The following is a 111,692-nucleotide window of genomic DNA, read 5'->3' as shown; positions in this document are numbered from 1 at the left end:
GGAGAACGGATGCTAGGGGGCCTCAGGTGCATGGCACGAATGTCCATGGTGATACGCCGGTGCGGCGGCTCGTTTCATAAATAAACGTTTTGTCGGTGTCTTGGATGCTCAATGATACCATACCCCCTCATCGGAACAAAGGAGAGGACGAGCAGACCGTGTAACCGAAATGGGGTTGCGGCGTTTTTTTCATCCGCCGGAGTTCTTCCGGTTCAAGTCAAGGGACTCCAAAACAGCCTTATATCTGTTTCCGGAAGAGTGACATGGGCCTCTCCTGCAAAAACGGTTGCCATATGTCACACCCCACGCGAATGACCCGATAACGCAGGTAAAATGGCTGCCTTCATGCATTCGTCACAGGGGTTTCAGGTGCCCCATCTGGTCGCCGGAGGCCTACTTTTTCTGCGGCAACAGGTTGTAATAATGGCCCGTTGAATCGGGTTGGTCGGTTTTTTGAACTATCCGGGATAGAAGGCACAACGAAATCAGGTACCGTTTTTTTGTGTTGATTCACTTGGTGCTTGCCGCCTGTACGGCGTGTGTGTAGGGTTACGAATTGAAATAGCTCTTTTTGTTACTTGTCGTACGTAGCGGTTATGTTTCCGGCAATCGATTCCTGCTTTTGTGACAATACCACCACGACCAGTTTGAGGAGTGCGAATGCGTGTGAAGACAGTTCTTGTAATTCAATGCGGTGCTCTTGGCGATTTGATCTGTTCCACCAGCGTCATCGATGCGGTGGCGCGCCAATTCGGACCGGGGACCCGCATTGACTTTGTGTGCAAGCCAGGGCCCGGTGCCCTGTTTTTTTTGGACAACCGTGTGAACAAGGTTTTTAAAGTGAACCATTGTAAGTGGCCGGTGTGGCTTCATCCGGCCAAGCGCGCCGTCGTCAACTCTTCCCGGGCGGTTCCCTACGATCTCCTGATAAATTTCGGCAGCGGAAAGCAGTTCAGGGGGTTGGTGAAGAAGACCCGCGCCGGGAGAAAAGTGGGGTTTCACAGCATGGAGTCCCATTTCCCAAAGGGAATCCACATGGTGGATGCCTTGAAGAGCCTCTTCAGTGATGTCATCGACGACGAGCATCTCTGGCGCGCTTTGCCCTCCCTGGTGGGCACCTCGGCTGAAGAGGTGAAAACAACCTATGGCCTGGACCACCGGTATCTCGTGGTAAGCCCCAGCAACTCCCATCATCGCAAAAAAAACGTCAACCATCGCGCCTGGGAGGAGGGCTCCTGGGCGGAACTGATCGATGCACTGAGCCGGGACATCCAGGTGGTGGTCGTGGGAAGCCACAGCGAAGACGACTTTTTTAACCGATTGAGGCCCTTTCCCGCTGGTGTTGTGGACCTTGTGGGTAAAACATCCGTGGTGGACCTGGTGGGGGTGATCGACGGGGCCGTGGGGCTCGTTGCAACGGATACGGGAACGGCCCACGTGGCCTCCGCCACAGGTACCGAGGTGTTTGCCCTTATTGGCCCCACGCCCGCCTGTGAAACTGCGCCCTACCAGGGCCCGGCCAACACCGTACACATCATCTCGGCCAACCTTCCCTGCAGTCCCTGCTACAAAACCGAGGCCATGAAAACCTGCCGCGACAACCGTTGCATGAAAGAAATATCCGTATCAGATGTTTACGATCTGGTGGCCGCATCCTGCCTTGGGGGACAAGGGTTCCATAACAAAAAATCCGCAGCATCCTGAGATGCTGCGGATCGAGTTGTCAATGCCTGTCATGCCGGAGCATCGGTGTTGAATTGCCAACCCACCCATGGTCCGGCGTTATGTCTTAGTGCCTGCGGCTTTTATTTCTGCGAATCCCCGCGATACCACAGAGGCCGAAGCCCAGGAGGAGCACTGTGGAAGGCTCAGGCACAGGGCTTGCCCCCAGTGAGGTATCGCCGCTCATGTCGTCAACCAGCCACATATTTCCGCTGTCATGCAGGACAACATAATCGATGAACGTTCCGTCTGCTGCGTCGATGCGTAAAAAATCCATGGGACCGTCCGTGTTTGAGTTGCCCTTGGCGGTGACCATGGTCCCGTCTGTCAGGTAGGCATCAATGTAAAAACTGGATGCTGAGCTGTAGCCGGTTTGGAACCAGGTGCCGTTGTCGTTGGCAAAATCGACCTTGACGCCCCGGGCATCCGCGCTAGTGCCAGCCCACAACCACATATTGCCGTTGTGGTGAAAAGAGCCATGCCCATACCCGAGATCATCTGATGTTGTGTTATAGCCTTTGCGACTGTCGCCATACATCGGCGCATTGCCCGAGAAATCTAAAAATTCGATCCCCTCAATGCCTTCGACCCTGGCGCCGTCGACACCGTTCTCAAAGTCGATGGAAAAGGCCCATGCCCCGCTTGTTCCGAGAAAAACCATAAGACCTGCCATGCACAACACCTTTAACAATTTTCTCATCGTTGTTGCTCCTTGGTTGGTTCAAGGCAACCCGGCTGTCTCCCCACGAGACCCGTGGCTTTCCGTGCCTGTATCGCTACAGGGTCGGCTTTGGCTTGATGTATGATTCCAATAATGACTGCTTGCTAGGTGTGTTACGGTGAGACTGTTTGGTAGTACTTGTTTAGTAGGAAAATAGCGAAATGTCAATTGGGAATGAGTATATTATTGTGGGTGTTTATCTCTCTTTTGGCTCGCGTGTATTGGCGGTGTTGTACTTGTTTCAGGCTGTCTGGCATCGGCGATTTCTACGGAAAGCTGGAAGGGAGGCAACGACGCCAAAATTTCAAGCGCGTGCTTTGAGAAAGTGGTTGATCGTTTCTCACAATTGGATTTTGCAATGTTAAGATGACTCAGGATGAGCGGGTGTGGCGGTTGACCCCGAGCCCGTTGGGTTGCCTGTCTCCCCTCGCATGGTTGCATACGACACAGACCGTGATGGCTGCCAGTCCCATGAGTGGCAAGATCGCTGAGAAGCAGAGCAAGGCGATGAACCCTGTGAAAAGAAAGAGGCAGGGAACGCGCAGGGCCATGGAGGGAAAAAGGCGAATGGCAGCTGCGACGGCCATGAGGGAATTGGCCAGGAAAAAGACGTTTGCCACCGTAACGAGTTGTTCCAGGGAGACCCATTTAAAATGGAGCAAAAGGAGATCCGCCCCATGAAAACAGGCAAGGGCGGTGAGAGCTGCCACCGGCACTCTGTTTTTAGTGTTTCGGGAAAGCCAGCCCGGCATGTGGCTGTCACGGGCCAGGGTAGCCATAAGCCTTGATACCCCGCCAACAATGAGGAGCACCGTGCAGACGCAGAGGGCGGATGTCACGACCATGACCACGGCCTCGGCATATGTCCCGAAAAGAGGCCTCACCACCTGGGCCACCGATACCATGGTGCCGTTCTCTCCCACAGGGTGATTCGCGGATGACGTGAACACGGCCCACGCCACCAAAAGATAGATTCCGCTGATTCCTGTCACCCCCAAAGCCGTTGCCTGGGGAATCGTTCGGCTGGGGTTTCTGACATCCATGGTGTAGTTGCCGATCACCTCCCACCCGACGATGGCCCAGAAGAGCACCAGCAGTGTGCGCCCCATGGCGGAGAGATCCCACGGCGTATCCGGCCACGGTGCCATTGGAGTGGCGGCAATGGTGGCAAGGCTTCCCGCTGTGAGGATGATGCCGATGCACAGGCTGGCCGAAAGGACCACGGCCCCCAGAATCGTTATCTTTCTCGTTAACAGCACCATGCAGAATAAGAGCAGCCCTGCGGAAAGGGCCGGCAGGGAATCGGGGGACAAGCCGAAAGTGCGAGCCATGGCGTCGGCTGCGGTCATGAGAACCGCAACGGGCCCCACACAGACCGCACATATCATATAGACGGACGCCAAGTAGCCGGCCAGCTGTCCAAAGGCCTTGCGAACGGCGATGGGCACGCCTTCAGGCCCGGGGTGGTGCAGGGCCATTTTGGCGAAGAGTCCGGCAAACACAGCCCCCAGAGCCATCATGATGAGCCAGGCCATCACAGCCCACTGCCCCAGGTTAGCCTGGGCCATGGGGGGCAGCAGTATAATTCCCGACCCCAGCACCGCTCCGGTGATCAATCCGCTCAGCTGCAGCGGTCCCATTTTTTCCTTTGGCATGTCGCCTCCTTTCGCAAAAAAAGTGACGCCACCTTACCAAAGGGCACTGTATCTTCAAAAACGAATGTTTTGCTTGAAACGTTCGGAAAAACCGATAAGGATAGGAGGTCTTTTTTATCCCGTCATTCTACAGGGGGGACCCATGGACATCCGACATTTCCGGACCCTGAAGGCCATCGTGGAGCAGGGCAGTTTTATCAACGCCGCCCGGGCCCTGAACTATGCCCAGTCTTCCATCACCTCCCATGTGAAAGCCATTGAAGACTATTACGATCAACCCGTCTTCGATCGAATCGGCAAACGGGTGGTGCTCAACGCCTTTGGGGCCGAGGTATACCGCCACGCCCTGGTGCTGCTGGTCGGCTACGAGGACATCTGCAACTTGAAAAATGACACAGACGAGCCCTCGGGCTCCATTCGTATCGGCGTTCCCGAATCCACCATGCTTTACCGGCTTTCGCCCGTTTTGCAGCGTTATAAATCGCAATACCCCAAGGTTGAGATCATCATGCAAAACGCCTTGTGCCCTGTGATGCGCCGCTTCCTCAAGGAGGGTGACCTGGACCTGGGGCTGCTCCTGGAACAGGACGTGCCGGAACCCGAGCTTGCAAAAAAGCTGCTGCTCAAAGAACCCATGAGCATCGTCCTTCCCAGGCAGTACCCGGCAGACGACCTCGTGTCTTCAGAGAGACACGTCATTCTCTACACGGAAAAGGGGTGCAACTACCGGAAGGTGTTTCAGCGCTTATTGGAAGAGAAAGGGATTCAAACCGACAACGTCATCGAAACCGCCAGCGTGGAGGTGATCAAAAAGTACGTGCTCTGCGATATCGGTGTTTCCTTCCTGCCCACCATTGTGATCAAGGACGAGCTGGCACGCGGGGAGCTGAAGCATGTGCCCTGGGAATCCGACGACCCCGTTGAGCTGAAAATTGCGTATCACAAAGACAAATGGCTGACGCCCGCCATGAAGGAGTTCATCCGCTTTGTCTCGGCTGAGGCCGCTCAATGGCAAAATGCGTGAGGGCGTGATTGGCCAGTACCATAATGCCTCCGGCGGCCAGGTGGGGGCATCTGGAAACCCTTAGGCGAATGCATGAAGACCGTTATCATGCACTAGTTTTCAGAGCATTCGCGTGGCCTGTGGTCTGTGGCAGCCGTTTTTGCCGGAGAGACCCTTTTCATTCTTCTGGAAACACGATGATGGGCATTTGGGATTCACGTGGCTTTAACCGGGATAACTCAGGTGGCGCTGCCGGGGATCAAATTGTGATCCGTCTTCGTCCGAGGGCTAGGGCGCAACAAGAAAGTTTGATAAACAGGTCTTGTAAACGCCCCTGATCGTCCGAAAATTATCGACAAGCGACTCGCCTGAGGCACAAGGTGAGATCAAACAAAAAAAGCCTTACGCTTTCGCATAAGGCTTTCGAAGTATTTTCTTATTGGATGGTACCGGAGGTCGGAATCGAACCGACAAGGGGTCGCCCCCGGCGGATTTTGAGTCCGCTGCGTTTACCAGTTTCACCACTCCGGCACACGAAATGCTTTTTATGTAAATTTGATTCGATTGTCAATCAAAATGAGGGCAGTTTTTCAAGAATAGCGTGGATGGCGGCGGCCGGGGTCGATCCCTGTCGCAGGATTTTCGGGGGCGTGTAGGTGACGTCCACCACGGTGGAGCCGGAGCCGCCCTTTAAGGGGCCTGCATCCAGGACGAGATCGGCGCCGGTGGCGATACGCGGGTCCAGGTCCCGGACATCGGCGATGCCTCCTTGTTTGGAGATGTTGGCGCTGGTGCCGGTGACAGGGAAGGGGACGGCCTGGGCCACGGCGCGGGCCACGGGGTGCGAGGGGACCCTTAGGCCCACCTTGCCGGTTCCTGCGGTGATGAGGTCGGGGATGGTGGGGGCGGCCTTGAAGACCAGGGTGAGCTTGCCGGGCCAGAGGTGTTTCATGAGGGCTTCTGCGGCCGGGGGGACCTCGGTGACCAGTTCGTCCACGGCCCGCCTGTCTTTGATGAGCAGGAGGATGGGGTTGGTCAGGGGGCGCTCTTTGATGGCGAAGACGTTTCGTATGGCGTCTTCGTCAAAGGCGTTGGCTGCCATGCCGTAGAGGCAGAGGGTGGGGATCACCACGCAGCCGCCTGCGGTGAGGATGTCGGCGGCCCTGGCCAGGATCTCCGGGTCGGGTCGGTCTGTCTGGACTGAAATGAAGGGTCCCATGGGAAGGTGTTCCAACGAATTAGGTGATGCTGTGGAGCAGACGGTCGGATCAAAGGCCTCCGGCAGGTGCCGGAGGCCTTTTTTATCGACTTATCCGAACTTGAGCTTCTGCTTGAGTCTCTCGGACTTGGCTTCCACTTCGGCGGCCAGGTCTTTTTTGTATTCGGCCATGAGGTCGGCCATGACCGGATCGCCGATGGAGAGGATCTGCACGGCGAGGATACCGGCGTTTTTGGCGCCGGGCTTGCCGATGGCCACGGTTGCCACGGGCACGCCGGGAGGCATCTGCACGGTGGAGAGCAGGGCGTCCATGCCGTTGAGGGCCGAGGAGTCCACGGGCACCCCGATGACGGGCAGGGTGGTGTGGGCGGCCATAACGCCTGCCAGGTGGGCGGCGTGACCGGCAGCGGCGATGATCACCTCCAGGCCGTTTTCACGGGCCTTGATGGCGAATTCTGCGGCCACAAAGGGGGTGCGATGGGCCGAGGCCACCATGAACTCGTAGGGCACGCCGAATTTCCGGAGAATTTCGGTGGCGCCCTTCATGGTCTCGTAGTCGGAGTCGCTGCCCATGATGATGCCCACACGGGGCTTGGTGGCCAGGTGGCCGATGGCGCGGCCGCCGATGTCGGTGCGGTGGAAGGCCTTGGTCCAGGAGATCTTGTCCACGGCCTTGTAAGCTTTGTTGATGGCTCGCTTGACGTCGCTGCCCAGGGCGGTGACGCCCAGGACCCTGCCGCCGGAGGTGACCACCTTGTTGCCGCGCAGGGTGGTGCCTGCGTGGAACACTTCCAGGTCCCTGGCGGAGGAGGCCTCTTCCAGGCCCTTGATGACGTTGCCCTTGCGGTAGGCACCGGGGTAACCGCCGGAGGCCATGACCACGCAGACAGCGGCGCGTTCGTCGATGTCGATGGTGTGCTGGTCCAGGGTGCCGTCGGTGGTGGCCATCATGAGGTCGATGATGTCGTTTTGTACGCGCATCATCAGGGGCTGGCACTCGGGGTCGCCGAACCGGGCGTTGAACTCCAGCACCTTGATGCGGTCGCGGTCGATCATGAGGCCTGCGTAGAGCACGCCTTTAAAGGGGATACCCTCCTTGGCCATGCCTTCCACGGTGGGGATCATCACCTCTTTCATGATCTTGTCGTGCATGAATTTGTCGATGATGGGGGCCGGGGAGTATGCGCCCATGCCGCCGGTGTTGAGGCCCTTGTCGCCGTCAAAGGCACGCTTGTGATCCTGGGAGGTGGGCAGGGGCAGAACGGTCTTGCCGTCGGTGAAGGCGAGGAAAGAGACCTCTTCGCCCTCCAGGCGCTCTTCGATGACCACGCGGGCACCGGCCTCGCCAAAGGCCTTGTCCTGCATGATCTCTTTAAGGGCGGCCTCGGCCTCCTTGGGGGTGGAGCAGACGATGACGCCCTTGCCTGCGGCCAGGCCGTCGGCCTTGACCACCACATTGCCGTTGAATTCGGCCATGTACTTGGCGGCGGGGTCGTAGGAGGTGAAGCTGCGCCCGGTGGCTGTGGGCACGCCGTAGCGGTTCATGATCTTCTTGGAGAAGGCCTTGCTCGCTTCAAGTTGAGCGGCTTTTTTGGAGGCGCCGAACACCTTCAGGCCTTTTTTCTCAAAGATGTCCACGATGCCCTCGGCAAGGGGGGCTTCAGGACCCACAACGGTGAAGTCTATTCCGTTATCCTGGGCAAAGGACAGGAGCCCGGAGATATCGTCCGCTGCGATGTCGACGCAGGTCGCCAGGTCGGCGATGCCCGCATTGCCCGGTGCACAGAACACCTCGTCCACCTTTGCGCTCTGGGTGATCTTCCAGACCAGGGAGTGCTCTCGGCCTCCACTGCCTACAACCAGTACCTTCATGTCCATATCCTCTCATGTCTCAGGTTAAATAAACGACAATGCGTTCCCTAAAATGAATTGGGCGTTGTTACGGCTGTCCGTTCTTAGACTCCAGGGCCAGCTCAATGAGTCGGTCCAGGAGGGCGGAAAAGGAGAGACCGGCGACCTTTGCTGCCCGGGGCAGCAGGCTGGTGCGGGTCATCCCCGGGATGGTGTTGGTCTCCAGGAGAAAGATGTCCTCTCCTTTGATCATCATGTCGGTGCGACTGTATCCCTTCAGGTGAAGGGCTCGGTGCGCACGCTCGGCAAAGTCCATGACACGGGCGGTGAGGGCGTCGCTGATGCGGGCCGGGCAGATCTCCGTGGTGGCTCCGGGGGTGTACTTGGCCTCGTAGTCAAAGTAGGGGCTGTCCCCTTCGGGAATGATTTCGATGACAGGCAGGGCCTTGGGGTCGTCGTTGCCGAGGACGCCGCAGGTGACCTCGGGCCCGTCGATGAAGGCCTCCACAACCACGGTGTCGTCGTAGGTAAGGCTCGTGGCGACGGCTCCGGCCAGCTCCTGCTCTTCGGTCACCCGGAACATGCCGAGGCTGGAGCCTCCGCAGGCGGGTTTGACAAAGAGGGGCAGGCCGAGTTCTGCCACGGTGGTTGCCGCGTCAAAGGGCTCGCCCTTGCGGACCTGGATGGCCTCGGGTGTGGGAAGTCCTGCGTCGAGGTAAAGCTTCTTAGAGAGCTCCTTGTTCATGGCAATGGCGCTGCCCAGAACGCCTGAACCCTGGTAGGGGATATTCAGGAGGTCGAGGAGGCCCTGGATGGTGCCGTCTTCCCCGGGGGAGCCGTGGAGGAGGATGAGGGCGACGTCAAGGGTGCCTGCGTCGCGTACAAGGGCGTCAAGGCCGTCCTTGGGGTCGTACTCATGGATGGTGTATCGGTCCTGGTCCAAAGCGGCCAGTGCCTCTTTTCCGCTGACAAGGGAGACGTCCCGCTCGGGGGAGGTGCCTCCGTAGATCACTGCAAGGTTCAACTTCTTCATGGTGTATCTGTCCTGAAAGGGGCCCATGGCCCCGTTAACCGTTCTGTTTTCTGTTGAGTCTGTTGAGCACGCCCTCTTGATAGGCTTCCGGAATGTCGAAGATGGCCTGGGAGCGGCCGTCGCGGAGGAGTTTTGCCTTGAGCAGCCGGAGACGCTTCATGGCGCGGTAGGTTTCCGAGAGGTCGTCGCTCTCCCGGAGCAGGTCCTCCGTACGCCTGATCTCCACATGGTCTTCAAGTTCCCGCGGAACACAGCCCGCGTTTTTGAGGATCTTGTGCGTAAGGCGCAGGTCTTCGGGGACCCGGCTGTCATCTTCCATTTCCAGGGGCTTTCCGAGGCCGGGAAGATTATCGAGTTTGCCGTCTTCCTGGGCCTTTAGAATTTTCTCTTCAATGATGCGGTTAAAACCGATACGCATGAGTGACTGAAATCCTGAAAATAGTGATCATCACGCCCTAATGGTGGTAAAAGCGGATTGTTCAACAATGTCAGTGGGTAAGGTTAAAATCGCCTGGGTCGTGTGCCCCCACACTAATAAAGGTTGGGGCTGATTTCAAGAAAGAAGTGGGAAATAGCTGTAAACCGGGGGGATTCGCTGGGCGCATCAGGCCGCGGGATGGGCCGTTTCGCGCCGGAGCCACCGAGGGTGGGCAGGGTGAAGGGGAGGGTACAAAAAAAAGAAGCCGGAGAGTTTGAGGGAAACTCACCGGCTTCTTTATAAAAATGGTAGCGATGCACGGAATTGAACCGCGGACACTGCGGATATGAGCCGCATGCTCTAACCAACTGAGCTACATCGCCATATTTTTCTAAAAAAAGAAGCCGGAGAGTTTGAGGGAAACTAACCGGCTTCTCTATAAATGGTAGCGATGCACGGAATTGAACCGCGGACACTGCGGATATGAGCCGCATGCTCTAACCAACTGAGCTACATCGCCATATTTTTAATTTAGCACTCGGTGCGGAAGGTGTCCATCCCGCGTCGAGACAAAAAGCTTTTAATCTATTTTGAAGCAAATGGTCAAGGGGTTTTTGATAAAAAGTGGAAAAAAAGCCGCGGGGCTTGGCTCTTCGGCGTTTTTGGCTGACCAGAAGCTGGAAATCATACGGAAATCGTCGAGGGTCTTATGATGGCCCGTGGAGGCACGTCGTGTGGCCTGAAACGGCCCGTGGGAGCAAGCGGTGCCGGAAGGGGGTGGTGGTGTCCTTGTCTGTGTTCACGGGATGGGGAGCTTTTTTTGTGGGGCAAGGTGATGGGGCTATCGGCACGGATCTGTGGTGGGAGGGGGCGCTTCCCCTTGCAGGATGACTCGGTTTTGGGCGTGTCTCGTGGGTTTTTTGCTGCTTCTTATGGAGGGGCCGAGGTATGGGGGTGTATGGGAGGCGTTAAGGGTGTATGGATGAAATTTGGCCGTGTAGGGATGTGTGGGGGCGGGTGGGGCGCGTTTGTGCGGTTTCCAAATAAAAAAAGGCCGCCCGAAACGGGCGGCCTTTTTATTATCGGCTCTGCAACGGATTCCCCTTAAAAGGGGGCTCCATTAAAACTCGGGCTCGATGTATTCGGGAACGTTGACGTCCTGAAGTTCGGGGCCGAGGTAGGTTCTCTCGTTGGGGGCGAGGATGCCCAGAGAGAGGCAGATCAGGGTCCAGATGTGAACCACGTGGTAGTGGGCGCCGTAGTGCTCGCTCAGCTCATGGATCTGGGCGTGGCAGTTGTGGCAACCGGCGATGCAGTAAGTGGCACCGGTTTTCTGGATCTGGCTGTCCTTGATCTTGCCGTAGGCAAGGCGCTCATCTTTGTAGCCGGACTGGAGGAAACCGCCGCCGCCACCGCAGCAGAAGTTGTTGCTCTTGTTCGGGTACATGTCGATGAAGTTCTCTTCGCCGACCACGGACTTGATGACAAAGCGCAGGTTGTCGGCCGTTTCATCCCCGTAAGTCTTACGGATGATCTGGCAGGGATCCTGGACGGTGAACTTGATGCCAAGTTCTTTGTTCCAGTCAGAGTTGACGGGAAGCTTGCCCTCACGGATCCACTGGGCGTAGAGGTTGTAGATGCTTTCGACTTTGAAGTCGTGCTCGATGTTGAATTTTTTCAGTCCTGCCAGGACTGAGAAGGTAACGTGCCCTCATTCGGTGTTGAGGAACGTCTTACACCCCAGCTCCGTACACTTGTCCGCGCTTGTGCGCGTGATCTTGTCCCAGCTCTCGTCATCGGAGAGGAACATGCAGTAGTTCTCACCGGCCCAGCCCTTGCTGCCGTAGGTCCAGTCGGCGCCGACGATGTTGAGGATTTTCCAGAGGGGAACCATCTCTTCGGGTTCGGTCATGGGCTCACGGGAGTTCTGGTTGAGGAAGAACTCGGCGCCCTGCTTGTCGATGGGGGCCTGAAGGTCTTTCTCTTCCCACATGGGCTGGGACTCTTTGACTTCGTCGATGACGTCCTCGCAGACGAACTCGAAGTCTTCCTGGGAACAGCCCATGGCGCTGCAGGTGTCGTTGGCTACGGCCATGTCGCAGGAGCCGAGGATACCCTTGGGTCGCTCTTCTCTCGGGGTGAGCTTGCGTGCGTTGAACACCAGTTGGGGGATGTTGATCTGCATGGGGCAGATACGCTCGCAGCGCTGGCACATGCTGCACATCCAAACCCAGTCGTGTTTCGCGATCTCTTCGTCCATGCCCAGGGCGGCCATGCGCAGGAACTTTCGGGGGTCCATGTCGGCCAGTCCGGTTGCCGGACAGCCCGAGGCACAGAGCCCGCAGGTCAGACAGGCATTGAGGTTCCCGCCTTCGGGCAGGATCTCCATCACCTGGTCTTTGAAGGCACTTCTGGTGCCTCCGCCGATTTTGATTGCCTCAGCCATACTTACATTATCCTCCGTGTCATTTTTCCCGCCCCAAGCCACTGGTCGTTTCTACCGTCGATTATGGCAGGAAAGGATGATGTGCTCCCACAACACAAAAGAGCAAATCAGTCATTATATGAATGGTATAATCCGTGAAAACCTTATGCTCACAACTATTCCAAGAAAAAATTTATACCATAGTGTCCTTTTCAGGACAATAGTGTTTCTACTCTTAAAGATGAAAGCGTGTCAATAAGAATAAACAAAACATATCGAGTAAATACCCTCACCCGACAGGGGGCGTCGATGCGTTTTTGGTACGCCTCTTTCGCAGGGGAACAGCGTCCGTATGTTGCATGATTTCAAAGGGGAAGAGGGGTTCTGTAAGAAGGGAAACCGCAGACGAAGCAGAACGCAGGGTGGGTTTCCTCCGTATGGAACCGCAGCGGCGATGGAGGGAGCAAAATACTGAAAATCCTTTCAGGCCGGGAAGATGCGCTGTGTGCAAAAGGTGGACGGAGATGGCTCTGGTTGATGTCGGTCATCACTATTATTGATCAGGTGTCGCGCCTGCTGGGGTCTTGCTTCTTTGCCTGGGAAAACCCCGGTGCTCCCGCAGCACAGAGGCCTGCGGCAAAGGCCCAGCCCAGGGCGATGCCCGAGGCGTTGGCCACCATGTCCAAGAGGGAAAAGCTCCGCCAGGGGAGGAAGGCCTGGGCGACTTCGATGCCGAGCCCGTAGACCATGAGCAGGGCGACGTGGCGCCAGGTGAGTCGCCGAAGGGGTGAGGCGGTACATGTCAGCAGGGTCAGGTAGACATAGGCCCCTGCGTGCTGGGCCTTGTCCCAGATGTCCACGGCCAGGCTGCCCCGGACCGGCACCAGCGATAAAACGGTGATGGCGGCTAAGGATAGGCCAAGGAGGATGCGGGTTGTGCGGGTATACGTGGATGCGGGCATGGCGTTGCCGGCCCGTAAGGGCCGGCTCCTGTGGTCGGTTAGTCGGTAACGAAGAGGGCCAGGGATTCAATGACCTCTTTGTCTTCGGCTTCCATGATGTCGAGGATCTGCTTGTGGTTCCTCGCTTTGTGGATCTTGAAAATGCCGCGTTTCTTGGCGAAGGTGGCGGCAAAGGCCAGGGCGTCTTCCATGAGGGTCTCAGGATTCTCGCTGGCTTTGACGAGCATTTTGCGCTCGGCAAGCTCGGGTGCTCCGGCCCGGCGGCCCGTGAGGTACAGGTCGTTGAAGTGGTCGAAGGCAAAGGCCTTTTTCACGAAGGCGAGCATGCCCGGGAGGAAGGGGATGCCGAGGTCCACTTCGGGGAAGCAGAAATAGCCGCGGTCGGCCCGCATGAAGCGGAAGTCACAGGCGCAGGAGAGGATGGCTCCGTTGCCGAAGGCGTGGCCGTTGATGGCGGCGATGGTGGGTACCGGCAGGGTCAGAAGCTTGGTGAATACATCGTTCATGCCGTACATGAAGCCCTTGATGTCGTCGAGCTTGCCGTCGGCAAAGGCGCCTCCCATCCACTGGACGTCTACCCCTTGAGAAAAGGATTTCGGGTCCGTGGAGGTAAGGATGATGGCCGTGACCTCCTCATCGGCGATGGCCTCGTCGAGGCAGCGGTTCAGCTCCTGGGCAAAAACCAGGTTCTGGGTGTTGGCGCCGTTGTCCATCCAGACAACGGCGGTGCGGTCCTTTTTCTCCCATTTTACAACAGACATGATAACCCCCGTTAAGCATTGTAGGTCCATCGAAAACAACCGGTTCATTGGGCGCCGGAGCCGTCGGCTCAGACCCGAGGGCCCTGGCCGGAAGAGGTCGGAGGCTCTGTGATATCGGGTTTTTTGTGTGCGCATCAATGATTGCGGGATAAAACACATTTTATTATCTGATAATGGAAATGATGGAAAAAAGAAAGGGGGAAAGTTGATTTGTATGCGAAATAAGGAAGGGGCGGCGGACACAGGTGCCTGTGCGTGTGTTTCTAACTTATTGATCGATAAATCAAATCATTGAAGGGTAGAATCTTTTGGATGGCTTTTTTGCTTTTATAGTTTGTGCGCTTTGTAAAATCAGGGAGGAAAGGGAGAATATGTTCTTTCACAAGGATGCATGAGGTAGATATGCACTGTCGCTCAAGGGTAAGGGAACTTTTGTCGGCGCAGGGTTAAATGGTTCGTAATCAGGGGTTTATCAATGGTTGAGTCTGTGTTGACACCGTACGCATATTCCTATAGATACGTTAGTATTCAGTTCGACTTACCGGGAGCTCCGTCACCGACGCTACACCATGGATGCCCATGCCTGCGGGTGATGCTGCGTCTCATCATGATCTGATGAACCCGTAGACCTGTACGGCGATTTCAGACCCTGGGACCATGGCCGCCCCATCCGTGTTCGCACACATGCCGCTGCTCGGCAGGCGGCCTGGGTGGGCACGAACGGCGTTGGCCTCCCCGAAGTCCCCAATTTCTAAAGAAACGAGGTAGTCATGATTATCGGCCTGGATGTGGGGGGAACCCACACGGATGTTGTGCTCATCGGCAAGGAGGGGCTGATTCGGCAGACCAAGGTGCCCACCGACCCCGAGAACCTTTTTGAATCCATCCTTTCCGGCCTGGAGAGCGTGATCCGGGATACCGACACCGCGTCGGTGGAACGCATCGTGCTCAGCACCACCCTGACCACCAACGCCGTGGTGACTGGAAAACTCGAAACGGTGGGCATGGTGGTGGCGGGGGGGCCGGGCCTTGATCCCAAGCTGTTCCGCTGCTGTGAGGAGTACCATACTGTTTTCGGGGCCGTGGATCATCGCGGGCGGGTGGTGGAGGGGCTGGACCGCGACGCGGTGGAAGCCCTTGCCGATTCATTCCTTGCCAAGGGCATTCGTACCGTGGGGGTGGTGGGAAAATTCTCCACCCGAAACCCCGGCCACGAGCAGCGCATGGAAGAGATCCTCATGAAAAAAGGGATCGAGCGTGTCTTCACCGGCCACACCGTTTCCGGGCAGCTCAACTTTCCCCGCAGGATTCACACCACCTTTTTAAACGCGTCGGTCTACGCCATTCACCGGCGTTTCTACGAGTCCGTTCGGGACAGTCTCAAGGAAAAGGGCATCGACATTCCCATCTATATACTTAAAGCCGACGGCGGCACCATGGAGATGGAAACCTCCATGATTCATCCCGGCGAGTCGGTGATGTCCGGGCCTTCGGCAAGCGTCATGGGATCCATTCCCTGGGCCTCGGATTCGGTGGATACCCTGGTTCTGGATGTGGGGGGGACCACCACGGACATCGCCATCCTGGTCAAGCGCGCCCCGGTACTGGAGCCCCTGGGCATCACCGTGGGGCCCTGGCGTACCCTGATCCGCTCCCTGAAGAGCACCTCCGTGGGCCTGGGCGGCGACAGCCTGATCCGTGTGGACAACGGGGCCGTGATCATCGGCCCCCAGCGCCTGGGCCCTGCCATGGCCTTCGGCGGCCCGGAGCCAACCCCCACGGACGCCATGGTGGTCCTCGACCCCGACGGCACCCAAGGGGACCTTGCCATGGCCAAGGAGGGGATGCGCCGCGTGGGAGAGGCTTTGGGCCTTTCCCCTGAAGAGGCGGCCCGCAAGGTCATGGAGACCATGGGCCGCACCATCCTGGACCATGCCCGCAAGGCCGTGGCCGAGATCAACGCCAAGCCGGTCTACACCATCCACGAGATGATGGAAGGGTACCGGGTGGCCCCGGAGGAGATCCTTCTTCTCGGCGGCCCGGCCAAGGCCCTCTCCGGATACCTTGCAGACTGCACGGACAAGGCCGTGCGGCCTGTTCCGCGCTGGGGCGTCGCCAACGCCATCGGGGCAGCCCTTGCCCGCACCACCTGCGAGGTGACCCTGTTTGCCGATACCGAAAAAGGGGTGATCCTCATCCCCGAAGAGAACTACTCCAAAACCATGGACCATCACTACACCCTGGATGATGCCGAAGAGACGGCCAGGAATTTCCTGGTGGAAAAGGCGCGTCAGGCAGGCAGCCGCACGGCAAGCCCGGAAACCGAGATCGTGGAGAGCATTGCCTTCAACATGGTTCGGGGCTTCCGCACCACGGGCAAGAACATCCGGGTGCGGGCCCAGGTGAAGCCGGGGCTCATTGATGGGTACGATATAGCCGGTGGTGAGTAGCAAGGATTGAGGAGACAGATGGCGACGTTGCGAGCCATCCATATACTATAAGGACACGCATGATGATCAAAGCGGACAGAAAAACAGGGTTGGTCTTTTTTCCTGCCTTTGACTGGGCCATCGATCCCACCCACCCGGAGCGGGAGGAGCGGCTGCTCTACACCCAGGACCAGGTGTTTGAAGAGGGGCTGTTTGATATCGAGGGCATCACCGAGTTCAAGCCCGATCTGGTGACCCATGAGGACATTCGGCGGGTGCACTTTTGCGCCCCGGATATCGAGAGCGTCACCACCGAATCTCACCTCATCAGCGCAGGGGGAGCCGTGACCGTGGCCAAGGCCGTCATGGAAGGGGCCGTGGAAAAAGGCTTTGCCCTGGTGCGTCCCCCCGGGCACCATGCCATGCGGGTGGTCCACGGCAACCGGGGCTTTTGCAACATCAACATCGAAGCCATCATGATCGAGTACCTGAGGGCCAAGCACGGGGTGCGGCGCGTGGCCGTTGTGGATACGGACTGCCACCACGGCGACGGCAGCCAGGACATCTTCTGGCACGACCCGGACACCCTGTTTATATCCATTCATCAGGATGGGCGGACCCTCTACCCGGGCTCCGGTTTCATCGAAGAGCTGGGCGGTCCCAACGCCCTGGGTACCACGGTGAACATTCCCCTGCCGCCCCTTACCTCGGACGAAGGGTACCTCTGGACCGTTGAAAACGTGGTCATGCCCATCCTCGAGGATTTCAAGCCTGAGATCATCATCAACTCCGCAGGCCAGGACAACCACTTCTCCGATCCCCTTACCAACATGAACTTTTCGGCCCGGGGCTACGCCGACCTCACCGACATGCTGAGCCCGGACATCGCTGTTCTGGAAGGGGGCTACTCCATCGAAGGGGCCCTGCCCTACGTCAACACCGGGATCATCCTGGCCCTTGCGGGCCTTGACTACACCGGCATCAAAGAGCCGGGCTTCGATGCCGCGCGCATTGCCCAGCCCCCCGACGTCACCCGGCAGGTGCGCCAGATCGGCCAGGCCGTCCTCTCCACCTGGCGCCAGAGAGAGGCCCTGCAGGCCAAGCTCGTGGGCAACCACAAGACCGTGAGCCGTCGTCGTAACATCATGTACGACACAGACATGATCTATGAAATGCAGATTGATGAGATCACCGTGTGCAGGGAGTGCAAAGGCGCCCTCAAGGTGGACTCCTCCTCGGACACCGGCCACCACCTCTTCGGCGTTCACATCCCCAACGGAGTGTGCCCGGCCTGCCGTGCCAAGGCAGAGCAGTGGTTCGAAGAGTCCAAAAACGGCCCCTACACCCTCCGCACCATGCAGGACCTCGATAGCCAGACATTCTACGACGAGCCTCGGGAGGCATAGGTTTTGGAGCGCCGCACGGGCGTGTGGCGCTCCATGGCGTTTTAGCGAATGAATTTGTCGGTAACCCTGCGGAATTTCGCCTCACGTGAATGACCCGATTTGCCTTTCCCCTTCCCTAAAACCCCGGCCGTGGCCCTCCCATACCATATCGGTAAACGTGGAGTCCCCTCACCGGCTTCTGGGTATGCTCGGTTTGTGCCGTGCCCGATGGGCACGGCACCACCTTTGCCCATCCTACCTGTTCACAAAACCTCTCCACCGGTCGCAGGGCGTCATCCCGTAGGATGGGCAAAGCGGAGCGTGCCCATCATTTGGTCGAAATCCCAACGGTGTCGCTAATGCATATCCCACCGGGACGTGAGAACCCCATATCGGTATACGTGGAGTTCCCTCACCGGCTTCTGGGTATGCTCGGTTTATGCCATGCCCGATGGGCACGGCACCACCTTTGCCCATCCTACCTGTTCACAAAATCTCTCCACCGGTCGCAGGGCGTCACCGCGTAGGATGGGCAAAGCGGAGCGTGCCCATCGTGTGGTCGAAATCCCAACGGTGTCGTTAATGCATATCCCACCGGGACGTGAGAACCCCATGTCGGTAAACGTGGAGTTCCCTCACCGGCTTCTGGGTATGCTCGGTTTATACCGTGCCCGATGGGCACGGCACCACCTTTGCCCATCCTACCTGTTCACAAAACCTCTCCTCCGGTCGCAGGGCGTGCCCATCGTGTGTTCGAAATCCCAACGGTGTCGTTAATGCATATCCCACCGGGACGTGAGAACCCCATGTCGGTAAATGTGGAATCACCTCTCCGGTTCCCGGGTGCGCCTGTTTCATACCGTGCCCGATGGGCACGGCACCACCTTTGCCCATCCTGCATGTTTACAAAACCTCTCCACCGGTCACAGGGAGTTACCTCGTAGGATGGGCAAAGCGGAGCGTGCCCATCAGGCAATGGGAGTCATCATGCAGCCTTGGGCCGCGCCCTGGCCCTTATGTTGTACCCGGAGCTGTTCAGGGTGTGGGTGACCTGGTCCAGCACCCACATGCCGTTGATGCCCGGGCCGATCTCTCGTAGATCCAGGGGCGTTCCGGCCATGAGGTCGAACCGGCCGGAACATTCCAGGGAGAGCGTGGTCTCCTCTTGCGGGGCTGTGCGGTGGGCGGCAAGGGCCCTGGTGTAGGCGACCTCGGAGGTGGGGGCAGGCACGGTGAGCACCCGCTGGGGATGCCCGGCACCCACCAGGGCGTGGCCCTTGGCCCCTCTCTCCGTGTCCTGCCAGAAGGCCAGGGTGGAGCGATAGACCTTTCTGGCCACCTGCCTCATGGACCACCGGGTGAGGTCCTCTGCCGTGAGTTGCACCGGGGGGATGGCCGTCCCCGAGGCTGTGGCTCCTTTTCCTTTGGGCAGGAAAAGAAGGCGCCCAGCGGCTGCTTTGGTCATGGCTCCGTACCGTTCTGCCAGGCGACTGAGAAGGTGGAGGTCGCTTTCGTTTTGGTCCAGGTGCTCAAGATGGATTTTATCGAGGCTGCTGTGGATCTGGGGGCTGAGCCCGTGCTCCATGGCCAGGGTACGGACCAGGTCCCCCAGGCTGATTCCGTGCCAGGATCGCTCCTTGATCTCCTTGATGCTCTCGGTCATGTCAGCTGCGTTGGCTACAATGGTGAGGGTCTCGGCGGGGCCTTCCACCCTGAGCTCATCGGCGATGAAGCTGCCCATGGACGCCATGCCGCTCTCCGCATAGCCCAGCCACACCTCGATGCGGGCCCCTGCGTATGGAAGAATCACCCGGTTGCCCCGGTTGTCCAGTTCCAGGACGAGGGTGTCGGACCGCAGCCCGGCCTCGTCCAGAACGGCCAGGGAGATGAGCCGGTCCTTGACGGTGTCGGTGATGTCCTTGCCGTTGGCTTCAATTCTGTAGTCCGGTGTCATATCACTCCCACAATCTGATGGGGGCCTCGGTGACGGGCCCTGTGATGGTCGGAAGGGTTACGGTGAGCCCGGCAGGGAGCCTCGGGCCCCAGGCGGCAAGGCCGGGGTTGGCTTCAAGGGTCTCTTCCACCGTGCCGCAGGTGGTGCCGTAAAAGCGGTACACCACCTCGTCGAGTATGTCGTTGTCTTTGGTCTGGTAATGGGTCATTTGTCGTCTCCATAGGCGGACAGGGTCATGCGAAAGGTCTGTTTCCGCGGGATACCGTTGGGCAGAAAAAAGGTCTGGGTCTCTTCGATGCTCTCAATGCACCAGCGTCCCCGGGTGTTGCCGAACCCGTCGGCCAGGTGCAGGGGTTTCCCTTTTTTTGCCTCCTTGCGCATGGCGTCAAGCTGACCCAGGCCCCCTTTGTACGTGGGGTAAATGGTTCCGGACAGCTCGATGGTCTCCTTGCCCATGCCCGTGAACTTCAGGGCCGGTCGACGTCCGCTTCGGCTCTTTTCGGTCCAGGTGTAGGGGGTGGTGCGCCGGAGTTCCTGATAGGCCGCTGTGTCCACGGCAAACTTGTAGCCACCCAGGGCCATCATCAGGTGCTCTTTGACGCGCTGCTCTTCTTTTTCCTCTTTGGTCAGGTTCTTAGTCATAAAGCCTCCGTGCCTGTTCGTGTTTCAGGTGGCGCAGGACCTCCTGGGCCAGTTCCCGAGTGGATTGCCCTTCGGCGCCGTAGACATAGATGTTGATGGGGCCGCCGCCGGCAGAGGTCCGTTTTTTTGATTTATTCCTGGTGGCCTGTGCCCTTTTGTCGGGGCCTCCGGATGCCTTTTGGCGTTTGTTCACCTTGGACTTCCGGACTGGTTTGGGCTTTGATGCCGTGCTCCCCGGTTTCGGGGTGTTGCCGATGCGTGCTCCGCCGGTGCTCTTGGCAAGGGCCGTACCCGGTTTGGTCTTTCCTGCAGCTTTTGCGCTCTTTTTGTCTTTGGGAGGTGCCTCTTTCTCCTTGGGCTCTTCACCTTCGGATTTCTTTTTCCTGGAAAAAATTCCTGAAAGTGTTTTCCAGACAGCGCCGATGACCTTGAAGGTGGGCATGAGCCAGCCCAGGACGCCTTTGACTAACCCCATAATGCCCCCAAAGAGCCCTTTGAAAAATGCACCCAGGGGTTTCCAGAATTTGATGATGAGCACCGCGGCCATGGCGATCCCGGCGATGGCAATGCCGATGGGGTTGGCCATGAAGGCAGCGGACAGGGCGCGGATGCCTCCGGCCATCATGGGGATCACTCTGCCTGCAAAGCCCATGAAGGTGCCCCCCAGGGCCTTGACTCCCGAGCCCATGGAGAGGAGCTTGGTGGCAACGCCCCCGATGGGGCCGCCCATGCCGGACATGGTGGTGAGACCCGTTTTCACCATGTCCAGGCCTTGTCTGGTGTTTCCCCAGATGGCCTTTGCGGTTTCGGCTTTTTCCTGAACGGCGTCGATGCCGCTGCCCACGTTGGAGAGCATGGATTGCAGGGGGGCAAATTGCGCAGGAAGGCCCAGGTCCATGTGTGCCACCTGGCCGATGCGCCCCAGGGTTGTCTCAAAGGCGGCCGTGGCTTTTTTTGCGTTTTGGAAGATGTCGCCGGGTGCTTTTTTGCTTTTTCCCCCGGCCTTGCCCGATGCATTTTCTTCACCCTTTTTTGACCCGCCGAGTCCCTGTTTTAGGCCTGCCCACACGTTTTTCGCTGCGTCCACACCCTCTTTGGCGCTGTCCCAGGCTTCTTGGGCGCTTGCCGCTTTCTCCTGAAGGGATCCCAACCCGTCGCTAAAATCGGTGACAACCGTGGTGAGGGGGGCAAGGCTTGCAGGTAGGGTGATGTCGCCGGTGTCCAGCCCTTTGAGGGAGCCCAGGGCGGTCTGGAAGGAAGAGGCCGCCGTCCCGATGCCCTGGAACACGGATCCGGGCGTGCCGGAGGGGTTTTCCGTATTCTCAGCATCCTCCCCGTTTTTGGCTGATTTTTTACCAAAGCCTTGTTTCAGGGATGCCCATGCATTTTTGGCCGCGTCGACGCCTTCTTTGGCGCTACTCCAGACCTCCTGTGCGGTGGCCGCTTTGTCCTGGATGGATTCCAGGCCCTCACCGAAATCAGTGACCACGGTGGTCAGGGGGGCAAGGCTTGCAGGTAGGGTGATCTCCCCGGAACCCAACTCCTGGATGGAGCCCAGGGCTGATTGAAAGGAACCTGCCGTGGCTTGAATGCTTTGAAGGATGCTTCCGTCGGGTGCTGTATCGGCGTCTCCCAAGCCCTGTTGCAGGGATGCCAGGGCGCTTTGCGCCGCGTCCATGCCTTCGTTTGCACTGTCCCAGGCTTCAACCGCCGTGTCTGCGCTCTCGGTGATGACCGTAAAGGCCGAGCCCAGTTTGGAGGCCGCCGCTGTCACACGCTCAAGGGCTGTGCCGGGCTTGGCAGGACCGTCTGCGTCACCGGCCTCTTTTTTCGTTTTACCCGGTTTTTTCTGTCGCTTTGTCTTGGCGGTTTTAGCTGGTGCCTGTGAATCTGCTTTGGGCTGGCTGTCCTTTGTTTTTCCTCTGAGGGCCTTAACAGCCGCGAAAGCCGAGCCTACACCGCCCTTGGCTTTTTCCCAGGCTTCCTGTGCCAGTTCTCCGGTCTCTTGAAGGGGGGCCACCGCCTTGCCCAGGTCCGTGATGATGGGTGCAAGGGAGCTTAAGGCATCACTCACGGGCGTTTTGGGTTGTTTCGGAGTGGCCGTAAGGGCGGCGCCCGGCATGTTTTTTTTTGCCTTCCCGGTGGCGCCTTGCGTACTGGAAAGGCCAAGGGAGAACCCCTTAAGGCTTTGCCCAACGCGGCTGATCTGATCAATCACGGCTTCACCCGCGGCCACCATGGCCTGTGCGGCCGAGGTGCCCGTGGGGAGCGTGAGCGTGTCTGTGGATGCCATCTGTTTTTCCTCAGTAAGCAGGGCAGGCCCAGGATCACGAATGCTCCGGGGTTCGTTCCTCACCCTTGCACATTCGCTGACGGGCTAAGCCCATGCCCAACAGTAAAGTTTATGTCGGTTTCTTTAGTTAGCCCGGAGATCGCTTCGAGTTATATGAACCCGGCGGTTAGACGCATAACTGTCGTGTAACGATTTTACGTTGGCCTGTGTTGGGTATTCAGTTGCCGGGTTAATATGCTTCGTGCGAAGCCCGATCCGAAGGCCGTTGCGTCTTGACCCGAGGAACGAGGGACAAAGCGCAACGGCAATCCGCTTTCGAGGTGGCTCACCTCGCCGCCGGAGGCTGTTTTTAAGCCCGTCGTTATTCCAGGGCTTCCCTCAGGGCCTGGTGCCATGCCAGGAGTTCTTCGCCGTCGAGTTCCAGAAGCTCGCCCAACCCCCAGCCTGTGTGGGTGGCGATGTCGAGGGTGAGGGCTCTGGCTGCGGACGGGCTTAGGATAAAAAATCCTGGTAGGTTTTCTGGAGCTCGGCGTAGTCCGCCATGTCCAGCTCCTGGATGAGGTCCGGGGTGACTTCACAGAGGTTGGCAAAGACGTGGATTTCGCGCTCGGCGTCGCTTTTGCCTTTTTTTTCTCCAATGAGCATGTCCCGCACCTTGGGACGTCGCATGGAAAGGGCCGTGGTTTCGATGCCGTTGAGGGTCACGGGGAATGTGAGGGTGAGGGTGGTGGTGTTCATGGGTGTCTCCTTATATAAAAATAGAGTCGATTCAATCGTGTGTTTATTGAGGCAGACGCAGGCTTGAGAGATGTCCTACGGTGGCTGTCGGCTTTTCAGGATTCGTAAAAGGCCCGTGGTGAGCCAAGATAGTTGGAGCGCCGCACTCCTGTGCGGCTTTTTTTGGGTGCGGCGCTCCTTAAACGAACACATGGGGCGCTGCCGTTCAGGGTATGCCGGTTTCACCAGCACAGCCGACACCATATATAAAACCTGTTTGGCAAACCCGATTTTTATAAATCAGGCAAAAGGTTGGCCCCCGGCAGGGCCGCCGGAGGCGTTTAACCTTATTTACTTAAATCCCAACGCCTGGCGCTGTTCGAGGAGCTGGTCTACGCCGTTGATTTTGCGGACCATGTTCTCCACGTCGAGTTCGATGAGGACAGTGCCCGCGATGGTGAGCTTGTAGTAGCGAAGGGCCACAGAGGCTTTGAGGGAGGTGTCGTCCCCGGCTTTCCAGGAGCCTGCGTCCAGTTCTTTGAAGCCGCCCTGGAGGTTGATGATGATCTCATCGGTGCCTTCATCGTTCTGGCGGGCACCGCGGAGGGTGAGGCTCACGGCTTTTCCGTTCACCAGGCCGAATTTTTTGTAGATCGCTTCGCTGTATTCACCAAAGGTGAGGGTGGCTTCGAGCTTTTCCATGCCCATGTCCACCTCAACAGGGGCGTCCATGCCGCCAGCGCGGAGCTCTTCGGTTTTGAGGGTGAGCTTGGGGAGTTCGAGCTCGGTAATCTTACCTGCGTAGCCGAATCCGTCCACAAAGGCGGTAAAGTTCTTTAATTTTTTAGGCAACATAAGGTGTCTCCTTGTTTGGGTAAGGCTCTCCCGGCCCCATTTCGTGGGGATGTTGGGAAGGGCCTGTGTGTGTTGGGGTTATGACCCGGTCTGATTCAGGCAGAGTCGGGTGATGGATAGTTGCGCGGTTATGTCACCACCGGTGATGTTCCGCGGGCGAAGCCCGTCAGCGAATGTGACGCCCCTGAGGAATCCGCCTTCGTCCATGGCAAGGTATTGTTACCTGCTCAACGTCAATGGGCTACGGCGCGACAAGCGAAGGGACGGAGCATTCGCGAACTTGGGGTCCAGGGGATATATCCCCTGGTTATGAGGCAGAAAGAACCTGGTTCACCAGCTCGGTGTAGTGCCCGTTGTCCCTGTGGGCTCGGAAGGTGAGGTGCTCCAGGGGCGCAGGGGGTTCGATGTCGAAGTCCAGGTAGAGCTTGCCCGCCATGAGCTGTTCCTGGCTGTTGAGCTCAGGGTCGAGCCAGCAGGAGCCGCCGAGGATGGCGCCCACGGCTTTGAGGTGCCGGAGGTAGGAGCCCACGCTCTCCTGGATGTCCAGAACGAGGTTGGCGCTCATGGGCCGGTCCATGGCCCAGAGGAAGGCTTCCTCGATGCTCTCGTAGATCATGTCCGCGGTGCGGCGCACGGAGAGGAAGGCCCACATGGGGTCGGTGGCCGTGGTGCGGTTGCCCCAGAGGCGGTAGCCGTTCTTCTGAACGATGGTGGCCACGCACTTCTCATTGAGGCGGTTGGCCTCGGAGGCGGGGTCGCTCATGTGAAAGGCCACGGGCCGCGCCGTGCCCACAATGCCGTTGACGGGCTGGTTGGAGGGGCTCCACCAGAAGCCCTTTTCCGCGTCCCGTTTGGCGATCATGCCCGCAACCCTTGCCGAAGCGGGCTGCACCGCATTGGCCTTGGTGGCGGGGTCCCACACCTTGACGCCAGGGTCCACCACAAACACGCGGTCGCTGCCCAGGGTCTCCCGATAGGCGATGGCATCGGTGGCGTTTGTGTTGGGGCCGTCGGCAATGACAACGGCCCGCATTTTTTCGGCCAGGCCCTGGAGTTCGGCCACCACGGGGTTGGCGTCATCTCCTGTGCGGGTGCCGGTAAAGCCGGGGGCGCAGAGGAGACGGGGGCTTGCCTTGACAACGCTTTCCGCGGCCAGAAAGGCATGAACGCCGGTGCCGGTGGACGAATCGCCCAGGACATTGGTGAGGGTGGCTGCGTCATCGGCGCCTTCGTCCACGCGCACCACTACCACCATGGCTCCGGCCTGGTCAAAGATGGCGTCCAGGGCCGCCTTGAGGGTGCCCTTGTCCCCCAGGGGAGCTGCCGCCCTGGGCGTACCGGGGATCAGGACAGGGGTGTTGACGGGAAAAAGGGCATTGTCGGCGTCGGGTGCCGTGCCGATGAGGCCGATGACCGCGCTCTTGACGGTGCGAATGGGCCGGGTGCCGTCGTCGATCTCAATGGTTTCAATGCCGTGCAGGAATGTTTCGCTCATAATGCTTGTCTCCTTGTGTGTTGATATCTCTCGTGGGTGCCGGTAATCCGGCGGTTAACCGTTATTGGTTGCGTCGTATGGTGTCGGCCTGGGGGGCTGCTCCGGCCAGGGTACCTCACCCTCGGGCCAGGGAAATCCGGGCTGGTCCGGCAGGGTGCACAGGGCATCGGCCCAGGCGTGCCAGGCATTCCGCTGCCGGGTATAGTAGGCCCGGGCATCTGGGGCATCCCTGTTGTTGTCTATCCAGCGTGTGAGTTGTTGGATGGCGGGGCTGTATGCCTCTGAAATCTTGGTGTCGCGTTCAAATCGGAGAGTCTCTTTTAGTTCGGCAATTGTTGCTGATATGCTTTGCAATACAGGGGTTTCATTCTCCCATATAAGCCATTTATCTTCGGGAATAGGTCGAAACAAAAAATGTCCATCAGGGAATTTCAGAGCGTCAGTTACTTCATGGATTCCGGGAATCAACTCGCAGTGTGTTTCTCGATCAATGTATCGTGTCATTTATTTCCCCTTTGCAAACCACCAGACTATTCGGCCATTACCCGAATAGTTATCAATGAATAATTGACCATGGCATCCTCCATTGGTGGGTGCCCCATACGAAGTATAAGCCCTGCTTTTTCGATATGTTGAATGAGCATTGTAATTGCTTGATGATACGCCTGAAACTGCGGTTAATGTTTCGCATTTGTTCGGAAATCTTATTGGGAACGTCACATCAACTTTTGCCGTTGGGACGCATGTAGGTGGGTCCACTTTCCCCCCTTGGAAAATTGTTCCGTCAGGAAGTATTTCCCACCATCCATAGGCATTTTCGCCAGACCGATAGTTGTTAGCTTCTAACGCCATATCATGAGCAATTTTTACAGCCGCAGAGGTAGCAAGATGTTCGCTTGAATCATTTATTACTGAATCGCTTATCGCGTTGGGGATATTTCCAAGGCCGACTTGGGCCGGAGTGTGTGTATGGGGTGACGGTGGAAATACTATCGGCTTCTCTTTGATATTCTCCCACGTCCTCACCGACTCCCACCACGCCTTGAGCCTCGCAGGCACCACCACCTTCACCGCGCTTTCACCTGCATCCACTTCATCCTGGGTGGCAATGGCTGCCGTGCCGCGCTTTGTTTCCGTAGCCTGATCCGTCTTATCATCAAGTGCCTCCCGGATATCCCGATGTGATTCTCCATGCTTATTGTGGGCAGAAATCTTTCGATCCACGTCCCCGTTGCTGGCCACCACCAGCGGGTCCACTGTGAGGCTGATGCTGTCGGCATTTTCAAAGTGGACGGGGATGCGGATGACCATGTCCCGCCCTGATCCATCTGCTGCCACAGGTTTTGGGGTGTCGGGGAAGTTGCCGACAATGCACAGGGTTCCGCTTTCGTCTTTGAGGCCCACCTCACGGACAGTGAAGGGGCCCGCGTCCAAAGGCACGGCAAATTCGTAGACAAAGGCATTCTCGTCTGTGCGGCTTTGGGTGATGCTGGAGATGGGGCCTTCCCATACAGGGCTTTTAAGGTCGGTCATTCCCTTGGTGGGAATCACGGGGTTGCCGCCACCGTCTCCCACCACCGCCGTCGGCATGGTAAATTTTTTATCCTGGGCAATCGAGGCGCCGATTTGTTGCAGCCCGGCGTCGGTCCACAGGGTGTAGAAATCTGACATGATGCTCCTTTTATCTGACGTCGTCCCCTAAGCCGATGCGGCCCAGGGGGTAGATTGTGGTGACGATGCCCGAGGCCGTGGCCGCCGAAAACAGAGGCTTTTGTGTCAGGCCCTCGGGGATCAGTGAAATGGTTCTTAACTGACTCCGCGCGTTTTTTGCACGGTTTACCAGGGCAGACACCTCATCGTAGGTGGCGTTGTCCACGGCGTATCCGGCGGGTACCTTCACCACGAGGTCAAAGGTGCCAGGGGTACTCTCCTCGGAGTACTTTTCCCACCATTCCTCGACCTCCACCCGGAAGCCCAAAGCAGAAAGAGCGTCTTCCACGGCGCGTCGTGTTCCCTTGGTGCGGTGGAGGGCCGGGCTGTTTTTGATGACCCGTCGCTTCTGGTCCTTGGTCCAGGCAGGATCCCAGGTGTCCACGGACAGGGCCCAGGCCAGCCAGGGCAGGGTTTCCTTTAAGCACGTGGTCGGGTCCCAGAGGTGGCCCGTGGGCACGGGCAGGCTCTCCAGCCGGGCAGCAAGCACTGCGTCCAGGGCCCGTTCCAGCCGGGTGCTGTTGGGAGGCAGGATGCTCATGCGATTACCTCCAGGTTCGTGCAGTAGGCGGCCTGGTGGGCGAGGGCAGGAATGTCCGCCGTGGGGCTCGTCAAGGTGACCTTGCGTACCCCGGGCTGGTGGAGGGCTGCATAGATCCCTGAGAGGGTGATGCCGTCTCCCAGCCGGTGGTGGGATCGTACGTAGTCCTTCACGGCATCCCGGGCTGCGTTGGTTGCCACCTGGGTGTCCGGCCCGTCGTAAAAGGCCAGGGTGGCATGGATGGCGTAGGGTAAAATGGTTGCCTTTTTTACGGTGACCTCGTCGGTTAAGGGCCGCACATCGCCGTCGGCAAGGGCCGTTTCCACCGCCTGGACTACTGCGTCAGATGGGGTTCCGTTTCCTTCTCGGCCCAGCACGGTCACCTCCACCTTGCAGGGGCCGGGGTTGGTGACGGACGCGTCCCGGCATCCGGGCACCTTAAGGGCAGCATAGAGGTAGGCACCTTCGGGCCCGGCCACGGAAAAACTCTCCGGGGCCATCTGGAGGCGTCGCCGGAATTCGTCGTCGCTCTCCAGAACAGGGGGCACCGGGGGGACGGCATTGGGATCCCCGGGGTGGATCACCTTTCGAACAGCCGGGGTAAGGGCGGCCAGGTTGTCAAGATCGCTGCCCACGGCATAGGCGAGCATCACGGCCCGGGCGCTGTCGTTGATGCGCTGGCGGAGCAGAAGTTCCCTGTAGGCACCGGCTTCCAGAAGCTTCACCACGGGGTCGGACTCCAGGTCCAGCAGGGGGGCGTCTTCCGCATGGCCCCAGTGGTCTCGAAACGTGGCTTTCCACTGGTCCAAAATGGTTTCGTAGCTCAGTTCCTCGACAACGTCGGGGGCCGGGAGCCGGGTCAGGTCAATGGTCGGCAGGGCATGGCTCATTGGACTATCACTCCTTCCATGAGGATCTCCTTGCCCAGGGGAAGGTAGTCTCCCCGCAGGCTGAGGGTGAGTTGGCCGGGCCCTGCGGAGACGGACTCCACACGGGTCAGGCGAAAACGGGTTTCCCAGGTGGCCAGGGCTTCGGCCACGGCGGCGAAGATCTCCACATTGAGCCCCGGGGTCATGGGGGCGTGCATGAGCTCCGGGAGCCGGGAGCCGTAGTCCCGCCGCATGACCCGGGAACCCAGGGGCGTTGAGAGGATGTCGCCGATGCTCTGTTTCAAGTGGTCGTAACCGGAGAGTCGGGCGCCGGTTTCAGCGTCCATCCCCACGGCGGGGATCGTGTCGGGCATTGTTTCTCCTTTTAAAATTGCTTTCTCTGGTTAAGGTGCGCAGGAAAAGCGTGCCTCCGGCGGCCAGGGGTTTTTTGGCCTAAGTGGCTTCGCCACCCCTGGATCCCAGGTTGCGAATGCCCTCTCCCTTCGTTCCTCAGGGCGAGGACATTCGCGAAGGCTTGTGGGAAATTGAGCTAAACCTGTTTGTCAAACCCAAGGCATCTAAATTGGCAAAAGTTTGGCCCCCGGCAGGGCCGCCGGAGGCTTGCCCTTATGAGATGTTGCCGGAGTGCTCGCCATCCGGGGCACCGGAGGTGGTTGTGACCACGGCGTGGGCGGTGATTTCGTCGATGATGCCCTGGCACAGGGCTTCCAGGCTTTTTTGGGCAAAGGCCTGGGCCTGTGCCGGATCGGACGCCTGTACCGGCTCCAGGGCTCCTTGTCGGGTTCGGATGGCGTCTGCCATGCCTTTGGCTGTCATGGCCATGTGGCCTCCTTTACTTGGTTGAGGTGACGCTTGCGGACACGTGGACATGGGGGGTGCCTGTAAAAGGACAGAGGCAGTGTCCGTTTACCGTGCCCAGGCAGGCCCCTGTGCCGTCTCCGTCGTGGATAATGCCCCCGGATCCTTTGACGGTTACCTTGCCCCCGGAGGTGAGGGAGGCATCTCCGTTGCATGTGCCCTCCATGGTGCCGGGGATGGTGGCGGAGAGGGCATGAGCCTCCCGGTCGTACTGGGTGACGGCACCGTCCTGGTAAGCGGTGCGGTGAACGGTCTTAACGTCTGCGGGTGCAGGAAACGCGTCCCTGGGAATGCCGGGAAGTGCCACCCCCAGGGCCGGGTCCCCGCAGGGGCAAAGGAGCATCACCTGTTCTCCGGGTTCCGGGGCCCACCACTGGCTGTCGGGGCCTGCCCGGCGGGTGAGCCAGGGAAGCCAGTCCGTGACAATTCCCCCTGACGCCACCCGGACGCGGGCTGTTTTTTCATCCAGTTCCTGGACCGTGCCCACGAGGAGCAGGCTTCGGAGGCGTCGTTCCAGTTCAGCGATGCGGTACTCCAGTTCGGTCATCATGGGGTCACCTCCAGGGTTGTGTAGTCGTCTTCATGGCCCGGGCCGATGTTGGGGGCCTGGCCCGTGAAGAGGCGGGTGGGATGCTGCGCCGGGGAGGTCCAGAGGGATTCGCCCAGGCGCAGCATCTGGTTCCAGGTGAGGGTCCAGACAGCCCGTTCTCCGGAGGCCAGGGGGTGGGAGGGGCACCCCCTGGCCTCGACTCCCCCGGCGGGGTGGGCGCTGGCCAACCCCCAGGTGGTGCCGGGAATATGAGCAAGGAGTCCTTCCACCAGGTTGAGGAGGGTGGCGTCCGGGGTGACGGGGCCCGCGATCACCGCCTCCAGGGAGAGGGGAAGGTCCCACTCACCGGTGGCCGTCTCCTGGGCGGTATCGGCTCCGGCAAGGGCGATCCAGGCACGGGGCCCGTCGTCTCCGCCTTCAGGGATCGTCTCGGGAGCGAGGTCGCCCAGGCAGGGGGTGCACGCGGCCAGTCCGGGAAAAGTGCGGGTGAGGTCCGCGCAGATGGCGCGAAGCAAAGATGCGATGTGCATGGGGCTCTCCTTATGGATGACGGAATGTTGTCTCACTCCGTCAGGTTTTTGGGGTTGATCGCTCACTGATGGGTGCCATTCTACGCAACCCCCGGTATCGTTGGGTTTCAAACGTTTCACTGCAAACAGGGCGGGACATTTTTTGTTAATGGTCGTTCAGCAGGTGGGCCTGAATCATGTCCACGGCACCTTTGACTCCGTCCATCTTGCCGGAGAGACCGGCCACCTGCTCGGCCATGTCGTTGAGCCGGTCGTAGACCGCGGCGAGGTCTTCGTGGGAGAGGGCGTGGGCCATGTCGGTTTCCAGGCGGGTGATTCGCCCGTCCATCTGAGTTTTTGCCTTATCAAGCCGTCGGGCGAGCTCTTTGAGTTCCTGGGCCTTGGCATTGAGCCGGGAGTTGAACCAGACGTAGAGGCTCACGGCCAGGGTGATGAGGTACTGGACGATGTTGAACCAGAACCGGAGGGATGCGTAATCAGTGGGGTGCTGCTCCATAAGGTCTCCTTGGGATGTGTGGTGATGTTGGTTGAAAAGCAGGGTGCTTTACGATTTTTGCCCGTGGAGGGGCGGTGCAGAGTAAACCACGGCATGGGATGGAGGTGGGGTTGAAGGGTTTAAAAAAAGGGAAGCATGGCAAGGTTGGTTGTTCTCACACGTTGTGCGTTGTTTTCGTAGGATGGGCAAAGCGGAGCGTGCCCATCATCGGGCAGTGAGCCGTCGGATGACCATGTGGGAGCGGCATTTCATAAGGGGTGATGCTGGGTAGGAACCAAAAATATATGGGGCGATGGGCCAACTGCCGTGCCCGATGGGCACGGCACCACCTTTGCCCATCCTACATGTAGCGCGTGGTTTTCGTATGATGGGCAAAGCGGAGCGTGCCCATCATCGGGCAGTGAGCCGTCGGATGACCATGTGGGAGCGGCACTTCATAAGGGGTGATGCTGGGTAGGAACCAAAAATATATGGGCGATGCGCCAACCGCCGTGCCCGATGGGCACGGCACCACCTTTGCCCATCCTACATGTAGCGCGTGGTTTTCGTAGGATGGGCAAAGCAGAGCGTGCCCATCATCGGGCAGTGAGCCGTCGGATGACCATGTGGGAGCGGTACTTCATAAGGGGTGATGCTGGGCAGGAACCAAAAATATATGGGGCGATGCGCCAACCGCCGTGCCCCATGGGCACGGCACCACCTTTGCCCATCCAACATGTTGCGCGTGGCTTTTGTCGGATGGGCAAAGCGAAGCGTGCCCATCATGGGGCATTAAATGGGATCAGGACCAGGCGAGGGGTTCCCGGCTTTTTGTCTGGCGCAGGGCGCGCTGCTTTTTGATGATGTTGTAGATCTGGGCGGTGGTGAGTTTACTCCTTGCGGCCAGCTCCCGGTGGTTGTCGCCGGTGAAGGCGTTGTAGATGGCCGCGTCCCGGATGGCCCGCTTGAGGCGGTCGTCCCGGGGCAGGTAGATGCTGCGGCCGCCCAGGTGGTGGGAGAGGACCACCACGATGTCCTGGGCGTGGGTCATGGCCTGGTCCGGGTCCATGTGTTCGCGGGTTTCCAGGTGGTCCGTGAGTACGTCCACAAGTTCAGTGAGAAGGGCGGGCCAGATACGGGGGGCGCTTCGGATGACGGGGTCCATGGCGTCCATGATGTGGTCGGTGTCCATCATGTCGGGGGAAAAGGTCTCGGGAGTGAGGGGCTGCTTGTTCAAGGTGTGTCTCCAGTGCTTCGGGTGATGGATGGGTTCCGTGTGTACGTCACCAAACAGTTCGGGCGCCTGGCCGGGCCGTCGGGGTTTCATGGTTGGTATAACCAAAGGAATTGTGGTACGGTTGGGCCGTTACGTCCAAAGTTTGGAAAAGAATAACCAATAAACATTGGTTTATCAACAATAAAATTGGGTGTCACACAAAAAGATGTGCGTGTGGTGGCCCCCTGAGGCATAACCATGAAAAATAATGAAAAAAACAGCCAGGAGCCCTATCCGGCAGGGAGTAAGGGAAGCGGTCACGGGGCGGGTACCTCGACGGGTAACCAGGAATTTGGTGATCGTCTTAAGATGTCACGTGAAAAACTTGGCCTGAGCCAGGCCGGGTTAGGGAAAAAAATTGGTGTGACCACCACCACCGTACAGAATTACGAGTACGGCGGCTCACCCAAAGGGGATGTGCTGGTACGCATGGCCGAGGTCCTCGGATGCTCTCTGGACTGGCTGCTCCTGGGCCAGGGAACCCACGGCGGGGCTTTGGCTGTGGAAGGCGACGGCACCTTTTCGGCCGAAGGCGTTGTGGGTCGAAATGGCGGCGAGTTCACGGTCCCCGTCCTTGAAGAACCCAACACCGACAATTACAACTGGGTCCCCATGGTGGAGGCGGAACTTTCGGCCGGGGGCGGTTCTCTTATGGCCAGCGAGCGCATCCGGGACTACTACGCTTTTCGAAAGCGCTTTATCGCCAACATCGCCACCTCCCCGAAAAATTTGGTGCTCATGCGCGTCTCCGGGGACTCCATGGACCCTGAGATCCGCAACGGGGCCACGGTGATGATCGACCTGGGCCGTCGCAAGATCAAAAACAACTGCATCTTTGCCCTGGGCTTTGAAGACACCATCATCATCAAAGAGCTGGAACGGCTCCCCGAAGGCCGGGTCCGCATCATCTCCAAGAATCGGGATGAGTACCCCGCCTACGAGGCAGAAGCCAACTCCCTGCGCATCATCGGCCAGGTGATCTGGGGCGATCGACTCTACCCCATTTAAAGGATCCCGCCATGAAGATTCATATGGAAAACCTTCGCCGACGTGGGCAGATTACAGCTTCGGTGCGCCGTTTTTTTGAGGAGAAAGGGTACCTGGAGGTGGAGACGCCGTTGTGGGTTCCGGCTCCCATCCCCGAGGCCCACATCGACCCCCTGGAGGCTGGAAACGGTTATCTCCAGGCTTCGCCGGAGCTGTGCATGAAACGGCTCCTGGCCGCCGGGTCCGGGCCTATTTTCCAGATCACCAAGGCGTTCAGAAAAGGGGAACGGGGAGCAAAGCACATCCCGGAGATGACCATGCTGGAGTGGTACACCCCCGGCGCGGACTACGAGTCCCTCATGGCCGACTGCCAAGGGCTCTTCCTTGCTGTGGCCCAGGACCTGGGCCTGGGAACCACCCTTCGGGTCAAGGGACATTCCATCCACCTGGATCGGCCCTGGAAACGACTGACCGTCAAGGACGCATATTCTCTTTATGGCTCCGAGCCCATGGACCAGGCCCTTTCTGGAGACCGGTTCGACGAGGTCATGGGCCTTGAGGTGGAGCCTCGCCTCTGCGGCGACACCCCGGTGATCCTTTGCGACTACCCCGCCCCCATGGCCGCCCTGGCCAAAAGGAAAGAGTCGGATCCTTCGGTTGCCGAGCGCTTCGAACTCTACGTGGAAGGCCTGGAGCTGGCCAACGGCTTTACCGAACTCACCGACGCCGACGAGCAGCGCAAGCGTTTTGAAGAGGAAGTGGCCCTTCGCAAGCGCCTGAACAAATCCACCTGGCCCGTCCCCGAAGCCTTTCTCAACGACTTGCCCCACATGCCCCCCTCGGCCGGCATTGCCCTGGGTATGGATCGCCTTGCCATGCTCTTCTGCGGCGCCGAGACCATCGACGAGGTGCTCACCTTTCCGCCTGAAAGCCTGTAAGAAAACGGAAAAAAACTGTAACTATTCAGCTATGCCTCCGGCGGGTCGCTTTTTTAAAAAAAAACTCCGCAAAAAACTTTTCTAAGGCACCCGCGCTACGTTTTGATCGCCCTTCAGGGCGATCAAAACGTAGCGCGGGTGCGAAAATGTCGAAATTGTTTCGGCGTAGCCTGGAAGGCTTACTTAAGACCTGTTTGTCAAACTTTTTAAAAGTTTGGCCCTCGGCAGGGCCGCCGGAGGCAATTTTGAGCTGAATAGTTACAAAAAACTTTCGGTGGCCAAGGGCTGATCCCTTGGCCACCCAGGTTCGCGAATGCTCCCGGCCTTCGTTCCTCAGGCCGATCACATTCGCTGATGGGCTTTGCCCGTGTCATTCTCTAAGGGTCTGGAGCGCCGCACTCCGTGCGGCATACGTATCGCACCAGTAAAAAAGCCGCACAGGCGTGCGGCGCTCCAGAAGGGGCTGATGCGGCATTTTTGAACGGCTTGCATTGCGAAGTGTCTGCGGCATGAGAACACGCACAAACCCCACAAAAATGCCGCCATGCTTCACCCCGGGTAACGAGGGGGAAAGCATGGCGGCAACCAGCTTTCGAGGTGGCTCACCTCACTGCCGGAGTTATTCCGGTTAAAGTCAAGCAAACCCCAAACGTTCTTCATCGTGTTTTTGACGAATGAAACGGGTCTCTCCTGCAAAGACCGTTGCCAGATGGTACACATCACGCGAATGCCTCGATAACGAAGGCCGAATGGTTGCCGCCATGCATTCGCCATGGGGTGTCAAGGTGCCCCCACCTTGCCGCCGGAGGCACGCTTTTTTATTCGTCTTCGGTCATGGCATGGATCTCGTCTTCGGTGAGTTCGCGGCAGTGGCCTTCGGGCAGGTCTTCCGGGAGTTCGAGGCTGCCGATGCGGTCGCGGTGGAGTTTGACGACTTTGGCGCCCAGGGCTTCGAACATGCGGCGGACCTGGTGGAAGCGTCCTTCGTGGATGAGGAGTGTAGCGCGGCCCCTTCCTGAGTCGTCCGGGTCGCTGAGGGTCAGGGTGGCGGGGAGGCAGGGGCGGTCGTCGTCGGGGAGGGGCAGGCCCTTTTCCACCTGGGCCACCGCGTCCTTCGCCAGGGTGCCCTCAAAGACGACGCGGTAGCGTTTGCCCACTTTTTTGTTGGGGTGCACCAGGCGGTGGAGGAGCTGTCCGTCGGTGCTTAAGATGAGCAGGCCGGAGGTGTAGCGGTCCAGTCGCCCGGCTGATTTGGGTTCGGCCTGTTGCCATATCTCGGGAATCAGGTCGTAGATCAGGGGGGATTCGGACGGGTTGTGGCTGCACGAATAGCCTTCGGGTTTGTGCAGCATGAGGTGGACCTCTGTGGGAGGCAGCTCGACCTTTTCTCCGTTGACCAGCACATCCATGGGATCCACCTGCCTCTTGGCGCTGGTCTCGACCTCTCCTTGAACCGTCACCTGCTTGCGTTTGAGAAGCGCTTTCACATCTTTGCGTGTGCCGTACCCGCAATGGGCCAGCAGTTTATCCAGTCTCATGGTGTGCCTTCTATGGTTAAAATGGGTGGAAAAAGCAGGCCTCCGGCGGCGAGGTGAGCCACCTCGAAAGCATATAGCCCTTGCGCTTTGTCCCTCGTTCCTCGGGCCAAAGCGCAAGGGCCTTCGGCTCGGGCTTCGCCCGACATAAACCCTTATGGGTCTGCGGGCTGGCTCACAAGCTTCGACGTCACAGGATACGCTTTTGTTACATGTCCATTGTGGATTTAACCACACTGCCTCCGGCGGCCCTGCCGGGGGGCAAACTTTTAAAAAGTTTGACAAACAGGTCTTAAGCAAGCCTTTCCACGCTCCGCCGAAATAATTTTCATTTTTTCACATTACAAAAGTTTTTTGCGGAGCTTTTTTTCAAAAAAACGACCCGCCGGAGGCCATATCTGTCTGGCAACTCTTCAGCACCTTGCCTGCCAGACGTGGAACCTGGGGCTCTCTTTCAATCGCGTGACTTTGGAAAAACTCTCCTCAAGCCACCTCTTGACCGGGACCTGACGCTGGACAACCAGGGTGAGGCTGTTGCAGCGGCCCGGGGCTTGCCGGATCAGGGCTTCCAGGATGCCGAAATCCTCGGAGACCCCTTTGTGGATGGGCGGGTTGCTGACGATCATGTCCCATGGCCCTTGCCCCTCCAGGGCATGCCATCCGTCGCCCAGGTGGGTGTGGGCCTCGGGCACATTGATGTGTGTGGCCTCAACGGCCAGGGCGTCGGCGTCCGATGCGTCCACGTGGCTGGCACCCCGGGCAAGGAGGCCCGCGGTGAGGACCCCGGTTCCGCAGCCGAAGTCCAGGACGCGCCCCTGGACGTCAAGGCCGTCCAGAAGCAGGGCCGTTGCTTCGTCTACCCCGCCTTTGGCAAAGAGGCCCGGGTAGGTGACCCACGGCAGGGTCTGGCCGTCGAGGGCCAGTTGGCCGTGCTGTGTCCACTGTGCCAGGGAGGCCTTCATTTTTTTGGGGCCTTTGGCCTGTATAAGGCGGCATTTCTGGCGGTAGCTGACGGTGTCGATCTCGTCGAAAAGGTCGGCAAGCATTTTGGGAACGGACTTGATTCCCTCGTCGTTGGCACCATAGATATAGAGTTCGCCGTCCGGGGCCAGGGCCCCGCCAAGGGCGTGAACCGCCATCTCCACGGCGAGGCGCCCTTTGGGCAACCGCAGGGTGGCCGCATCAAAGGGGCCCGGGGACGGCCAGGCTTGGCCGGCTCGCTCGCCAGAGGACCAGCGGCTCCAGAATTCGGCTCCAAGGGCCTTTGCCAGCCTCTCGTCTTCGGCGACCAGGGTTGTTTGGGGAAGCCCGGGGAGCTCGTCCAAAGCGAACCTGCTGACGTGCTCTTCGTGCAGGTCGGCACGTTTGTTCATGCGATTTTTTTTCATAACATATGTTTCCCGGGAATAATCCGTTTCTTAGGGGTTGCGGCGGCGAACGTATGGCAGCCGTGTCCATGCGTTTGTCAATGTATTGTCCGAACTCTTTAAGCAATGTGGCAGAGATCGTCAATAGCGGACACCCTTTTCTTCCACGGATTTAAGGAATGGATCCGTGGCGGCTGATATGACTGGAAATTGAATATGGCGAAGTCTTGTGGGGGGCGTCGTCAAGGGGGGGGCGGCATGTAGGTGATGACCGCTCATCTGCCCAGGAAAACAGCCTGTTGTTCTCTGAGAGATGTCTGGTTAACCACTTAAAATAGCATGGGATGTGCTTAATAATATGTTTGATTGTATAAACATTATTTGTGATAATCAACGGCGAAATATAACGTGAAACTGACGAAATCTACATCAGAAATTCCATTGTTTCGGGTAGGTCGAAGGTCAACAAGCAACGGGCTCAGGCAAACCTGGCATTCATCCGCGCAACGGATCCTGCAAATCATCCGAGATATGCCTTAGGTGCACGAGCCCCAACCAAATCAGAGAAGGAGGCACAGGATGAAGGTGAAACACGCGCTTTGGATCGGCTTGATGGTGTTGGTGGCCCTGGGCGCCATGGGCTGTGATTCGGACCTGACACCGGAGAACACGGTGATTGTGGTCTCGGACGGGGTGACCGGCGGCCCGGACGGGGCCGGTGAGGTGCTGCCCAACGCCATGGTGTACAAGGTCGCTGATGCGGCGAAGGTCTCCTTTGCCGATCTGGTTTTTGCGGAAAAAGTGGAAGGGGCCCATGTGGGCTTTGCGGTGAGGGCCTTTGGCGAGACCGACTGGGTTCCCCTCATGGCAGATCCGATCCTTACGGATGGAGACGGCCGAGCCCGTCTCTCCTCCCTGAAGGAGAGGCTTCCGGCGTCCTATCTTGAAGCGGCCCCTGTGACCCTTCAGCTCCAGGCCCGGGTCTATTTCAGCGAGACCGAGTACACAGCCGACAACCTGGGCATCGTCCGGGTGCTTTCCGAGGATGCGGAGCTTAACCCCGGCATGATCGCCGCGGATCATGACAACACCATCCACGCCACCGGCGGTCTCAACGCCCTTCAGGACTGGGTGGATTTTCTCAACGTGTTCCAGGGGGACTGGCCTTACGTGGACGACACGGTGGAATCAGTGATTCCCGCCCTCATGGATGAGGGCAACGACCTTGTCATCGTCACAGGGATGTTCCCGGAGCTTCGCTACGCCTGCAGGGCCCAGATGATGAGCCACTTTGAAACGGGCGACCACCGCACCATCCCCATCATCGTCAAGGAAGACATGCTTTTTGAGCACAGCAACACCTTTAAAAAAGAGTGCCTGAAGATTTTGAAGGATCTCTACGGCGGCGCCAATGCCCGGGGCATGGTGGGGGACACCGTGCGGCAGGATGGTTACGGGGCCGTGGCGAACAGGATACTTTACGTTCCCTTTCAGATCCATTACGAGCCTGATTTCTGGCTCCTCGACACCGAAGGGTACGGTTGGATCCACCCGGACACCATTGCCTGGGACTGGGCCGAGGTGGGTGAGAAGATTGCAGAGGGGATCGTGGTTCCGGACAACTACTTTCTGAAGCACCACACAGGCTTTAAGAACATCGCCCACAGGGGCGGCGGCGAGCTGGCACCTGAAAACACCCTGGTGGCCTACCGAAACTCCCTGGCCGAAGGGGCAGACACCCTGGAAGGGGACGTGCACATGACCTCCGACGGGGTGGTTGTGGTCTCCCACGACGAGACCGTGGACCGCTGCACCGACGGCACCGGGGCCATTGCCGGCATGACCCTGGCCCAGGTCAAAGCCCTGGATGCGGGGTACCGGTTTACCCCGGACGACGGGGCCACCTACCCCTGGCGCGGCAAGGGTCTGACCCTGCCCACCCTGGAGGACGTCTTTACGGACGGTGAGCTCAGCGGCGCCCCTATGGTCCTTGAGATCAAGCAGGAAGGAGGGGTTATCGTGGACAAGGTGCTGGACCTCATCGAGGCCTACACCATGCAGGACAAGCTGATTCTGGGTGGTTTTGATCAGTCGACCCTGGATCTGATCAAGGCAAAGGCCCATGAGCGGGGCCTTGCCATCAAGACGATTTTTCCCACCGAAGGGGTGCTTGAGTTTACTTTTACCCCCACGGCCATCATGAAAAAAGAGGACTACGAAATGCCCGCCGACGTTCTCTGCCTCCCGGCCGCCATGATGAGCCAGGCTCTCATGGCCAAAATCCGCATCCTCGGCATGAAGTGTTATGTCTGGACCGTCAACACCGAGATCGAGATGAAACGCCAGATGGAGTGGTTCAAGGTGGACGGCATCATGACCGACAACCCGAAGCGCCTCGATGCCCTTATGGCGCCCTGACCGGGACGCGGCTGTTCAGCAGCATGACAGGGGCTTGATGCGCCACATCGCACCAGCAGGAAAGGGCAGTCTGTTTCTCTGAAACCGGTTGCCCTTTTTGTTTGTGATTTTCCCTCCGGGTGCAAAGTGGGGTACCTTGAAGCCCTTTGGCCCTTAGCCTTTCATTTGCTATTATGCTATGACCGCCAGAGCGGTTTAAATCCCCTGGCCCGGCCGGGGGCAACAGATGTGACCACAAGACACGGGAGAATGGCAATGGGCGGTGATTCCAACAGCCGACTGGTGTATTCCACGGAGACGGGCAGGGTCTGTCCCTCCTGCGGCAAGCCGGTGAAGAGCTGTACCTGCAGGAAAAAGAAGAAGGGGACCCCGGCTGACCCTGCGGTGAAGCAGGACGGCGTGGTTCGCGTCATGCGCGAGACCAAGGGCCGCAAAGGCAAAGGCATGAGCCTGGTGACGGGCATTCCCGGTGATGCGGCCGAGCTCAAGGCCGTTGCTAAGGACCTGAAGCAGCTTTGCGGCACCGGCGGCAGCGTGAAAAACGGGGTCATCGAGATTCAGGGGGACCACCGGGACAAGCTGGTGGAGGCGCTGAAAGCCAAGGGGTTTACCGTGAAAAAAGCGGGGGGATAAAGATGCGCTCGTAAGGAGTGGCTGTGGTTTGACGGACCAAAAGAAAAAACGGGAAGGGGCTTTTTAAAGCCCCTTCCCGTTTTTTTATGGGCGAGAGAAGGGATAAACGCAGGTCACATCACAAGGGAGTGAAGATGGACCGTTGTTTAACGAGAGGTTGCCATGGCTGGCTTACTGGCTTTGGTGGCGACCAGCTTGCGCTTCTCTCTGGAGGAAAGGATTTTTCCTGAGTTCAGGCGTGCGAGGTAGTTGTTCAGCTCCTCTTTTACTTCAGGTGCCATGATGTAGAGGCCGATGATGTTGGGGATACAGACCACGAAGATGAGGGCGTCGGCAATGTTGACGACGTACTTCAGGTTGATCATGGCCCCCGACCAGTAGACCAGGCAGTAGAAGATGTTGTAGCCAAGGCCCAGCTTGGGGTCTTCGCCCACGATGTATTCGAAGGCCTTCAGCCCGTAGTAGGCCCAGGAGACCGCGCAGGTGAATCCGAAGAGGATGGCGGCGAAGGTCAGGGGGTAGACGGCGAAGCTGAAGTGGCGCTCAAAGGCCCAGGAGCTCATGGGCATGCCCTGCAGGCCCATGTTGACGTACTCGGGCACGGCGATCATGGTGGTGACCACCACCAGGGCGGTGGCGAACTGAACCACGATGGTGTCGATGAAGGGCTCGATCATAGAGACAAAGCCTTCGGTGACGGGTTCATCGGTCTGGACGGCGGAGTGGGCGATGGCTGCGGTGCCCAGGCCGCATTCGTTGGAGAAGGCGGCGCGCTGGAATCCGATCATCATGGCGGCCGCGATACCGCCGCCGGCTGCTTTGGCGGTGAAGGCGTCGGCGATGATAAGCTTGATGGCGGGCAGGATGAAGGAGCCGTTGAGAAGGAGGACCATGGCCACCAGTGCGAGGTAGGTGAAGACCATGACGGGCACGATCCTGGTTGCCATGGAGGCAATGCGCTTCATGCCGCCGATGATGACGATGCCCACGATGACGGCACCGATGAGGCCCACGAGCCAGCCCAGGTGCATGATGGCGCCTTCGTTGTTGCACATGGTTTTAAGCTGGTTGTAGATCTGGTTGGACTGGAAGAGGTTGCCGATGCCCAGGCAGCCGAGGACTAGGCCCCAGGCGTAGAACTTGCCTACGAATTTTCCGAGCCCCTCCATGCCGCGGGCGGCCAGGCCCTGGGAAAGGTAGTACATGGGCCCGCCCTTGACCGTGCCGTCCTCTTTGTAGGTACGGTACTTGGTGGCCAGGGTGCACTCGGTGAACTTGGCGGACATGCCGATAAAGGCGGCGAACATCATCCAGAAGATGGCGCCGGGACCGCCGATCATGATGGCAATGGGGACACCGGCGATGTTGGACATACCCACGGTGCCGGAGATGGCGGAGCACAGGGCGCCGAAGTGGGACACCTCGCCTGCGGCGTGGTCGTCGATGTAGTCGCCTTTGGCCAGGCGGACGGCGTGTTTGAATCCGCGGATGTTGATGAATCCCAGGTAGCAAGTGCAGAAGAGGCCTGCGGAGATGAGGAGGCAGACGATCAAGGACCAGTCGTTGCCGAAGAGATGGACTTTGTAGAAGATAAAACCGGTGAGAAAATTAGAAATGGGCTCAAAGACGTGGTCGAGGCTGACCCCTTTTTTGGTTTCCGCAAAGGCGGGTGTCGCTGCCGCAAGGAGCAGGACGATCGCCTTGAATAAGAACTTCATAAATCCTCCAACGATGAAATGAATAACAGCAGATGGCGAACGCGACGAAGGAAAGGGGAGGGGTATCCGCCCGAAACGCTGCGTTGCGAATCGGTGAAAGGCCCATGCGACTGTTCCCGTAATCGTTCAGCCATCATGACCGGGCTCCGGTCATCGTTTCTCTTTTAACAGGATCCCCCAACCCTGCCCGTTCTGCGTCGAACGGGTTCTTAAAAGAGGAACATGTGATATGTTGGAGACGATTCTTAGCCAATATTGGCGCTGGAATCAATAGATATCTATTATCTGATACATCACGTATCAGTGAAGGGGTAAAATTTATTTATCGTAATGATATGAAAAAACAATCGATTGTCCGTTCTCCGGGGCAGGTTTCGAGGGGCTGCAAAAAAACGTTCAAGCCTGTTTCAAGGGGCCTTCGTACCGGAATGTGACCCTGAAAATGACGGTTTTATGAAATATTCTCTGTTATTTTAGATTCTTTGGTGGTGCGAGCTGGCCGGTGTTTTCTGGGGGGCTTCCATGGCGGGAAGAAGTGCAACGCCCATTTGACGGGAGTTTCAGGGATTCTTAAAGGCGTAACGCGGTTTTTGTGCAAACCACTGTACGCGATGCGGGAGGGGTGGGTTGGTACCCTTCACGGGATCGGGGAGTGACGATGCCGGGTGCGCGATACGGCTCACCTGTTGGGGAGCACGCGGGAGAGGGCCAGGAGCCCTAAGTAGACGAGGCCCGCCACGGAGATGATCACCGGGCCTGCCGAGAGGTCCAGGGTGTAGCTCAAAGCCAGGCCGCTCCAGTTGAAAAGGAGGGCAAAGCCCGTGGCCAGGACCATGATGACCGAGAGGCGGCGACTCAGGGTGGAGGCCGCGGCAGCGGGCAGGGTGAGCATGGCGATGACCATGATCACGCCCACGAGGCGCACCAGGAGCACCACGGTGACTGCCGTCATGACGAGAAGGAGGATATAGAAAAAGGGGGTGTTGATGCCCCTTAAGGTGGCAAACTCCTCGTCAAAGCAGATGGAGAGGAAGGTGGGGTGGAACATGACGGCAAGCAGGATGATGACCAGGTCCAGGCCCGCCACCATCAGGACATCCTGGTGTGAGATGAGGAGGATGTCCCCGAAGAGGTAGCTGGAGAGCTCAAAGTAACCCGGGGTGAGATCGATGAAGATAAGCCCCGAGGCCATGCCCACGGCCCAGAGGGCCCCGATGATGGAATCCTCCCGTTCCCCTGCCTTTATACTGACCAGGCCGATGAGGACCGCGGCCACGATGGCGCTTACCAGGGCCCCGGCCATGGGATCGAGCCAGGTGACTCCCCATCGGTGTTTGAGGTAGAGGGCGGCGCCGATGCCGCCGAAGACGCAGTGGGCAATGGCTCCGGCCAGGTAGCCGATGCGCCGGGTGACCACATAGGTGCCCATGATGCCGAAGGAGATGCTGGCAAGGGTCCCTGCCGCCAGGGCGAGGCGGAGAAAGCTGCTGTTGGGGTCGAAGAGTGCGTGGAAAAATTCGATCATGGCTTATCAGGGTGCGGCATAAAGGGGGTTGGGTGTGTAAGGGCCTCGTTGATGCAGTGGCCCTGGTGGCTGCATCGGTGGTCGTGGCGCACCATGCGAAGGTCGCCTCCGTAGATTTCGTTGATGAGGGTTCCGTCCAGGCTGCTCGTGGGGTGGACCAGGACCTTTTTGTTAACACAGATAACGCTCTTGACCACCTTGGAGACGAACCCCAAGTCATGGGAAACCACCAGGATGGTCATGCGGCTGTTCAGCTTGGAGAGGAGTTCAAAGAGGGTGGCTTCGGCGGCCGGGTCCACGTTGGCCGTGGGCTCGTCCATCAAGAGGAGGGACGGGTTGCTGCACAGGGCCCTTGCGATGAGGACCCGCTGGCGCTGGCCGCCGGAGAGGCTGCTGAACGGTTTTTTCTGTTTTTCCAGGAGCCCTACCTCGTTGAGGGCATGTCGGGCGGCTTCCCGGTCGTTTTTCGAGTAGCGCCATCGCCTCGACTGGGTGAGCCGTCCCATGAGGACCACGTCCATGACCGAGACGGGAAAGGCCATGTCCACATGGGTGTACTGGGGCATGTAGCCCACCTGGTTCCAGGCCGCCTCAGGGGATTTGCCGAAGAGGGAGACCCGGCCGGAGGTGGGTGCCAGAAGGCCCAGGATCAACTTGATCAGGGTGGTTTTTCCCCCGCCGTTGGGGCCCACCACCATGGCGAAGTCTCCCTTGGGCACAGTGAGGGTGACGCCGTCGAGGACCGGGTGACGGGTGTAGGAAAAAGAGACGTTGTCTAAGACGATGGCGGGTTCCATGGGATTCACCGGTTCGTTGATGTCAATGGGGCGGACGGGGTCTGTCAAGGCTCGGGCCCACCTGAGCTAAGGGGCAAGGTATCGCGTGGTGCCGTATCCTTACTCCTTTCCCCTTCGGATTGCAACAGGAAGCAAAAAATAGCGGGCGTGCGGCGCGCAAGGCCTTAACGGGCCGGGGACCAGGGGCAGTACCCGAGACGCGGAGACAGGCGGGTCGGGTGCATGCGGCACACCTCGGGACGGTCGTCGTAGACGCTGCAGCGGTTGCGGTCGTCGAGAAAGCAGCAGCCTCCCTTTTTGCGCGTGGCCAGGGTGAACTTTCCCTTGGAGAGGTTGCAGCGGGTGATGATGCCCTCTTTTTTGAGGCGTTTCACAAGGCCCTTCATGTCAAAGGCCACCTCCTCTTCATCGGTGATGCCGAGGCGGATGAGGTCGCTGGTGGTGACCTCCACGATGAGGTAGCAGCACAGGGCCATGCAGTCTGTGCAGAGGGTGGTGTTGAATTTTTTCCAGGTGGCGGGGCGCTCGATGTCGCAGCTCCTGGTGTCCGTCTGTCGTGCCATGCAGTACTCCGGGTTTTCGGTTTTTCAAAACCCGGGAGAATAGCACTGAAAAGACGACAACGGGAAAAATCAAAGTTGGGCGGCCGTAACGGCGTCCCATGGCGGGGCGATGACTCACCTCCGGGGACACCGCTACGGAACAAAGGGGCAGATCAGCCCCGGAACGGGCTTATTCGAAGTACTCTTTAAGGCCATCCGATGAGGGTTTCATTCCCCTGGCGCCGGGGCTCCAGTTGACGGGGCAGACCTCTCCGTTCTCTTCAAAGAATTTCAGGGCATCCACCATGCGGATGGCCTCGTCCACGTTTCGGCCCAGGGGAAGGTCGTTGACCACCTGGTGACGGACGATGAAATCCCGGTCGATGAGGAAAAGGCCGCGAAGGGCCACCCCGTGCTCTTCTGCCAGGACATCGTAGTCCTTGCAGATGGATCGGTGGATATCCGAGACAATGGGGTAGGCCACCCCTTCGATGCCCCCCTCGTTTCGGGGGGTGTTGAGCCAGGCCAGGTGACTGAAGTGGGAATCCACGCTCACGGCCACCACCTCCACCTTTCGGTCGGCAAATTCGGGGAGGCGGTCTGAGAAGGCGTGGAGCTCGGTGGGGCAGACAAAGGTGAAGTCCAGGGGGTAGAAGAAGAGGACGATGTATCTGCCTTTAAGGTCCGAGAGCCGGAACGATTCATCAAAACTCCCGCATTTGACGGCAACGGCCTGGAAATCAGGGGCCGGTTTTCCTACGAGAACGCTCATTTTTTCCTCCATCATGGGTTCGGAGAGGGCAAACCCTGGTTGGCGTTTTAATAAACGGCCTGGGCTTAAAATGGGTCATGCGGTATGTCGGCGTCGGGGCAAGGGGAGAAGGCGACGGAGAGTCAGGAGGCGCAGGTGGACGCATCAGGGACAGGGGCCCGGGCCATCAGATAAGCATTAGTAGAAAAAGTATCATGGAAACAGAAGGGAAACAACGCCTTAAAACAACCCGGGGCCCTTTCTGCAGTCGGAAGGAGGGTGGGACACTCCTTCGGCGTTGGGACTGCAGAAAGGGAAAGCCGACAGGCGGCAGGGGGCAGCAGGACAACGGGCCGTCACATCAGGTGACGGCGCGGTTCCGTAAGCACACTCCCGGGTTGCGCGTCACAGGGTGGGGAAACCCCGGGCGCAGACGTGGGTTGCGGAAGCGGATCAGTCCGCTTTTTTGCGGAGGAAGGTGGGGATGTCCAGGTCTTCCTCGGCGTTGATGGTCAGCCCCGCGGCTGAGGACACGGCCGTGCCCTGGGTGCTTCCCACAGGGATGTTGTGGCGCACATAGGCAGGCTCCTCCAGGGTGTGGGTGTTGAGCTCAAGCTCGTTCAAGGTAAGGTCACGGACCTTGCCGCGCTTTTCAATGGCATCGAGGTTGCGCTTGGGCAGGTCCACGGAAGGGGCGTCGCCCTCTTCGCCGATGCCCGTGGCAATGACAGTGATGCGCATCTCGTTGCCGATCTCTTCGTCGATGGCCTGACCCCAGATGATCTCGGCGTCTTCTCCCACCTGGTCGTGGATGAAGTCCGAGGCTTCGGTCATTTCATCCAGGGTGAGGTCCGGGCCGCTGGTGATGTTCATGAGCACGCCCTTGGCGCCACGGATGGAGATGTCCTCCAGAAGCGGGTGGGCAATGGCCTTCTGGGCCGCTTCCCGGGCACGGTTTTCACCGGAGGCGATGCCGATACCCATGAGGGCAAGGCCGGCACGTCGCATGGTGGTGCGCACGTCGGCAAAGTCGAGGTTGACCAGGCCGGGCATCATGATGAGGTCGGTGATACCCTTCACCGAGTGGTGGAGGATCTCATCGGCTTTGCGGAACATGTCGATCATGGTCGCCTTTTTCTCGGCGATGCTTCGCAGGCGGTCGTTGGGGATGGTGATGACCGTGTCCGTGTGCTTTCTGAGCTCTTCCAGGCCCAGGTCGGCCTGGCGGGCGCGTTTTTTGCCCTCAAAGGAGAAGGGTCGGGTGACCACGGCCACGGTGAGGATCTCCAGCTCCTTGCAGATCTGGGCCACCACCGGTGCGGCGCCGGTGCCTGTGCCGCCGCCTAAACCCGCGGTGATAAAGACCATGTGGCTGTCCTGGAGGGCCGAACGGATGGCGTCCACGTTCTCAAGGGCGGCCTGCTTTCCCAGCTCCGGGTTGGCGCCTGCACCGAGTCCCTCGGTGAGCTTTCCGCCGATCTGGATTTTGGTTTCGGCCTTGGAGTTTTCCAGGGCCTGGGCATCGGTGTTGGCCACGATAAACTTCACGCCGTGCAGACTCGCCTCGATCATGTTGTTGACCGCGTTGCCTCCGGCGCCCCCGACTCCGATAACCTTGATCTTTGCCGACTTGTCACTGTCTACAAAAGAAAAACTCATCTCCCACCTCCACTCTTGTTCATCATCGGTTACTGGTCCTTTGTTATGCCGTCTCCCCGCCCGGAGCCTCGCCAACGCCCGGCAGGGTTCCGATGGAAACGGCAGATCAGAAATAGCTTGCTGTATGTCGAACGGATGTATCGGTTACCGCCCTGTGCCGGGCGGCATCCTCTCCCCTACATCACGTCGGAAAACCACTTTTTCATGCGGGTGGTGACCCGCTGAAAGATGTTGTCGTCCCGGATGCGGAACTTCTTCTCCACCTGGTTCTCGGTGCCGTAGAGCACGAGCCCCACGCCGGTGGCGTACATGGGGTTGCTGACGATGTCCACCAGGCCGCCGATCTGGCGGGGTTTGCCAAGGCGGGTGGGCAGGTCAAAGATGCTTTCGGCCACCTCGGTCATGCCGTCCAGGAGGGACGAGCCCCCGGTGAGGACGATGCCCGAGGCGATCTGGTTTTCAAGGCCGGCCCGGAAGATTTCACGCTTCACAAGGGCACAGATCTCTTCCACCCGGGGTTCCAGGATCTCTCCCAGCACCTGGCGGGGCATGCTGCGGGGCTCGCGGCCACCCATGCCCGGCACCTCGATGGTCTCCGTGGGGGAGACGGCGCTGGACAGGCAGGTGCCGTACTTGAGCTTGATTTTTTCGGCGTCGTTCTTGCTCGCCCGAAGGCCGATGGAGATATCGTTGGTGAGCTGCAGGCCGCCGATGGCCAGCACAAAAGTGTGCTGGATGTTGCCGCCGGAGAAGACGGCCAGGTCCGTGGTGCCGCCTCCGATGTCGATGAGGGCGGTGCCCAGGTCCCGCTCTTCGTCGGTGAGGACCGCGCTGCCCGAGGCCAAAGATTCAAGGACCACGTCGTTGACATCCAGGCCCGCCTTGTTGGCACACTTGATGATGTTGTGGGCCGAGGAGGCCGCACCCACCACGATGTGCACCTTGGCTTCCAGGCGAACGCCGGTCATGCCGATGGGGTTGTGCACCCCTTTCTGGTCGTCGACGATGTACTCCTGGGGGAGCACGTGGATCACCTCACGGTCCATGGGAATGGAAACGGCTTTTGCCGCCTCGATGACACGGTCCACGTCTTCCTGGGTTACTTCGCGCCCCTTGATGGCGATGACGCCGTGGCTGTTGAGGCTGGTGATGTGCCCGCCTGCGATTCCGGCATAGACGGAGGAGATTTCGCAACCGGCCATGAGTTCTGCTTCTTCCACCGCTTTTTTGATGGAATCCACTGTGGCCTCAATGTCGATGACCACCCCTTTGTTGAGCCCGATGGAGGGGTGGGTGCCGGTGCCGATGATGTTTACGTCGTCCCCTGAGCGTTCCCCGACAACAGCACAGATCTTTGTTGTGCCTATATCCAGGCCGACAATAATATCCTCATGTGCCTGCATGGGCATCCTCCTTTAACTTTTTGCCGGTTTGATAACAACGCTGTTGGGGTCACTGACGTCGATGGCGGCAACAGCGGTAAGGTTCACTTTTTTTTCCAGAAGGGCAAAGAGTTCGTTTACCCGCTTGATTTTTTTCTCGTAGTGGCCGAATCCCAGGTCGATGCTCTGGGTCGCCCCTTCGGTGAGGAGGCGAAGGCCGGTGTCCGGGTCGGCCACGGCACCGGTCATGACAAAACGGCCCCCCTTTCGGGTCAGGCTGTCCAGCAGGGGAATAAGTTCCTTGATCTCCCTGTGTACGGTGCCGCTGCGGTCTGCGGAAGCACCGTCGGCCAAAGGCAGGCTGCCTCGCTTCAGGTTCTTGAAGACGGGAAGGCCTTCAAAGGCCTTGCTGCCCTTCTCGAAAATCTCTCCCCGGCTGTTCACCAGGTAGGGGTGACCGATTTCGGCCACGGCCACCGGGGTGTGCTCGGTGACCCGGATGATGATCCGGTTGGGAAACTCCCGGATGACGGACGCCGTATCCACCCACGGGTGGGCCACAAGGCGTGTTCGGGCCACATCCAGGTTGATGCCGAAGATGTTGTCCCCGTTGTGGATGCCCGCCGTCTCCAGGACCGCCCCGTGGGTGACCACACGGTTGCCCGAGACGATGACGAACCGGGCCTTGAACAAGGGGGTCTGGGTCAGCCAGGCGTAGGAGACCACGCACAGGGCGCTGCACACGGCGGCCAGGCAGAGAAGCCCTGTGCCGAAGAGGAAGGCCCGGCGCCTCTGGCGCCGCCTCTCCAGGCGGACCGCTTCAGGTACCACGAAGCGGTTCTTTTTGGCTGGTTTACGTTTCCCTGCCGACAAGGGTCACCTCTTCTTCCAGGGTTATGCCGTGGGCCTGTTGGACCTTCTCTTTGATACGTGCCGCCAGTGCCAGAATATCGGCGGTGGTGGCGCCTCCTGCGTTGACCAGGTAGTTGGCGTGCAGCTCGGAGACCTTCGCTCCTCCGACGGCCTCTCCCTTGAGGCCCAAATCGTCGATGAGCTTGCCCGCTGAAGGGCCGCCTTCCGGGTTCTTGAAAAAGCATCCGGCGCTGGCCTGGCCCACGGGCTGGCTTGCCTTGCGTCGGGTCAAAAGGGCTTCGCGTTGGGCCACCAGGGCGTCGCTGTCCCCGGACGTGAGACGAAGCTTCACCTCCACGATGATGGGAAACCCGTCATCATGGCGGGTTTTGCCGTCAATGGCAAGGTGGCGGTAGCCGATTTCAAGGGCGCTGCGCGGCACGGTGCGGATTTTTCCGGAGATGTCCACCACCGTCAAGGCGTCCACAATGGCCCCAAACCCCTTGGGGTCGGTGCTTGCGTTCATGGCAAGGGCCCCGCCCACGGTGCCGGGAATCCCCGTGGCAAAGGTGAGCCCTTCAAGGCCGTTCATCGCGGCATACCGGCACAGGTGCTGGGTCTTGGCCCCTGCGGGAACCGTCAGGATGGTGGACTCCCCCTCCCGGGTTTCGGTGACCTGGGTGTCGAGCCCGGCCAGGGAGATGACGGCTCCTTCGATGCCTTTGTCCCGGACCAGCAGGTTGCTGCCGCCCCCCACCACGGTGAGGGGCATGCCCTGCTGGGTGAGGAAGGCCACGGCGATGCGCAGGTCGTCCAGGCTTTCGGGCTCCAGGTAGAGGTCACAAGGGCCCCCGGTCCTGAAGGTGGTGTGGCCGGCCATGGGCTCCCCTTTTTTGAGCACGCCCTGATAGAGGGCGGAGAGGGCGGCTATGGGGTCCAGGGCGGCCATGATCAGGCCTCTTCCCGCTGCAGGTACATCTCACCCACCTTGAGGACGTCCCCTGCGCCCAGGGTCAGGAGGATGTCTCCCTCTTCCAGGGTCTCTTCCAGGTTGTCCAGTACCTCGTCAAAGCTGTTGCAGCAGCCCACGTCTTCATGACCGCGTTTTTCGATCATCTCCCCCAGGCTTCGGCTGTCAACGCCGTCGATGGGGTCTTCGCTGGCCGCGTAGATGGGCAGGATCTTCAGGGTATCCGTGTTGTAGAAGGCCCGGGTGAACTCATCGAAGAGGTCCCGGGTCCGCGTGTACCGGTGGGGCTGGAACACGGCCACGATGCGTTTTTCAGGCCAGCTTTCCCGCACGGCCAGAAGGGTGGTCTTGATCTCCGTGGGGTGGTGGCCGTAATCGTCCACCACCATGACCCCGTTTTTCTCGCCCTTTTTTTCCAGGCGCCGCTTGACCCCTTCGATGTTCTCCAGGGCGCACTTGATCATGGGAAAGTCGATGCCGATCTCCCGGGCGGCGGCAATGCCGGCCAGGCAGTTGGAGACGTTGTGCACCCCGGGAAGGTTGAGGGTAATTTCCCCGAGAAGCTCGTCGTGATGATAAACCGAAAAGGTGCTTCGGCTCCCCTCAAAGGAGATGCCCCTGGCCTGGTAATCGGCCCGGGTGTTGAGACCATAGGTGGTGTAGCGGCCGGTGAGCTCCGGCAGGATCTCCTGCACGGATTCGTTGTCCATGCAGAGGATGGAGAGCCCGTAAAAGGGAACCCGCTCGGTGAACTGCACAAAGGCCTTTTTGATGGCGGCCAGGCTGCCGTAGTGGTCCAGGTGCTCCCGGTCGATGTTGGTGATGATGGCAATGGACGGGGAGAATTTTAAAAACGACCCGTCGCTCTCATCGGCCTCGGCAATGATAAAATCCCCCAGGCCGTGCATGGCGTTGGTGCCCTTGCTTTTCAGGACGCCGCCGATGACCACCGTGGGGTCGAACCCTCCTTTTTCCAGGATGGCCGCCGTGATGGAGGTGGTGGAGGTCTTGCCATGGGCCCCGGCCACGGCGATGCTGTACTTCAGGCGCATGAGCTCGGCCAGCATCTCGGCCCTGGGGATGATGGGAATCCCGCTCTTTTTGGCGGCCGCCACTTCGGGGTTTTTCCCGTTGACGGCAGAGGAGGTGACCACCACGTCGGTATCGCCGATGTTCTCGGCGGCGTGGCCGATGGCGACCTTGCAGCCCAGCTCTTCCAGTCGCCTGGTGTTGGCCGAGGCTTTAAGGTCGGAGCCGGTGACGGTGTAACCCAGGCGAACGAGAATTTCCGCGATGCCGCTCATGCCGATGCCGCCGATGCCCACGAAGTGAATATGGTATTTCTTTTGGTACATGCACAGTCCTGCTTATGGTTTGCCCCGTTGTACTCAGATGATGGGGGTCAGGTCGTTTTTTTTGTGAGGTCGAGGATGCCCTCGGCCACGTGTTGCGAGGCGTCGGGACGCCCCAGCGTTTTTGCGTTTTGATCCATGGCCCCAAGGGCCTCCGGGTTGTCCAGCAGCTCTTCAAGGAGATCGGCCAGCCCGTTTCCGGTGAGGTCCGCTTCCAGAATCATGCGGGCCGCGCCGTTGTCTTCAAGGTACCTGGCGTTGATCTCCTGGTGGTTGTCCGTGGCGTGGGGAAAGGGCACCAGCACGGCGCCTTTTCCGATGGCCGTCAACTCCGCCAGGGTGGTGGCCCCGGCCCGGCAGAGGACCAGGTCGGCCCGGGCATAGGCCCCGGACATGTTGTCGATGAAGGCCAGGACCTCTCCGTTGACTTCGGCCCCGGCATAACAGGCCTTCACCCGCTCCACATCGGCGTCGCCGCATTGATGGATGACGGTGAGCCCCATGGCCTTGAGCCGGGGCAGGGCCTCGGTGACGGCCCGGTTAAGGGCCACGGCGCCCTGGGAGCCGCCCACCACCAGCAGGGTGGGGGATGCGGTGTCCCTTTGGGAGGGCTCGATGCCGAGGATCTCTTCACGCACCGGGTTGCCGGAGAGGATGCACTTTTCTTCCGGGAACCACGCCGCGCTTCCCGGGAAGGTCAGGTATATTTTCTTTGCAAACCGGGCCGACAGGCGGTTGGCGATGCCGGGCACCGAGTTCTGTTCGTGGAGCACCACCGGGCGGCGCAAGAGCCATGCGGCCAGGATCACCGGGCCGGAGGAGAAGCCGCCCACCCCCACCACCGCATCGGCACGAAAGCGGATCAGCTTGACCATGCAGCCGACAACGGACAGGGGCAGCTTGACGGCGGCGGCCAGTTTTTTCTTCAGACCCAGGCCCTTGATGCCCGAGGCCCCTGCCGCCGTATGGTGAAATCCCTCCCGGGTGACGCATTTTTTTTCAAAGGCCTTGTCCGTGCCGATGAACAGCACCCTGGTGCCGGGCTTTTTCCGGCAGAAGGCCTTGGCAATGGCAATGCCTGGGAACAGGTGGCCGCCGGTGCCCCCTCCGGCCACCACGAGGCGGCACTCTTTTTTAGCGAGCATGCGGTTCCTCCCGGGCCACGTTCATGATGATACCGATGCCCGTCATGGTACAAAGCAGTGAACTTCCCCCGTAACTCATGAGGGGAAGGGTGAGTCCCGTGGGGGGAAGCATGCCCATGGTCACCGCAAGATTGATAATAATCTGTAGCCCGATGACCGCGCAGATTCCCACGGCCAGCAGGCAGCCAAACATGTCCGGGCAGCGCATGGCTGCCAGGAAGCCCCGGGTCAACAGCAGCACGTAGATGCCCAGGGCGGAAAGGACCCCGATGAGGCCCAGCTCTTCCCCCAGGATGGGGAAGATGAAATCGGTGTGGCACTCCGGCAGGTGCTTGAGCTTAAGCTCGCTGTTGGAGAGCCCTTTGCCGGTGATGCCTCCGGAGCCGTACGCCATGAGGGACCGGGTCACCTGATAGCCTCCGTTTTTCTCCACGGCCCAGGGGTCCATGAAGGCCTTGATGCGCGCCATGCGGTAGCCTTCCCCCGTGACAAAGAGGGCCAGGACAATGACCAGGGGCACCAGGGGGGCCACGATGTGCAGGAGCCGGGCGCCTCCCAGAAAAAGCATGATCCAGGTGACGGCGCAGAGGACCACCACGGTGCCGAAGTCCGGCTGAAGGTTCACGATGAGGGCAATGACCCCTATAATCATGAGGTGGGGGAGGACCCCGATCTCAAACTGGCGGACCTTTTCGGCCTTTTTACTCAGAGACGCGGCCAGGAGCATCACCAGGGCAATCTTGAGAAATTCCGTGGGTTGTATGGAAAATCCGCCGATGCGTATCCAGCGCGAGGCCCCTTTGATTTTGTGGCCGATCACCGGGAACAGGGTGGCAATGACCAGGCCCAAGGTGACTAACATAAACGGAACGGCAATTTTTTTCCAGCATCGGTAAGGAATTCGACTGGCAACAACCATGGTGATGGTGCCTGCCACCACAAAGAGAACCTGGCGCCTGAGGTAGAACAGGCCGTTGCTGCTCTGGGCCGTGGCGCTGAAAATCATCAGCAGGCCCAGCCCCACCAGGGTGAAGGTGGTGTAGAAAAGCCAGGGGTCGTAGAGACCGTAATGCTTTGTTTCCTTATCGTTAGCCATGCTGTGCTTTCAGTCTGTGGACCGATTCGCGGAACTTGTCGCCCCGTTCGTTGTAGTTGGTAAACATATCAAAGCTGGAGCAGGCCGGGGAGAGAACCACCGCGTCCCCGCTCCGGGCTTTGGAAAAGGCTTTGCTCACGGCATCGTCCAGGTCCCCCGCCTCAACCGTTTTGATGCAGGGGGCCAGGTCCGAAACGATTTTTTTTTTTGACTCACCGATGGCCACGATGGCCCGGGCCTTTTTCTTCAGGGCCCCGGTGAGGGCCGAGAAGTGGCCTCCCTTGTGGCGTCCTCCCATGATGACCACGATGGGGTCGTCAAACCCGGTGATGGCCTTTTCCACGGCGTCGATGTTGGTGGCCTTGGAGTCGTTGTAAAATTTCACGCCGGAGACGGTGTCCACGTACTCGATGCGGTGGGGCAGTCCCTGGAAATTGTCCACGGCATCCTGGACCCCTTCGGGGGTGGCACCGGCTGACAGGGCGGCCAGGGCCGCAGCGGCAATGTTCTGACGGTTGTGCTCTCCCACCAGGGACGACTTCGACAGGTCGATCTTAACCTCGGGGAGCCCCGGGGTGCGGATGGTCACCTGGTTCCGTGTGACGGCCGCGGCATTGGGGCCGATTCCGCCGATGGTGAGCTTGCGGTTCCTGAGGACACGGCCGATATCGGCCACGTGGCCATCGGCGGTGTTGAGGATGGCCACGTCGTCCTGATGCTGATTTTCAAAGACGCGCCCCTTGGAGCGCTTGTATGCGTCAAAGTCGGGGTAGCGGTCCAGGTGGTCGTCGGTGATGTTGAGAAGCACCGCCACGTGGGGCCTGAAGCTTTCGATGGTGTCGAGCTGAAAGCTGCTCACCTCCACCACCACCACCTCGGCGGGGTCGTCTTTGCGTAAGTACTCGGTGAGGGGGGTACCGATGTTGCCCCCGGTAAACACCTTCTTTCCCGAGGCGGTGAGCATCTCGCCCAGCAGGGCCGTGGTGGTGGTCTTGCCGTTGGTGCCGGTGACGGCCAGCATGGGGGCCTCGATGAATCGGGACGCCAGCTCGATCTCCCCCACCACGGAGACACCCATCTCACGGGCCCGCTTGATGGGGGCAATGGTGTGGGGCACGCCTGGGCTCAGGACCACCAGGTCCGCGGATTCAAAGAGATGGGGCGTGTGCCCGGACAGGTCCAGGGCAATCCCCTCGGCCTCCATGGCTGCAGGCAGGTCGCCCAGGGCTTCCCTGGGCTTGGCGTCGCTGATGACGACACTGGCCCCGCGCTCTGCGAGGAAACGGGCGATGGAGGCCCCGGAACGGGCCAGTCCCACCACAACGATGTGTTTACCGGAAAGCTTCATGGTGACTCCTATCGAATCTTGAGCGTGCTGACGGCCAGGAGGGCCAGCATGGCGGAGATGATCCAGAATCGGACGATGACCTTGGGTTCCTGCCAGCCCTTGAGCTCAAAATGGTGGTGAAGCGGTGCCATGCGGAAGATCCGCTGGCCGCCCGTCAGCTTGAAGTAGGTGACCTGGATGATAACGGAGAGGGCTTCCATGACAAAGAGCCCCCCCACGATGACCAGCAGGATCTCCTGCTTGGTGATGACGGCGATGGTCCCCAGGATGGCCCCCAGGGGCAGGGAGCCCGTGTCCCCCATGAAAATCTGGGCCGGGTAGGAGTTGAACCAGAGAAAACCCACCCCGGCACCGGCTGTGGCGCCGCAGAGGACGGCCATCTCCCCGCCGTTCTTGATAAAGGGGATCTGGAGATACTCGGCAATCCCTGCGTGGCCCGAGACATAGGCAAAGACCATGTAGGTGATGCTGGCGATGATCATGGGGCCGGTGGCCAGGCCGTCCAGGCCGTCGGTGAGGTTTACGGCGTTGGAACACCCCACGATGACAAAGGCGGCAAAGAAGATGTACCCGAAGCCCAGGTCCGGCTGCACGTTTTTAAGGAAGGGCACCGTCACCGTGGTGGAAAAACCCGGTGAGCTGTAGACCAGCCACCCGATGAGAAGGGCCAGAAGGGCCTGGAGGGTAAATTTCCCCCTGGCGGAGAGGCCCTTGCTGCGTTTTTTGATCTGCATCAGGTAGTCGTCGGTAAACCCGATGAGGCCGAAGCCGGCGGCTGCCAGCAGGACGATCCAGACATACGGGTTCTTGATGTCCGCCCAGAGCAGGGAGGAGCCGATGATGGCCAGAAGGATCATCACCCCGCCCATGGTGGGGGTGCCGGCCTTGCCCAGGTGGCTTTCCGGGCCGCACTCCCGGATGTACTGCCCGATCTGGAGGCTCCGGAGCTTGTCGATGAGCCAGGGGCCCATGAGAAAGCAGATGAGAAAGGCCGTGATGGTGCCGTAAATGGTTCGAAAGGTGATGTATCGGAACAGGTTGAAAAACGAGATGTCCCCATAAAGACCGTAAAGAAGGTTGTAAATCATAACGTCCTGCTACCTGCACAGCAGATCGGTGACGATCTGTTCCATGCCCATGGAGCGGGATCCTTTGACAAGGACCCAGTCTCCTGTGTGGATATCGTGTAAGATGCGCTCCATGAGGGCATCTTTCGTGCCTGTGTAAATACAATGGTCCGGGAGCCCTGCTTCCAGGGCACCCAGCCTGATCTCTCCTGCGAAGTCGCCGCAGGCGTAAAGGCCCGCCACTCCGGACTCAGCGGCTTTTCTGCCCAGCTCGCGGTGGAAGCCCGGGGCTCCCTTGCCGAGCTCGCGCATGTCTCCCAGAACCGCCAGGGCCCGGTGGTCTTCCTTGAGGCGGGAGAGGGTGGTGAGGGCCGCTCCCATGGAGAGGGGGTTGGCGTTGTATGTGTCGTCGATGACGTGGATGCCTGTCTGGGTCTCCCGGATGGTGAGGCGGCCCGGTTCAAAGGTGGCTGCCTCAAGGCCCTGGGCGATCTCAGCGAGGGTGAGCCCTGCCTGGATTCCGGCGGCGGCCGCCGCCAGGGCGTTTTGCACCATAAAGGTCCCGGCCAGGGGAATGGCGGCCCGGACCCTCTCCCCGTTGTGGCAGAGGGTAAAGCGCTGGAGGCCTGCCTCCCAGGAGATCTCCTCGGCCCGGACATGGGCGTCCTCACAGAAACCGTACCAGACAGGTGAGAGCCCGCGGTCTGAAGCGATCTTTCTCAGGTGCGGGTCGTCCCCGTTGAGGATGACCACGGCGCTACTCTCCAGGGTGTCCAGGAGTTCAGCCTTGGCCTCGGCCACCTGCTCCACAGTGCCCAGCCCTTCCAGGTGGGCCTCACCGATGCAGGTGATGACGGCCATGTCGGCCCGGCAGATGTGGCCCAGGCGGGTCATCTCCCCGGGGGCGTTCATGCCCAGCTCCACCACCGACCAGCGGTGCTCGGGGGCAAGGCGCAAAAGGGTTGTGGGCAGGCCCACTTCGTTGTTGAAGTTGCCGCGGGTGGCGTGGACTGCATGGCGAACCGCCAGCACCGAGGCCGTGAGGGCCCGTGTGGTGGTCTTGCCGTTGGAGCCGGTGATGGCGATGAGGCGGACGTGGCTTCGGTCGCGGTTGAACCGGCCGAGGCGGCCCAGGGCGGCCAGGGTGTCGTCTACCAGGACCAGGGACACACCGGCAGCTTTCCAGGCACCGGTTTCCACCCCTTCCATGGCGGCAGAGGCGGCCACGATGCAGCTGGCGCCTTTGTCCACGGCCACACCGATGTACCGGTGTCCGTCGAAGGATTCGCCTTTGAGGGCGATAAAAATACTGTTATTACCGATGGATCGGGTGTCTGTGGAGACGGTCGCATGGGTGGCGTCCGGGTCTCCGAAGGCCAGTTCACCTCCGGTGGCCGCCAGGACATCCCCCGTGCTCCAGGGCATCGGGTATGACCTATCTTCTGTCTTCAACCGCCTTCAAAACCTCCTTCCTGTCGTCAAAATCGAGTCGCCTGTCACCGATGATCTGGTAGGTCTCGTGGCCCTTTCCCGCCACCAGCACGGTGTCTCCGGGACGGGCCGACGCCACGGCCAGGCCGATGGCCTCGCGGCGGTCGACAACCACCACGTACCCTTTTCGGGAAAAATCCTTTGAGAGACGCTCAGGTTCATACCTGAAACTTGTTTCCCCGTCTATACCCGGAACCATGTCTTCGATAATTTTTTCGGGTGCTTCACTCCGGGGATTGTCCGATGTAAGGACGGCAAGATCGCTGTATGCCGCGCCGATGCCCGCCATCAGGGGGCGCTTGGTGCGGTCCCGGTCTCCGCCGCATCCCAGCACGCAGATGAGCCGTCCCGGCACGAGGTGCCGGAGAGTGGACAGGACATTCTCAAGGGCATCCGGGGTGTGGGCGTAATCCACAAAAAGGTGACGCCCGCATGTGGTGTCCACCCGTTCCAGGCGTCCCGGTACCTTGAAGGCGGCAACCCCACGCACCACGGCGTCCATGGGAATGCCCACGGAAAGGGCGGCCCCTGCGGCACAGAGGATGTTCTCCAGGTTGTAGCGGCCCGTGGCCCCGGAGGCAAAGGGTGTGCGCCCCTCGGGGGTGACGAACTCGCCTTTGATGCCGTCGATGGCCACCTCTATGTGGTCGGCGGTAAGGGCGCCGGTGTCGCCTCCCACAGGGAAGACGGTACCGGTGAGGGTCTCGGTCAGGTGGCGCCCGTGTTCGTTGGCCATGTTGATGACAGCGGCGCCGCCCTTTTTTCGGTGTCCTTCGAAGAGCTGGCGCTTGGCCTCGCCGTAGATCTCCATGGTGCCGTGGTAATCCAGGTGGTCCTGGGTGAGGTTGGTGAAGATGGCTGCGTCAAAGGCGCATCCGGCCACACGGTCCAGGGCCAGGGCGTGGGAGGAGACCTCCATCACCGCGTGGGTGACCCCGGCGTCGGCCATGCGGGCCAGGGTATCCTGAATATCCCGGGACTCGGGGGTGGTCATGGTGCTGGTTTCTTCTTTTCCGCAGAACCGGGTGCTGATGGTGCCCATGACCCCGGCGGAGTGGCCTGCGGCAGCAAAGATGCTCTCCATGATATAGGCCACGGTGGTTTTGCCGTTGGTGCCGGTGACCGCAACGAGGGTGAGCCGGTCGGCCGGGTTCTCGTAAAAGGTTGCCGAGATCAGCGCAAGGGCCTTGCGCGAGTCGGTGACCTGGATGTAGGGGACGGAAAGGTCGTCGTGGGGAAGCTCCCCGAGGACGGCCACGGCCCCGCGCTCAATGGCTTCCGGAATGTAGCGGTGGCCGTCCACCGCCTCTCCGGGGACAGCCACGAACAGGGCGCCTTCGGTTACTTTTCGGGAGTCGTACTGAACGGCGGATACCAGAGGGTCCGCCTCGGGCAGCGGGGCTGCCAGCAGGTCTCCTATATTATGTGTGAGGCAGGATAATGTCACTTCTTCTCCTCGCTCTTCAAGGCCAGAAGCAGTTTCTCCGGAATGGATTCGGTTTCCGGGGCAACATGCAGGTAGTCCAGGGTTTTGTATGCAATCTCTCGAAAGGCGGGGCCGGCCACGGTGGCGCCGTAGTACCCGCCGCTTCTCGGGTCGTCCAGGACGACCACGATGCTCAGTTCAGGGTTCTTCATGGGGACAAAGCCCGCAAAGGAGGCAATGTACCGGTCTTTGAAATAGCGCTTGTCCGGCCCGATCTTCTGGGCGGTGCCGGTCTTTCCGCACACCGTGTAGCCGGTGAGGGCCGCCTTGACCCCGGTGCCACCCTCTTCGGTGACCGAGGCCATGATTTTTTTTACGAACCGGGCGGTGTCCGGGCTGATGATCCGTTTCTGGCCCGGGGATGAAAAGGCCTTCTCCCTCTCACCGTTGGGGGAGACAACCTCCTTGACGATCCAGGGTTTCACCAGCATGCCGTCGTTGGCCAGGGCGGAGTAGGCGGTGGCCAGCTGAACGGCGGTCACCGAAACCCCCTGGCCAAAGGCCACGGCCCCGGTCTCGACCCGGTTCCAGTTGGAGGCGTTGGTGAGGATGCCACGGGACTCCCCGTTGAGGTTGATGCCGCTCTTCTGGCCGAAGCCAAAGTCTTTCAACGCCGTGTACAGAGCATTTTTGCCGATGATCTCGGAGATCTTCACCACGGCAATGTTGCTGGAGAACTTGATCACCTGCTCAAGGCTGAGCCATTCGTACTCGTGGGTGTCGTGGAAAGTGAACCCGCCGATATCATAGGCCCCGTTCTCGCAGTAAAAAATGCTGGAGCGCTTCACCTTGCCCGAGTCCAGGGCCGCGGCCACCACAAAGACCTTCATGGTGGATCCGGGCTCAAAATCAGCAGAGACGGCGCGGTTGCTCCGGGTCTCCCCGCTGAAGGCGCCGAAGTTGTTGGGGTTGAAGCCCGGGTAGTTGGCCATGGCCAGGATCTCGCCGGTTTTGGGTCGCATCACCACGGCCATGCCCGAGGAGGCCTTGTGGGTGACGGCCGCGTCCCTCAGGGCGGATTCGGCAATGTCCTGGATGTTGGCGTCGATGGTGAGGACCAGGTTGCTCCCGCTGATCTTTTCGATGGGGGCCGACTCGATGTCCACGGGCTTGCCCGTGCCGTCCCATTTAACCGTGCGGTTGGCGGTGGTGGGGCTTAAGATGTCGTTGTACCGGTACTCCAGCCCGTTGCGCCCGCCGATGTCGTCGATTTTGGACGCGCCGATGAGCTGGCCGGCCAGCTCCATGCTGGGGTAGACCCGCTTGTGGAACGGGTGGACCTCCACGCCGGGAATCTTCAGGGCGGCCACGGCTGCACCCATTTCAGGGGACACGGGGCGCTTGATCCAGTTGTACTTCGGATGCCGCAGGGCCCGTTCCACCTCTTTGCGGCTCATTTTCAGGGCCGAGGCAATCTGCCGTGCCGCCTGGGGTACGTTGTCGATGGCGGCGGCCTTTCTGGGGTAGACCCCGATGGCCTTGGCCGCGATGCTCACGGCAAGGGGGCGGCCGTTGCGGTCGCTGATGGTGCCTCGCTTGCCCATGACCTTGTCGGACCGGGCAAACCGAACCTCAGCCTTGCGGCTGAGCCACCCCTGTTTGAGGACCTGCAGGGAGACCGCCTGTGTCGCAATGACCAGAAACCCCGCGGCAAACATAAGGGCGAGCAGGGTCCCCCTTGCTTTGACGCGTTTGATGGTGGTGTCGGTGTGTGCGGGCATGGTTTCCTCTATGGTTTTGACGGGCTTGAAAAATAAGGAATCAAGGCCGTTTTACTTGCTTGCTTTGTCTTGTTTGCTGGTTCCGACGGCCTACTGCGGGCTTTTCAGCCGGAGGATCTGGTCCTGGGTGGGCCGCTTCAGACCGAGTTCTGTCCGGGCCCTGCCCGTGATCTGCCGGGGTGATTTCAGGTGTGCCAGCTCGACCTTGAGACGTTTTCGGGTCTTGACCAGCTTCTGGTTCAGGATCGTCTCCGAGGCGATGGAGCGGTTGGTCAGGTGACACCTGCTTCGTACCCAGGTGTAGGTGAACCCTTCCACCAGCAGCACCGCAAGAAACAGCAGGACGGCCAGTTGCATGGCCGGGGAGATCAAGGACTTTTTTCGGCTCATGGGACAGGTCCGTCAGAGGGTGAGGCCGGGGTCCGGCAACGTGCGCTCAGGGGCGGTCAAGTACAGCATCCTGCCCCAACGTTACAATTTTTCACAGGCCCTGAGGCGTGTGCTGCGTGCCATGGGATTTTCCGCCACCTCGTCGTCGGCGGGTCGAACGGCCTTGCGGGTGAGGAGCTTGACCTTCGGCTCGTTTCCACAGGTGCAGATGGGGAACTGTTTCGGGCAGGTGCATCCGGTGGCCAGCTCCTTCATCTTCTGCTTGACGATGCGGTCCTCCAGGGAGTGAAAGGAGAGAACGCACAGCCTGCCGCCGGGGTTGAGGAGCCCCAGAAAATCATCCATGAACCGCTCCAGCCGATCCAGCTCGCGGTTGACGGCGATGCGGATGGCCTGGAAACTCCGGGTGGCCGGATGGATCTTCTGCTTGGCCACCGCCTTGGCCGGCATGGCGTAGCGGATGATGTCGGCAAGTTCCGCCGTGGTCGTGATGGGCGATGCCTGGCGCTTTTTAACGATGGCCCTGGCAATGCCCCGGGAGAAACGCTCTTCCCCGTATTTGAAGATGATATCTGCCAGCTCCTTTTCCGGGAGCGTGTTGACAAGGTCTTCGGCGGTGGTGTCGCCCCGGGCGTCCATGCGCATGTCCAGGGGCTCGTCCCGCATGAAGCTGAATCCTCGGCCGCTGCCTTCAAGCTGGTGCTGCGAGAGCCCGATGTCCACCAGAATCCCGTCCACGCCGCTTACGCCGAGGTCCTTGAGGATGGCGGCAATGTTGGCAAAGTTGTCGTGGACAAGGGTGACGCTCTCACCGTGGTCGGAGAATCGTTTCCGGGCGTTTTGTATGGCGTCCATGTCCTGATCGATCCCGATGAACCGGCCCCCCGGCATGATGCGATCGATGATCAGCGCCGAGTGGCCCCCCCCGCCCAGGGTACCGTCCACAAAGGTGCCGCCCTGTTTGGGATCAAGGGCGGTCATGACCTCTCGGGGCATGGCGGATATATGTTTGAAATCCATTTGGATCTAAAGTCCCAGTTCCGTCAGCTCGTCACGAGCTTCGTCGGTTTGGAGCAGTTCTTCGATGGCGTCCTGCTCGTCTTTCAGTTTGTCTGATTGCCAGATCTCGAAGCGTTCCACCAGGCCCACGAGGGTGACCTCTCCTTCGGGCCGGATGTCGGCATAATCCCGGAGGTCTTTGGGTATCTGTATGCGCCCCTGCTTGTCCAGGGGGCACGCCTGGGCGCTGCCGATGATAAAACGCCGGATCTTGTTCATGTGCTTGCCCATGGCTTTGCGCAGCTTGGTCTCAAAGATATCCCACTCTTCCATGGTGTAGGCGTAGAGGGCTCCGTCCAGTTTTGTCACCATCACGCACTCCTCCCGTCCCGCCTTGATGACGGATCGGAACCGCGAAGGGATGATGAGTCTCCCTTTGGGGTCCAGTGTGTGATTCGAGGTGCCTCTGAATGCGCTCATGCCAAGCCTTTGGGTGTTTGATGCACATTACATCCACTTTACTTTTGTAAGACTACAATTTTTGGTCGAATAGTCAAGGGAAAAAACAAAATTTGTTACAAATTATTTAATGATTATATGCGATTAACCGTGTAAAAGAAAAGTGCGGTTGATGAGGTGCAAAGTGGGGTGGAACGGGGTTCAGAAAAAAAAGATCTGGGCACGGGGCCGAAAGTTCTGATAAGAATCAGGAGACTTGCACCCTCCCTTCTGGCATCCCGGAGCAAGCATTCCCGACAGCCCGCACGCATCGCGTCGTGACGCGACATCCCTTTGTCGCGGGCAGAGGTACCCCTCATATCAAGCCGTGTATTGCGATTTTTTTTATACCTTAAATGCAATTTTAGGAAATGAGACCCGTGATTTCAGTCATTCATAATCCCAACGCCAAGCAGAACCGAAAACGACCCGAGCGTGCCGAGCGTCTGGCAAAGATTCTGGAGGGGGTCGGCACCCTTCACCAGACCCGATCCGTGGATGCGGTCCATGATGTGGCCAGGCACTGCCTGGAGACAGGGTGCAAAGTGGTGGGGGTCAACGGAGGCGACGGCTCGCTTCAAATGGCCATGACCATTTTTGCAGACATCTATAAGGAGCACCCCCTGCCTTCCTTTGTGGTGATGCGGGGCGGCACCATGAACACCGTGGCGGGCGGCCTGGGCATCAAGGGGACGCCTGAGTCCATTTTGAGCAAGGTGGTCAAAGGGCTCAAAGACCAGGGCCCCCTGACCCGCATGAAGAATCAGGTACTCTGTGCCAACGGCCACCTGGGATTTATGTCCGGGGCTGCCGTGGTGGTGAGGTTCCTGGATGCCTATTACGACGCCCCGAGCCAGGGGCCGGTGCAGGCGGTGAAGATGGGATTCCAGATTGCAGGCAGCACCCTTGCCGGTACCGGCTACGCCAAAGAGATGTTCAAGCCCGAGCCCCTTATCGTGGAGGTGGATGGAGAGCCCCTGCCCGAGACGGAGTTCAGCATCATCCTGGGGTGCACCGTGGAGGACATCAGCATGGGCTGCAGGGCAACCCCCAGGGCGTATGAGCGCAAGGGCGCCTTTCACTTCATGGCCTGCTCCCTTTCCCCCATGCAGATCGTGGGGCAGATTCCCAGGCTCTGGACCGGCCGCGACATTCCCCATGATGCCATGCACTACTCCGCCCCGGCCGAGCAGGTGACCATCCGCTCGGAAAACGGTCCCGTCCGCTGGATGCTCGACGGCGAATGCCGCACCGACGACCGGCTGGATATCAAGGTGTGGGGCGAGGTGGAGCTTCTCTGGTAAGTTCGGGGTGGGGATTTTGGGGGCCGAGGGGGCCGTATGACGCTCGTAAACAGGGACTATGTTCTGTTTTTGCATCTGTGTGGCCCTGTCGGGAAGACAAAACGCCGCACGGGAGTGCGGCGCTCCAGAAGATTATAGGTCGTGGCGACGTCAGCCATACCACCCGTTTTGGTTTACAGGCGCAGCCTGTCGGCGAATGTGACGTGGCCGAGGAACGAGGGCTCGGAGCATTTGCAATCCGCTTTCGAGGTGGCACCCCTCGCCGCCGGAGGCAATTTTTCAATAAAAGGCATCGATGAAAGCATACTTTATCAGGCGATTGTTGTTGGTGATTCCCACCTTTCTGGGCATCACGGTGATGGTGTTTGCCGTGACCCGGTTTGTGCCGGGGGGGCCCGTGGAGCGGATGATCGCCGAGGCGCGGGCCCAGCAGACGGGCATGGTCACAGGGGATCAGAGCCAGCCCCTGTCCGAGGACCAGATTGAAGAACTCAAGCGGTACTACGGGTTCGACAAGCCCCTGCTCCAGAGTTATGCCTCCTGGCTGGGCAAGGTGGTGACCGGGGATCTGGGGACCTCCACGCGGTATTACGACCCGGTGCTCTCCATGATTCTGGACCGGCTCCCCATTTCCCTTTACTTCGGGCTCATTTCCCTGGTGCTGGTGTACGGGGTGTGCATCCCTCTGGGGGTGGCCAAGGCCGTGCGCCACAACAGCCGGTTCGACAACATCTCCTCCCTTCTCGTCTTTACGGGCTACGCCATTCCCGGGTGGGTCATCGGGGTGCTGCTCCTTCTTCTTTTTGCTGCGCGCTGGGAGTTTTTTCCCTTGGGGGGCTTTGTGGGGGATTTTTACGATGAGCTGGATGGCTGGGGAAAAGTGAAGGACGTGGTGTGGCACACGGTGCTGCCGGTGATCTCCTATGTTGCGGGCTCCTTTGCCGTCATGACCATGCTCATGAAAAACACCCTCATGGACAACCTGGCCGCCGACTACATGCGCACGGCTGTGGCCAAGGGCCTTCCCTTTCGCAAGGCGGTGTTCCGCCACGCGCTCCGTAACAGCCTCATTCCCCTTGCCACCAGTTTCGGCAGCAACATTTCCCTGATCCTTACCGGTTCCTTTTTAATTGAAAAGGTGTTCAACATTGACGGCATGGGCCTCCTCGGTTACGAATCCGTGGTGGAGCGGGACTATCCCGTGGTGCTGGGGGTGCTGGTGATCTCCTCCCTGCTTTTTCTCATCGGCAATATCCTGTCGGATATCTGCGTGGCCTTAACCGACCCAAGGGTGACCTTCGAATGATGGCGCTTAATCCCCTGACCATACGAAAGCTCAAACGATTCCGCTCCATTAAGCGCGGATTCTGGTCTTTTGTGATCCTGATGATCCTTCTGGTGCTGGCCGTGGGGGCCGAATTGTGGGTTAACAGCCGGGCCCTGGTGGTGAGCTATAACGGGAGCCTTGTGTTTCCCACCTACGGGACCATGGTGCCGGGTACCGACTTCGGCCTGGATTACAGTTACGAGACCAACTACCGGAAGCTGAAAGTGCATCTTGAAGACGAAGGGACGGGGTGGGTGATCATGCCCCCCATTCCCTGGAACCCCCTGGAGACCGACCTCAAGGAGGGGGATTACCCGCCCTTTGCCCCGTCCATAGAAGGACGGCATCTCCTGGGAACGGACACCGTGGGCCGCGATGTGCTGGCCCGCCTGATCTACGGGTTCCGCACGGCCATCTTCTTTGCCCTGGGGCTTCTGCTGGTGACCTACGGGGTGGGGGTGGGGGTGGGCTGCCTCATGGGGTACCTGGGGGGGCGCTTTGACCTTTTTGTCCAGCGGCTCATTGAGATCTGGTCCAACGTGCCCTTTTTGTACGTGGTGATCATCATCGCCTCGGTGATGACCCCGGGCTTCTGGACCCTCATCATCCTCATGGCCCTGTTCAGCTGGATGGGCATGACCTGGGTGATGCGCACCATGACCTATCGGGAACGGGAACGCGAGTACGTCCTGGCCGCCCGGGCCATGGGCGCCTCCCGGAGCCGGATTATTTTTCGTCACATCCTGCCCAACACCCTGGCCGTGGTGGTGACCTATGCCCCGTTTTCCGTGTCTGGAGGGATCGTTGCCCTGACCTCCCTGGATTACCTGGGCTTCGGCTTGCCCGCGCCCACCCCGAGCTGGGGAGAGCTGCTCAATCAGGGATGGGCCAACATGGATGCCTGGTGGATTGCCGGGGCGGTCATCGTGGCCTTGACCCTGGTGCTCACCACCGTCACCTTTGTGGGAGAGGCGGTGAGGGAGGCGTTTGATCCGAAGATGTATACGTATTATGAATAGTGAATGGTGAGTAGTCAGTAGTGAATGGTGAATAGTTGGTGGTGAATGGTGTGATTGTGCCGAGGGTGAGGGGGCACGCTGGTTATAGGGAAAACAGGTGATAGGAAAAACGGGTGATAGGAAAAACGGGGGAATAGGGGAGGCTAAGGGCGAAAGGCGAAAGGGGGCGGGCGGCGTGTGGGCGAGCCCGGAGGTTTTTATTTTTATCAGGAGAACAGAATGCGACAACAGGTGATGGCTCGGTTCATCGTTTTGACTTTGGCTTTTTTGGTGTGGGGGGGGACCTGCGTGGCAGGCGAAACCCTGCCCGAAGGGATAACGTGGCTGACCAACCATGAGGACCCGGTCTTTGCCTCCCCCCATGCGGTCAAGGGCGGGGTGTTTCGAAGCGCCATTGCCAGCTACCCTTTGACCTTCCGCACCGTGGGGCCGGACTCCAACGGCAGCTTCCGGAGCAACATCGGGGCCAACCAGATGAGCCTGGTGGCGCTTCATCCCAACACCGAGCGGATCATTCCGGCCCTGGCCACCCACTGGGCCTTCGGGGATGACAAGAAGACCATGTACTTCAAGCTCGACCCCAGGGCGCGCTGGTCCGACGGGGTGCCGGTGACAGCCGGGGATTTTGCCTATACCATGGAGTTCATGCGTTCCAAGGATATCGTGGCACCCTGGTACAACCGGTATTACACCGAGGAGATCGAAAAGGTCATCGTCTACGACGACCACACCCTGGCGGTGGTGAGCACCAGGGCGGAGCCGGATCTGCACTTGAAGCTCACCATTTCACCCACCCCGCGCCACTACTACGGCAAGATCGGAAAAGATTTCGTTGGGCGGTACAACTGGAAGATCGTTCCCAACACCGGTCCTTACCAGATCAGTTCCTTTAAAAAGGGAAAAGAGGTGGTCTTTACCCGGAAAAAGGACTGGTGGGCCAAGGACCTTCACTACAACAAGGGCCGGTACAACGTGAACAAGGTGATTTTCCGCGTGGTCCGGGACTTCAACACCCAATGGGAGTATTTCCGCAAAGGGCGTTTCGACACCTTCCGCATCACCTATCCCAAGTACTGGTACCGCAAGAGCGCTACCGAGGTGGTGGACAAAGGGTATGTGGAGCGGATCTGGTTTTTCAACGACACCAGGCGTCCGCCCCAGGGTTTTTACCTTAACGAGGACCGGGAGATTTTCAAAGACCGCAACGTGCGCCTGGCTTTTGCCTATGCCATGAACGTGGACAAGGTGATCAATAAAGTGCTCCGGGGCGACTATTTCCGTCTGAAGCAGGCCTACCAGGGGTACGGAGAGTACACGGACGAGACCATTGAAGCGCGTCCCTACGACATCGACAAGGTGGCCGAGTACATGACCGCCTCGGGGTGGACCCGGGGAGGCGATGGCATCTGGGAGAAAGAGGGCAAACGGTTCTCCGTGGAAGTGAGCTACTCTTTTGATGAGATCACCGAGCGGCTTGTGGTGCTCAAGGAAGAGGCCAAAAAGGCCGGAGTGGAGATCCGCATTCAGAAGCTGGACAATTCCGCGGCCTTCAAAAAATTCCTGGAGAAGCGGCACGACGTGGCCATGATGGCCTGGTCCACCAGCTTCCACCCGAGGTACTGGCAGACCTACCACTCGGACAACGCCCACAAGCCCCAGACCAACAACATCACCAATACGGACAACAAAGAGCTGGACAAATACATCGACCGCTACCACAACTCCCTGGACGAAGAAGAGCGAAAAGTCCTCTCCCGTAAAATCCAGCGCATGCTTCACGACCAGGCCAACTTTGTGCCCACCATGATGGTGCCCTATTTCAGGCAGGCATACTGGCGCTGGTGGCGGCTGCCCGAGCCCCCAGGCACCAAGCACTCCAGTGACCTCTTCGACCCCTTTGGCGACAGCGTGCTCTGGTACGACAAGGCGCGTCACGAGGAGACCAAAAAGGCCATGAAAAAGAAAAAGGCCTTTGAGCCGGTGACCATCATCGACGAGACCTTCAAGCCGAAAGGATAAGCATGGCAGACGATCTTCGGCAGGCGGACGACCCCATCCTCTCGGTGCGGGGGCTTACCGTGGCCTTTGACACCGAGGCCGGTGTGGTCAGGGCCGTGGACAAGGTGGGTTTTGAGCTGAACCGCGGGCGTACCCTGGGGATCGTGGGGGAATCCGGCTGCGGCAAGAGCGTGACGGCCCTTTCGGTCATGCGCCTGCTGCCGCGGCCCATGGCCCGCATCGAAGAAGGGGAGGTGGTGCTGGACGGCACCGACCTTCTGGGCCTCTCCGCCGATGCCATGCAGACGGTGAGGGGCGCTTCCGTGGCCATGGTCTTTCAGGAACCCATGGCTGCCTTGAACCCGGTGCATACCCTCTTCAAACAGGTCTCCGAGCCCCTGCGCATTCATCGGCCCGAGATGGGAAAAAAAGAGTTGCAGGCCGAGGTGGTGCGCCTTCTTTCCGCCGTGGGCATTCCCGATGCCGAGAGCCGCCTGTCCGCCTATCCCCACCAGCTCTCCGGCGGGATGCGTCAGCGGGTGATGATCGCCATGGCCCTGGCCCTGTCGCCCTCCATCCTCATTGCCGATGAGCCCACCACCGCCCTGGATGTCACGGTGCAGGCCCAGATCCTTGACCTGATTCGGGATATCCGTACCTCCATGGGCATGTCCGTGATCTTTATTACCCACGACCTGGGCGTCATTGCCGAGCAGTGTGATGACGTGGTGGTGATGTATGCGGGCAAGGTGGTGGAACGGGCCACGGTAAAGATCCTTTTTTCCGACCCCAGGCACCCCTACACCAAAGGGCTCCTCGCCTCCATGCCCCGGCTCGATTCTCCGCGCAAAACCCGCTTGGAGACCATCACCGGCCAGGTGCCCGGGCTTATGGAGCTGCCTTCGGGCTGCCGGTTCAGGAACCGCTGCCCCCACGTCATGGAACGATGCGCAGCCGAGGTGCCGTCCGACCTGGTGGTGGGCCAGGGCCATGAGGTGGCCTGCCACCTGTACGACCACCAAGGGGCTTGATTCGACCCAACGGTCAAGGTCGTTGCCAAAAGCCTGCCTTCGGCGACCCTGCCGGGGGCCAAGCTTTTGAAAAGTGAGACAGACGGGTTGTGTAAAATGTAAAGGGTGCGCAATCGTCTTTTTATGTGGGGGACGCGTTACCGGGGAGGCAGGGTGCGCTTGCGCACCGCCGAAGAATCGTAACGGTCATAAAACTATCTGTGCAGGTTACCGTCACGCCGTATAGACATAGCAAAAGATGGCGGTTTTCCAAACAAATGGTGCGCAAGCACACCCTACAGGATGTCACATAAACAGGTGCCAGGTTTTATTCTTCTTCTCGCTCCCAGGCTCTGCCTGGGAGCGAAAGGTACCCCGATACAAGGGCCTCGCCCCTTAACGCTGGTACCCAACACGGGCGAAGCCCGTCAGCAAATGCGCAGGGCGAGGAACGAGCCCCGGAGCATTTGCGATCCAGGGTTCCAAGGGCTCAGCCCTTGGCCGCCGGAGGCAGGTATTTTACTCTTTTTGGACACGTTGCAATGATTGGAAGGAGCGGCACGGCATGTTGACGGTGAAGGATCTGGTGAAATACTTTCCGGTGACGGGGGGCGTCTTCAAGCGCAAGGTGGGGAATGTCCACGCCGTTGACGGGGTCTCCTTTTCCGTGGCCCCGGGCGAGACCCTGGGGCTGGTGGGGGAGTCCGGGTGCGGCAAGAGCACCCTGGGGCGCACCCTGGCGGCTTTGTACGAGGCCACCTCCGGCAGCGTGCGTTTTGACGGCACGGATCTCACCACCCTCACCGAAAAAGAACTGAAACCTTTCAGGCGTCGGATCCAGATGGTGTTTCAGGACCCGTTCGAGTCCCTCAACAGCCGCCACAGCGTGGGGGAGATCATCCAGGAACCTCTGGTGATCCACGGCATCGGGGACGGGCCGTCCAGGCGAAAGCGTGTGGCCGAGCTTCTGGACCAGGTGGGGCTGCCCCGGTCTGCGGAGAGTCGGTTTCCCCATGAGTTTTCGGGTGGCCAGCGCCAGCGCATCGGCATTGCCCGTGCCATCGCCCTTTCCCCGGACCTTTTGATTTGCGACGAGCCGGTGTCGGCCCTGGACGTCTCCATCCAGTCCCAGGTGATTAACCTTCTCCTCGACCTTCAGGAGGAGATGGGGCTCACCACCCTGTTCATCGCCCACGATCTGGCCGTGGTACGCCTGGTGTCGGATCAGGTGGCCGTCATGTACCTGGGCAAGATCGTGGAGCAGACCGACGCCGACACCATCTACCGCGAGCCCCTGCATCCCTACACCCAGGCGCTGATCTCCGCCATCCCCGTACCCGAGCCCGGGGCGCAGGGAAACCGCATCATCCTTAAGGGCGATGTGCCGTCTCCCATCCACCCCCCGTCCGGGTGCCGGTTCCATACCCGCTGCCCCCACGTGATGGACATCTGCCGCACCACAGAACCCGAGTTCCTGGACCAGGGGAAAGGGCACCTCGTGGCCTGCCATCTGTACGAGCCCCCAGTGGTTTAGGTACTTGGAAAAAGCATGCCTTCGGCGGCGAGGGTGGCGAAGCCACTATAGCGAAAGCACCTCGAAAGCTTATTGTGTTTGCGCATGTTCCTTTGTTCCTATGGTCAAATCCCAGCGGTATTCTGGCGAGCTATTGTGTGATTATTTGTTTCCGACAGCTTAACCCGGATATTTTATAAGAAAATAGCCAGGCCGATCCGCTTACGTACGGGGGCAGCCCGTCAGCAAATGCGTCGGGCGAGGAACGAGCCCGGAAGCATTTGCGATCCTGGGGTGCAGGGGCTTAAGCCCCTGCACGCCGGAGGCACGATTTTTTAAACCGATTTTGTCCTTGGAGGCCTTTGTGTCCCACTCTCTTTTTACCCGGCGCGTGATCTTTCTGATCCGCGCCATCCCTTCCGGCCGTGTGTGCACCTACGGCCTTCTGGCCGCGTCCGCGGGAAACCCGCGGGGGGCGCGCCAGGTATCCCGCATTCTCCACAGCTGCTCTGAAACGGAGGGGCTGCCCTGGCACCGTGTGGTGAACCGCATGGGGCGGATCTCTCTGACCGGCTCGTCCCGGGATGTCCAGGCCGGTCTTCTTGCTGCCGAAGGTGTTGTCTTCGGCCCGGACGGCGGTCTGGATCTGGATCGCTATCTGTGGGTTCCTTCCGAAATCTCTTTTTCTTGACAATCTTCTGCAAAACCTCTACCCCTAAAACAGGGAGTAATTCCCGCGACAGGGCAACTCATAGCGACCGGATAACGCAAGGAGGGCGCGACCATGAGGCCACAGAAATTGAAAGAGATCGTTATCAACCGGGACTGGTGCAAGGGGTGCGGGGTCTGCATCCACTTTTGCCCCAAGGAGGTCCTGGAAAAAGACCCCTTTGACAAGGTGGTTGTGGCCCATCCGGAAAAATGCACCTGCTGCAGGCTCTGTGAGCTGAGGTGCCCGGAGCTCGCCAGCGAAGTGATCGTGGAAAAGTGAATCGCCCATACCATTTGCTGATGTGACAAACGCTCAGGATCTTTAACCGTTGCGCTCCGAATGAGGCTGCCCATATGGAAGAGACCGTTGTGTTCGTTCAGGGAAACGAAGCGTGTGTGGAAGGGGCCCTGTATGCCGGGGTCGGATTTTTTGCGGGCTACCCCATCACGCCCTCCACGGAGATTGCAGAACTTCTGGCAAGGCGGTTGCCGAAGCGCGGGGGGCGATTTATTCAGATGGAGGATGAGATCTCCTCCATGTGCGCCATTGTCGGTGGGTCGCTCACGGGCAACAAGGTGATGACCGCCACCAGCGGTCCGGGTTTTTCCCTGATGCAGGAGGCACTGGGCTACGCGGTGATGACCGAGATCCCCTGCGTTATTGTCAACGTGCAGCGGGGCGGCCCGTCCACGGGAAACCCCACCCATGTGGCCCAGGGGGACGTCAACCAGGCACGCTGGGGCACCCACGGCGACCATGCCATCATCACCCTTACCGCTTCCAATCACCAGGACGTCTTTGCCATGACCGTCCACGCCTTTAACATGGCCGAGACCTACCGCACCCCTGTTATTCTCCTCTTTGACGAAGTCATTGGTCACATGCGGGAAAAGCTCGTGATCCCCGAGCCCGGCGTATTGCCTGTGGTGGATCGGCTCCGCACCTCGGTAAAGCGGGGGGTGGACTATCACCCCTACCTGCCCCGGGAGGACGGGCGGCTGCCCATGAGCGACTTCGGCGGGGTACACCGATACAACGTCACCGGCCTCTATCACGACATGTGGGGGTTCCCTTCGGGCAAGCCCGAGGTGGTGGAGAGCCTCTTGAACCACCTGGTGGACAAGATCGAAACCAACGTCCACGAGATCACTCGCTACAAGGAAGCGTACCTGGAGGACGCGGAGGTGATCCTCCTCTCCTTTGGCTCGGCCGCGCGATCGGCCCTCCACACCGTGGAGAACCGGCGCAGGCGGGGCGAGAAACTGGGTTATTTGGAGCTGCAATCCATCTGGCCCTTTCCGTCGCTTCTTGTGCGGGAAAAGTGCCGGAACGCCACGAACATCGTGGTGGTGGAGATGAACAAGGGGCAGGTGACCGAGGCGGTGAAGGCGGCCGTGGACAACCCGGAACGGGTCTTTCTGGCCAACCGCATCGACGGGGAGCTGATCTCCCCCACCAACATCAAGAACATCCTGCGGATCATCCAGGGCAAGGGGGTGTAGATGGGGACCCGAGACTATATCCGGGAGCGTTTTTTTCCGCACATGTGGTGCCCGGGATGCGGCCATGGCACGGTGCTGAACTGTCTGGTCCGGGCCATTGAGGAGCTGGCCGTGGACAAGAGCGACATCGTGGTCACCTCCGGTATCGGATGCTCGGCGCGGATCTCAGGGTACGTGGATTTTCACTCCCTGCACACCCTCCACGGCAGGGCCCTGGCCTTTGCCACGGGCGTGAAGTTCACCCAGCCGGAGCTTACCCTCATCGTGCCCATGGGGGACGGGGACGCCCTGGCCATCGGGGGCAACCATTTTATCCACGCAGCCCGGCGGAACATCGACATCACGGCCGTTGTGATGAACAACCGGATCTACGGCATGACCGGCGGGCAGTACTCTCCCATGACCTGCCCGGACGCCATGGCCACCACCGCGCCGTACGGCAACATCGACAACGCCTTTGACGCGGTGGAGCTTGCTCGGGCAGCGGGTGCCTCCTTTGTGGCTCGCACCACAACCTACCACGCCAAGGAGGGGATCCAGATCCTGAAAAAGGCCATCCAGCACAAGGGGTTTTCCGTGGTGGAGTTTTTAAGCCAGTGCCCCACCCAGTTCGGCCGGAGAAACCAGCTGGCAGATGCTTCGGCCATGCTGGAGTACTTTAAGACAAACACCGCCCCCATCGGGTCGGCCAAGGCCAGGGAGAATCCCGATATCCTGGAACGGGGGATTTTTGTGGAGGAGGAACGAACCGAATACTGCGACGCCTACGAGGCGGTGATCCGCGAACATGTGAAGGGGGAGTGACCATGGAAAAATACCGCATGGTGTTTTCGGGATCAGGGGGCCAGGGCGTCATCACCGCCGCCATCATCCTTGCCGAGGCAGCCGTCCTCCACGAGGGGCTCGTGGCGGTTCAGTCCCAGTCTTACGGCGCGGAGGCCAGGGGCGGGGCAACACGGGGAGATCTCATCATCTCTGAGTTTCCCATCCTCTTTCCCAAGGTGACCCAGCCCAATGTGCTGGTGTGCCTGACCCAGGAGGCCTACGACAAATTCACCCCCATTATCCGGCCGGGGGGCCTGCTCCTCTCCGACGAGCGGTTTGTGGCGCCCCGCAAAAAAGTCGACGCCCGTCAGGTGAGCCTGCCCATGTTCCAGTCGGTCATGGAAGAGCTTGGCGACCCCGTGGCCTTCAATATCTGCATGCTGGGGGCGCTTATGGGACTCATCGGCGTGGTGCGCATGGAATCGATTCGTGCCGTCATTGAAAAGCGGGTGCCCGAGGCATACGTGGAAATGAACAGCAAGGCCCTGGACCTGGGGCATGGGTTGGCCGAGGCGTTAACGGCTTGAGCAGAGCAGGGGGGAACTCTTCAGATCAACACAAGCCTCCGGCGGCAAGGTGTACCACCTTGAAAGTAGATTGCGAATGCGCTTTGCCCCTCGTTCCCCGGGTCAAATCCCATTCGCCTTTCAAACAAACGTCGATCGTAACTATTCAGCTCAAAAAAGCCTCCGGCGGCCCTGCCGGGGGCCAAACTTTTAAAAAGTTTGACAAACAGGTCTTGAGTAAGCCTTCCAGGCTCTGCCGAAACACTTTTGACATTTTCTTAGGAAAGTTTTTTGCGGAGCTTTTTTCAAAAAGCGACCCGCCGGAGGCTTCTTTAACCATGATGTCCCTGAGGGACGAAGGGAAAGAGCATGTGCGAACCTGGGGTGCAGGGGATTTATACCCTGCCCGCCGGAGGCCGGCTTAATAAACGCTGATATTTTTTCATGAATCGGGTGTCGATGAAGGTCTTGATGTGGAAGGCGAGGCGACCGGCCGTGGTGAATCCATTTTTGTGCAGGTAGCCCGTGTTTTCCCCCAGGTTGAAGATAAGGAGATAGCTGCCCTTCGGGTCAAAGGGGGAGAGGGGAGTCCCTTCGAGCCGTGCCAGGAGGTTGTCGCGCAGCACGGCATTCTGGCGCACCGCATAGACCCCCACCTTGGCCAGGGGCTCGGGCTCGAAGTGGATGCAGTCCCCGCCGCCGAAGATGTCCGGGTGGTCCGTACACTGAAGATATCGGTTGACCGTCAGGCCGCCGTCCGGGCCCGTGGGCAGGCCGGAGTCGGCAAAGAGGGTGGAGGGCCGCACGCCGGTGGCATCCACGACGACGTCTGCGTGTTGGCAAGCGCCGGAGACCAAGGTCACGGCGTTTTTTTCGGCCCGGGCCACGGCATTGTTCTCCATGAGTTTGATGCCCCGTTTGCTCAGGCGCCCGGTTACCCCCTGGCGGATGGTGTCCGGAAACGATTCCAGAAACCGCCTTCGTGCGTGGATGGTGATGACGGGGGGCTCTCCCCGGGCCGTCTTGATGAGTTGGAGGATGTTTCCCGCCACCTCTGCCGACGAGGGCCCTCCCCCTGCAACGGAGATGTGAAGGGCCGTCTCCCGGCACCGGTCCAGGATGGCCTGCCTGAGGGAGAGGAGCGATTCAATGGGCTTTACAGGAAAAACCTCTGCGTCCGGGGCCTTTTCAAAGGGGCTTTTGACAAAGCTCCCCACGTTGGCGGACAGCACGTCGTAGCTGAGTCGCTCCCCGGACGCCAGCCGGACCGTTTTTTCAGACGGATCGATGGCCACGGCAAGGCCCGTAACAAACCGGCCCCCGCCGGCTCTCACCGCCGCTTCGGTGTCAAAACGGATCTCTTCCGGCGTAAAGGTACCGCCCAGCATGCCGGGACCCATGCCAGAGTAGTAGTGGTGGCGGCTCGGGGCCACCACCGTGATCTCATGGCCGTGCTCGCCAATGGCCGAAAGGGCCACCAGGGTTTCCAGATGGGCATGTCCGCCCCCCAGCAGGAGAAGCTTTTTATTCATGGGAACCTCGTGTGTTGGTGCCAGGTGGGGGCACCTGGAAACCCAATGGCGAATGCATGGAAGCATCCATTATACCATCACTTTCGGGGCATTCGCGTGATGTATGACATGGAGCCACCGTTTTTGCAGGATAGGCCCGTGTCATTCGTCTGGAAGCGCTTGAAATTTAATTGGCTTTAACCGGAGTAACTCCGGTGTTCAGAGATATTTTTTATCGTGTGGCGTTGCCACTCCCTGGACACCAGGTTCGGAAATGCTATTTCGTTCCCAGGCTCTGCCTGGGAATGTTGCACGGAGGCTGTGCCTCCATGATTGCAATGTATTCACCCTGTAAGTCTTATCCATTATGCCACACTACGTCATTTTCGAAAGGCAGAGGCTGGCAACGAGAAAATGGATATGACAAAGCCCGTCCATAAAAGTGGGCAGACGGTTCGGCTCATGTCAGGACCATTAAAGGTAAAAGCAGAAATAGATGAAAAAATGGATTGTGTGTTTGATTGTGTTCAATCTCATGGGGTGCGCCACCGCTCCCATGGTGAAGCAACGAAAAACCGTCAAGATGGTTCACGTGCCCCCTGCGGGCCGTGCCCAACCCTCGGGCGTTAAGGCAAAGCTCGACGCCCGGTATGCTGACTGGAAAGGGGCTCCCTACAGAATGGGGGGCAACAGCAAAAGCGGGGTGGACTGTTCCGGTTTTGTCCACCGGACTTTTCGGGAGACCTTTGGGGTAACCATCCCGAGAACCACCCGCCGCCTTGCCAAAACAGGCGCGCCGGTCAAAAGAAACGAACTGCGCGTAGGTGATCTGGTGCTCTTTAAAACAGGCATCACCCTTCGCCACGTGGGCATCTACATGGGCAACGATACCTTTCTCCATGTCTCCACCCACAAAGGCGTCACCGTCTCCAGCCTGAACAACCCCTACTGGCGAAAACGGTACTGGACGGCCCGGCGGGTGAAGCACTAATCAAGAGATTTTGCCTTATAGCGGGCCTGCCGGGTGGCCAGATTTTTAATCCGTCTTCGTCCAAGGGCTACGGCGCGACAAGAAAGTATGGCACACAGGTCTTGCGGACGCCCCGGAACGGTGGAAAGGTATCGGCAAGTCGATTGTTTTTAGCATATCGGACACACAGGAGCGTTTTGTTCTTACAGGGGGTGGATCACGCTGGTCACCACGCCCCATACGCTGAAATCGTTCGCTTCCGTTACCTCGATGGGCTTATAGCGGTCGTTTTCCGCCTCAAGGAATATTCGATCCCCCTGACGCCTAAGGCGCTTTACTGTCAGCTCTCCGTTTAAAACGGCAATGACCACACGCCGATCCGTGGGCTCCAGGGAGCGGTCCACGATCAAGAGGTCCTCCGGGTGAATCCCGGCTCCGATCATGGAGTCGCCTGTTACGCGCACAAAAAAGGTGGCGGCCGGGTGCCGCACCAGATATTCGTTCAGGTCCAGGGACCCCTCCACAAAATCTTCCGCCGGAGACGGGAATCCCGCAGCAACCCGGCTCATGAACAGGGGCCTTCGGCACGACACCGAGGTGTCGGCCTTGTTTATTCGTTTAATCTTCATACCGCCCAATATATCCCATCCCGATCATATCCGCAAAAGCCGGTTCGTACCCTATGGGGTACTCTTCCATCTTGGGTGCATGGTCGTTTCTTCGTGAGCTGCAGGGGCAGTTCCCTCACCGACTTTGGTCGCAGGGGAACCGTTCGGGGTATGGGCAAAGGCTCCCTCAATGTTCGCGTAAATCGAATCACTCGGGGGAGCCTTCGTTTTGTACTTTGAGGGCGGCTGTTTTCGGGAAGGGTTATCTTTTTTCACCGAGGGAGTTGATTTCTGTCAGCCGGTTTCCTTCGAACACCAGGCTATAATAGTACGTGCTGTTGTAATTTGTCGTTTTGATGGTCCACTCCTCGATCTTCATCACCCGGATCCTTTTTTCTGACGTGGAGCCATGGCTGGCTTCGGTCTCCACGCGATCGATGTAGCCCAGGATCTCCTTTGAGACGGGTTCTCCGCAAATCATGCGGACTGATCCCTTTGAATCCCCGACTGAGATGGTGTCATTTCCGTATCTCAGGGCAAAGGCAGGGGCTGAGGCCATGATGACAAAACATAGTGCGATGATGATTCGTTTCAGCATGTCAACTATTCCTTTCATGGGGGAGGCTGTGTGTACCCGGTTTCGGTGACGAGCGCGCAGCTATCAGGGTGATTTCTTCCAGGTGTTTCTGATCATCCCCTGAAGACTCTCTGATATCTTGACACAATCACTTGGGCTTGCAAATAAAAATACTTTTGCTTTTATATGTAAGTATTGAGGCTCTATTGGTTACGGACGTAATGCGACGGGCTTATTATTCACATTGTGAGGATAATCGTCGGGTGCGGCTTCCGCAGCGCTTTTGGTGGCAATGAGCCACATTGGCTTTCGAGAAAGGCGTGCGCACGGTGAACCCCGCGCTGTCCCGTTTGGTTTTATGCAATTCCGCAGGAGACGGCAATGGTCATGGCACAAGGGCTCTATCAGCCCCCGATGCCATTGGTGCGAGCCAAAGCCCTTACCTTTTTTTTTTCATGTAACACGACAGCGCTTCCTGAAGCGTCGAGGCTGCAAGGCCCGAGCAATGCGTGTCTTCATCGGGTAATTTCCCGACTGTTTCCAAAACCCGTTCACCGGTAATGTTTGCCAGCTCATCCGGGTCTTTGCCGATGGCAAGCTCTGCTGCAAAGGAGCCGCACAGAGAACTTGAGGCACAGCCATTGGTGAAATAGGAGGCCTCGGTAACCCGGTTGTCCGAAAACTTCAGGTAGATTTCCATGGTGTCCCCGCAAGACCCCGTCAACGAGGCAAAGGCGTCGGGGTTCTCCATTTTGCCCTGAAAACGGGGGTTCCTCCAACGCTCAAATCCTTTTTCACCAAACGACTCTTTAGCGTCCTCAAAAATTTCATCCTGAAGGTTGTCCAAAAAAGCATCTAAATTATCCATGTCTTAATCCTGTCTTATTTTTTATAAGCACAACCGATTGATGGGTTATGCCCTCATTTGCACGTTGCCATGGTCAGGGCAGAGGCACCTCCCATGGGCTTGCTCACACCCCTTTTATTCTCGGCCCTTCGGTTCTCAATCATAGGTGAAATTTATTTTTCTTCAAGGGTGAACATGAGATAAAAAATTTCAACTCCCGCATTGTGTATAGCTTCCTGCCGTGTGATCTCTGTATGGGTTGGCGTATCGTTACGCCCCGACATGTCGGGAGACTCGTCCTAGGTCGTGACGGTGGGGGCAGGTAGGGTGCGGTCCCCGCACCGCTTTTTGTTGCGTGAACCGTATTCATTCATCTTTGACGGTAGGGGGATGCAATGAAACCATGCAACGTATTTGGTCAGAGTCAGGCAGGGTTGGGAGGGGCAGGGAGGTGTCAAACGTGCAGGTACAGCCCCTTTCCCACACACTCGGCAATACACGATGATGCTGCGTGACATAAGTCAGAACAGCTTCGTGTTTTCTAAAAGAAAATCGGGGGCCACACACCGTCCCTTGTGAGGCCGGAAAGAGGGCATTTTGTCAAATGTGTAGGTGTGACCCCTTTACTGGATCACTCATCATTCAAATATATCGCTTTGAAAAACCATCCACCTTCAGCTCCTTCGATATCTTTCTCAAAGGCATCCTTGTTGCTTGTGCGTGAAGCCATGCCCCACGTACGTGGGATGCTCTTGTCAATCAGGAGTTGGAACATATCAGGACTGTTTTTGAACGTTACCCTTTGACCGCTTTTGAGGAAGACGTGGGTCTTCCAGTTTATCCAAACCATTTGAATGTCGTTGGTCTTGAACTCAAGCGGAAGACGTTTCGTGTATATGATGCACGTCCAATTATCGTTCGAATTGTCATATTGAAGTTTCCATACAAGCCCTTTGGTAAGACAATAAAAAGCAGCTCCTGTAAAAAGATAGAAGGGACAAAAGAAAGTAAAAAAGACCTGGGTTGGTAAAAGAGATAAATGATCGGTGGTATTGTTCAAAGACGGGTCTATTAAAAATACAAAGTATGTTGTAATGAACGCCACCAGTAATAAGGCAATAACGACAAGGAGAGGGTTGAATCTTAAACCTTTTTCAGGGATCTCTATCGTGACGTGTTCGCCGTCTTTCATCTTAATCCTTAAATCGTGTATTCTTTATTGTATTGTTAAAGGACTCATTACTGATGCTATTCTCGTGCTGTCAATTAACAGGACTTAATATTTACTGTGATGCAATATCTTTTGTAAAGTAGAAGCTGAGAGACTTAAGTCCTTTCGCTCCAGGGTAGTCAATCTACAATTGAACGAGGGATGTATAGCGTATAGGGGGTCGTGCGTATAGGGGGGCGCACCTACACATTTGACAAAATCCTCCACCCAACCGATGCTGCGGCGGGTAGGTAACGGCTCCCGCATTGCTTTGTGCAACACGAAACCGTATCGGTTTTCGGAAAATGCGGTGCGCACGGCGCACCCTACAATTCCCCGTGGGAGTATTCGCTTTTCCGGCTCCTGAGTTCGCAAGGTGGCACTCGGGGTGATGTAGGAGAGGGGAGGGCGTTTGTGAAAAAAACAGCCGTAAAGAGTTGCCTCTTTACGGCTGTTGTATGGGGTAAATCCGAGATGTGCAGTGTTTTGTAAATCTCTGAATTTATAAGCTTTTATGGAGCGGGAAACGGGACTTGAACCCGCTACCCTATGCTTTTTTATGTGTTAAATCAGTATGTTAAAAAATGGCTGCACAAATTTTGCACAAATTCATCTTTTCTTTCGCTTCAACGGAAGCACCTCTCCATGCATCTTGGCGCGGATAGTCGCCACAGTCTGATAGGCCGAATCATCCTCCACATCACAGTACCGATTAAAGGCCGGGTTGGATAACCCGGACGCTCTTTTTGCGGCTTCGCGGCCCAGGAGTTTTGCTGTCTCCGTGGCCGTGGTGTGCTTGGTCCCGGGGTAGAGGCTTACGCCGAAGAGGCCGATGGACTCCGCCGCGTTCTTCCACATCTTGGCCAGGTAGCGGATGCCGAAGGGGCTGTCCGGTTTGGCCAGGGCGTTGCCGGCGGCGTGTCTGAAGAAGGGCATGTCCGGGTGGGCGGGGTATCGTTCCTGGAGACGCTTCCACTCCTCGATGTGATCGGGGTGGAGGTGGATCCGCTTGAACTTGTTTTTGAGCTTGGTGGGATTCTTGATGGTGAGCCACCCGTCATCGCCCAGGCTGTCCTCGGTGAGCCTGCGCAGATCCGTGGGGCGGATGGCGGTGTAGGTGCGGAGCATGTCGCAGCCGAAGGCCACCTTGGGGTTGGGGTGTTCCTCCAGGGCTTCGATGACTTTGTTCTGGGTGTCCCAGTCCGTGTAGTTGCGCCAGCCGAGTTCAAAATCAATTTTAGGAAAGATGGGCATCTCGGCCAGGGTGATGATGTTGCCACGGGCAAGGCACCACTTCCAGAAATCGGAAAGCTGGCTGCAATGGTTGAAGCGGGTTTTCTCGGAGATGTCCGGGATGGAATAAAGATAGTCTTCGATGTCGGCCCCGTTGATCTCCCGCACGTTTGTGGGGCCGAAGAACGTGGAGGCGCGGTTGATCATCCGGGCAATGTCTTTGTAGCTGGACCGGTCTTTTTTTCGGCGAAGGTATTTGGGGGCCAGGGAGATGAAGGAGTTGGGCCTCTCCTTTTTATAATCCTCCGGGTTGAAGCGTTCCTGCCGGATTCCCTTTTCATGGCGCAGGTAGTTGAGGTGCTGTGCGGCCGACTCATAGCTTCCATGGTTTGCGAAGATCCCGCCGGGAAACCGCACGATGAATCTGGTGGCCCCCATGTCGGGATGCTTCAGGCAGAAGCATCCGTGGCGGCGTTCATCGTGAATCAGCTTGCCGCCGCAGACCGCACATTTTTGACGTGTTGCAATAGACCCCTTCATGCACAGCCCTCCCGTTGCATTCCCTCTGTTGAATGCACCAGTGTGTGTATGTCGGGACCGTCGTAACATGAGGAGGTATCAGCCTAAAACAAGAAAGTCTGAGAAAGAATCGCGCAGGGGCGGCGCGCGTTGTCATTGGTGGGCTTGGCCACCAGGGCGCCGTTGTCGAATACCAGTGTCTCTCCAATCAGATCCGGATCGGCAAGGATGGCATGTTTCAGGCAGTACAGCAGGTGCTCGGCATCGGGCACAGTGGCATCGATGCGGTGCCAGGGCCCGGGTGGGTTTCTCATTTCAAACAGGTGGGAGTGCCAGTCACCCCGGCGACAGGTACGGATTTGAAGGACGCGGTAAAGTGTCATGTGTCTGCCTCGTTCTGCTTCAGTGGGTTTGGGTATGGACGGGGTCAAATGGCCAGGGCGTGATCTGCAAAGGAGGAGCCCGCGGTGTCTTCATGGGTGAAGCACCAGGCGCACAGGGTATGATTGCCCTTGGCCACCTGTCGCTTGTTGCAGCACGAGCAGAGCTTGACGGACGGATCTATTTTTTTGATGGCCGGGCCTTTCTGGGTAGACGAGAAAAGACGGCTGATGGTGGGCTGGGTCACGCCGTAGAGGATGGCCACGTAGGTTTGCGTGTGGCCTTCGTCCAGGAGGTGAAGGATTTCATCAACAGGTAAATGGGATTTGCGTCCGCAGGTTGCGGGCCGGATCTGAGGCATGGTGTCTCCCCCTTTGGGCTTGATGTCAAACCTTCCGGGGCAAACACAAAGAGCCCATACCGGAAGGACCGGATATGGGCCGATGTTTATCGGGGTGAGAGAATTTCAACCTATCGGAATATACCGAACAGGTCAAATGGTTGAGGCCATTTTTTTACAGCCTTCGGCCCAACACAAAAAGCCCATGGCAGCAGGCGCCTATGGGCTTTGTTGTTTTTTGATTGTCTGGCCGTTGATTAGTTGCGGTAACGGCCAATGCCCAGGAAGAAGACGTCTATTGTCGGTTCTCCCTGTTTCGTGCCCACGGCTTGCATAAGTGCAGAAGGCGGTGGGCTGGAGGTGAGGCAAATGAGCCCTGTGATCATGGCACCGAAAAGAGCGGCGGTCAGCATCAGCGTTACAATCCACCGCTTGCTTATGGCGGGGGCAAGGGCGATGGGCTGTTGATGTGTGCTGCGCTTCGGAGGTGTGTTGGGCTGGGCTTCGGTTGCGAGGGCTTCCATCTGCGATTCCAATGCATCGTGATTCATAATACCTGCTTTATCTCCTTTGAATTTCAGGAGATGCCCGTTTAGCGCAGGTGTTGGCATAGTGCAACCTGTGGGGGAATGTACAAGCAAAAAAAGGCCCGGCATCTGTGTGGATGCCGGGCCTTTGTATTTTAGATTTGTGGCAATAAGCGCATTGGTTACTGCTATGAAACGCCGGGTATCTACACGACCAACCTAAGCCACTTGTTCATATCGCTATCGTTCACATCCCTGCCGTCCCCACTTTCCCGGGGTGTCGTGAAATATTCATAGGCCAGGGCAATGAACCGGGCTTTCTTGTCCGGTGGGAGGAATTTGTCTTCCCTGTCCAGCCACTCTTCCACCCATTTGATAATTCGGTGCAGAACTTCCAGGTCCATTTGGAGGTCGTCTTTATTCTTTCCCGATGTTGCGGACTCATCCAGCAACATTTCTCCAATACCGGTCAATAGCCATGTGATGTTCACCCCTGCGTTTTCCGCCATTAGGGCGAGGTACTCAGCTTTGGGTAAACGTTTATGAAAGTATCCCTGCAATGTGCTGTAGGGGATGCCGGTTTTTCTTGCAAATTCACGGGCATTGCCGTTGCAGACTACGCCTACAACTGTCCGTAAACGAGATACAATCATATCCATACTTAACTTTTCCTCTTGACAATTATCCAAATCCGGTTGAAGAATACAGTTACTTAACATTTGTATATCCAAAATCGATCAGACGGGGGTGTCATGACCAAAGACTACATGTCCAAAGATCAAATTAAAAAGGCCTTGAAGGCTGTGGGCGTTCGCCCTGTTGATCTTGCCAATAAAGCAGACGTGTCTCGCTCAATGGTGAGTCAGGTCATGGCTGGGAAATATCCAGGTTCTCCGTTGAGGTGGCTGATCGCCAACACTCTTAATACGGAACCCTCAGAAATTTGGCCGCCAAATTGTTAAGTGCTCCCATCTTGCCACAATTGTTGAGTGGCGCAAGCAAAAAAGTTTAGTGGCGGGCTGGCTGTTAAGCCAGGATTGCACTTTTAAATCGAATAGATAACAGGAATGTGAAGAGGTGAATCATGTATAGACCGGAATTCATTGAGCTTTTAAGGGGCGTTCAACGGGATGTTAAAGACCATGGGGTCAAGCTGCTGGCCAACCGGTTGTCGGTTCGGCCCCAGACCCTTTATGCGGATGTGGATCCCCACTCCGTGGGGCGCCGCACCAACAAGCTGGGCCTCCTGGACTGGATGGTGGTCCTGGAGGAGACCGGGAACCTCACCAGCCTGGACGAGGTGAACCGCTATTTCAACCGGATCAGCCTGCCCATCCCCGAAGACGAGGGCGAGATCAGCCCCGTAAGCTGGATGCAATACTGCGCTTCCACCGCCAAGGAGTCAGCAGAAGCCATCAAGGTTTTGGCCGATGGCCTCAGTGACGACGGCGGCATGGACAACGCAAGGCTGGCCGAGTGCGAGAAGGAGACCTGGGAAGCTCTTCAGGCATTTGCCGGATTGTACCTGGCCATCAAGACCGAGATCGCCAAACTACAAACAATTTATGCGTAGGAGGATCAGGACATGGCAACCAAGCCAAGACTGAGACGAGCCGCACGATTAGTGGGAGATGAGTCTGGGTTCAAGGGCGCGTTTCTCATTGAGATCAATTCTGGCAATGGCTGGCTTCCCCTTGGGGACGACTCCGGGATTTTGGCCTTTCATACGAAAGAAGAGAGGGACGCCGTCATGGCTGATTATCAGGCCCGGATTGATGCGAAGGAGGATGCCGGTAATGCAACTTGAGCCAAGAGAAATTTACATCGCGGGTGACAGCCCGTACCCACGACATCTTGAAGGGCAGCTGGTGGAAGCCAGAGTCATGCAATTGGACGACTATTGGGTTCCAGCCGGGCGCTTGATCAGGGAGTTGGACCCATTTGAGTATTCGATGCGTGATGGTTGCGATGACGTTGTGGACGCTCATCATGTTTATGAAATGAGGCATGGAGGATTGATAATCATCGCTTTGGAAATTCGCCTTGCTCAAAAGAAAAATTAATTGAATGTGGGCCGATGTTTGTCGGGGTGAGAGCCACTGCCATCGGCACGGTTTAAGGGAGTTCAAATGCACAAACAGATTACATACGAAGTGGACACGGTGAAAGAGATCCAGGCCACCCTGGAGCGGGGTTCGGCCATTATTGATTACCTTGTGGGAGTTGTAGACAGGGGGGAGACGTTGACCTCTTCAGACATTGACTGGCTCACAGAGAAGTGGGGCGCGGATATTCAAGAGTGCATCAAACGGATCGGGACGGAGGGGCGTTATGTTTAAGGCAGAGGAACACGAGTTTTCCACATTTTGGTTTGAGACTTTCATTGAAACGTTCCATTGGCAGGGGCTTTCCTTTTTGGGTTTTTGGATGGGAAGCCTTGTTGCGGAAGAGATCCGAAAGAAACAGCACAGCTTCCCTTTTTTTGAGCTTACCGGAGAGCCCGGTTCCGGCAGGTATGCAATGCTCGAATTCTGTTGGAAGCTTATGGGGCAAGATGAGTACCTGGGCTTTGATCTGTTTAATGCTTCAGTATCGAATCAGCGACGGGTTTTTACGCAGGCGTCAAGCATGCCCATTGTTTTGCTCGATGCCGAGGAGGAGGCAGGAGAGAAAGGGAAACACGCCAGGAGGAAGAGGATAGATGATCTCAAGCTCTTTTATGATGGTTGCCACTCCAACGATGACCGGATGGTAAAGGGGGGCATTGTGTTTGTTCTGGACGTATCGAAATTTCAAAGTCCTGCTTTCCTTGCTCGCGTTGTTCACTGTCATACAGTGACGGATCACCACAATCAGGGCTCCCAGTTTTTTGCGAATTTTCTTGATCGCCAAACTGCCGCCAAGGTTGGGGGACTTCAGGAGGTTGTGGCACAAAACAAAACGGAAATTCTTGAAGCCTACTTCACAGTCTATGACGAGCTGGTGCCTATGTTTCGGAATGCCGGGGTCAGAAACGCACGGCATGTAAAAAACCATGCCCAGGTGGCCGCTTGTGGCCATGCCCTTTCTGTTATTTTCCCATCCATGGACCAGGATGAAAAAACCCAGCTGGCCTTTTATCTGATTGAAGAAGCATTGAAGCGTGAAGGGATGGAGGTTCGGTATGTATAGCGATAGGGACATTGAGGCTTTTACCATGACCCAGCTGCAGAAAGGAGCCTCCCATGTATGATTGCCACACCTCGAACAACCGGGCCCAGGAGATCGTCGCGGCCCTCAGGCAGGATGCCCGTTTTCAATTCAAAGAGCAGGGAGGTTATCTCCGGTACGGCATCTGCCCCAACTGCGGCAAGAAAGAGCTGTACGTCAGCAAAGAGAAACCCTTTCGCATTGCCTGCGGACGGGCGAACAACTGCGGCATGAGCTGGACGGCCAAGGAGCTGCTTCCTCACCTCTTTGAAAACTACGAGAAGCGGTTCCCGCCCACACGGGAAAATCCCAATGCCACCGCGGATGCGTACCTCCATGAAGGCCGGGGCTTTGAACTGGATCGTATCCGGGGATGGTACCGGCAGTATCAGTGGAAGGACGGGAGCCAATGGATCACCTCCATTCGGTTCCCGTTGAATGGTGACGGTTCGATCTATTGGGAGCGCCTTGTGCGCATCGGCTCTGATGGCCGCAAGGCAAACTTCGGCGGCAGGTACCGGGGCTTGGCCTGGGTGCCACCGGGGCAGGTGCTTGAGCAGGGCGACCGGTGTTTCATCACCGAGGGGATTTTTGATGCCATGGCCTTTATGCATGCCGGTGAAAAGTCAGCGGCGGCCATGGCATCGGGGAACTTTCCGGAGCGTCTTATCAAGAGCACCCACAAGCGTGGCGTGGTTTGGGTTCTTGCCTTTGACAACGACAAGGCAGGGAAGAATGCCGCGCGTAAACATTACCTGCGCCTGAAGGGCATGGGCGAGCATGTGGAGGTGGCCCTTCCTCCGGAGGGAAAAGAAGACTGGAACGACCTGTTCCAGAAAGGGCGGATAGATGAACCGTTCATTGATGCCTGCCTTTATCGGGGGCGGCTTTTTATGTCCAACTCTCCCGGTGAAAAAGCGTGGCACATGTTCCAGAAAGAGCAGACCCAAAGGCGCTTTATAGTGGAGTTCGGAAACGGACTGTACCGCTTTGAGGTGAGCAGCTCCCTGGATACCCTCATTAAAGAGAATGGCTTGGATCTGGCCAGCCCGAAGGGGTACGAGGCATTTAAAGAGCACACTGCCCAGGACCAGATCAGCAACGCCGTGCCGGAGCTGGTGTACATCATTGATGATGAGGAGATGGATCAGTACCGGTATGTGTTTCGAATCAAGTACAAGAACAGCAACAGGGTGGACCTGAAGGAGTTCAACGGAAACTCCCTGGTCAAGGTGGAAGCTTTCGCGGCCACCATGCTCACCGGGGCCAGGGGCGTGGAATTCAAAGCCACCGAATACGAGTTTCAATACATGCGCCGGGGGTGGCTCGATCCTGTTGGCCGGGAGCCGGATACCGTCTCCACCATTCCTTACCTTGGCTACCATGCCGAAACCGGGGCCTACATCTTCCAGGATCACGCCTACTATAAAGGACGGGAGATCCCGGTGAACGAGCATGGGTATTTCAAAATCGGCGGCCTGGGGCTCCGGAGTTCACTTCGCTCCGGTGTGCGGATCCAGACCGGCCAGGAGTTCAACCCTTCATGGTTTCCCGAGTACTTTCGTGTTTACAGTTGGCAGGGGCTCTCTTGTCTCTCCTGGTGGTTGGGTTCGCTTTTTGTTCAGCAGATCCGCAAGAAGTATCGTCGCTATCCTTTCTTTGAAGTGTCCGGCCAGAAAGACACGGGCAAATCCGATATGCTCCAGTTGCTCTGGAAGTGCAGTGGCCGCGACGATTACGAAGGGTTCAACCCGAGGAAGGACAACCCCAAGGCCGTGCGCCGAAAATTCAACCAGCTCTCCAATCTTCCCACCAGCCTCCTGGAAACCGACTATGGCGACGGCAGGGACAACAACCAACAGCAGTACAACTTTGATGCCTTGAAAGATCTGTTCAATGGCCGGGGAACCGGCGCCATAGGTTTGCCCACCAAAGGCAACGACATTTACGAACAGGCTTTTCTGGGGGCTCTCATCGCATCCCAGAACCATCGGGTGGATGGCCATGAAGCAACCCTTTCCCGAATCGTCCATTGTCATATGACCGATGAACACCACCGCCCGGAAAACAAAGCCCTGGCCGAAGAGCTGCCGGCACGTCCAGTGGAAGCGTTCAGTGGTTTTCTGGGGGCAGCCCTCAAAAACGAACACCAGATCCTTGCCCGAACCTATGAAGCCTTCGACCGCCTGAAGCCTCGCTTTGATAACCAGGGGCTCAGCAACCGGGTCGCCTTTTGCCATTGCCTGGTGGCCGCCCTGGGTGAAGGCCTTCGTGTGCTCTTTCCGGACATGACAGAAGAGCTTTCCAGCCAGTTGACAGACTACCTCATCGGCAGGGCCAAGGAGCGGGAGGATCTTCTCCAAGAGGAGAAGGGCATCGTTTCTCAGTTCTGGAAGACGTTTCAGTACATGAATGAAGAGATCTGGGAGAAGGACATGATGGACAGCCGGGCCGGTTGGCTGGACCATTCGGCGAAGAAGGAACTCATCGCCATCAACCTCCAGGAGTTCAGGGCCGCTTGTGTGGATTTTAAACAGCCCATTCCCATGGACATGCAGCGCTTGCAGGAGGAGCTGAAGGCGAGCATGCAGCACCCCTTCATTAAGTCCGGCAACGTGTACAGTCGCCACAAAAAGCGGAGCATTCAATGCTTCGTATTCCAAGGATAGATTAAGGCCCCTTTTGGGGCTTTTAACACGCAAACCCTATGGGGTTTAGGTTGGGGTGGGTGGGTCCGGAAGGACCGAATGAATCGAATGAATCTTTGAATCCTGTTTTATAACAGCCGATTGAATCCAAAGGGTGACCGAATTTTGACCGAATGTTTGCCGAATGCCGTGCGAATGTTTGGGTGGGGCAAAACCGAATTATTTTCGAATGGACCGAATTTTTATATTATTGATTTTATTATATATATAAAGAATAGAAAGAAAAACATTCGGTGACATTCGGAAAACATTCGGTCTGGGTTTCACGACTATCATTCATCGTTACAGGCTGTTACAGAAAAACATTCGGTCATTCGGTCATTCCCGATATGCCACCCCCCAAAATATGGATCAGCCCAAGGAGGCCCAATTGAAACCTGTGTGTACAAAGAAACTGTGGACCGTATTTCACGAGATGAAACAGACCAATGAAGACGTCGGCTCTATGTGCTGTGACTCCTTTGCCACTGCCTGTTACCTCCACCTCAAGGCCGAGTGCAAAGAAGAGCGCGTGGCCGCCCGTAAACTCATTCAACAGGTGTTGGATGTGATGGGCTGGGAGAACCGGAGAACTTTTTTCAATCGCCTGTTTGATTCTTTACCTGGAAACGAGGTGGTGTATGCGGAGGCGATCCCGAAGCATTCGGAATTCAGGAGGTTGTTTGCCGGGGAAAATAGTTCGGAGAGGATGTAGCCACAAAACTCAACGCGAAAGCACACGCGGAATGGAGTGGTTGCGTTCCCTGTGTGATGAGAATTAACCCATGTATCCGGGCTTTAGCTTGGTTCATGGGTTTTTGTCTGAAATGAATACTGTTGATAAATTGTTGAGTTTAGGTATATGGTCTATGGGAAGAGTTAGAATGCTAACAGGGATCCGAAAAGTACAAAATGAAAAAAGTCGTAAGGCTGTATAGTAACGATCTTTAGACTAAAATTTGTGTTAATTTTGTCGTTCTTGATAAGTAAATTATATCTGTATTTTAGTGCGTTACAGTGGTTCTTTTTTTCATAAAAAACTAAAGATGAAATCAAGTAGATTATGGCACGAAATAAGAAGAGGCGCGGCACTGCCAAAAAAACGTCAGGTAAAAAACAAAACCAAGATAGAAATCGGGGTGAAGACGTCTTAAAGGATAAGGGCTTGGAAACAGAATTTAATTGTATACGAACGAATTGCGCGAGTACTATTGACTGTTCGTGTGGTATAGATTGCTCCGGATCATCAAGCTGCTCTGGCAATAGATCAGGACTATTAGTAGGTAGAGAGATAGAAAAACATAAAATTATTAAATGTGAAGATTTTGAAGAGTGTAAAGGGGAATGTTTGCAAGACGCTTCTTATGATTTGCGCCTTGGGGAAGGACATTATATATACTCAGAAGAAAAAAAAACTTGGGAAGCGATATTTATCGGCGACAATTTAAATGAGTGTGATGATGAAATTGAACCTCATTTTAAACGTCAATATTTAGATAAAAAAGGTGTGTTAACTATTCCGCCTTTTGGGTGCGCATTTGTTCAATTGCATGAGGATGTTGATTGCTGTTCTATTGTAATGGAATCAAAATTGATCATTACAGGACGATTTGACTTAAAACTGTCTATGGTACGGAAGGGGTTGGTCAGCCAGCAGGCCACTCAGGTTGAACCAGGATATAATGGCAAATTATTCTGTTACCTTTTTAATAATACGAGTGGAGATGTTTCTTTAAATTATAAATCTCCGGTGGCCACTATAGAATTTTATTATTCTTCATGCCAAACTATATGTGATCCTGAGGTGTATAGGGGGATCAAGAAGAATATTGAAAATAAACATTTTAATAAGTATAACCCAGCGAAAAATAAGTGTTGTAATGGTACCGGTATTTCCGATGTAAGATTCTTTTCAGATGGTCATGGGGAATGCTCATTACCAGAACATGGAGGGTTGAGTTTTTTTTATTCCAAATTTTTAAATGACAATGAGTACAAAAACAAAGCCTACGAGTATGTCAGTAAAAAAATTGACGAAAACTTCAATCGTATAGAGAAAAACATAAAAAGCGAGGTTTGGGAAAGAGCATCTTTTATTGTTGCGATAATTAGTTTGATAGTATGTATTTTGGGGTTAGGCTTTTACGGGAGATATGTAAGTCGGCTCAATGCTTTTAATGATAATAAGGCCAATATAGAGAAACAATTAACGCAATACGAGGCGGCAATAAATGATTTGTCACATCAGCTTGCTATTTTGAAAGTCGACCAAGAAGCTTTTTCTGAAACTTTAAAAAAGAAATAGCTTGGTGTAATTACCTAATTAGGTTTTTATAATTGCTAATTAGGTTTAATTCTTAATTCCACTGTTTCGGTTCTATATATTTAAGGTCTACTTTATCATAGACTATGGGTTGCACATGATAATCGAGGATTAATCTAATGGAATATCATTTCGATATAGCAATTATTGGCGGTGGCTTAAGCGGGTTGTTTTCCGCCATGATTTTAAGTAAATATACTAACTACACTATAGGTCTATTTGAACAAGGTTATTCATATAATAAAAGGCTCTTGACACAGTATTCTCAGAATAATGTAAGATTAGAGGGGATTGGAGGCGCAGGTACTTTAGATGGTGGCAAACTTTGTAATAGGCCCGCCAGTAGTAAAGTTTGGGAAAAGACTTCCGGTGAATTAAGCACATGGGACGAGTTTATTAAACATTTACCTTTCAGTAAAAGTGTTCAGTCAAAATTACAATACAATGTCGGTTATTTTTCAGTAAATGATGAATTGATTGAGAAAAAGTATAATACTGCCTTATTGTTAAAAGACGATATGGCGTGTTTTATAAATGGTTTAGTTGAAGAATGTGAAGAGTTTGGTGTTAAAATTTACCCTGAACATAAGCTTGAATCCATAGAGCGAACTAATTCCGGCTTCAGAATTTTGTTTCCTTCCCAAGAAAAAGTAGTTGAGGCGAAGCAGGTAATTCTTGCTACAGGTCGAGTAAGTTCTCAGTCTATAAATAATTTATTGAAAGAATTTCGGGTTAATGTGCGTGACCAATCGCCCGATTTGGGAATAAGGATAGAATCAGGTAAAGCCACCTCCGAAAGCTTCGCCACTGGCGGCGATGATGTAAAATTGAAGCTCCAAAAAAATAACAGCTTACTGCGAACATTCTGTGTCTGTTCTGGAGGTGAACTCACTAATATAGCGGTTGATAATGTAAGCTATTATGATGGATGCTTCGGTAGTGAAATTACCGACAGTGTAAATTTTGGTATAATGGAGAGAAATTCTAAAAGAGTTGGAGTTGAAACAGCTCTTCGGTATTGTCAGGCTTTGTCTGATAAAAGCTTAAATGATATGTCTGTAAATGATTTTTTAAAGTATAAATCGCTTATATTGAAAGGCCCCTTTTATGCTGAGTTTTCTGAAACAATAGAGGCTGTTTCATATTTCATCGAGCAATGCTTTAAACATAATTATTTAGAAGGTGACTACTCTCAGTATAGAGTCGTATTACCTTCCATAGATCGGTATAATCCCTATGTTGAAACGACCCGTTCCTTTGAAACCTCTTGTGAAAATTTATTTGTAATTGGTGATGCTGCCGGTATCTCGCGTGGTTACGTTCAATCCCTCTGGGCTGGATGGTGTTGTAGCAGTTATATTGTAAAAAAAATCAAGAGAATGGAAAACGATAATTACACAACACATTATGACGAGTTGTTATATGCATGATCAAAAACCAAAGTTTGGTGTTGCTGGCTTTCCGCCAAATTTTAAAAAGCACAGACTCAAGAAGAATCGGGAGAATATTTTTGAGTGGCTAAGTGAGCTGGGCTTAGATTGGATCGAACTTCAAAATACATACGGCGTAAAAATGAAGAAAGAACAGGCAGAGTTGTACCGAGCCAAGGCTAAGGAGTTTGGTGTCGGGATATCTTTGCATGCTCCGTATTATATAACATTAGCAAGTGCAGACCCTGAAGTTGTTAAGAGATCTCAGGAAAGAGTCAAGCAAATGTATGAACTGGCCGAGTTCATAGGTTCTAAGAGAATTATTTTTCATCCAGGACATTTTCCGGGTGATTCAGATTTGGATCGTTCTAAATCTCTTGACCAGTTGATACTAAAGCTAAATGAGTTAAAAGATGAGTTGCCTATCGATAAGATTAGAGTTTATCCTGAGATTGCTGGTAAAATAAATCAATTGGGGTCTCTGGATGAAATTATTCGAATATGTAAAGAAGTATCTTTTGCTCGGCCATGTTTGGATTTAGCACATTTGCATGCCCGTGAAGGTGGGTCTCTAAAAACCAATAAAGATGTTGCAAAGGTCTTTGAGCGAATAATTGAAGAATTAGGGCATGAAGTTTTACATGAGTGCCATTTTCATATGTATCCAGTTGGTGTTGATTCGAATGGTGAGGATGGTCATAAGTCGTTCTCAGATACTGTCCGTAATCCTCAGATGCTATTATTCGATTCAAACGATGACATAGATGTATATTATCCTCGTGCAAGGCCGTTTGTTGAAGTTCTAAAAACGTATGGGGTAAATCCTGTTGTGATTTGTGAGGCAAAAGATTCTCAAGATGAAGGAGCCTTACGGATGAAGCGAATCTTTTTCGAAGAAGAGACTTGATATTATGAAAATAGCATTCACTGGTGCACATTCTACAGGTAAGACGACCCTTCTTCATGAGTTTAGCCGGATTTATGATGGTAAGGTGGTGTCAATTACAGAAGTAGCGCGGACCATTATTTCAAATGGTTATCCTTTAGGTATGGATGCAAATGTTGATTCCTATATTAACTATGTAAACGAACAACTAAAGAGCGAATTTTTATATAAAAATGTTCAGTATGATATCCTTATAAGTGACCGTACAATTTTGGACACCGTGACATATGCAAAAGTAAACAGACGCCTTCCAAGGCCTTTCATTCCAGATTCTTTAATTGAAATGTTGGAAAATGTCTGGCTGCTGGAAAAAGAGAATTATGATTTGTATGTTTATTTTCCAATTGAATTTGGATTGGTTAATGATGGAGTTAGACCTGAAGATCTGGAATATCAAAAGGACGTTGATGCTATGGCTCTGAGGTTATTGGAGCAACATAGTGTTAACTTCGTGAGAATTACAGGTAATGTTGCGGCAAGAGTAGAACAGCTCTCTAAAATAGTAAAAAAAATAGGCCCGTGAAAAGCAGATTCATATTTTGAGATGTCTTCCCTCTCTTTTTTACTCATTCCTATTATTCCCTCGAATTTTTCGTTTTTTCCTATCGAACCTAAAACGTGTCCTTCTGCTCCCCATAATGTACCTGTTTCTCTCCAACGTTTTTTAAGCTCTAAAATACTATTGTATACTTGTTAAGTATGGGTGTATGGTTTTATGGCTTACGATTGAGGGATGTTTGACGTTGAGACAGACCCTCTTTTTCCGTTTTTTAAAAAAGATAATAGAGGTATTAGAAATGTTTAAAGAGAGAGAACGGTCAGAAAGTATAATGTATTTCGGTACACCATCAGGCATCGCAAATGCTGGGCGTATCCACTGTGGGAATACCGTAGAGTTACATGATACTCTTGGCGATTATAATATTTGTGTAAAGGTGACTGATAATAGCACTATAAGTGCATATAAGGGTGAAGTCGTATCCGTAGATGTTGTTTCTGAAGATCCAAATGTACCTGAATGTCAAATGCCTATAGGGAAAGAGGTCTTCTTTACAGAACAACATGTGTTTGTATGTAACCAATCTTAAAAAAAGTGTGTAGGTAATGGGCCAAAGTCTACATTCAATACAACGACTCGAGCTCATTATCTATTTGATATATGATAATGTATTGGTAATTGTCTTTTTTGGCCCGTGATACCTTTCTTCGGTTTGTCTATTAACACCAAATTATATATTAAAACTCGGTGTGAATAATGATTGATTCTAAAATTGATGAAGCGTTTGAAGATGAAGCAATTCACGCCCTTGAGAAGTCACTTCTCGGGTGTAAATTTTCGTGTGAAACTGATTTTGCAAAGGAAGAATTAACTAAATTATATTTTGAATCGAGAGATTTGATACGCTCAAACCCTGACAATGAAAGATTGTTTTCAGTCGCGGAGGCAATTTTTATAACATGTATAAGAATAACAAGGTGTATCTGCCTTGAGTCTGAATTGGCTAATGAAACTATAATAAATGGAAACGAATACACACTTGATGCTGAATCGTTAATCGATAATGTAAGAAGTAACTACAAGCATTTTAGAAGACTATTAGGTGAATGATATTTGACTGTTTTGGGTATAATTCAAATTTTGTAGGGATTATATGGATGAAGTTAAAATAATTGTCGCATTAATATCAGGGTTGTTTGCTCTATTGGGAGGGTTTCTTGGTGCTTGGCTTACGCGTAGAACTGAATATATGAAATGGATTCGTCAACAGCGAAGCCTCGAATTCACGGAGTTCATAAAGCAATTAGAAGACTTTAGAAGTAAGGCAAATGATATTGTATATAACCATGACTTGTCTGATGGGGAAAAAGATAAAACAATAACAGAACTTTCTATTGGGCTAAAACCGCAGGAAAACATTGTCCGGCTTTATCTGAACAAGACGGATCGAGAACACTTTTCGAAGTTAAAACATGATATTTGGAAGTGTTATTACCCCAAAATAGATATTTCAGTACGGATGAAAAAACATAAAGAATATCTAAACGCTATTCAGAGCTTATTCGAAAAGAATATCCTGGGGTAACTTTTGGATTTGTTATCTTCCTAAGTTCTAAGGGCTTCTTTTATTTGGTTTATCTACCCTCAAAAAGATATTGCACTACCAAAAACCCCGCTGCCTCCCAGGCACCGGGGTTTTTTATTTCATCAGCCAGCCTGTTGCATGGTCGGGCTTAGGCCTTTGAAGAGCGCCCGTTGTTCCATGGGGGTGGACTCCTGGATCTTGGCGCGGAGATCTTCGGGCAGGTCCATGGCGCTGGGGGAGATGGTGTAGGAGAAGGTGACATCCATGGCGAAGGTGTGGCCGCACTGGATGTTGTTGCAGATGCAGTACAGCCTTTTCACTTCGGTGGAGGGCTGTTCGCTTGATCTGATGGTGGCGTGGCTTCCGCATTTGTTGCATTTAATTCGCATAGACATATTCCTTTCACCCCCAATCTATTGTGCATAATCCACTTCGTCAAAGGCTATCCTGTGGTTTCCGGTCAAATGATCGTTGATCTGGAGGAGGATCTTTCGGATGGGTTCGATCTCGTTTTTTTCATAGACCTGGTCGGCCTTGGTGATGTCTCCGAATCCGCCCCGGGCTTCGGTGGGCACCACGCTGGCCAGGGCCGGGGGGATGCGGTGGGCGGCGATGATGTCGTCCCGGGAGATGTTTTTGATCTTTTCCAGGTCGTCCTTGGTGGAGAAGTCCCCCACGGGGATGATTTGGAAAGCCTTTTCTCCTCCGTTGGGCACGTGGAGGTAGAGGTTGCGGAAGTTGCCCAGCTTCTTGGTGGACTTCACGGCGTCCCGGATGGCGTTCTGCTCCTTGTCCCCCAGGGTGGCGGCGGATGAATAGAAGATGTACCCGGCGTGAGCCCCGTTGAGATAGTAGCGCCGCCGGAACAGGGTGGCGTCTTCGTTTAAGAGCATGGACTGGATGGCCCCCAGGTAGGAGGGTAGCCCGTAGATGGTCTGGGCCACGTCGTAGTTCTTCACGTGGATCACCTCCCCGGGCTGGAAGTCCGTGCGGCTGCCGTCCACGTTGAGCATGCAGTACTGGCCTGGCTCTTTCATCCTGCGCATGTTGATGGCGGGCAGGTGCACCAGGGCGATGACCTCTCCCATCCAGTTGGTGACCTTCTGGAAGTAGGCGTTCAAAAAGGTGACGTAGTCCGTCACAAAGGGGAGCATCTGCAGCATGGGCACCGCGGCCGATCCCTTGAAGGCCCGCATGATCATGTTGGTTTTGAACTCCAGCAGGGGGCCGTGGTAGGCGTTGGCCCCGCGAAGCCGGGCCAGGCCTGCCAGGGACACGGGCGGGCTGTAGTAGCTGCCGTTGTCCAGGAGCCAGACGCCCACGTAGTCTTGGAGCTGGCTTGCCAGGATGGGGGTCGGTTCTCCGAAGTTGAAGGCCTCGGGGGGGCCGCCCTGGTCGTTCATGTGGTCCTTTCTCTGTTTTCTTCTTTTTTTTCCCATGGGTGTTGCCTCCGGATTATAAAACTTCCACGCAAGCGCCTTGCGCCTGGTCGTGGCTGATGGGTTCGTTGATAAGGGCATGCATGATGGACCAGGCCACGTCGGCATGGCCGGTGGTGTCCGTTCGGTTGGCGGAGTAGGTCACCTGGCCGTTGGGGGTGTACGTCTGCCGGATGGTGAGGAAGGCGTGGGCGATGGTGGTCTCCTGGGCGTCCCACTCAAGGCGGTTTGAGGTGATGATCTCCTGGGCCTTCAGGACCATGCGGGTCTTGCTGCCCACGGAGTAGTGGATGGGCGTGGCCTGGGGGTAGAAGGTCTTCACCGTGTCGAACACACCCATGCCCGGGCCGGTGACATCGATGCCCATATAAGTAAAATTGTACATGGCGCAGAGCTTCTTGATCTCGGCGGCCTGCCAGGTGAACGACTTGTTGACCCACTTGAACCGCTTGATTACCCGGAACGTGCCGCCGGGTTTCAAGGGCGGGGCCACGATGACAAAGCTGGCATCGTCCCGGTGGCGCGAGGGATCGTAGCCGCCCCAGACCGGGCAGTTGCTGAAGGGCCGTGGGGCGGTGGGGTCAAGGTCTTTCCATTGGGAGATATCGGTGGGGCACGCCTCCAGGTCGGCGAACCGGAACACCCCGAAGGTGTCGTCCATGAACTGGCACCCGAAGAGGTTGGCGAACTCTGAGGGGGAGTACTCCAGCTCCAGGTCTTTGCGGTCGAACAGATCGCAGCCCCCTGCCTCGGCATCGTCCAGGGTGATGATCTTGCGCCAGGCGTTGTCTGGACAGAGAATGCCGGACTGCATCTCCTTGAAGCCGGGGAACTCCACCCGCTTTCTCTTGAACCGCTTGTTGTAGCGGTCCCCGGTCCAGAGGTCGTAGGCCTCATGGGTGACGGCGGACGGGGTGGAGAAGATGGTTTTCCTCCACTTCTTGTGGGTGGCCATGCCGGAAGCCACCGTGTAAAGCTCGTTGAACTTCTGGATCCAGAAGAACTCGTCAATGTACACGTTGCCCGTGTAACTCTGGGCGGACTTGGAGTTGTTGGAGAGGAAGTGCAGCTCCGCCGGGCCTTTCTCCGTGTGCAGCACAATGGGGTTGCCGGACAGGTCGATGTCGAAGTGCTGCCGGGCAATGGCCACGATGTACCGCCGGAACACCTCGGCCTGGGCCCGGGTGGCCGAGAGGAAGATCTGGTTCCGGCCCGTGAGCACGGCGTCTTCAAATGCCTCCTGGGCGAAGTACCAGGTGGCCCCGATCTGCCGGGACTTTAAGAGCATGCGGAACCGGTGGTGCCGGGCTTCCCGAAGCTCCATTTGATACCGGAAGTAGTGCTTGTGCATCTTGACTTTGAAGTCGTCTTCCTTGATGCCCGTGACGTCGTTTTTCTTTTTGCCCCGCCTGCGCTTCCCTCCGGAGGCGCCCTTTTTCTTGCTCTCCTCTGCCCCTTCCCCGGGGTGGCCCTTTCCTTCCATGAGCATGCGGCTGTGCCGAAGCTTCACCAGGCTTTCCACCAGGCTCTTCATTTCGCTCAATTCAAGTTTGGTTTTTCCATCCCGTTCCGCCAGCAGGGTGAGGCGTCTGGTCATGGACTCTTCCGCGCTCTCCGTGGAGAGAAGATCATCCCACTGCCCCTTGGTGCGCCAGTCGTAGATGGTGCGCAAGGGGGCGTTGACGATGGCCGCTATCTCCTTGGGGGTGTGGTGGCGCAGGTAAAGGCGCTTGGCCGCATCTCGTATTTCCTTGGTATGAAGTCCCATGCCGAGACCCTATCAACAAAAAAAAATCCGGAAATAACTTCTTTTCCGATAACGCGAATATCGGAAATCAATTCATGTACAGCCTTTTTTTTGCCTCCTATGGTTGGGGTGTTGATGACGTAAGCACCAAGAAAACGCCCCTGTAACCAAGGAAAAAACATGCCTTCCTCCCTTGTGACTGATTGGAAATGTGTCGCCACCTCCGGCCCCACCGTGGACGGCCGGGTGCTTCAGCCCCAGTGGTTTACCGACATGGCCGAGACCTACAGCCCCGCCACCTACACCGCCAAGATCTGGATCGACCACATGCGCGGCGGTTCCTACGGATCAGTGCGGGAGCTGAAGACCGAAGAGGTGGACGGCGTGCTGAAGCTTTACGCCAAGATCTCCCCGAACCGCTCCCTGCTTCAGATGAACCAGGTGTGGGAGGAGTACCTCCACTTTTCCATTGAGGTGACCGAGGACTTTGCGGGGACCGGCAAAACCTACCTGACGGGCCTGGCCATGACCGATTCCCCCGCGTCCCTGGGCACGGATGAGATGCGGTTTAACAAGATGAAGGGCCGGGAATTCACCGCCCGGTACGCGGGGGAGGAGGTGCCGGATTTGAGCAAAGAGTTCATGGGCGATGAGGACCGCTTCATGACCACCTTTTTCAGAAAGCTTGCCCATTTTTTTACAGACGAAAACCACGACGAAGAGACGGGAGACGACCCCATGAACACAGAGCAATTCGAAGCCGTCAAGGACACCCTTGAGGCAACCCAGCAGGCCGTGGAAGGCCTTGCCGGCCACATGCAGACCTTTATGGAAACATTCAAGACGACCCCAGCCGGAGACGAAAAAGGCGCGGGCGGCGAAGGGGAGGGCGGGGGCAGCGAAGGAAGCGAGACCCCGGCACCCGCCGGTGAGGCGCAGTACACAGAGCTGAAGACGAGCGTGGACACCATGGTGAAGGCCTTCAACACCATGACCGAGCGCATGGAACAGCGCGCGCCCGGCACCCGGTTCCGGGAGAACCCCAACCCTGCGGGGGAGCACGACGAGCTTCTCTGATGGCCTGAGATCGTCTTCCCTTCACTTCATACGTATTAAGGAGCACCGACCATGAACAAAACATCTCGCCTCGCATTCCACCAGATGGAAGCTCGGCTGGCGAAGACCTATGGCGTTCAAAACGTCCATGAGACCTTCACCGTGGACCCCACCCTGGAGCAGAAGCTTCAGGACAAGATCGTGGAGCTGTCCACCTTCCTGCCCAACATCAACGTCATTACTGTTGACGACCTGGAAGGCCAGAACATTCTGGGCAGCGCGTCCGGTCCGGCCTCCGGTCGCACCGACACCAGCGTGGACGGCAATGAGCGCAAGCCCAAAGACCTTCTGAACCTGAGCGCATCCGGTTACCGGCTCTACCAGACCAACACGGACACCTACATCCGCTACGCCACCATGGATGCCTGGGCCAAGTTCCAGGACCTTCCCGAGCGCTACCAGCGCTACGTGCAGCAGCGCATGGCCACGGACCGGGAGATCATCGGCTGGCACGGCACCAGCGCGGCCAAGGATACCGACCTCGAAGCCAACCCCATGATGCAGGACGTGAACAAGGGGTGGCTCCAGTACATGCGGGAGAAGATGGCCGCCAACATCCTCACCACCGGTGAGAAGCAGGACGGGGAGATCCGCATCGGCCCCGATGGCGACTTCATCAACCTGGACCACGCCGTGCTGGAACTGGTGGAGGGGATCCCCCCGTATCTCCGCCAGGGCCTGGTGGCCCTCATCGGGTCGGAGCTGGTGGGCAAAGAAAAGGCGGCCCTTGCCATCGCCATGGGCCAGACCCCTACCGAAAAGACCCTCACGCCTGCGGCCCTGGCCACCTTCGGCGGACTGCCCTGGGAGACCCCCAGCAACTTCCCCGGCAGGGGCATTGTGATCACCAGCCATGACAACCTCTCCATCTATGTGCAGTCCGGCTCCTGGAGGCGTCACATCAAGGACAAGCCCGAGAAGGACCGCGTGGAAGATTTCAACAGCCGGAACGAGGGCTACGTGGTGGAGACCCCGGAGAAATTCGTGGCCGTGGAGTTCGACAAGGTGAAGCTCCTTCAGCCCGACGGGACCACCTGGGCATAACACGCCGGGCGTGTCCCGGGTATGACCGGGGGCCGGGGCTTCCCTCCTGGCCCTGGCCCCCACTTCATTGAAGGAGAAAACCCATGTCGTTGATGAAACGATTTCAGGAAAAGAAAAAAGAAGATCCCGGCTACGGGGAAGGGGAGTCCTTTTCTGTTCTGGGGACCATGCCCACCACGGCCATCGCCAGGCAGCAGGCCGTGACCGGCTTTGAAAAGGAGCTGGAGGACGACCTGGCCAAGCTCAAGCTGATCCGCAGCAAGAAGCAGAAAGAGACGGAAAAAGCCGAACACCTGGTGCCCAAGTACATGCCCGTGGTGGAGACCTTGAAGGCGTCCGGCTCCGACCACCCCCTGCTGGGGCAGATCCTGGTGTGGCTCTTTGACATCGCCGACATCCACGCAGGCATGGCCCTGGCCCTCTACTGCATCGAGCACGGCGTGCCCATGCCCGAGCGGTTCCGCCGGGACCTGCCCACCTTCCTCTGCGACACCATCCTGGCCTGGGCCGACGGCGAGCACGAGGCCGGGCGGTCCGTGGAACCCTACTTCGGCCAGGTGTGCGAGCTGGCCGAAGGCTGGGACATCCCCGACGAGGTGAGCGCCAAGATGCTCAAGCTGAAAGGCCTGGTGGCCATGGACCTGGAGTCCTGGGCCGAGGCCGTAACCCATTTTGAACGTGCCGAGGAGTACGGCGCCAAGGTGAAAACCGTGCTGGGCAAAGCACGGAAGAAGCTGGAGAGCGCCAAGCCCGCCGAGGAGAAGCCCGCCGAACCGGCTGAGGCCTCCGGGGCGGAAGCCGAAGGCACGGTCTAACCACCTCCCACACCACCGGCCGATCCCGCCGGGCCGTGCGTTCACGCTATGTGAAACGCTTCGGACCCAGGCGGGGGCCGGTCCAATTTCAACCAAGGAGACACCATGAGTTTCACCGGATTTGCAGACGAATTGCCCAAGGGGACGATGGTCCAGAACAACGCGTTCTGGCCGGACATCGATCTGGCCGAGTTCCAGGAGGCCTACCGGCTACCGGGTGAGTACCGGGAAGCTTTGCTGGCCGATCGGATGAGGCTGGGCATGCTCTGGGCCAACAAGGAGCTGGCCGGGTTCCGGGCGCGCCACGTGGAAGCGGGCAGGGCGAGCCTGTCCGAGGTGCCCGTGGACGACGGCGAGATGCTGGGGGACCTTCACCCCCTTGTTTTGCAGTACGTCCGGGCCGTGTGCTGCCACGCCAAGGGGCTTTTGCTTTCGGACTACGCCACCATGCTGCGGAAGAACGACGCCCAGTCCGACGCCAAGGAAGCGCCGGAGACCGCGGACCGGTGGTTCCGGGAAGCCCTTTCCGCCCTGGCGGATATGCAGGGGACCATGACCATCCATGTGGAGGCCCTCTAAGGATGAAGAAGCTCTCCGGCCTTGCTGCCCACCTGTTGACCCTTCCCGGCATCACCCGGGACCAGATGGAAGCCTTTGCCGACCAGGGGAAACTCTCCCTTATCGGCAAGGACCTGGGCCACGGCCTGGAGGTGGGCCGGTTTCGGTACGACGCGGTGATCTCCATCGAGCGGTGCCCGGGCGCCATTGCCGAGCTGCTACTTTCCTGCATCGTGCTTTGGCTGGCCAAGTACGACGTTGAGCGCTTTGAACTCGACCTGGCCGACCCGGACGTGGATGTGTCCCTCTCCGACGAGCAGACCGTGGACGTGGAGATCGGGGTGGAGTTTGACGAGCCCCTGGTCATCGTCCCCGACCCGGAAGGGCCCCTTGCCTTTGAGGGCTCGCAGTGGCGGGTGGGCGATGCCGGGGTGAACGTGGCCGAGAACTTGGCCGGGCTGGAGGCGGTTTGATGGACGTGAAGGTGCGGCACAACAAACGGGAGATGTTGCGGCTGATGGATCAGCTTGAGGTGCTCTCCATGAGTGTTCCGGAGCGCCGCCGTTTGCTGGCCGATATCGGCAATCAGACCCGTAAAAAAGCCCGGGAGAATATCAGGTACCAGAAGACCGTGTCCGGCGAGTCCATGGCTCCACGGGCCAATAGCCGCCACAAGAAGAAGCTGCTCAAGAAAATGGGCAAAGGCATGGCGGTGACCGTTTGGAAAGACAATTCCCATCGGGCCACTGTCTCCTGGAAGAACCCAGGCCGTGGGCAGTTGGCGTTCAAACAGGCCAATGGGGTTGGCGACACATGGACCCCTCAAAGAGCGGCAAAGGTTTACGGCCCCAAAAGTCGGAATGATTACAAGAAGCCTGCAACCCAAGCCCAGGCGCGTTCCCTGAACAAAGAAGGATACCGGCGCCGGGTGGCCAGGAAGCGGGGCAAAGGCAAAGCCGTATTAAAGCGGGTGCCAGCCAAGTGGATCATGGACAACATGAGCAAGGGGCAAGCCGGTTTGATTCTTCGCCTGATGAGATTCAAGACCCGGCACGGGAAGCAGAGCTGGGAAGTCAAACCCGCACCCCGCCCATTTTTAGGCGCCACCCTGGAAGACGCCGACGCCTTTCTCACCCAGATGACCGAAGACGCCTTGAAACGCGTGCGACGCGCATAGAGCGAAGGAGCTTAGGAAAAAAAATGTCACTTGGAACGATTCAGATTAACCGGCTCAACCTCATGCAGGGACCCCTGCCCGAGATCGAGCGCCATTTCCTGTTTATCGGGGAGGGTACCGTCAACGTGGGCAAGGTGCTTTCCGTGAGCAACGCCACGGACCTGGACGAAGCCCTGGGGGCGGATGCCTCCAACCTCAAGACCCAGGTGGAGGCCGCCATGGTCAACGCCGGGCAGAACTGGGGGGCCAGCGTGCTGCCCATCGCTGCCGACGGGTCCTGGGCCGATGCCGTGGACTACGCCATGGAGGTGACGAGCTGCGAGGCCATCGTCATCACCGACCCCGTAACCCAGAAAACCGACATCGAGGCCATGTTCACCAAGGCCAAGTCGATCCTGGCCACCTACATGCGGCCCGTTTTCTTCATGGCCAGCGTGCGGGGCTGTGGTGCGGACGAAGCCTGGGCCGATTACATCGCGGCCATCGAGCCCATCACCGACGGCGTGGCCGCCGACCAGGTGTGCGTGGTGCCCTCCCTGTGGGGACCGGACCAGGGCACCCTTGCCGGGCGCCTGTGCAACCGGGCCGTCACCGTGGCCGACACACCCATGCGGGTGGCCACCGGGCCCCTCATCGGGACCTTTGGCGAGAGGCCCACGGACAAGGACGGGGTGATGCTCTCCATGGCCCACCTGAAGGCCCTGGACGCGAACCGGTTCTCTGTCCCCCAGTGGTACCCGGATTACCCCGGGGTGTACTGGGGCGACTGCAACATGCTGGACGTGCCCGGGGGCGACTTCCAGGTGGTGGAGAACCTTCGCGTCATTCAGAAGGCCATGCGCCAGGTGTACCCCCTGACCGTGGCGCGCATCGGCGACCGCCGCCTGAACTCCACGCCGGAGTCCATCGCCCAAAACGCCAGCTACTTCATGCGGCCCTTGAGAAAAATGTCCATCGGGTCGCGCATCGGCAAGGAGATCTTCCCCGGGGAGATCCATCCCCCGGCCCGGGACGCCATCACCATCCAGTGGGTGGATAAGGACTCTGTGCGCATCTACATGAAGGCGCGGCCCTATAACTGCCCCAAAGACATCACCGTGAACCTGATGCTGGATCTCAGCACCAACGCATAGGAGTGACCCATGAAGCGAATCAGCAACAGCAGCTTTTCATTTAGCCTGGGGGATTTTCGCCTGCGGGCGGAGAAGGCCTCCCTCTCCATTGAAGACGGGCGGAAGTCCGTGCAGGACGGAGGCGTGCCCAACGGGTGGGTGCCCGGGGCGGTGAGCGCCTCCGGAGACATCGAGCTGGACGCCACGGCCATGGCCATCCTGGCGGAAGAGGCGGCGGCCAAGGGCTCCTGGCAGGGCATCGAGCCCGTGGACCTTCAGTTCTACGCCAAGGGGACCAAGGAGGAGGAGAACGTGGAGGCCTTCGGGTGCCTTCTGAACCTCAAGGACATCATGGACTACGACCCCACCAGCGATAAGAAGGCCACCGTCAAAATCGGCTTTGAGGTGACCAGCCCCAACTTCGTGAAGATCAACGGCATACCCTACCTCGATCCGGCCAGGGTGGAAGGGCTCACCGACTGATGGACATATTGGACCGCGCACAGATCCTTGAAGCCCGCGAGCGCAACGCCGCCGTGGCCAGCGCCCGGGCCGCCCTTCCCACGGGGCCCGGCCTTGCGATCTGCGCGCATTGCGACGAACCGATCCCCGAAGGGCGCAGGAAGGCCATGCCCGGCTGCACCCTGTGCCGGGACTGTCAGGAAGAACTGGAGACCATGTGATGGAAGCAACACGAGGCATTCGCAACAACAACCCCGGCAACATCCGCCACGGCGACAACTGGGACGGCCTGGCCAAGGTGCAGCCGGACCCCGCCTTCTGCCTGTTCACAACCCCGGAGTACGGCATCCGGGCCATGGCAAGGGTGTTGACCAACTACCAGCGCCGCCACGGCATCAAGACCGTGCGGGGCATCATCACCCGATGGGCGCCTCCCAAGGAGAACGACACCGCCGCCTACGTGGACCATGTGGCCCAGGTGGTGGGCGTGGATCCGGACGAGCCCCTGGTGGTGACCGAGGTCTTGCCCCGGCTCATTCCGGTGATCATCAAACACGAAAACGGCCAGATGCCCTACAGCGACGACCAGATCGCCACGGGGATCCGCATGGCCACCACCTGAAAAAGGAGACGCCCATGTTTTTGACAGCCATTGCAAGTTCCGCTTCCCACATCCTTGGCCGCATGGCCCTGGCCGTTGCCAGTGAAAAGATCCTCACCCGCCTGGTGATCCTGGGGCTGAAGAAGCTGGCTAAACAGACCACCAACACGGTGGATGATGAGCTGGTGGGGATGGTGGCCACGGAGCTTTCCAACCACAACCTGCCTGAGGCTGAAAAGGTTTAATCCCCATGGTGACCGAAACCTTCGAGTTCATCGCCAGGTATCTCTGGCCCGCAGTCCTGGCGTGGAACATCTACCTGTTCAGGAAGGAGCAGGCCAACGAGCTGGCGATCGTGAACCTGAGACTCTACATCTCGGAGAACTACACCAGCAAAAGAGATCTTGAGAAGATGTTCTCGGATTTCGAAAACCGCCTTGAAACCCGATTGAACGAACGATTTTCCATGTTTGAACAGATCATCAAAAAGTAAGGAGAAAGACCCATGAGCACAAAAATCACCCTGACCATCGACGGCACCGCCATTGATTTCGACGTTACCCCCGCCCACCATGAGCGCCTGATCAACGAGATGCAGCCCACCGACAAGGTGCAGCCCACCCACAACTTCCTGGTTCGCTGTGTGGCCCCGGAGAGCAAAGAGGCCCTGAAGCCCTTCCTGGAGAACCCCACCCACGTGATGGCCATCGGTACCCACCTGATCAACAAGGTGGTGCCCGCCATCGAGGTGGCGGTGGGGGAGTAGAACGGATTGCCGCCGGGATAGAGAACTCCGCTCTGTCCCAGATGACGGCCTTCTCCCACAAGTGGTTCCCGGGGCGTGAGGTGACGCCCAGGGCCATGGGGGAAGCGCTCTTCCTGGAAAAGGACTATTGGGAAAAACAGCGTATGGCCACTGCCGCAGGCGTGGCCATGGCGTTCAACGGAAGGTGATGCATGGCAAGCCAGCTTCAAAAACTGATGTTCACCATCGACCTGATGGACAAGGTGACCGGCCCGGCGGGGAAAATCAAAAACTCCCTGGAAGGCGTGACGGACACCTTCAGCAAGGTGGCGGGCGGGGCCGCCGGGGTGGCTGCCGCCGGTTACGCGGTGACCGCCCTCACGGCCCCGGCCCAGGAGTTCAACATGGCCATCGGCGAGGTGCGAAGCCTGGACGTTGCCCAGAACTCCCTGGACATGCTGGCGGACAAGGCCATCGCCTTTTCCGTGAAGTACGGGGAGTCGGCCAAGGACTTTGTGTCGTCGTCCTACGACATCCAGTCGGCCATTGCCGGGCTCTCCGGAGAGGAGCTTTCCTCCTTCACCAACGCTTCCAACATCCTTGCCAAGGGGACGAAATCCGACGCCGCAACCATCACCGATTACATGGGCACCATGTACGGGATCTTCGCCGACTCCGCCAACGCCATGGGCAAGGCGGACTGGGTGGAGCAACTCACCGGGCAGACGGCCACGGCGGTGCAGATGTTCAAGACCACCGGCTCCGAGATGGCCGCATCTTTTTCCGCCCTGGGGGCCAAGGCCACTTCGGCGGGCATTGACCAGGCCGAGCAGATGGCGGTGCTGGGATCGCTCCAGGCCACCATGTCCGGCTCCGAGGCCGGGACCAAGTACAAAGCCTTCCTTGGCGGGATCGGCGGGGCCCAGGAGAAGCTGGGGCTCTCCTTTACCGACGCCAACGGGCGCATGCTGGGGATGGTGGACATCCTGCAGAAGATCCGGGGCAAGTTCGGGAGCACCCTGGACGTGGCCGAGTCCGACGCATTGAAAGAGGCCTTCGGCTCCGACGAAGCCGTGGCCATGATCGATTTGCTGTTGCCCAAGGTGGGCAAGCTGGAAGGCGACATGAACGCCCTGGGCAAGGTGAAGGGCATGGAAAAAGCCATGACCATGGCCGATGCCATGGTGGACCCCTTTCAACGGTTGAACCAGGGGACCAAGGCCCTGCGCATCGGCCTGGGCCAGGCGCTTTTACCCACATTAATCCCTGTGGTGGAGACCATGGCCGAAGGGGCGGGGACCATGTACCAGTGGACCCAGGAGTATCCCACCCTGACCAAATACATCGGCTACGCGGTGATCGGGGTGGCGGGCCTCACCGCCGGGTTGGCCGCCTTTGCCATGGCAGGTGGCGTGGCCAGTATGGCCACCATGGGCTGGGGCGTGGCGGTGAGTGCGGTGTCCGGCATCATGGCCGTGTTCCGGGGCGTGATGATAGCCGGGCAGATCGCCATGTGGCTCATGAACACAGCCATGTGGGCAAACCCGGTGCTGCTCATTGCCGGGGGCGTGGTGCTTCTCACCGGGGCCATTGCCGCCGCCATCTACTACTGGGACGACCTGAAGGCCGCCTTCATGGACTCCTCATGGGGCAAGGCCATCATGGGGGGCATCGACTGGGTGATGGGGGGCTTTGCCAAGCTGGGGGACGCCTGGGATTGGGTGAAAGGGAAATTCTCCTGGATACCGGGGGTGGGGGACGATCCCGTGGCCGAAGCACCGAAGACGTCGCCTTCCCTGGAGGCGCCCAGGCAGGCGGCGGTGCCGGCGGGGGGCGTGTCTCAATCTATTGCGACGGCCGTCTCCAACACCAGCACAAGCTCTTCTCAAACCGTGCATGTGGGGAAGATCGTCACATCCCGGCCCATCAACGCACAGGAGGTCACCAGCCAGCTGGTGATGGCATCGTAAATGACAATGTATCTTGACCTGTTGATTGAAGACGACGACCTGGTCCTGGACGCCGGGGGCAACCCGGTCACCATCACGGACCGGGACGTCATCGCCCAGGACCTGGTCCACATGATCCGGGAGGAGGGCTTTTTACCGCCCCTGGTGGGCAACCGCAACCGGGGGCTGGTGGATCGCACCAAGATGATGATCACCCTGGCCGTGGATAACGATGTGCGCATCGTGCCGGGTTCCGCCGCCATTGACGAGGTGAAACCCGGAGAATTCTATCTGAGGGCCGAGACCATGAATTTTGGCCCCATCGGCTTTTCGCTGGAGGTGTGATGACGGACGTATACGAGCAGATGCTGGTGGACGCGGGGATCCCCGTCTCCCAGGAGGCCATGGAAACCGAATGGCGCGCCATCAACGCCGAGGAGGAGGTGGGCATCGCCAACGACTCGGAGTGGGCCCCCTTCTGGCGGCTGATCACGGCCATCGCCACAAAACCGGCCATGTGGCTGGTGCAGCTCCTGGCCACCCAGGTGCTTCCCAACTTTTTCCTGAAGGACGCCACCGGGGCCTGGCTGGAGCTTCTGGCCTGGGCCGTGGACCTGGAGAGGAAAAAAGCCGCGACCACCCGGGGTTTTCTTGTGTTTACCCGGGAGGCCGCCGACGGGGAGGTAACGGTGGAGGCCGGGATCCTGGTGGCCACGCCGCCCATCAACACGAAGATTTACCGGGTGCGCACCACGGAAGAGGTGACCATCCCGGACGGCGTGATCTCAGCCCAGGTGCCGGTGGAGGCGGAGATCCCCGGCACGGCCCACAACCTGGGGCCGGGGTATTTTACCGTGCTGCCGGAGCCTGTGTCCGGGATTGCCGCGGTCACCAACGAGGCGGAGTGGATCACCATCGCCGGGGCCGATGCGGAGTCCGACGACTCTCTCCGGCTGCGATGCCGCAACCAGTTCTCCGCCGTGGGCCAGTATCACCACGACGCTGCATACCGGGCGGATATCTCCCTGTTTGCCGGTATCCAGCCCGACTTCGTCTGGTTCGAGCACGACGCCCCCAGGGGCCCGGGAAGCGCCAACGCCTTCGTGATGATCGACTCCGGCCAGCCCTCCCAGTCCTTTGTGGACGGCATCAATACCTACATCCGGGACCAGGGCCACCACGGCCATGGGGACGATATGCTGTGCTTCCCCATGCCGGAAAAACCGGCGGCGCTGGTGGTGACCGTGTACCACGACGGGGTTCTCTCCGGAGAGAGAATCGCCGCCCTGAAACAGGCCGTGTCGGACCGGGTGCGGTTCGCCTTTCGCGAGAACCAGGATTTTTCCAAAATCACCCGCACCATGCCGTTTTCCCGCTTCTCCTTTTCCACCCTGGCCTATGAACTCCACCAGCAGCTTCCGGACTTAAAGTCCGTCTCCTTCAGCCTGGGCGACATCGTGAGCGCCATGGAGATCCCCACGCTCTCCTCCCTCACCGTCAACACGGAGGTGGTCTGATGACCGAACTACCCGCCTTTGACCTGCCCGTCTGGATGAACAAGGGCCAGGTGGCCAAGCTGGCCGCCGCCGCCCACCGCTGGTTTACCCGCCTGGGCGAGTGGGCCCTCTGGCCCCTGAAGCAACTGGACCCCATGACCTGCCGGGAAGCCGTGCTTGAGCTTATCGCCTGGCAACGCGACATCACCCGCTTTAAGGGCGAGCCCCTGGACCTCTTCCGCCTGCGCGTCCGCCACGCCTACGCCAACGCAAGGGACGCCGGAAGCGTGGAGGGCTTCAAACAGATTTTCGAGCGCCTGGGCGTGGGCTACGTGGAGCTGGAAGAGCGCATGCCGGGCCGCGACTGGGACGTGGTGGCCATCCGCCTCTCCGACAACCAGTTGGCCCAAAACGAAAGCCTACTTTCCACCCTGATCCAACACTACGGCAGAACCTGCCGCCGCTACGAATGGAAGATCATTACCACCATCCCCATGGAGATCCAGGTGGTGGAGTTTTCCAATGACCACCTGACCGAAACAGCCATATTGGAGGAACCATGAGCAGTGCAATCACCGCCCTGGGCCAGACACGCATCAACGAGCTGAGGGGGGAAGAAAAACCCCTCGTCATCGATCGCATGGTGCTTGCCCTGGTCCCCGGCCTGGACCCATCCCAACCCGTGGACCGCAACCAGCAGATGCCGGACCCGGCCCACGTCGTTCATACCCACACCATCGATGATGCCCACAAGGGCTACGTCAACCCGGACCAGGTGGTCTACTCCATGATCCTGGGCTCCGATGTGGGCGATTTTTCCTTTAACTGGATCGGGACGGTAGAGGCGGAAACGGGCAATGTGATCACAGTGACCACCACGCCAGAGACGCCCAAGAGGAAAACAGACCTGGGATCAAATACCACGGGGAACAACATCACCCGGAACGTGATGATGCGGTTCCAGGATGCCCAGGCGCTGACCGGGGTGAGTGTGTCGGCGGAGACGTGGCAGTTTGATTACACCACGTGGATGACGGCGAGGATTGGGGAGCATGATGGGGATGGGGGGGCTCATGGGGATATCAGGGTCAAGATTTCAGATCATGCTCAAAGTGGGGAGGCGCATCAGGATATTCGGGAGCTGTTGGTGGGGCATGGGCATAATGCCAGTGATTTGTTTGGGGTTGTGGGTGTCCTTTCTGAAGCAGGGGGGGCAATAATTGAGAGAGGACGTAACGTAAACGGTGAATATGTGAGGTGGGCCGATGGAACGCAAATATGTTGGCTGAGAGTGTC

The 111,692-nt window shown here is 57.7% G+C and carries 116 protein-coding genes, 3 tRNA genes and 1 riboswitch; of the genes, 54 read left to right on the top strand and 65 right to left on the bottom strand.

Annotated elements, in window-relative coordinates:
- Positions 1-666: 666 nt before the first annotated feature.
- Entirely contained in the window at positions 667-1,704 is a 1,038-nt protein-coding gene (locus MSL71_RS00595; protein ID WP_218950913.1) for a glycosyltransferase family 9 protein, read from the top strand.
- Positions 1,705-1,789: 85 nt separating this feature from the next.
- On the opposite strand, the gene MSL71_RS00590 is transcribed toward MSL71_RS00595, so the two are convergent.
- Together MSL71_RS00590 and MSL71_RS00585 are read right to left on the bottom strand one after the other, a co-directional pair.
- Positions 1,790-2,422, bottom strand: coding sequence for a PEP-CTERM sorting domain-containing protein (locus tag MSL71_RS00590; protein ID WP_180136743.1), 633 nt, complete (start codon positions 2,420-2,422; stop codon positions 1,790-1,792).
- 22 nt (positions 2,423-2,444) lie between these two features.
- A riboswitch (cyclic di-GMP riboswitch) is annotated at positions 2,445-2,521 on the bottom strand.
- Positions 2,522-2,814: 293 nt separating this feature from the next.
- Positions 2,815-4,098, bottom strand: coding sequence for an APC family permease (locus MSL71_RS00585; RefSeq protein ID WP_180136742.1), 1,284 nt, complete (start codon positions 4,096-4,098; stop codon positions 2,815-2,817).
- Between the two features lie 142 nt (positions 4,099-4,240).
- On the opposite strand from MSL71_RS00585, the gene MSL71_RS00580 reads away from it, so the two are divergent.
- Positions 4,241-5,122 (top strand): LysR family transcriptional regulator, encoded by an 882-nt coding sequence (locus MSL71_RS00580; protein ID WP_180136741.1) that lies wholly within the window; start codon positions 4,241-4,243, stop codon positions 5,120-5,122.
- A 423-nt stretch (positions 5,123-5,545) separates the two neighbouring features.
- Here the strand turns inward: MSL71_RS00580 and MSL71_RS00575 are convergent.
- The 10 genes from MSL71_RS00575 to MSL71_RS00530 form a co-directional block, all read right to left on the bottom strand.
- Positions 5,546-5,632: transfer RNA gene (locus tag MSL71_RS00575), tRNA-Leu, on the bottom strand.
- Positions 5,633-5,672: 40 nt separating this feature from the next.
- On the bottom strand, positions 5,673-6,320 hold the full coding sequence (locus MSL71_RS00570) for an L-threonylcarbamoyladenylate synthase (RefSeq protein ID WP_180136740.1): 648 nt from the start codon (positions 6,318-6,320) through the stop codon (positions 5,673-5,675).
- A 90-nt stretch (positions 6,321-6,410) separates the two neighbouring features.
- Positions 6,411-8,192, bottom strand: a complete 1,782-nt coding sequence (gene purD / locus MSL71_RS00565; protein ID WP_180136739.1) for a phosphoribosylamine--glycine ligase — start codon at positions 8,190-8,192, stop codon at positions 6,411-6,413.
- A 67-nt stretch (positions 8,193-8,259) separates the two neighbouring features.
- Positions 8,260-9,204 (bottom strand): D-alanine--D-alanine ligase family protein, encoded by a 945-nt coding sequence (locus MSL71_RS00560; RefSeq protein ID WP_180136738.1) that lies wholly within the window; start codon positions 9,202-9,204, stop codon positions 8,260-8,262.
- Between the two features lie 34 nt (positions 9,205-9,238).
- On the bottom strand, positions 9,239-9,622 hold the full coding sequence (locus MSL71_RS00555) for a DnaJ family domain-containing protein (protein WP_180136737.1): 384 nt from the start codon (positions 9,620-9,622) through the stop codon (positions 9,239-9,241).
- A 306-nt stretch (positions 9,623-9,928) separates the two neighbouring features.
- Positions 9,929-10,005 (bottom strand) — tRNA-Met (locus tag MSL71_RS00550).
- A gap of 60 nt (positions 10,006-10,065) precedes the next feature.
- Positions 10,066-10,142 (bottom strand) — tRNA-Met (locus tag MSL71_RS00545).
- 600 nt (positions 10,143-10,742) lie between these two features.
- Positions 10,743-12,068 carry a (Fe-S)-binding protein gene (locus MSL71_RS00540; RefSeq protein WP_180136736.1) on the bottom strand — a complete coding sequence of 442 codons (1,326 nt, stop codon included), beginning with the start codon at positions 12,066-12,068 and terminating at the stop codon, positions 10,743-10,745.
- A gap of 539 nt (positions 12,069-12,607) precedes the next feature.
- Positions 12,608-13,009: a VanZ family protein gene (locus tag MSL71_RS00535; protein WP_180136735.1), complete on the bottom strand. Its 402-nt coding sequence runs from the start codon at positions 13,007-13,009 to the stop codon at positions 12,608-12,610.
- Between the two features lie 38 nt (positions 13,010-13,047).
- Positions 13,048-13,770 carry an enoyl-CoA hydratase/isomerase family protein gene (locus tag MSL71_RS00530; RefSeq protein WP_180136734.1) on the bottom strand — a complete coding sequence of 241 codons (723 nt, stop codon included), beginning with the start codon at positions 13,768-13,770 and terminating at the stop codon, positions 13,048-13,050.
- A 770-nt stretch (positions 13,771-14,540) separates the two neighbouring features.
- On the opposite strand from MSL71_RS00530, the gene MSL71_RS00525 reads away from it, so the two are divergent.
- Positions 14,541-16,220, top strand: a complete 1,680-nt coding sequence (locus tag MSL71_RS00525; protein ID WP_180136733.1) for a hydantoinase/oxoprolinase family protein — start codon at positions 14,541-14,543, stop codon at positions 16,218-16,220.
- Between the two features lie 59 nt (positions 16,221-16,279).
- Positions 16,280-17,605 carry a histone deacetylase family protein gene (locus MSL71_RS00520; protein ID WP_343052467.1) on the top strand — a complete coding sequence of 442 codons (1,326 nt, stop codon included), beginning with the start codon at positions 16,280-16,282 and terminating at the stop codon, positions 17,603-17,605.
- A gap of 964 nt (positions 17,606-18,569) precedes the next feature.
- Here MSL71_RS00520 and MSL71_RS00515 read toward each other — a convergent pair.
- The 17 genes from MSL71_RS00515 to MSL71_RS00435 all read right to left on the bottom strand — a co-directional run bounded on the left by MSL71_RS00515 (position 18,570) and on the right by MSL71_RS00435 (position 32,331).
- Positions 18,570-19,538 carry a contractile injection system protein, VgrG/Pvc8 family gene (locus MSL71_RS00515; RefSeq protein ID WP_180136732.1) on the bottom strand — a complete coding sequence of 323 codons (969 nt, stop codon included), beginning with the start codon at positions 19,536-19,538 and terminating at the stop codon, positions 18,570-18,572.
- Between the two features lies 1 nt (position 19,539).
- Positions 19,540-19,746 carry a tail protein X gene (locus MSL71_RS00510; RefSeq protein ID WP_180136731.1) on the bottom strand — a complete coding sequence of 69 codons (207 nt, stop codon included), beginning with the start codon at positions 19,744-19,746 and terminating at the stop codon, positions 19,540-19,542.
- Positions 19,743-20,180, bottom strand: a complete 438-nt coding sequence (locus tag MSL71_RS00505; protein WP_180136730.1) for a phage tail protein — start codon at positions 20,178-20,180, stop codon at positions 19,743-19,745. The genes MSL71_RS00510 and MSL71_RS00505 overlap by 4 nt, the downstream gene beginning before the upstream one ends.
- Entirely contained in the window at positions 20,173-22,473 is a 2,301-nt protein-coding gene (locus MSL71_RS00500; protein WP_180136729.1) for a hypothetical protein, read from the bottom strand. The genes MSL71_RS00505 and MSL71_RS00500 overlap by 8 nt, the downstream gene beginning before the upstream one ends.
- A gap of 492 nt (positions 22,474-22,965) precedes the next feature.
- Entirely contained in the window at positions 22,966-23,211 is a 246-nt protein-coding gene (locus MSL71_RS00495; protein WP_180136728.1) for a phage tail assembly protein, read from the bottom strand.
- A 330-nt stretch (positions 23,212-23,541) separates the two neighbouring features.
- Positions 23,542-24,045, bottom strand: coding sequence for a phage major tail tube protein (locus MSL71_RS00490; protein ID WP_180136727.1), 504 nt, complete (start codon positions 24,043-24,045; stop codon positions 23,542-23,544).
- A gap of 307 nt (positions 24,046-24,352) precedes the next feature.
- On the bottom strand, positions 24,353-25,540 hold the full coding sequence (locus MSL71_RS00485; RefSeq protein ID WP_180136726.1) for a phage tail sheath subtilisin-like domain-containing protein: 1,188 nt from the start codon (positions 25,538-25,540) through the stop codon (positions 24,353-24,355).
- 54 nt (positions 25,541-25,594) lie between these two features.
- Entirely contained in the window at positions 25,595-26,044 is a 450-nt protein-coding gene (locus tag MSL71_RS00480; protein WP_180136725.1) for a tail fiber assembly protein, read from the bottom strand.
- Positions 26,045-27,211 (bottom strand): phage tail protein, encoded by a 1,167-nt coding sequence (locus MSL71_RS00475; protein ID WP_180136724.1) that lies wholly within the window; start codon positions 27,209-27,211, stop codon positions 26,045-26,047.
- A 10-nt stretch (positions 27,212-27,221) separates the two neighbouring features.
- The gene (locus MSL71_RS00470) at positions 27,222-27,791 is read right to left on the bottom strand and encodes a phage tail protein I (protein WP_180136723.1); all 570 of its coding nucleotides are present in this window, start codon (positions 27,789-27,791) and stop codon (positions 27,222-27,224) included.
- On the bottom strand, positions 27,788-28,681 hold the full coding sequence (locus MSL71_RS00465) for a baseplate assembly protein (RefSeq protein ID WP_218950912.1): 894 nt from the start codon (positions 28,679-28,681) through the stop codon (positions 27,788-27,790). The genes MSL71_RS00470 and MSL71_RS00465 overlap by 4 nt, the downstream gene beginning before the upstream one ends.
- Positions 28,678-29,034 (bottom strand): GPW/gp25 family protein, encoded by a 357-nt coding sequence (locus tag MSL71_RS00460; RefSeq protein ID WP_218950911.1) that lies wholly within the window; start codon positions 29,032-29,034, stop codon positions 28,678-28,680. Before MSL71_RS00460 ends, MSL71_RS00465 begins: the two co-directional genes overlap by 4 nt.
- 253 nt (positions 29,035-29,287) lie before the next feature.
- Positions 29,288-29,503 carry a hypothetical protein gene (locus MSL71_RS00455; RefSeq protein WP_180136722.1) on the bottom strand — a complete coding sequence of 72 codons (216 nt, stop codon included), beginning with the start codon at positions 29,501-29,503 and terminating at the stop codon, positions 29,288-29,290.
- A 10-nt stretch (positions 29,504-29,513) separates the two neighbouring features.
- Positions 29,514-30,089 (bottom strand): phage baseplate assembly protein V, encoded by a 576-nt coding sequence (locus MSL71_RS00450; protein WP_180136721.1) that lies wholly within the window; start codon positions 30,087-30,089, stop codon positions 29,514-29,516.
- A complete protein-coding gene (locus MSL71_RS00445; protein ID WP_180136720.1) occupies positions 30,086-30,619 on the bottom strand; it encodes a hypothetical protein in 534 nt (177 codons plus the stop codon). The genes MSL71_RS00450 and MSL71_RS00445 overlap by 4 nt, the downstream gene beginning before the upstream one ends.
- Before the next feature lie 145 nt (positions 30,620-30,764).
- Positions 30,765-31,115 (bottom strand): hypothetical protein, encoded by a 351-nt coding sequence (locus MSL71_RS00440; protein WP_180136719.1) that lies wholly within the window; start codon positions 31,113-31,115, stop codon positions 30,765-30,767.
- 781 nt (positions 31,116-31,896) lie between these two features.
- Positions 31,897-32,331 (bottom strand): Mor transcription activator family protein, encoded by a 435-nt coding sequence (locus MSL71_RS00435; RefSeq protein ID WP_180136718.1) that lies wholly within the window; start codon positions 32,329-32,331, stop codon positions 31,897-31,899.
- Between the two features lie 237 nt (positions 32,332-32,568).
- Between MSL71_RS00435 and MSL71_RS00430 the strand changes: the two genes are divergently transcribed.
- Both MSL71_RS00430 and epmA read left to right on the top strand, forming a co-directional pair.
- A complete protein-coding gene (locus MSL71_RS00430; protein ID WP_281374405.1) occupies positions 32,569-33,378 on the top strand; it encodes an XRE family transcriptional regulator in 810 nt (269 codons plus the stop codon).
- An 11-nt stretch (positions 33,379-33,389) separates the two neighbouring features.
- Positions 33,390-34,295 carry an EF-P lysine aminoacylase EpmA gene (gene epmA / locus MSL71_RS00425; protein ID WP_246317675.1) on the top strand — a complete coding sequence of 302 codons (906 nt, stop codon included), beginning with the start codon at positions 33,390-33,392 and terminating at the stop codon, positions 34,293-34,295.
- Between the two features lie 818 nt (positions 34,296-35,113).
- On the opposite strand, the gene MSL71_RS00420 is transcribed toward epmA, so the two are convergent.
- Complete coding sequence (locus tag MSL71_RS00420; RefSeq protein WP_180136716.1) at positions 35,114-35,833, bottom strand: pseudouridine synthase; 720 nt, start codon at positions 35,831-35,833, stop codon at positions 35,114-35,116.
- Between the two features lie 410 nt (positions 35,834-36,243).
- Complete coding sequence (locus MSL71_RS00415) at positions 36,244-37,218, bottom strand: class I SAM-dependent methyltransferase (RefSeq protein ID WP_180136715.1); 975 nt, start codon at positions 37,216-37,218, stop codon at positions 36,244-36,246.
- Positions 37,219-37,776: 558 nt separating this feature from the next.
- Between MSL71_RS00415 and MSL71_RS00410 the strand changes: the two genes are divergently transcribed.
- Complete coding sequence (locus MSL71_RS00410; protein ID WP_180136714.1) at positions 37,777-39,615, top strand: glycerophosphodiester phosphodiesterase family protein; 1,839 nt, start codon at positions 37,777-37,779, stop codon at positions 39,613-39,615.
- Positions 39,616-39,870: 255 nt separating this feature from the next.
- The gene (locus MSL71_RS00405; protein ID WP_180136713.1) at positions 39,871-40,248 is read left to right on the top strand and encodes a translation initiation factor Sui1; all 378 of its coding nucleotides are present in this window, start codon (positions 39,871-39,873) and stop codon (positions 40,246-40,248) included.
- A 146-nt stretch (positions 40,249-40,394) separates the two neighbouring features.
- On the opposite strand, the gene MSL71_RS00400 is transcribed toward MSL71_RS00405, so the two are convergent.
- From MSL71_RS00400 to mraZ, 20 genes are all read right to left on the bottom strand, one after another.
- Complete coding sequence (locus MSL71_RS00400) at positions 40,395-41,966, bottom strand: alanine/glycine:cation symporter family protein (RefSeq protein WP_180136712.1); 1,572 nt, start codon at positions 41,964-41,966, stop codon at positions 40,395-40,397.
- Positions 41,967-42,645: 679 nt separating this feature from the next.
- Positions 42,646-43,491 carry a metal ABC transporter permease gene (locus MSL71_RS00395; protein ID WP_180136711.1) on the bottom strand — a complete coding sequence of 282 codons (846 nt, stop codon included), beginning with the start codon at positions 43,489-43,491 and terminating at the stop codon, positions 42,646-42,648.
- A complete protein-coding gene (locus MSL71_RS00390; protein WP_246317674.1) occupies positions 43,488-44,336 on the bottom strand; it encodes a metal ABC transporter ATP-binding protein in 849 nt (282 codons plus the stop codon). Before MSL71_RS00390 ends, MSL71_RS00395 begins: the two co-directional genes overlap by 4 nt.
- 116 nt (positions 44,337-44,452) lie before the next feature.
- Positions 44,453-44,851 (bottom strand): YkgJ family cysteine cluster protein, encoded by a 399-nt coding sequence (locus MSL71_RS00385; RefSeq protein ID WP_180136710.1) that lies wholly within the window; start codon positions 44,849-44,851, stop codon positions 44,453-44,455.
- Positions 44,852-45,020: 169 nt separating this feature from the next.
- A complete protein-coding gene (locus tag MSL71_RS00380; RefSeq protein WP_180136709.1) occupies positions 45,021-45,602 on the bottom strand; it encodes a peroxiredoxin in 582 nt (193 codons plus the stop codon).
- A gap of 432 nt (positions 45,603-46,034) precedes the next feature.
- Positions 46,035-47,240: a cell division protein FtsZ gene (gene ftsZ / locus MSL71_RS00375; RefSeq protein ID WP_180136708.1), complete on the bottom strand. Its 1,206-nt coding sequence runs from the start codon at positions 47,238-47,240 to the stop codon at positions 46,035-46,037.
- A 176-nt stretch (positions 47,241-47,416) separates the two neighbouring features.
- The gene (gene ftsA, locus MSL71_RS00370; protein ID WP_180136707.1) at positions 47,417-48,643 is read right to left on the bottom strand and encodes a cell division protein FtsA; all 1,227 of its coding nucleotides are present in this window, start codon (positions 48,641-48,643) and stop codon (positions 47,417-47,419) included.
- Positions 48,644-48,655: 12 nt separating this feature from the next.
- Positions 48,656-49,453, bottom strand: coding sequence for a cell division protein FtsQ/DivIB (locus MSL71_RS00365; protein WP_180136706.1), 798 nt, complete (start codon positions 49,451-49,453; stop codon positions 48,656-48,658).
- 22 nt (positions 49,454-49,475) lie between these two features.
- Positions 49,476-50,423, bottom strand: coding sequence for a UDP-N-acetylmuramate dehydrogenase (gene murB, locus MSL71_RS00360; protein WP_180136705.1), 948 nt, complete (start codon positions 50,421-50,423; stop codon positions 49,476-49,478).
- A gap of 2 nt (positions 50,424-50,425) precedes the next feature.
- The gene (murC, locus tag MSL71_RS00355; RefSeq protein ID WP_180136704.1) at positions 50,426-51,799 is read right to left on the bottom strand and encodes a UDP-N-acetylmuramate--L-alanine ligase; all 1,374 of its coding nucleotides are present in this window, start codon (positions 51,797-51,799) and stop codon (positions 50,426-50,428) included.
- A gap of 47 nt (positions 51,800-51,846) precedes the next feature.
- Positions 51,847-52,941, bottom strand: coding sequence for an undecaprenyldiphospho-muramoylpentapeptide beta-N-acetylglucosaminyltransferase (gene murG / locus MSL71_RS00350; RefSeq protein ID WP_180136703.1), 1,095 nt, complete (start codon positions 52,939-52,941; stop codon positions 51,847-51,849).
- Positions 52,931-54,037: a putative lipid II flippase FtsW gene (gene ftsW, locus MSL71_RS00345; RefSeq protein ID WP_180136702.1), complete on the bottom strand. Its 1,107-nt coding sequence runs from the start codon at positions 54,035-54,037 to the stop codon at positions 52,931-52,933. The genes murG and ftsW overlap by 11 nt, the downstream gene beginning before the upstream one ends.
- On the bottom strand, positions 54,030-55,385 hold the full coding sequence (gene murD / locus MSL71_RS00340; RefSeq protein WP_180136701.1) for a UDP-N-acetylmuramoyl-L-alanine--D-glutamate ligase: 1,356 nt from the start codon (positions 55,383-55,385) through the stop codon (positions 54,030-54,032). The genes ftsW and murD overlap by 8 nt, the downstream gene beginning before the upstream one ends.
- Before the next feature lie 8 nt (positions 55,386-55,393).
- The gene (gene mraY, locus MSL71_RS00335; RefSeq protein ID WP_180136700.1) at positions 55,394-56,473 is read right to left on the bottom strand and encodes a phospho-N-acetylmuramoyl-pentapeptide-transferase; all 1,080 of its coding nucleotides are present in this window, start codon (positions 56,471-56,473) and stop codon (positions 55,394-55,396) included.
- Positions 56,474-56,482: 9 nt separating this feature from the next.
- Entirely contained in the window at positions 56,483-57,877 is a 1,395-nt protein-coding gene (locus tag MSL71_RS00330; protein ID WP_180136699.1) for a UDP-N-acetylmuramoyl-tripeptide--D-alanyl-D-alanine ligase, read from the bottom strand.
- A gap of 10 nt (positions 57,878-57,887) precedes the next feature.
- Positions 57,888-59,390, bottom strand: coding sequence for a UDP-N-acetylmuramoyl-L-alanyl-D-glutamate--2,6-diaminopimelate ligase (locus MSL71_RS00325; RefSeq protein WP_218950910.1), 1,503 nt, complete (start codon positions 59,388-59,390; stop codon positions 57,888-57,890).
- Positions 59,387-61,150 carry a peptidoglycan D,D-transpeptidase FtsI family protein gene (locus MSL71_RS00320; RefSeq protein WP_180136698.1) on the bottom strand — a complete coding sequence of 588 codons (1,764 nt, stop codon included), beginning with the start codon at positions 61,148-61,150 and terminating at the stop codon, positions 59,387-59,389. The genes MSL71_RS00325 and MSL71_RS00320 overlap by 4 nt, the downstream gene beginning before the upstream one ends.
- Positions 61,151-61,240: 90 nt before the next feature.
- Positions 61,241-61,540 (bottom strand): cell division protein FtsL, encoded by a 300-nt coding sequence (locus MSL71_RS00315; protein WP_180136697.1) that lies wholly within the window; start codon positions 61,538-61,540, stop codon positions 61,241-61,243.
- An 81-nt stretch (positions 61,541-61,621) separates the two neighbouring features.
- On the bottom strand, positions 61,622-62,560 hold the full coding sequence (gene rsmH, locus MSL71_RS00310; RefSeq protein WP_180136696.1) for a 16S rRNA (cytosine(1402)-N(4))-methyltransferase RsmH: 939 nt from the start codon (positions 62,558-62,560) through the stop codon (positions 61,622-61,624).
- Positions 62,561-62,566: 6 nt separating this feature from the next.
- Positions 62,567-63,019: a division/cell wall cluster transcriptional repressor MraZ gene (gene mraZ, locus MSL71_RS00305; protein ID WP_180136695.1), complete on the bottom strand. Its 453-nt coding sequence runs from the start codon at positions 63,017-63,019 to the stop codon at positions 62,567-62,569.
- Between the two features lie 398 nt (positions 63,020-63,417).
- Between mraZ and MSL71_RS00300 the strand changes: the two genes are divergently transcribed.
- The 11 genes from MSL71_RS00300 (at position 63,418) to MSL71_RS00250 (ending at position 74,774) form a co-directional block, all read left to right on the top strand.
- Positions 63,418-64,341: a diacylglycerol/lipid kinase family protein gene (locus tag MSL71_RS00300; RefSeq protein ID WP_180136694.1), complete on the top strand. Its 924-nt coding sequence runs from the start codon at positions 63,418-63,420 to the stop codon at positions 64,339-64,341.
- 295 nt (positions 64,342-64,636) lie between these two features.
- A complete protein-coding gene (locus MSL71_RS00295) occupies positions 64,637-65,647 on the top strand; it encodes an ABC transporter permease subunit (RefSeq protein ID WP_180136693.1) in 1,011 nt (336 codons plus the stop codon).
- Positions 65,644-66,687 carry an ABC transporter permease gene (locus MSL71_RS00290; RefSeq protein ID WP_218950909.1) on the top strand — a complete coding sequence of 348 codons (1,044 nt, stop codon included), beginning with the start codon at positions 65,644-65,646 and terminating at the stop codon, positions 66,685-66,687. Before MSL71_RS00295 ends, MSL71_RS00290 begins: the two co-directional genes overlap by 4 nt.
- 219 nt (positions 66,688-66,906) lie before the next feature.
- A complete protein-coding gene (locus tag MSL71_RS00285; protein WP_180136692.1) occupies positions 66,907-68,706 on the top strand; it encodes an extracellular solute-binding protein in 1,800 nt (599 codons plus the stop codon).
- A gap of 2 nt (positions 68,707-68,708) precedes the next feature.
- Positions 68,709-69,716: an ABC transporter ATP-binding protein gene (locus MSL71_RS00280; protein WP_180136691.1), complete on the top strand. Its 1,008-nt coding sequence runs from the start codon at positions 68,709-68,711 to the stop codon at positions 69,714-69,716.
- A 451-nt stretch (positions 69,717-70,167) separates the two neighbouring features.
- The gene (locus tag MSL71_RS00275; RefSeq protein WP_281374438.1) at positions 70,168-71,229 is read left to right on the top strand and encodes an ABC transporter ATP-binding protein; all 1,062 of its coding nucleotides are present in this window, start codon (positions 70,168-70,170) and stop codon (positions 71,227-71,229) included.
- Positions 71,230-71,572: 343 nt separating this feature from the next.
- Positions 71,573-71,899 (top strand): MGMT family protein, encoded by a 327-nt coding sequence (locus MSL71_RS00270; protein ID WP_180136689.1) that lies wholly within the window; start codon positions 71,573-71,575, stop codon positions 71,897-71,899.
- A 93-nt stretch (positions 71,900-71,992) separates the two neighbouring features.
- Positions 71,993-72,199: a 4Fe-4S dicluster domain-containing protein gene (locus MSL71_RS00265; protein WP_180136688.1), complete on the top strand. Its 207-nt coding sequence runs from the start codon at positions 71,993-71,995 to the stop codon at positions 72,197-72,199.
- Positions 72,200-72,273: 74 nt separating this feature from the next.
- The gene (locus MSL71_RS00260) at positions 72,274-73,422 is read left to right on the top strand and encodes a 2-oxoacid:acceptor oxidoreductase subunit alpha (protein WP_180136687.1); all 1,149 of its coding nucleotides are present in this window, start codon (positions 72,274-72,276) and stop codon (positions 73,420-73,422) included.
- A complete protein-coding gene (locus MSL71_RS00255) occupies positions 73,423-74,226 on the top strand; it encodes a 2-oxoacid:ferredoxin oxidoreductase subunit beta (RefSeq protein ID WP_180136686.1) in 804 nt (267 codons plus the stop codon).
- 2 nt (positions 74,227-74,228) lie between these two features.
- Positions 74,229-74,774: a 2-oxoacid:acceptor oxidoreductase family protein gene (locus MSL71_RS00250; RefSeq protein ID WP_180136685.1), complete on the top strand. Its 546-nt coding sequence runs from the start codon at positions 74,229-74,231 to the stop codon at positions 74,772-74,774.
- Positions 74,775-74,919: 145 nt separating this feature from the next.
- On the opposite strand, the gene MSL71_RS00245 is transcribed toward MSL71_RS00250, so the two are convergent.
- Positions 74,920-75,093: a hypothetical protein gene (locus MSL71_RS00245; protein WP_180136684.1), complete on the bottom strand. Its 174-nt coding sequence runs from the start codon at positions 75,091-75,093 to the stop codon at positions 74,920-74,922.
- A gap of 55 nt (positions 75,094-75,148) precedes the next feature.
- Positions 75,149-76,285: an NAD(P)/FAD-dependent oxidoreductase gene (locus MSL71_RS00240; protein ID WP_180136683.1), complete on the bottom strand. Its 1,137-nt coding sequence runs from the start codon at positions 76,283-76,285 to the stop codon at positions 75,149-75,151.
- Between the two features lie 475 nt (positions 76,286-76,760).
- On the opposite strand from MSL71_RS00240, the gene MSL71_RS00235 reads away from it, so the two are divergent.
- On the top strand, positions 76,761-77,255 hold the full coding sequence (locus MSL71_RS00235; RefSeq protein ID WP_180136682.1) for an NlpC/P60 family protein: 495 nt from the start codon (positions 76,761-76,763) through the stop codon (positions 77,253-77,255).
- A 182-nt stretch (positions 77,256-77,437) separates the two neighbouring features.
- Here MSL71_RS00235 and MSL71_RS00230 read toward each other — a convergent pair whose 3' ends face one another.
- The 9 genes from MSL71_RS00230 to MSL71_RS00190 form a co-directional block, all read right to left on the bottom strand.
- Entirely contained in the window at positions 77,438-77,863 is a 426-nt protein-coding gene (locus tag MSL71_RS00230) for a LexA family protein (RefSeq protein WP_180136681.1), read from the bottom strand.
- A gap of 241 nt (positions 77,864-78,104) precedes the next feature.
- A complete protein-coding gene (locus MSL71_RS00225) occupies positions 78,105-78,440 on the bottom strand; it encodes a DUF2845 domain-containing protein (RefSeq protein WP_180136680.1) in 336 nt (111 codons plus the stop codon).
- Between the two features lie 418 nt (positions 78,441-78,858).
- On the bottom strand, positions 78,859-79,287 hold the full coding sequence (locus MSL71_RS00220) for an iron-sulfur cluster assembly scaffold protein (RefSeq protein ID WP_180136679.1): 429 nt from the start codon (positions 79,285-79,287) through the stop codon (positions 78,859-78,861).
- Positions 79,288-79,897: 610 nt separating this feature from the next.
- Positions 79,898-80,458, bottom strand: a complete 561-nt coding sequence (locus tag MSL71_RS00215) for a hypothetical protein (protein WP_180136678.1) — start codon at positions 80,456-80,458, stop codon at positions 79,898-79,900.
- Between the two features lie 627 nt (positions 80,459-81,085).
- Positions 81,086-82,249 (bottom strand): hypothetical protein, encoded by a 1,164-nt coding sequence (locus MSL71_RS00210; protein WP_180136677.1) that lies wholly within the window; start codon positions 82,247-82,249, stop codon positions 81,086-81,088.
- An 83-nt stretch (positions 82,250-82,332) separates the two neighbouring features.
- Positions 82,333-82,611, bottom strand: coding sequence for a hypothetical protein (locus MSL71_RS00205; RefSeq protein WP_180136676.1), 279 nt, complete (start codon positions 82,609-82,611; stop codon positions 82,333-82,335).
- Positions 82,612-82,655: 44 nt separating this feature from the next.
- Positions 82,656-82,970, bottom strand: a complete 315-nt coding sequence (locus tag MSL71_RS00200; protein ID WP_180136675.1) for a helix-turn-helix domain-containing protein — start codon at positions 82,968-82,970, stop codon at positions 82,656-82,658.
- A 236-nt stretch (positions 82,971-83,206) separates the two neighbouring features.
- Positions 83,207-83,500 carry a hypothetical protein gene (locus tag MSL71_RS00195; RefSeq protein WP_180136674.1) on the bottom strand — a complete coding sequence of 98 codons (294 nt, stop codon included), beginning with the start codon at positions 83,498-83,500 and terminating at the stop codon, positions 83,207-83,209.
- A gap of 182 nt (positions 83,501-83,682) precedes the next feature.
- The gene (locus MSL71_RS00190; protein WP_152003927.1) at positions 83,683-84,135 is read right to left on the bottom strand and encodes a helix-turn-helix domain-containing protein; all 453 of its coding nucleotides are present in this window, start codon (positions 84,133-84,135) and stop codon (positions 83,683-83,685) included.
- Positions 84,136-84,228: 93 nt separating this feature from the next.
- Between MSL71_RS00190 and MSL71_RS00185 the strand changes: the two genes are divergently transcribed.
- The 15 genes from MSL71_RS00185 (at position 84,229) to MSL71_RS00115 (ending at position 96,135) form a co-directional block, all read left to right on the top strand.
- On the top strand, positions 84,229-84,438 hold the full coding sequence (locus MSL71_RS00185) for a helix-turn-helix domain-containing protein (protein WP_152003928.1): 210 nt from the start codon (positions 84,229-84,231) through the stop codon (positions 84,436-84,438).
- A gap of 122 nt (positions 84,439-84,560) precedes the next feature.
- The gene (locus MSL71_RS00180) at positions 84,561-85,049 is read left to right on the top strand and encodes a phage regulatory CII family protein (RefSeq protein ID WP_180136673.1); all 489 of its coding nucleotides are present in this window, start codon (positions 84,561-84,563) and stop codon (positions 85,047-85,049) included.
- A gap of 12 nt (positions 85,050-85,061) precedes the next feature.
- On the top strand, positions 85,062-85,283 hold the full coding sequence (locus MSL71_RS00175) for a hypothetical protein (RefSeq protein WP_180136672.1): 222 nt from the start codon (positions 85,062-85,064) through the stop codon (positions 85,281-85,283).
- Positions 85,273-85,539, top strand: coding sequence for a hypothetical protein (locus tag MSL71_RS00170; protein ID WP_180136671.1), 267 nt, complete (start codon positions 85,273-85,275; stop codon positions 85,537-85,539). Before MSL71_RS00175 ends, MSL71_RS00170 begins: the two co-directional genes overlap by 11 nt.
- 66 nt (positions 85,540-85,605) lie before the next feature.
- The gene (locus MSL71_RS00165; protein WP_180136670.1) at positions 85,606-85,815 is read left to right on the top strand and encodes a hypothetical protein; all 210 of its coding nucleotides are present in this window, start codon (positions 85,606-85,608) and stop codon (positions 85,813-85,815) included.
- Positions 85,808-86,647 carry a hypothetical protein gene (locus MSL71_RS00160; protein ID WP_180136669.1) on the top strand — a complete coding sequence of 280 codons (840 nt, stop codon included), beginning with the start codon at positions 85,808-85,810 and terminating at the stop codon, positions 86,645-86,647. The genes MSL71_RS00165 and MSL71_RS00160 overlap by 8 nt, the downstream gene beginning before the upstream one ends.
- A 53-nt stretch (positions 86,648-86,700) precedes the next feature.
- Positions 86,701-89,334, top strand: a complete 2,634-nt coding sequence (locus MSL71_RS00155) for a toprim domain-containing protein (RefSeq protein WP_180136668.1) — start codon at positions 86,701-86,703, stop codon at positions 89,332-89,334.
- Between the two features lie 454 nt (positions 89,335-89,788).
- Positions 89,789-90,067: a hypothetical protein gene (locus tag MSL71_RS00150; RefSeq protein WP_180136667.1), complete on the top strand. Its 279-nt coding sequence runs from the start codon at positions 89,789-89,791 to the stop codon at positions 90,065-90,067.
- Between the two features lie 348 nt (positions 90,068-90,415).
- Positions 90,416-91,657: a dCTP deaminase domain-containing protein gene (locus tag MSL71_RS00145; protein WP_180136666.1), complete on the top strand. Its 1,242-nt coding sequence runs from the start codon at positions 90,416-90,418 to the stop codon at positions 91,655-91,657.
- 137 nt (positions 91,658-91,794) lie between these two features.
- Positions 91,795-93,105: an NAD(P)/FAD-dependent oxidoreductase gene (locus MSL71_RS00140; protein WP_180136665.1), complete on the top strand. Its 1,311-nt coding sequence runs from the start codon at positions 91,795-91,797 to the stop codon at positions 93,103-93,105.
- Complete coding sequence (locus MSL71_RS00135) at positions 93,098-94,012, top strand: TIM barrel protein (protein ID WP_180136664.1); 915 nt, start codon at positions 93,098-93,100, stop codon at positions 94,010-94,012. The genes MSL71_RS00140 and MSL71_RS00135 overlap by 8 nt, the downstream gene beginning before the upstream one ends.
- 4 nt (positions 94,013-94,016) lie before the next feature.
- Positions 94,017-94,574, top strand: coding sequence for an ATP/GTP-binding protein (locus tag MSL71_RS00130; RefSeq protein WP_180136663.1), 558 nt, complete (start codon positions 94,017-94,019; stop codon positions 94,572-94,574).
- 220 nt (positions 94,575-94,794) lie between these two features.
- Positions 94,795-95,139 carry a hypothetical protein gene (locus tag MSL71_RS00125; RefSeq protein WP_180136662.1) on the top strand — a complete coding sequence of 115 codons (345 nt, stop codon included), beginning with the start codon at positions 94,795-94,797 and terminating at the stop codon, positions 95,137-95,139.
- Between the two features lie 167 nt (positions 95,140-95,306).
- Positions 95,307-95,660: a hypothetical protein gene (locus tag MSL71_RS00120; RefSeq protein ID WP_180136661.1), complete on the top strand. Its 354-nt coding sequence runs from the start codon at positions 95,307-95,309 to the stop codon at positions 95,658-95,660.
- Positions 95,661-95,703: 43 nt separating this feature from the next.
- Complete coding sequence (locus MSL71_RS00115) at positions 95,704-96,135, top strand: Rossmann-fold NAD(P)-binding domain-containing protein (protein WP_180136660.1); 432 nt, start codon at positions 95,704-95,706, stop codon at positions 96,133-96,135.
- A 122-nt stretch (positions 96,136-96,257) separates the two neighbouring features.
- Here MSL71_RS00115 and MSL71_RS00110 read toward each other — a convergent pair whose 3' ends face one another.
- Genes MSL71_RS00110 through MSL71_RS00100 form a run of 3 tightly spaced genes read right to left on the bottom strand, consistent with a single transcriptional unit; the run spans position 96,258 to position 99,342 of the window.
- Positions 96,258-96,524: an Ogr/Delta-like zinc finger protein gene (locus tag MSL71_RS00110; protein ID WP_180136659.1), complete on the bottom strand. Its 267-nt coding sequence runs from the start codon at positions 96,522-96,524 to the stop codon at positions 96,258-96,260.
- Positions 96,525-96,548: 24 nt separating this feature from the next.
- Positions 96,549-97,574, bottom strand: a complete 1,026-nt coding sequence (locus MSL71_RS00105) for a phage portal protein (protein WP_180136658.1) — start codon at positions 97,572-97,574, stop codon at positions 96,549-96,551.
- Between the two features lie 16 nt (positions 97,575-97,590).
- Positions 97,591-99,342 carry a terminase large subunit domain-containing protein gene (locus tag MSL71_RS00100; protein ID WP_180136657.1) on the bottom strand — a complete coding sequence of 584 codons (1,752 nt, stop codon included), beginning with the start codon at positions 99,340-99,342 and terminating at the stop codon, positions 97,591-97,593.
- Positions 99,343-99,501: 159 nt separating this feature from the next.
- Here MSL71_RS00100 and MSL71_RS00095 point away from each other — a divergent pair, with 159 nt between their 5' ends.
- The 19 genes from MSL71_RS00095 to MSL71_RS00005 all read left to right on the top strand — a co-directional run.
- Entirely contained in the window at positions 99,502-100,398 is an 897-nt protein-coding gene (locus tag MSL71_RS00095; RefSeq protein ID WP_180136656.1) for a GPO family capsid scaffolding protein, read from the top strand.
- Positions 100,399-100,449: 51 nt separating this feature from the next.
- Positions 100,450-101,481 carry a phage major capsid protein, P2 family gene (locus MSL71_RS00090; RefSeq protein WP_180136655.1) on the top strand — a complete coding sequence of 344 codons (1,032 nt, stop codon included), beginning with the start codon at positions 100,450-100,452 and terminating at the stop codon, positions 101,479-101,481.
- 83 nt (positions 101,482-101,564) lie between these two features.
- On the top strand, positions 101,565-102,296 hold the full coding sequence (gene gpM / locus MSL71_RS00085; protein ID WP_180136654.1) for a phage terminase small subunit: 732 nt from the start codon (positions 101,565-101,567) through the stop codon (positions 102,294-102,296).
- Positions 102,297-102,401: 105 nt separating this feature from the next.
- Positions 102,402-102,875 (top strand): head completion/stabilization protein, encoded by a 474-nt coding sequence (locus tag MSL71_RS00080; RefSeq protein ID WP_180136653.1) that lies wholly within the window; start codon positions 102,402-102,404, stop codon positions 102,873-102,875.
- A gap of 2 nt (positions 102,876-102,877) precedes the next feature.
- Positions 102,878-103,327 carry a phage tail protein gene (locus tag MSL71_RS00075; RefSeq protein WP_180136652.1) on the top strand — a complete coding sequence of 150 codons (450 nt, stop codon included), beginning with the start codon at positions 102,878-102,880 and terminating at the stop codon, positions 103,325-103,327.
- Positions 103,327-104,031, top strand: a complete 705-nt coding sequence (locus MSL71_RS00070; protein WP_180136651.1) for a hypothetical protein — start codon at positions 103,327-103,329, stop codon at positions 104,029-104,031. The genes MSL71_RS00075 and MSL71_RS00070 overlap by 1 nt, the downstream gene beginning before the upstream one ends.
- Positions 104,032-104,054: 23 nt before the next feature.
- Entirely contained in the window at positions 104,055-105,164 is a 1,110-nt protein-coding gene (locus tag MSL71_RS00065) for a DUF2586 domain-containing protein (protein ID WP_180136650.1), read from the top strand.
- Positions 105,165-105,173: 9 nt separating this feature from the next.
- Complete coding sequence (locus MSL71_RS00060) at positions 105,174-105,626, top strand: phage protein (protein ID WP_180136649.1); 453 nt, start codon at positions 105,174-105,176, stop codon at positions 105,624-105,626.
- Positions 105,626-105,826: a TraR/DksA family transcriptional regulator gene (locus MSL71_RS00055; protein ID WP_180136648.1), complete on the top strand. Its 201-nt coding sequence runs from the start codon at positions 105,626-105,628 to the stop codon at positions 105,824-105,826. The genes MSL71_RS00060 and MSL71_RS00055 overlap by 1 nt, the downstream gene beginning before the upstream one ends.
- The gene (locus tag MSL71_RS00050) at positions 105,826-106,227 is read left to right on the top strand and encodes a structural protein (protein WP_180136647.1); all 402 of its coding nucleotides are present in this window, start codon (positions 105,826-105,828) and stop codon (positions 106,225-106,227) included. The genes MSL71_RS00055 and MSL71_RS00050 overlap by 1 nt, the downstream gene beginning before the upstream one ends.
- Before the next feature lie 14 nt (positions 106,228-106,241).
- On the top strand, positions 106,242-106,451 hold the full coding sequence (locus MSL71_RS00045; protein ID WP_180136646.1) for a hypothetical protein: 210 nt from the start codon (positions 106,242-106,244) through the stop codon (positions 106,449-106,451).
- A 5-nt stretch (positions 106,452-106,456) separates the two neighbouring features.
- Entirely contained in the window at positions 106,457-106,699 is a 243-nt protein-coding gene (locus MSL71_RS00040) for a hypothetical protein (protein WP_180136645.1), read from the top strand.
- A 12-nt stretch (positions 106,700-106,711) separates the two neighbouring features.
- The gene (locus MSL71_RS00035; RefSeq protein ID WP_180136644.1) at positions 106,712-106,972 is read left to right on the top strand and encodes a putative phage tail assembly chaperone; all 261 of its coding nucleotides are present in this window, start codon (positions 106,712-106,714) and stop codon (positions 106,970-106,972) included.
- 41 nt (positions 106,973-107,013) lie between these two features.
- Entirely contained in the window at positions 107,014-107,160 is a 147-nt protein-coding gene (locus MSL71_RS00030) for a DUF6890 family protein (protein WP_175469783.1), read from the top strand.
- A 3-nt stretch (positions 107,161-107,163) separates the two neighbouring features.
- Positions 107,164-108,921: a phage tail tape measure protein gene (locus MSL71_RS00025; RefSeq protein ID WP_180136643.1), complete on the top strand. Its 1,758-nt coding sequence runs from the start codon at positions 107,164-107,166 to the stop codon at positions 108,919-108,921.
- Positions 108,922-109,245 (top strand): DUF2590 family protein, encoded by a 324-nt coding sequence (locus tag MSL71_RS00020; RefSeq protein WP_180136642.1) that lies wholly within the window; start codon positions 108,922-108,924, stop codon positions 109,243-109,245.
- Positions 109,245-110,417 (top strand): baseplate J/gp47 family protein, encoded by a 1,173-nt coding sequence (locus tag MSL71_RS00015; RefSeq protein ID WP_180136641.1) that lies wholly within the window; start codon positions 109,245-109,247, stop codon positions 110,415-110,417. Before MSL71_RS00020 ends, MSL71_RS00015 begins: the two co-directional genes overlap by 1 nt.
- Positions 110,417-110,959: a phage tail protein gene (locus tag MSL71_RS00010; RefSeq protein WP_180136640.1), complete on the top strand. Its 543-nt coding sequence runs from the start codon at positions 110,417-110,419 to the stop codon at positions 110,957-110,959. Before MSL71_RS00015 ends, MSL71_RS00010 begins: the two co-directional genes overlap by 1 nt.
- Positions 110,956-111,692, top strand: a 737-nt coding sequence (locus MSL71_RS00005; protein WP_180136639.1) for a phage tail-collar fiber domain-containing protein, incomplete at its 3' end; no start/stop codon positions are given. The genes MSL71_RS00010 and MSL71_RS00005, both read left to right, overlap by 4 nt.

It is taken from the genome of Desulfoluna butyratoxydans (assembly GCF_900699765.1).
GTDB classification, from domain to species: domain Bacteria; phylum Desulfobacterota; class Desulfobacteria; order Desulfobacterales; family Desulfolunaceae; genus Desulfoluna; species Desulfoluna butyratoxydans.
Note: the sequence above shows the minus strand (reverse complement) of the source record. Positions and strands in the feature narration are given on the sequence as shown.

Bases quoted from the DNA above. Each gene is read 5' to 3' on its own strand.
- MSL71_RS00065 (WP_180136650.1), top strand. From the start codon at position 104,055: ATGTCACTTGGAACGATTCAGATTAACCGGCTCAACCTCATGCAGGGA.
- MSL71_RS00060 (WP_180136649.1), top strand. From the start codon at position 105,174: ATGAAGCGAATCAGCAACAGCAGCTTTTCATTTAGCCTGGGGGATTTT.
- MSL71_RS00480 (WP_180136725.1), bottom strand. From the start codon at position 26,044: ATGACACGATACATTGATCGAGAAACACACTGCGAGTTGATTCCCGGA.
- MSL71_RS00475 (WP_180136724.1), bottom strand. From the start codon at position 27,211: ATGTCAGATTTCTACACCCTGTGGACCGACGCCGGGCTGCAACAAATC.
- MSL71_RS00285 (WP_180136692.1), top strand. From the start codon at position 66,907: ATGCGACAACAGGTGATGGCTCGGTTCATCGTTTTGACTTTGGCTTTT.
- MSL71_RS00045 (WP_180136646.1), top strand. From the start codon at position 106,242: ATGTTTTTGACAGCCATTGCAAGTTCCGCTTCCCACATCCTTGGCCGC.
- MSL71_RS00155 (WP_180136668.1), top strand. From the start codon at position 86,701: ATGTATGATTGCCACACCTCGAACAACCGGGCCCAGGAGATCGTCGCG.
- MSL71_RS00520 (WP_343052467.1), top strand. From the start codon at position 16,280: ATGATGATCAAAGCGGACAGAAAAACAGGGTTGGTCTTTTTTCCTGCC.
- MSL71_RS00145 (WP_180136666.1), top strand. From the start codon at position 90,416: ATGGCACGAAATAAGAAGAGGCGCGGCACTGCCAAAAAAACGTCAGGT.
- MSL71_RS00245 (WP_180136684.1), bottom strand. From the start codon at position 75,093: ATGGTTAAAGAAGCCTCCGGCGGGTCGCTTTTTGAAAAAAGCTCCGCA.
- MSL71_RS00160 (WP_180136669.1), top strand. From the start codon at position 85,808: ATGTTTAAGGCAGAGGAACACGAGTTTTCCACATTTTGGTTTGAGACT.
- MSL71_RS00560 (WP_180136738.1), bottom strand. From the start codon at position 9,204: ATGAAGAAGTTGAACCTTGCAGTGATCTACGGAGGCACCTCCCCCGAG.
- MSL71_RS00440 (WP_180136719.1), bottom strand. From the start codon at position 31,115: ATGGAGCAGCACCCCACTGATTACGCATCCCTCCGGTTCTGGTTCAAC.
- MSL71_RS00265 (WP_180136688.1), top strand. From the start codon at position 71,993: ATGAGGCCACAGAAATTGAAAGAGATCGTTATCAACCGGGACTGGTGC.
- MSL71_RS00495 (WP_180136728.1), bottom strand. From the start codon at position 23,211: ATGAACACCACCACCCTCACCCTCACATTCCCCGTGACCCTCAACGGC.
- MSL71_RS00130 (WP_180136663.1), top strand. From the start codon at position 94,017: ATGAAAATAGCATTCACTGGTGCACATTCTACAGGTAAGACGACCCTT.
- MSL71_RS00050 (WP_180136647.1), top strand. From the start codon at position 105,826: ATGGAAGCAACACGAGGCATTCGCAACAACAACCCCGGCAACATCCGC.
- MSL71_RS00450 (WP_180136721.1), bottom strand. From the start codon at position 30,089: ATGATGACCGAACTGGAGTACCGCATCGCTGAACTGGAACGACGCCTC.
- MSL71_RS00385 (WP_180136710.1), bottom strand. From the start codon at position 44,851: ATGGCACGACAGACGGACACCAGGAGCTGCGACATCGAGCGCCCCGCC.
- MSL71_RS00115 (WP_180136660.1), top strand. From the start codon at position 95,704: ATGGATGAAGTTAAAATAATTGTCGCATTAATATCAGGGTTGTTTGCT.
- epmA (WP_246317675.1), top strand. From the start codon at position 33,390: ATGAAGATTCATATGGAAAACCTTCGCCGACGTGGGCAGATTACAGCT.
- MSL71_RS00280 (WP_180136691.1), top strand. From the start codon at position 68,709: ATGGCAGACGATCTTCGGCAGGCGGACGACCCCATCCTCTCGGTGCGG.
- MSL71_RS00035 (WP_180136644.1), top strand. From the start codon at position 106,712: ATGAGCACAAAAATCACCCTGACCATCGACGGCACCGCCATTGATTTC.
- MSL71_RS00500 (WP_180136729.1), bottom strand. From the start codon at position 22,473: ATGGCATCCACAGACACGCTCACGCTCCCCACGGGCACCTCGGCCGCA.
- MSL71_RS00150 (WP_180136667.1), top strand. From the start codon at position 89,789: ATGAAACAGACCAATGAAGACGTCGGCTCTATGTGCTGTGACTCCTTT.
- MSL71_RS00110 (WP_180136659.1), bottom strand. From the start codon at position 96,524: ATGCGAATTAAATGCAACAAATGCGGAAGCCACGCCACCATCAGATCA.
- MSL71_RS00175 (WP_180136672.1), top strand. From the start codon at position 85,062: ATGGCAACCAAGCCAAGACTGAGACGAGCCGCACGATTAGTGGGAGAT.
- MSL71_RS00415 (WP_180136715.1), bottom strand. From the start codon at position 37,218: ATGAAAAAAAATCGCATGAACAAACGTGCCGACCTGCACGAAGAGCAC.
- MSL71_RS00455 (WP_180136722.1), bottom strand. From the start codon at position 29,503: ATGGCCATGACAGCCAAAGGCATGGCAGACGCCATCCGAACCCGACAA.
- MSL71_RS00040 (WP_180136645.1), top strand. From the start codon at position 106,457: ATGGTGACCGAAACCTTCGAGTTCATCGCCAGGTATCTCTGGCCCGCA.
- MSL71_RS00525 (WP_180136733.1), top strand. From the start codon at position 14,541: ATGATTATCGGCCTGGATGTGGGGGGAACCCACACGGATGTTGTGCTC.
- MSL71_RS00025 (WP_180136643.1), top strand. From the start codon at position 107,164: ATGGCAAGCCAGCTTCAAAAACTGATGTTCACCATCGACCTGATGGAC.
- MSL71_RS00090 (WP_180136655.1), top strand. From the start codon at position 100,450: ATGAACAAAACATCTCGCCTCGCATTCCACCAGATGGAAGCTCGGCTG.
- MSL71_RS00055 (WP_180136648.1), top strand. From the start codon at position 105,626: ATGGACATATTGGACCGCGCACAGATCCTTGAAGCCCGCGAGCGCAAC.
- MSL71_RS00295 (WP_180136693.1), top strand. From the start codon at position 64,637: ATGAAAGCATACTTTATCAGGCGATTGTTGTTGGTGATTCCCACCTTT.
- MSL71_RS00120 (WP_180136661.1), top strand. From the start codon at position 95,307: ATGATTGATTCTAAAATTGATGAAGCGTTTGAAGATGAAGCAATTCAC.
- MSL71_RS00430 (WP_281374405.1), top strand. From the start codon at position 32,569: ATGAAAAATAATGAAAAAAACAGCCAGGAGCCCTATCCGGCAGGGAGT.
- murB (WP_180136705.1), bottom strand. From the start codon at position 50,423: ATGGCCGCCCTGGACCCCATAGCCGCCCTCTCCGCCCTCTATCAGGGC.
- MSL71_RS00590 (WP_180136743.1), bottom strand. From the start codon at position 2,422: ATGAGAAAATTGTTAAAGGTGTTGTGCATGGCAGGTCTTATGGTTTTT.
- MSL71_RS00095 (WP_180136656.1), top strand. From the start codon at position 99,502: ATGCCTTCCTCCCTTGTGACTGATTGGAAATGTGTCGCCACCTCCGGC.
- MSL71_RS00570 (WP_180136740.1), bottom strand. From the start codon at position 6,320: ATGGGACCCTTCATTTCAGTCCAGACAGACCGACCCGACCCGGAGATC.
- murD (WP_180136701.1), bottom strand. From the start codon at position 55,385: ATGAAGCTTTCCGGTAAACACATCGTTGTGGTGGGACTGGCCCGTTCC.
- MSL71_RS00460 (WP_218950911.1), bottom strand. From the start codon at position 29,034: ATGCCCGACACGATCCCCGCCGTGGGGATGGACGCTGAAACCGGCGCC.
- MSL71_RS00530 (WP_180136734.1), bottom strand. From the start codon at position 13,770: ATGTCTGTTGTAAAATGGGAGAAAAAGGACCGCACCGCCGTTGTCTGG.
- MSL71_RS00445 (WP_180136720.1), bottom strand. From the start codon at position 30,619: ATGCACATCGCATCTTTGCTTCGCGCCATCTGCGCGGACCTCACCCGC.
- MSL71_RS00195 (WP_180136674.1), bottom strand. From the start codon at position 83,500: ATGAATCACGATGCATTGGAATCGCAGATGGAAGCCCTCGCAACCGAA.
- MSL71_RS00105 (WP_180136658.1), bottom strand. From the start codon at position 97,574: ATGGGAAAAAAAAGAAGAAAACAGAGAAAGGACCACATGAACGACCAG.
- MSL71_RS00490 (WP_180136727.1), bottom strand. From the start codon at position 24,045: ATGTTGCCTAAAAAATTAAAGAACTTTACCGCCTTTGTGGACGGATTC.
- MSL71_RS00255 (WP_180136686.1), top strand. From the start codon at position 73,423: ATGGGGACCCGAGACTATATCCGGGAGCGTTTTTTTCCGCACATGTGG.
- MSL71_RS00410 (WP_180136714.1), top strand. From the start codon at position 37,777: ATGAAGGTGAAACACGCGCTTTGGATCGGCTTGATGGTGTTGGTGGCC.
- MSL71_RS00135 (WP_180136664.1), top strand. From the start codon at position 93,098: ATGCATGATCAAAAACCAAAGTTTGGTGTTGCTGGCTTTCCGCCAAAT.
- MSL71_RS00205 (WP_180136676.1), bottom strand. From the start codon at position 82,611: ATGACACTTTACCGCGTCCTTCAAATCCGTACCTGTCGCCGGGGTGAC.
- mraZ (WP_180136695.1), bottom strand. From the start codon at position 63,019: ATGAGCGCATTCAGAGGCACCTCGAATCACACACTGGACCCCAAAGGG.
- MSL71_RS00315 (WP_180136697.1), bottom strand. From the start codon at position 61,540: ATGAGCCGAAAAAAGTCCTTGATCTCCCCGGCCATGCAACTGGCCGTC.
- MSL71_RS00210 (WP_180136677.1), bottom strand. From the start codon at position 82,249: ATGAAGGGGTCTATTGCAACACGTCAAAAATGTGCGGTCTGCGGCGGC.
- MSL71_RS00260 (WP_180136687.1), top strand. From the start codon at position 72,274: ATGGAAGAGACCGTTGTGTTCGTTCAGGGAAACGAAGCGTGTGTGGAA.
- mraY (WP_180136700.1), bottom strand. From the start codon at position 56,473: ATGATTTACAACCTTCTTTACGGTCTTTATGGGGACATCTCGTTTTTC.
- MSL71_RS00470 (WP_180136723.1), bottom strand. From the start codon at position 27,791: ATGAGCATCCTGCCTCCCAACAGCACCCGGCTGGAACGGGCCCTGGAC.
- MSL71_RS00215 (WP_180136678.1), bottom strand. From the start codon at position 80,458: ATGAAAGACGGCGAACACGTCACGATAGAGATCCCTGAAAAAGGTTTA.
- MSL71_RS00405 (WP_180136713.1), top strand. From the start codon at position 39,871: ATGGGCGGTGATTCCAACAGCCGACTGGTGTATTCCACGGAGACGGGC.
- purD (WP_180136739.1), bottom strand. From the start codon at position 8,192: ATGAAGGTACTGGTTGTAGGCAGTGGAGGCCGAGAGCACTCCCTGGTC.
- MSL71_RS00030 (WP_175469783.1), top strand. From the start codon at position 107,014: ATGACGGCCTTCTCCCACAAGTGGTTCCCGGGGCGTGAGGTGACGCCC.
- MSL71_RS00070 (WP_180136651.1), top strand. From the start codon at position 103,327: ATGGACGTGAAGGTGCGGCACAACAAACGGGAGATGTTGCGGCTGATG.
- murG (WP_180136703.1), bottom strand. From the start codon at position 52,941: ATGCTCGCTAAAAAAGAGTGCCGCCTCGTGGTGGCCGGAGGGGGCACC.
- MSL71_RS00230 (WP_180136681.1), bottom strand. From the start codon at position 77,863: ATGAAGATTAAACGAATAAACAAGGCCGACACCTCGGTGTCGTGCCGA.
- ftsW (WP_180136702.1), bottom strand. From the start codon at position 54,037: ATGGCTAACGATAAGGAAACAAAGCATTACGGTCTCTACGACCCCTGG.
- rsmH (WP_180136696.1), bottom strand. From the start codon at position 62,560: ATGGATTTCAAACATATATCCGCCATGCCCCGAGAGGTCATGACCGCC.
- MSL71_RS00080 (WP_180136653.1), top strand. From the start codon at position 102,402: ATGAGTTTCACCGGATTTGCAGACGAATTGCCCAAGGGGACGATGGTC.
- MSL71_RS00015 (WP_180136641.1), top strand. From the start codon at position 109,245: ATGACGGACGTATACGAGCAGATGCTGGTGGACGCGGGGATCCCCGTC.
- murC (WP_180136704.1), bottom strand. From the start codon at position 51,799: ATGTACCAAAAGAAATACCATATTCACTTCGTGGGCATCGGCGGCATC.
- MSL71_RS00240 (WP_180136683.1), bottom strand. From the start codon at position 76,285: ATGAATAAAAAGCTTCTCCTGCTGGGGGGCGGACATGCCCATCTGGAA.
- MSL71_RS00165 (WP_180136670.1), top strand. From the start codon at position 85,606: ATGCACAAACAGATTACATACGAAGTGGACACGGTGAAAGAGATCCAG.
- ftsZ (WP_180136708.1), bottom strand. From the start codon at position 47,240: ATGAGTTTTTCTTTTGTAGACAGTGACAAGTCGGCAAAGATCAAGGTT.
- MSL71_RS00075 (WP_180136652.1), top strand. From the start codon at position 102,878: ATGAAGAAGCTCTCCGGCCTTGCTGCCCACCTGTTGACCCTTCCCGGC.
- MSL71_RS00235 (WP_180136682.1), top strand. From the start codon at position 76,761: ATGAAAAAATGGATTGTGTGTTTGATTGTGTTCAATCTCATGGGGTGC.
- MSL71_RS00200 (WP_180136675.1), bottom strand. From the start codon at position 82,970: ATGCCTCAGATCCGGCCCGCAACCTGCGGACGCAAATCCCATTTACCT.
- MSL71_RS00400 (WP_180136712.1), bottom strand. From the start codon at position 41,966: ATGAAGTTCTTATTCAAGGCGATCGTCCTGCTCCTTGCGGCAGCGACA.
- gpM (WP_180136654.1), top strand. From the start codon at position 101,565: ATGTCGTTGATGAAACGATTTCAGGAAAAGAAAAAAGAAGATCCCGGC.
- MSL71_RS00510 (WP_180136731.1), bottom strand. From the start codon at position 19,746: ATGACCCATTACCAGACCAAAGACAACGACATACTCGACGAGGTGGTG.
- MSL71_RS00190 (WP_152003927.1), bottom strand. From the start codon at position 84,135: ATGGATATGATTGTATCTCGTTTACGGACAGTTGTAGGCGTAGTCTGC.
- MSL71_RS00180 (WP_180136673.1), top strand. From the start codon at position 84,561: ATGTATAGACCGGAATTCATTGAGCTTTTAAGGGGCGTTCAACGGGAT.
- ftsA (WP_180136707.1), bottom strand. From the start codon at position 48,643: ATGCAGGCACATGAGGATATTATTGTCGGCCTGGATATAGGCACAACA.
- MSL71_RS00320 (WP_180136698.1), bottom strand. From the start codon at position 61,150: ATGCCCGCACACACCGACACCACCATCAAACGCGTCAAAGCAAGGGGG.
- MSL71_RS00290 (WP_218950909.1), top strand. From the start codon at position 65,644: ATGATGGCGCTTAATCCCCTGACCATACGAAAGCTCAAACGATTCCGC.
- MSL71_RS00380 (WP_180136709.1), bottom strand. From the start codon at position 45,602: ATGAGCGTTCTCGTAGGAAAACCGGCCCCTGATTTCCAGGCCGTTGCC.
- MSL71_RS00465 (WP_218950912.1), bottom strand. From the start codon at position 28,681: ATGAGCCATGCCCTGCCGACCATTGACCTGACCCGGCTCCCGGCCCCC.
- MSL71_RS00185 (WP_152003928.1), top strand. From the start codon at position 84,229: ATGACCAAAGACTACATGTCCAAAGATCAAATTAAAAAGGCCTTGAAG.
- MSL71_RS00020 (WP_180136642.1), top strand. From the start codon at position 108,922: ATGACAATGTATCTTGACCTGTTGATTGAAGACGACGACCTGGTCCTG.
- MSL71_RS00225 (WP_180136680.1), bottom strand. From the start codon at position 78,440: ATGCTGAAACGAATCATCATCGCACTATGTTTTGTCATCATGGCCTCA.
- MSL71_RS00580 (WP_180136741.1), top strand. From the start codon at position 4,241: ATGGACATCCGACATTTCCGGACCCTGAAGGCCATCGTGGAGCAGGGC.
- MSL71_RS00010 (WP_180136640.1), top strand. From the start codon at position 110,417: ATGACCGAACTACCCGCCTTTGACCTGCCCGTCTGGATGAACAAGGGC.
- MSL71_RS00330 (WP_180136699.1), bottom strand. From the start codon at position 57,877: ATGCCCTGGAGCACGGGGGATGTCCTGGCGGCCACCGGAGGTGAACTG.
- MSL71_RS00220 (WP_180136679.1), bottom strand. From the start codon at position 79,287: ATGGATAATTTAGATGCTTTTTTGGACAACCTTCAGGATGAAATTTTT.
- MSL71_RS00395 (WP_180136711.1), bottom strand. From the start codon at position 43,491: ATGATCGAATTTTTCCACGCACTCTTCGACCCCAACAGCAGCTTTCTC.
- MSL71_RS00250 (WP_180136685.1), top strand. From the start codon at position 74,229: ATGGAAAAATACCGCATGGTGTTTTCGGGATCAGGGGGCCAGGGCGTC.
- MSL71_RS00485 (WP_180136726.1), bottom strand. From the start codon at position 25,540: ATGAGCGAAACATTCCTGCACGGCATTGAAACCATTGAGATCGACGAC.
- MSL71_RS00515 (WP_180136732.1), bottom strand. From the start codon at position 19,538: ATGACACCGGACTACAGAATTGAAGCCAACGGCAAGGACATCACCGAC.
- MSL71_RS00140 (WP_180136665.1), top strand. From the start codon at position 91,795: ATGGAATATCATTTCGATATAGCAATTATTGGCGGTGGCTTAAGCGGG.
- MSL71_RS00585 (WP_180136742.1), bottom strand. From the start codon at position 4,098: ATGCCAAAGGAAAAAATGGGACCGCTGCAGCTGAGCGGATTGATCACC.
- MSL71_RS00555 (WP_180136737.1), bottom strand. From the start codon at position 9,622: ATGCGTATCGGTTTTAACCGCATCATTGAAGAGAAAATTCTAAAGGCC.
- MSL71_RS00420 (WP_180136716.1), bottom strand. From the start codon at position 35,833: ATGAGACTGGATAAACTGCTGGCCCATTGCGGGTACGGCACACGCAAA.
- MSL71_RS00505 (WP_180136730.1), bottom strand. From the start codon at position 20,180: ATGACTAAGAACCTGACCAAAGAGGAAAAAGAAGAGCAGCGCGTCAAA.
- MSL71_RS00535 (WP_180136735.1), bottom strand. From the start codon at position 13,009: ATGCCCGCATCCACGTATACCCGCACAACCCGCATCCTCCTTGGCCTA.
- MSL71_RS00170 (WP_180136671.1), top strand. From the start codon at position 85,273: ATGCAACTTGAGCCAAGAGAAATTTACATCGCGGGTGACAGCCCGTAC.
- MSL71_RS00100 (WP_180136657.1), bottom strand. From the start codon at position 99,342: ATGGGACTTCATACCAAGGAAATACGAGATGCGGCCAAGCGCCTTTAC.